This window comes from Flavobacterium chungangense LMG 26729 (assembly GCF_000735715.2).
GTDB lineage: Bacteria > Bacteroidota > Bacteroidia > Flavobacteriales > Flavobacteriaceae > Flavobacterium > Flavobacterium chungangense.
Window position 1 is genome coordinate 1 of the sequence record NZ_JASY01000001.1, and the last position, 115,343, is coordinate 115,343.

The 115,343-nt window shown below is 34.0% G+C and carries 95 protein-coding genes, 1 tRNA gene, 1 other RNA gene, 2 pseudogenes and 1 riboswitch (1 of these 100 running past the window's edge); of the genes and pseudogenes, 58 read left to right on the forward strand and 41 right to left on the reverse strand.

What is annotated here, in order from left to right; genetic code table 11:
- Nucleotides 1-1,383 (reverse strand): hypothetical protein (locus JE46_RS00005; RefSeq protein WP_035136348.1); only part of this gene is annotated, 1,383 nt, incomplete at its 3' end.
- 582 nt (nucleotides 1,384-1,965) lie between these two features.
- Between JE46_RS00005 and JE46_RS00010 the strand changes: the two genes are divergently transcribed.
- The 6 genes from JE46_RS00010 to JE46_RS00035 all read left to right on the forward strand — a co-directional run bounded on the left by JE46_RS00010 (nucleotide 1,966) and on the right by JE46_RS00035 (nucleotide 7,332).
- Nucleotides 1,966-2,451 (forward strand): SixA phosphatase family protein, encoded by a 486-nt coding sequence (locus JE46_RS00010; protein ID WP_031453193.1) that lies wholly within the window; start codon nucleotides 1,966-1,968, stop codon nucleotides 2,449-2,451.
- Between the two features lie 5 nt (nucleotides 2,452-2,456).
- A complete protein-coding gene (gene ppk1 / locus JE46_RS00015) occupies nucleotides 2,457-4,547 on the forward strand; it encodes a polyphosphate kinase 1 (protein ID WP_031453194.1) in 2,091 nt (696 codons plus the stop codon).
- Between the two features lie 27 nt (nucleotides 4,548-4,574).
- Nucleotides 4,575-5,465 (forward strand): Ppx/GppA phosphatase family protein, encoded by an 891-nt coding sequence (locus JE46_RS00020; protein ID WP_031453195.1) that lies wholly within the window; start codon nucleotides 4,575-4,577, stop codon nucleotides 5,463-5,465.
- A gap of 81 nt (nucleotides 5,466-5,546) precedes the next feature.
- A complete protein-coding gene (locus tag JE46_RS00025) occupies nucleotides 5,547-6,128 on the forward strand; it encodes a TMEM175 family protein (protein ID WP_031453196.1) in 582 nt (193 codons plus the stop codon).
- A 10-nt stretch (nucleotides 6,129-6,138) separates the two neighbouring features.
- Nucleotides 6,139-6,699, forward strand: a complete 561-nt coding sequence (locus JE46_RS00030; RefSeq protein WP_031453197.1) for a Crp/Fnr family transcriptional regulator — start codon at nucleotides 6,139-6,141, stop codon at nucleotides 6,697-6,699.
- Between the two features lie 54 nt (nucleotides 6,700-6,753).
- Nucleotides 6,754-7,332, forward strand: coding sequence for an NAD(P)H-dependent oxidoreductase (locus tag JE46_RS00035; protein WP_031453198.1), 579 nt, complete (start codon nucleotides 6,754-6,756; stop codon nucleotides 7,330-7,332).
- 36 nt (nucleotides 7,333-7,368) lie between these two features.
- Here the strand turns inward: JE46_RS00035 and JE46_RS00040 are convergent, their stop codons facing one another.
- Nucleotides 7,369-7,713 carry a DNA polymerase III gene (locus tag JE46_RS00040; RefSeq protein WP_078228781.1) on the reverse strand — a complete coding sequence of 115 codons (345 nt, stop codon included), beginning with the start codon at nucleotides 7,711-7,713 and terminating at the stop codon, nucleotides 7,369-7,371.
- Nucleotides 7,714-7,795: 82 nt separating this feature from the next.
- Between JE46_RS00040 and JE46_RS00045 the strand changes: the two genes are divergently transcribed.
- Nucleotides 7,796-8,023, forward strand: a complete 228-nt coding sequence (locus JE46_RS00045; protein WP_031453200.1) for a hypothetical protein — start codon at nucleotides 7,796-7,798, stop codon at nucleotides 8,021-8,023.
- Between the two features lie 10 nt (nucleotides 8,024-8,033).
- On the opposite strand, the gene dnaX is transcribed toward JE46_RS00045, so the two are convergent.
- Both dnaX and JE46_RS00055 read right to left on the reverse strand, forming a co-directional pair.
- The gene (gene dnaX, locus JE46_RS00050) at nucleotides 8,034-9,119 is read right to left on the reverse strand and encodes a DNA polymerase III subunit gamma/tau (protein ID WP_031453201.1); all 1,086 of its coding nucleotides are present in this window, start codon (nucleotides 9,117-9,119) and stop codon (nucleotides 8,034-8,036) included.
- A 61-nt stretch (nucleotides 9,120-9,180) separates the two neighbouring features.
- Entirely contained in the window at nucleotides 9,181-9,747 is a 567-nt protein-coding gene (locus tag JE46_RS00055; RefSeq protein ID WP_031453202.1) for a hypothetical protein, read from the reverse strand.
- Nucleotides 9,748-10,076: 329 nt separating this feature from the next.
- On the opposite strand from JE46_RS00055, the gene JE46_RS23955 reads away from it, so the two are divergent.
- The 3 genes from JE46_RS23955 (at nucleotide 10,077) to JE46_RS00065 (ending at nucleotide 11,336) form a co-directional block, all read left to right on the forward strand.
- The gene (locus tag JE46_RS23955; RefSeq protein ID WP_157505820.1) at nucleotides 10,077-10,238 is read left to right on the forward strand and encodes a hypothetical protein; all 162 of its coding nucleotides are present in this window, start codon (nucleotides 10,077-10,079) and stop codon (nucleotides 10,236-10,238) included.
- A 157-nt stretch (nucleotides 10,239-10,395) separates the two neighbouring features.
- Nucleotides 10,396-10,878: a hypothetical protein gene (locus JE46_RS00060; RefSeq protein ID WP_031453203.1), complete on the forward strand. Its 483-nt coding sequence runs from the start codon at nucleotides 10,396-10,398 to the stop codon at nucleotides 10,876-10,878.
- 8 nt (nucleotides 10,879-10,886) lie between these two features.
- Nucleotides 10,887-11,336 carry a nuclear transport factor 2 family protein gene (locus JE46_RS00065; protein ID WP_031453204.1) on the forward strand — a complete coding sequence of 150 codons (450 nt, stop codon included), beginning with the start codon at nucleotides 10,887-10,889 and terminating at the stop codon, nucleotides 11,334-11,336.
- Between the two features lie 273 nt (nucleotides 11,337-11,609).
- Here the strand turns inward: JE46_RS00065 and JE46_RS00070 are convergent, their stop codons facing one another.
- A complete protein-coding gene (locus tag JE46_RS00070; RefSeq protein WP_031453205.1) occupies nucleotides 11,610-11,903 on the reverse strand; it encodes an SH3 domain-containing protein in 294 nt (97 codons plus the stop codon).
- A gap of 121 nt (nucleotides 11,904-12,024) precedes the next feature.
- Between JE46_RS00070 and rnpB the strand changes: the two genes are divergently transcribed.
- Both rnpB and JE46_RS00075 read left to right on the forward strand, forming a co-directional pair.
- Nucleotides 12,025-12,354, forward strand: an RNA gene (gene rnpB / locus JE46_RS03080) — RNase P RNA component class A.
- A 29-nt stretch (nucleotides 12,355-12,383) separates the two neighbouring features.
- Complete coding sequence (locus JE46_RS00075) at nucleotides 12,384-13,643, forward strand: cation:dicarboxylate symporter family transporter (protein WP_031453206.1); 1,260 nt, start codon at nucleotides 12,384-12,386, stop codon at nucleotides 13,641-13,643.
- 108 nt (nucleotides 13,644-13,751) lie between these two features.
- Here JE46_RS00075 and JE46_RS00080 read toward each other — a convergent pair whose 3' ends face one another.
- Nucleotides 13,752-13,946, reverse strand: a complete 195-nt coding sequence (locus JE46_RS00080) for a hypothetical protein (protein ID WP_008467912.1) — start codon at nucleotides 13,944-13,946, stop codon at nucleotides 13,752-13,754.
- Between the two features lie 172 nt (nucleotides 13,947-14,118).
- On the opposite strand from JE46_RS00080, the gene JE46_RS00085 reads away from it, so the two are divergent.
- On the forward strand, nucleotides 14,119-14,778 hold the full coding sequence (locus tag JE46_RS00085) for a hypothetical protein (RefSeq protein WP_031453207.1): 660 nt from the start codon (nucleotides 14,119-14,121) through the stop codon (nucleotides 14,776-14,778).
- A 76-nt stretch (nucleotides 14,779-14,854) separates the two neighbouring features.
- On the opposite strand, the gene JE46_RS00090 is transcribed toward JE46_RS00085, so the two are convergent.
- Both JE46_RS00090 and JE46_RS00095 read right to left on the reverse strand, forming a co-directional pair.
- Nucleotides 14,855-15,460 carry an RsmD family RNA methyltransferase gene (locus tag JE46_RS00090; protein ID WP_031453208.1) on the reverse strand — a complete coding sequence of 202 codons (606 nt, stop codon included), beginning with the start codon at nucleotides 15,458-15,460 and terminating at the stop codon, nucleotides 14,855-14,857.
- Complete coding sequence (locus JE46_RS00095) at nucleotides 15,457-16,278, reverse strand: DUF3822 family protein (RefSeq protein WP_031453209.1); 822 nt, start codon at nucleotides 16,276-16,278, stop codon at nucleotides 15,457-15,459. The genes JE46_RS00090 and JE46_RS00095 overlap by 4 nt, the downstream gene beginning before the upstream one ends.
- A 382-nt stretch (nucleotides 16,279-16,660) precedes the next feature.
- Here JE46_RS00095 and JE46_RS00100 point away from each other — a divergent pair, with 382 nt between their 5' ends.
- From JE46_RS00100 to JE46_RS00120, 5 genes are all read left to right on the forward strand, one after another.
- Entirely contained in the window at nucleotides 16,661-18,070 is a 1,410-nt protein-coding gene (locus tag JE46_RS00100) for an ATP-dependent DNA helicase (RefSeq protein WP_031453210.1), read from the forward strand.
- A 42-nt stretch (nucleotides 18,071-18,112) separates the two neighbouring features.
- Complete coding sequence (locus JE46_RS00105) at nucleotides 18,113-18,640, forward strand: hypothetical protein (RefSeq protein ID WP_031453211.1); 528 nt, start codon at nucleotides 18,113-18,115, stop codon at nucleotides 18,638-18,640.
- Nucleotides 18,637-19,467 carry a 4,5-DOPA-extradiol-dioxygenase gene (gene ygiD, locus JE46_RS00110; RefSeq protein ID WP_031453212.1) on the forward strand — a complete coding sequence of 277 codons (831 nt, stop codon included), beginning with the start codon at nucleotides 18,637-18,639 and terminating at the stop codon, nucleotides 19,465-19,467. Before JE46_RS00105 ends, ygiD begins: the two co-directional genes overlap by 4 nt.
- A 94-nt stretch (nucleotides 19,468-19,561) precedes the next feature.
- Nucleotides 19,562-20,296, forward strand: a complete 735-nt coding sequence (gene kdsB / locus JE46_RS00115; protein WP_031453213.1) for a 3-deoxy-manno-octulosonate cytidylyltransferase — start codon at nucleotides 19,562-19,564, stop codon at nucleotides 20,294-20,296.
- A 7-nt stretch (nucleotides 20,297-20,303) separates the two neighbouring features.
- On the forward strand, nucleotides 20,304-20,684 hold the full coding sequence (locus JE46_RS00120; RefSeq protein ID WP_031453214.1) for a hypothetical protein: 381 nt from the start codon (nucleotides 20,304-20,306) through the stop codon (nucleotides 20,682-20,684).
- A 341-nt stretch (nucleotides 20,685-21,025) separates the two neighbouring features.
- Here JE46_RS00120 and JE46_RS00125 read toward each other — a convergent pair whose 3' ends face one another.
- The 4 genes from JE46_RS00125 to JE46_RS00140 form a co-directional block, all read right to left on the reverse strand.
- On the reverse strand, nucleotides 21,026-23,437 hold the full coding sequence (locus JE46_RS00125) for an alpha-ketoacid dehydrogenase subunit alpha/beta (RefSeq protein WP_031453215.1): 2,412 nt from the start codon (nucleotides 23,435-23,437) through the stop codon (nucleotides 21,026-21,028).
- Nucleotides 23,438-23,624: 187 nt separating this feature from the next.
- Nucleotides 23,625-26,375 (reverse strand): gluzincin family metallopeptidase, encoded by a 2,751-nt coding sequence (locus JE46_RS00130; protein WP_031453216.1) that lies wholly within the window; start codon nucleotides 26,373-26,375, stop codon nucleotides 23,625-23,627.
- Nucleotides 26,376-26,663: 288 nt separating this feature from the next.
- Nucleotides 26,664-27,392, reverse strand: coding sequence for an LOG family protein (locus JE46_RS00135; RefSeq protein ID WP_031453217.1), 729 nt, complete (start codon nucleotides 27,390-27,392; stop codon nucleotides 26,664-26,666).
- A gap of 235 nt (nucleotides 27,393-27,627) precedes the next feature.
- Nucleotides 27,628-28,521 carry a dienelactone hydrolase family protein gene (locus JE46_RS00140; protein ID WP_031453218.1) on the reverse strand — a complete coding sequence of 298 codons (894 nt, stop codon included), beginning with the start codon at nucleotides 28,519-28,521 and terminating at the stop codon, nucleotides 27,628-27,630.
- Between the two features lie 225 nt (nucleotides 28,522-28,746).
- On the opposite strand from JE46_RS00140, the gene JE46_RS00145 reads away from it, so the two are divergent.
- The 4 genes from JE46_RS00145 (at nucleotide 28,747) to JE46_RS00160 (ending at nucleotide 38,440) form a co-directional block, all read left to right on the forward strand.
- Nucleotides 28,747-30,192 carry an ATP-binding protein gene (locus tag JE46_RS00145; protein WP_035136349.1) on the forward strand — a complete coding sequence of 482 codons (1,446 nt, stop codon included), beginning with the start codon at nucleotides 28,747-28,749 and terminating at the stop codon, nucleotides 30,190-30,192.
- Between the two features lie 116 nt (nucleotides 30,193-30,308).
- On the forward strand, nucleotides 30,309-30,740 hold the full coding sequence (locus tag JE46_RS00150; RefSeq protein ID WP_031453220.1) for a response regulator: 432 nt from the start codon (nucleotides 30,309-30,311) through the stop codon (nucleotides 30,738-30,740).
- Between the two features lie 95 nt (nucleotides 30,741-30,835).
- Nucleotides 30,836-37,192 (forward strand): HAMP domain-containing protein, encoded by a 6,357-nt coding sequence (locus JE46_RS00155; protein ID WP_083480823.1) that lies wholly within the window; start codon nucleotides 30,836-30,838, stop codon nucleotides 37,190-37,192.
- 12 nt (nucleotides 37,193-37,204) lie between these two features.
- Complete coding sequence (locus JE46_RS00160) at nucleotides 37,205-38,440, forward strand: sensor histidine kinase (RefSeq protein ID WP_051872754.1); 1,236 nt, start codon at nucleotides 37,205-37,207, stop codon at nucleotides 38,438-38,440.
- A 67-nt stretch (nucleotides 38,441-38,507) separates the two neighbouring features.
- On the opposite strand, the gene JE46_RS00165 is transcribed toward JE46_RS00160, so the two are convergent.
- Nucleotides 38,508-38,978 carry a hypothetical protein gene (locus JE46_RS00165; protein WP_031453223.1) on the reverse strand — a complete coding sequence of 157 codons (471 nt, stop codon included), beginning with the start codon at nucleotides 38,976-38,978 and terminating at the stop codon, nucleotides 38,508-38,510.
- Nucleotides 38,979-39,305: 327 nt separating this feature from the next.
- On the opposite strand from JE46_RS00165, the gene JE46_RS00170 reads away from it, so the two are divergent.
- Nucleotides 39,306-39,770, forward strand: a complete 465-nt coding sequence (locus JE46_RS00170) for a response regulator (RefSeq protein ID WP_051872755.1) — start codon at nucleotides 39,306-39,308, stop codon at nucleotides 39,768-39,770.
- 30 nt (nucleotides 39,771-39,800) lie between these two features.
- Here JE46_RS00170 and JE46_RS00175 read toward each other — a convergent pair whose 3' ends face one another.
- Nucleotides 39,801-43,079, reverse strand: coding sequence for a CheR family methyltransferase (locus JE46_RS00175; RefSeq protein WP_051872756.1), 3,279 nt, complete (start codon nucleotides 43,077-43,079; stop codon nucleotides 39,801-39,803).
- A gap of 199 nt (nucleotides 43,080-43,278) precedes the next feature.
- On the reverse strand, nucleotides 43,279-43,653 hold the full coding sequence (locus JE46_RS00180) for a response regulator (protein WP_035136350.1): 375 nt from the start codon (nucleotides 43,651-43,653) through the stop codon (nucleotides 43,279-43,281).
- Nucleotides 43,654-44,275: 622 nt separating this feature from the next.
- Here JE46_RS00180 and JE46_RS00185 point away from each other — a divergent pair.
- The gene (locus JE46_RS00185; RefSeq protein ID WP_031453227.1) at nucleotides 44,276-44,590 is read left to right on the forward strand and encodes a hypothetical protein; all 315 of its coding nucleotides are present in this window, start codon (nucleotides 44,276-44,278) and stop codon (nucleotides 44,588-44,590) included.
- A 90-nt stretch (nucleotides 44,591-44,680) separates the two neighbouring features.
- On the opposite strand, the gene JE46_RS00190 is transcribed toward JE46_RS00185, so the two are convergent.
- From JE46_RS00190 to JE46_RS00200, 4 genes are all read right to left on the reverse strand, one after another.
- Nucleotides 44,681-45,355, reverse strand: a complete 675-nt coding sequence (locus JE46_RS00190; RefSeq protein WP_031453228.1) for an SRPBCC family protein — start codon at nucleotides 45,353-45,355, stop codon at nucleotides 44,681-44,683.
- A 201-nt stretch (nucleotides 45,356-45,556) separates the two neighbouring features.
- The gene (locus tag JE46_RS00195) at nucleotides 45,557-45,865 is read right to left on the reverse strand and encodes a hypothetical protein (protein WP_031453229.1); all 309 of its coding nucleotides are present in this window, start codon (nucleotides 45,863-45,865) and stop codon (nucleotides 45,557-45,559) included.
- Between the two features lie 17 nt (nucleotides 45,866-45,882).
- Complete coding sequence (locus JE46_RS23960; RefSeq protein WP_157505822.1) at nucleotides 45,883-46,044, reverse strand: hypothetical protein; 162 nt, start codon at nucleotides 46,042-46,044, stop codon at nucleotides 45,883-45,885.
- A gap of 118 nt (nucleotides 46,045-46,162) precedes the next feature.
- The gene (locus tag JE46_RS00200; RefSeq protein WP_031453230.1) at nucleotides 46,163-46,564 is read right to left on the reverse strand and encodes a YidH family protein; all 402 of its coding nucleotides are present in this window, start codon (nucleotides 46,562-46,564) and stop codon (nucleotides 46,163-46,165) included.
- A gap of 21 nt (nucleotides 46,565-46,585) precedes the next feature.
- On the opposite strand from JE46_RS00200, the pseudogene JE46_RS00205 reads away from it, so the two are divergent.
- Nucleotides 46,586-46,807: pseudogene (locus tag JE46_RS00205) on the forward strand (YciE/YciF ferroxidase family protein); the annotation flags it as partial.
- A gap of 70 nt (nucleotides 46,808-46,877) precedes the next feature.
- Here the strand turns inward: JE46_RS00205 and JE46_RS00210 are convergent.
- The 16 genes and pseudogenes from JE46_RS00210 to JE46_RS00280 form a co-directional block, all read right to left on the reverse strand.
- The gene (locus JE46_RS00210) at nucleotides 46,878-47,351 is read right to left on the reverse strand and encodes a CinA family protein (RefSeq protein WP_031453231.1); all 474 of its coding nucleotides are present in this window, start codon (nucleotides 47,349-47,351) and stop codon (nucleotides 46,878-46,880) included.
- Between the two features lie 65 nt (nucleotides 47,352-47,416).
- A complete protein-coding gene (locus tag JE46_RS00215; protein ID WP_031453232.1) occupies nucleotides 47,417-48,025 on the reverse strand; it encodes an SET domain-containing protein in 609 nt (202 codons plus the stop codon).
- Nucleotide 48,026: 1 nt separating this feature from the next.
- Nucleotides 48,027-48,468: pseudogene (locus JE46_RS23775) on the reverse strand (adenylyltransferase/cytidyltransferase family protein).
- Nucleotides 48,431-49,603, reverse strand: a complete 1,173-nt coding sequence (locus tag JE46_RS00220; protein ID WP_051872757.1) for a glycosyltransferase — start codon at nucleotides 49,601-49,603, stop codon at nucleotides 48,431-48,433. The pseudogene JE46_RS23775 and the gene JE46_RS00220 overlap by 38 nt, the downstream one beginning before the upstream one ends.
- A gap of 308 nt (nucleotides 49,604-49,911) precedes the next feature.
- Nucleotides 49,912-50,415 carry a DNA-deoxyinosine glycosylase gene (locus JE46_RS00225; RefSeq protein WP_031453234.1) on the reverse strand — a complete coding sequence of 168 codons (504 nt, stop codon included), beginning with the start codon at nucleotides 50,413-50,415 and terminating at the stop codon, nucleotides 49,912-49,914.
- A 95-nt stretch (nucleotides 50,416-50,510) separates the two neighbouring features.
- Entirely contained in the window at nucleotides 50,511-51,110 is a 600-nt protein-coding gene (locus JE46_RS00230; RefSeq protein ID WP_031453235.1) for a YciE/YciF ferroxidase family protein, read from the reverse strand.
- Nucleotides 51,111-51,127: 17 nt separating this feature from the next.
- Complete coding sequence (locus JE46_RS00235) at nucleotides 51,128-53,269, reverse strand: catalase (RefSeq protein WP_031453236.1); 2,142 nt, start codon at nucleotides 53,267-53,269, stop codon at nucleotides 51,128-51,130.
- Nucleotides 53,270-53,496: 227 nt separating this feature from the next.
- Nucleotides 53,497-54,153: a DUF6766 family protein gene (locus tag JE46_RS00240; protein ID WP_031453237.1), complete on the reverse strand. Its 657-nt coding sequence runs from the start codon at nucleotides 54,151-54,153 to the stop codon at nucleotides 53,497-53,499.
- Between the two features lie 271 nt (nucleotides 54,154-54,424).
- Nucleotides 54,425-54,628, reverse strand: coding sequence for a hypothetical protein (locus JE46_RS00245; protein ID WP_031453238.1), 204 nt, complete (start codon nucleotides 54,626-54,628; stop codon nucleotides 54,425-54,427).
- A 38-nt stretch (nucleotides 54,629-54,666) separates the two neighbouring features.
- On the reverse strand, nucleotides 54,667-55,257 hold the full coding sequence (locus JE46_RS00250) for a DUF6934 family protein (RefSeq protein WP_031453239.1): 591 nt from the start codon (nucleotides 55,255-55,257) through the stop codon (nucleotides 54,667-54,669).
- 817 nt (nucleotides 55,258-56,074) lie between these two features.
- Nucleotides 56,075-58,465, reverse strand: a complete 2,391-nt coding sequence (locus JE46_RS00255; protein WP_035136351.1) for a TonB-dependent receptor — start codon at nucleotides 58,463-58,465, stop codon at nucleotides 56,075-56,077.
- A 235-nt stretch (nucleotides 58,466-58,700) separates the two neighbouring features.
- On the reverse strand, nucleotides 58,701-59,885 hold the full coding sequence (locus JE46_RS00260; protein WP_051872758.1) for a DUF1624 domain-containing protein: 1,185 nt from the start codon (nucleotides 59,883-59,885) through the stop codon (nucleotides 58,701-58,703).
- A gap of 21 nt (nucleotides 59,886-59,906) precedes the next feature.
- Entirely contained in the window at nucleotides 59,907-62,297 is a 2,391-nt protein-coding gene (locus JE46_RS00265; protein ID WP_051872759.1) for a TonB-dependent receptor, read from the reverse strand.
- Nucleotides 62,298-62,551: 254 nt separating this feature from the next.
- Nucleotides 62,552-64,360 (reverse strand): IucA/IucC family protein, encoded by a 1,809-nt coding sequence (locus JE46_RS00270; protein ID WP_031453243.1) that lies wholly within the window; start codon nucleotides 64,358-64,360, stop codon nucleotides 62,552-62,554.
- A 32-nt stretch (nucleotides 64,361-64,392) separates the two neighbouring features.
- Nucleotides 64,393-66,234, reverse strand: a complete 1,842-nt coding sequence (locus JE46_RS00275; RefSeq protein WP_051872760.1) for an IucA/IucC family protein — start codon at nucleotides 66,232-66,234, stop codon at nucleotides 64,393-64,395.
- An 11-nt stretch (nucleotides 66,235-66,245) separates the two neighbouring features.
- Nucleotides 66,246-67,331 carry a Fe(II)-2OG oxygenase family protein gene (locus tag JE46_RS00280; RefSeq protein WP_051872761.1) on the reverse strand — a complete coding sequence of 362 codons (1,086 nt, stop codon included), beginning with the start codon at nucleotides 67,329-67,331 and terminating at the stop codon, nucleotides 66,246-66,248.
- 272 nt (nucleotides 67,332-67,603) lie between these two features.
- Between JE46_RS00280 and JE46_RS00285 the strand changes: the two genes are divergently transcribed.
- The 15 genes from JE46_RS00285 (at nucleotide 67,604) to JE46_RS00355 (ending at nucleotide 81,400) form a co-directional block, all read left to right on the forward strand.
- Entirely contained in the window at nucleotides 67,604-68,212 is a 609-nt protein-coding gene (locus JE46_RS00285) for a nitroreductase family protein (RefSeq protein ID WP_031453246.1), read from the forward strand.
- A 42-nt stretch (nucleotides 68,213-68,254) separates the two neighbouring features.
- On the forward strand, nucleotides 68,255-69,784 hold the full coding sequence (locus tag JE46_RS00290) for a pyridoxal phosphate-dependent decarboxylase family protein (RefSeq protein ID WP_031453247.1): 1,530 nt from the start codon (nucleotides 68,255-68,257) through the stop codon (nucleotides 69,782-69,784).
- Complete coding sequence (locus tag JE46_RS00295; protein WP_031453248.1) at nucleotides 69,759-71,144, forward strand: GNAT family N-acetyltransferase; 1,386 nt, start codon at nucleotides 69,759-69,761, stop codon at nucleotides 71,142-71,144. The genes JE46_RS00290 and JE46_RS00295 overlap by 26 nt, the downstream gene beginning before the upstream one ends.
- Nucleotides 71,145-71,154: 10 nt before the next feature.
- A complete protein-coding gene (locus tag JE46_RS00300) occupies nucleotides 71,155-72,486 on the forward strand; it encodes a lysine N(6)-hydroxylase/L-ornithine N(5)-oxygenase family protein (protein ID WP_031453249.1) in 1,332 nt (443 codons plus the stop codon).
- 11 nt (nucleotides 72,487-72,497) lie between these two features.
- On the forward strand, nucleotides 72,498-73,895 hold the full coding sequence (locus JE46_RS00305; protein WP_236010684.1) for an MATE family efflux transporter: 1,398 nt from the start codon (nucleotides 72,498-72,500) through the stop codon (nucleotides 73,893-73,895).
- A 50-nt stretch (nucleotides 73,896-73,945) separates the two neighbouring features.
- The gene (locus JE46_RS00310; protein WP_031453251.1) at nucleotides 73,946-74,185 is read left to right on the forward strand and encodes an acyl carrier protein; all 240 of its coding nucleotides are present in this window, start codon (nucleotides 73,946-73,948) and stop codon (nucleotides 74,183-74,185) included.
- 9 nt (nucleotides 74,186-74,194) lie between these two features.
- Nucleotides 74,195-75,583, forward strand: coding sequence for an AMP-binding protein (locus tag JE46_RS00315; protein WP_031453252.1), 1,389 nt, complete (start codon nucleotides 74,195-74,197; stop codon nucleotides 75,581-75,583).
- Between the two features lie 245 nt (nucleotides 75,584-75,828).
- Nucleotides 75,829-76,236: a helix-turn-helix domain-containing protein gene (locus JE46_RS00320; RefSeq protein ID WP_031453253.1), complete on the forward strand. Its 408-nt coding sequence runs from the start codon at nucleotides 75,829-75,831 to the stop codon at nucleotides 76,234-76,236.
- Between the two features lie 341 nt (nucleotides 76,237-76,577).
- Nucleotides 76,578-77,393 (forward strand): hypothetical protein, encoded by an 816-nt coding sequence (locus tag JE46_RS00325; RefSeq protein ID WP_031453254.1) that lies wholly within the window; start codon nucleotides 76,578-76,580, stop codon nucleotides 77,391-77,393.
- A gap of 168 nt (nucleotides 77,394-77,561) precedes the next feature.
- Complete coding sequence (locus JE46_RS00330) at nucleotides 77,562-77,915, forward strand: hypothetical protein (protein ID WP_031453255.1); 354 nt, start codon at nucleotides 77,562-77,564, stop codon at nucleotides 77,913-77,915.
- 143 nt (nucleotides 77,916-78,058) lie between these two features.
- A complete protein-coding gene (locus JE46_RS00335) occupies nucleotides 78,059-78,532 on the forward strand; it encodes a hypothetical protein (RefSeq protein ID WP_031453256.1) in 474 nt (157 codons plus the stop codon).
- Between the two features lie 260 nt (nucleotides 78,533-78,792).
- The gene (locus tag JE46_RS00340; protein WP_157505826.1) at nucleotides 78,793-79,068 is read left to right on the forward strand and encodes a hypothetical protein; all 276 of its coding nucleotides are present in this window, start codon (nucleotides 78,793-78,795) and stop codon (nucleotides 79,066-79,068) included.
- Between the two features lie 302 nt (nucleotides 79,069-79,370).
- The gene (locus tag JE46_RS00345; protein ID WP_157505828.1) at nucleotides 79,371-79,970 is read left to right on the forward strand and encodes a hypothetical protein; all 600 of its coding nucleotides are present in this window, start codon (nucleotides 79,371-79,373) and stop codon (nucleotides 79,968-79,970) included.
- 175 nt (nucleotides 79,971-80,145) lie between these two features.
- Nucleotides 80,146-80,715, forward strand: coding sequence for a hypothetical protein (locus JE46_RS00350; protein ID WP_031453259.1), 570 nt, complete (start codon nucleotides 80,146-80,148; stop codon nucleotides 80,713-80,715).
- A 139-nt stretch (nucleotides 80,716-80,854) separates the two neighbouring features.
- Nucleotides 80,855-81,400 (forward strand): hypothetical protein, encoded by a 546-nt coding sequence (locus tag JE46_RS00355; protein ID WP_157505830.1) that lies wholly within the window; start codon nucleotides 80,855-80,857, stop codon nucleotides 81,398-81,400.
- A gap of 94 nt (nucleotides 81,401-81,494) precedes the next feature.
- Here JE46_RS00355 and JE46_RS00360 read toward each other — a convergent pair whose 3' ends face one another.
- The gene (locus tag JE46_RS00360) at nucleotides 81,495-83,090 is read right to left on the reverse strand and encodes an IS1182 family transposase (RefSeq protein WP_051872764.1); all 1,596 of its coding nucleotides are present in this window, start codon (nucleotides 83,088-83,090) and stop codon (nucleotides 81,495-81,497) included.
- Between the two features lie 231 nt (nucleotides 83,091-83,321).
- On the opposite strand from JE46_RS00360, the gene JE46_RS00365 reads away from it, so the two are divergent.
- Complete coding sequence (locus JE46_RS00365) at nucleotides 83,322-83,819, forward strand: hypothetical protein (RefSeq protein WP_031453262.1); 498 nt, start codon at nucleotides 83,322-83,324, stop codon at nucleotides 83,817-83,819.
- Between the two features lie 645 nt (nucleotides 83,820-84,464).
- Here JE46_RS00365 and JE46_RS00375 read toward each other — a convergent pair.
- The 3 genes from JE46_RS00375 to JE46_RS00385 form a co-directional block, all read right to left on the reverse strand.
- Nucleotides 84,465-84,947 carry a hypothetical protein gene (locus JE46_RS00375; RefSeq protein WP_031453264.1) on the reverse strand — a complete coding sequence of 161 codons (483 nt, stop codon included), beginning with the start codon at nucleotides 84,945-84,947 and terminating at the stop codon, nucleotides 84,465-84,467.
- A 92-nt stretch (nucleotides 84,948-85,039) separates the two neighbouring features.
- Nucleotides 85,040-87,397, reverse strand: a complete 2,358-nt coding sequence (locus JE46_RS00380) for a glycoside hydrolase family 31 protein (protein ID WP_031453265.1) — start codon at nucleotides 87,395-87,397, stop codon at nucleotides 85,040-85,042.
- A gap of 86 nt (nucleotides 87,398-87,483) precedes the next feature.
- The gene (locus JE46_RS00385; protein WP_031453266.1) at nucleotides 87,484-90,051 is read right to left on the reverse strand and encodes a helix-turn-helix domain-containing protein; all 2,568 of its coding nucleotides are present in this window, start codon (nucleotides 90,049-90,051) and stop codon (nucleotides 87,484-87,486) included.
- 301 nt (nucleotides 90,052-90,352) lie between these two features.
- Between JE46_RS00385 and JE46_RS00390 the strand changes: the two genes are divergently transcribed.
- Nucleotides 90,353-90,808: a hypothetical protein gene (locus JE46_RS00390; protein WP_157505832.1), complete on the forward strand. Its 456-nt coding sequence runs from the start codon at nucleotides 90,353-90,355 to the stop codon at nucleotides 90,806-90,808.
- 161 nt (nucleotides 90,809-90,969) lie between these two features.
- On the opposite strand, the gene JE46_RS00395 is transcribed toward JE46_RS00390, so the two are convergent.
- Nucleotides 90,970-91,473, reverse strand: a complete 504-nt coding sequence (locus JE46_RS00395) for a hypothetical protein (protein ID WP_031453268.1) — start codon at nucleotides 91,471-91,473, stop codon at nucleotides 90,970-90,972.
- Nucleotides 91,474-91,744: 271 nt separating this feature from the next.
- On the opposite strand from JE46_RS00395, the gene JE46_RS00400 reads away from it, so the two are divergent.
- A complete protein-coding gene (locus tag JE46_RS00400; RefSeq protein WP_157505834.1) occupies nucleotides 91,745-92,086 on the forward strand; it encodes a hypothetical protein in 342 nt (113 codons plus the stop codon).
- A gap of 445 nt (nucleotides 92,087-92,531) precedes the next feature.
- On the opposite strand, the gene JE46_RS00410 is transcribed toward JE46_RS00400, so the two are convergent.
- Nucleotides 92,532-92,603, reverse strand: a tRNA-Glu gene (locus tag JE46_RS00410).
- A gap of 691 nt (nucleotides 92,604-93,294) precedes the next feature.
- On the opposite strand from JE46_RS00410, the gene JE46_RS00415 reads away from it, so the two are divergent.
- The 15 genes from JE46_RS00415 to JE46_RS00485 form a co-directional block, all read left to right on the forward strand.
- On the forward strand, nucleotides 93,295-93,879 hold the full coding sequence (locus tag JE46_RS00415; RefSeq protein WP_031453271.1) for a Crp/Fnr family transcriptional regulator: 585 nt from the start codon (nucleotides 93,295-93,297) through the stop codon (nucleotides 93,877-93,879).
- Nucleotides 93,880-93,960: 81 nt separating this feature from the next.
- On the forward strand, nucleotides 93,961-94,581 hold the full coding sequence (locus JE46_RS00420; protein WP_236010698.1) for a DsbA family protein: 621 nt from the start codon (nucleotides 93,961-93,963) through the stop codon (nucleotides 94,579-94,581).
- A gap of 99 nt (nucleotides 94,582-94,680) precedes the next feature.
- Nucleotides 94,681-95,520, forward strand: coding sequence for an MBL fold metallo-hydrolase (locus tag JE46_RS00425; protein ID WP_031453273.1), 840 nt, complete (start codon nucleotides 94,681-94,683; stop codon nucleotides 95,518-95,520).
- A gap of 59 nt (nucleotides 95,521-95,579) precedes the next feature.
- On the forward strand, nucleotides 95,580-95,972 hold the full coding sequence (locus tag JE46_RS00430; RefSeq protein ID WP_031453274.1) for a nuclear transport factor 2 family protein: 393 nt from the start codon (nucleotides 95,580-95,582) through the stop codon (nucleotides 95,970-95,972).
- Between the two features lie 277 nt (nucleotides 95,973-96,249).
- On the forward strand, nucleotides 96,250-96,900 hold the full coding sequence (locus JE46_RS00435; RefSeq protein WP_051872765.1) for a Crp/Fnr family transcriptional regulator: 651 nt from the start codon (nucleotides 96,250-96,252) through the stop codon (nucleotides 96,898-96,900).
- Between the two features lie 127 nt (nucleotides 96,901-97,027).
- Nucleotides 97,028-97,399, forward strand: a complete 372-nt coding sequence (locus JE46_RS00440; RefSeq protein WP_031453276.1) for a helix-turn-helix transcriptional regulator — start codon at nucleotides 97,028-97,030, stop codon at nucleotides 97,397-97,399.
- Between the two features lie 214 nt (nucleotides 97,400-97,613).
- Nucleotides 97,614-100,991: a pectinesterase family protein gene (locus JE46_RS00445; protein WP_051872766.1), complete on the forward strand. Its 3,378-nt coding sequence runs from the start codon at nucleotides 97,614-97,616 to the stop codon at nucleotides 100,989-100,991.
- A 333-nt stretch (nucleotides 100,992-101,324) separates the two neighbouring features.
- Nucleotides 101,325-101,424, forward strand: a riboswitch (SAM riboswitch).
- Between the two features lie 252 nt (nucleotides 101,425-101,676).
- Nucleotides 101,677-104,847 (forward strand): SusC/RagA family TonB-linked outer membrane protein, encoded by a 3,171-nt coding sequence (locus tag JE46_RS00450; RefSeq protein WP_031453278.1) that lies wholly within the window; start codon nucleotides 101,677-101,679, stop codon nucleotides 104,845-104,847.
- A 17-nt stretch (nucleotides 104,848-104,864) separates the two neighbouring features.
- Entirely contained in the window at nucleotides 104,865-106,322 is a 1,458-nt protein-coding gene (locus JE46_RS00455; RefSeq protein WP_031453279.1) for a RagB/SusD family nutrient uptake outer membrane protein, read from the forward strand.
- Between the two features lie 41 nt (nucleotides 106,323-106,363).
- Nucleotides 106,364-107,350 (forward strand): TlpA disulfide reductase family protein, encoded by a 987-nt coding sequence (locus JE46_RS00460; RefSeq protein ID WP_031453280.1) that lies wholly within the window; start codon nucleotides 106,364-106,366, stop codon nucleotides 107,348-107,350.
- 160 nt (nucleotides 107,351-107,510) lie between these two features.
- The gene (locus tag JE46_RS00465) at nucleotides 107,511-108,755 is read left to right on the forward strand and encodes a M14 family metallopeptidase (protein WP_035136353.1); all 1,245 of its coding nucleotides are present in this window, start codon (nucleotides 107,511-107,513) and stop codon (nucleotides 108,753-108,755) included.
- Nucleotides 108,756-108,767: 12 nt separating this feature from the next.
- A complete protein-coding gene (locus JE46_RS00470) occupies nucleotides 108,768-110,936 on the forward strand; it encodes a S9 family peptidase (RefSeq protein ID WP_031453282.1) in 2,169 nt (722 codons plus the stop codon).
- Between the two features lie 26 nt (nucleotides 110,937-110,962).
- Nucleotides 110,963-112,438, forward strand: coding sequence for an aminotransferase class V-fold PLP-dependent enzyme (locus tag JE46_RS00475; RefSeq protein ID WP_031453283.1), 1,476 nt, complete (start codon nucleotides 110,963-110,965; stop codon nucleotides 112,436-112,438).
- Nucleotides 112,439-112,996: 558 nt separating this feature from the next.
- Nucleotides 112,997-113,830 carry a helix-turn-helix domain-containing protein gene (locus JE46_RS00480; protein WP_031453284.1) on the forward strand — a complete coding sequence of 278 codons (834 nt, stop codon included), beginning with the start codon at nucleotides 112,997-112,999 and terminating at the stop codon, nucleotides 113,828-113,830.
- Nucleotides 113,831-113,907: 77 nt separating this feature from the next.
- Nucleotides 113,908-115,343 carry the 5' portion of a serine hydrolase gene (locus JE46_RS00485; RefSeq protein WP_051872767.1) on the forward strand. Its footprint extends 22 nt past the window's final position, so 1,436 of the gene's 1,458 nt are visible here — the first part of the coding sequence; its start codon is at nucleotides 113,908-113,910; its stop codon lies off the right edge, out of view.

The following is a 115,343-nucleotide window of genomic DNA, read 5'->3' on the forward strand; positions in this document are numbered from 1 at the left end:
ACAGGAACCTGCTACAAAGCTTCCGCTTGTTTTGGTGTAGGTTACTGTTCCTCCACAATTATCGGTAGCTATTGGAGCTGTAGCCTGAGCTGTTGCCAAACCGGAAAGATCACTACATTGTAAAGTTACATTTAAGGCATTTGCTGTCGTTGTCCATGTTGGTGCCGTTGTGTCGTTAACAGTAACTATTTTTTCACAAGTAGAACTGCATCCATTTAAAGTAGTAGTTAATAATAATTTAAACGTTGTATTACAAGTAGAACCAGCTAAAACAGTTACGTTTTGTGCATTTGCAGCAGATGTGATTGTAGCGCCATTTGCAGTTGCTAAAGGCAAAGACCACGCATAAGTAGTCATATTGGCTGGAGCCGTATAAACATTAGAAGAAGACAAACATACAGGACCAGAAGTACCAGCAATAGAACAGCCAGTAGGAGCATTTACCGTTATGGTTGCTTGACTTGTAGCAATCTCATTTCCTGAGCATAAACCTGAATTAGAAAATATTGCTCTGAATAATGTAGTTTCTGTTAAATTACCTGTGTTATAAGCTGTTAAACCAGCAGTATTAGGGATATCTACCCACACTGAAAATGGAGCAACAGATGATTGCCACTTACTTACAGTAGAATTAGCATTGAGACCGGTTATTGTTAAAGCGCTGCTAGCTCCTGAACAAATAGTTGCGTTTGGTCCAACTGTTCCTTTTAGTGGAATTCCAAAAGTAAGCGGGGTATTAATACATTGACTTGAATTAGGTGAGTTCCCGCTAACAGATGCTAATTTTGTAATATTGATTATACCAGGGTTATTTGGATCACAAATATTAATTCCCAAACTTCCAAAAGGAATATTAAACTCTAAAAATGTAGCGCCAGAATTACAATTGGCGTTACCAGCCTGCGCAGCAAGGCCTGGAGGGATAACGTTAGTTTGAGTTTTAACATTTCCATTTCCTGTATATAAAGTAAAGCCATTTCCGTTAGAATTAATCTCTAGGATATATTCAGCACCAGCTACACTAATGGTACCTCCAAATGAGTCTGATGTTAATCCGGTCAAAGGATTATTATTGGTATCTAAGTACAATCTAAAAAGTGCTGAACCACCATTACCAATGTCCATACCTAATCTTAATACTTGATTTTGAGTGTCAACTTTAGCGTGAATCGTTCCAATTTGACACGTTGAAGAAGGACTAGCTAATAATAGTGTGCTATAAACAGTGCCAGTTGCATACTCATCACCAACTGTACTGGGGCCTGGGCAGTAATCTCCATCATACGTATTTTGAGAATAGCCATTTGTAATAAACATTAAAAGTAACGCTATCAAAACGCCTTTAATATTAATGTTTTTAAAAAAATAAGTAATGATTTCCATAATCTCTAATTTTATTAAGTTAGGATTAAAATGTTTTGACTTCTTGTTTTTTAAATTGAATTTTTGGGGATATTCGATTAAAAAACATTTTAGATTTATAGATTTGGAATAATGTAGTGTTGTGATTATCTCAAATTTTTAACAGAAAATCTATGAATCAAAATTATATAGATTGGTTTAATTATATTTTTTTTATCTGTAACTAACCTGAAAAAACGTTTAAGTGCGTTTTTTTTGTTAAATAACTCACGTAAATTGTCTTTTTTAAAAGAATTATAACAAGAATAAAATGGTTTTTGTATTTTTTTTATTCCTGTTTTTAAATTCTATTTTTGTTTTAACTAATTTGTAATCAGGTATTTATAGATTAAAACCTTGTGTTTTCATAAAATCGATAAAGGGATAATTTTAACAGATGAACAACACTTTTTTTTGAACCCAAAAAATCATTCTTCTTAATTTCCTAATAAAATTTATCCAAAATGTTAACAGAATAAAAAAAACGTAGCCTATTGAAATTTCTTTTGTAAATTAGGAATTGAATAATTCTATTGGTATCTACATTTAAAAATATCCTTATTTATGAAAAATTTAATCTTAATACGTCATGCAAAATCAAGTTGGGAAGCTCCTTTAAAGGATTTTGACAGACCATTAATGAAACGAGGGATTTTAGATGCCCATAGCGTTTCAGGAGCTATTTCAAAATATCTCCCAAAAACTTATATTATCTGGAGCAGTACTGCAGCAAGAGCTTCAGAAACGGCAATAATTTTCGCACAGAATTTATCTTATCCAATAGAAAGTATTTTATTCAGAGACGAATTGTACACTTTTGACGACAGACATCTTGAAAAAGTTATTAAATCATGTGATAATAGTTTAGAAAGCGTTATTCTTTTTGGACATAACGAGGCTATTACAAATTTTGTTAATAAATTTGGAGATGTTTTTATAGATAATGTTCCAACTTCTGGTTTTGTATCATTACAATTCGATTCAGAAAGCTGGGATTCTATAAATAAAGGCATAACCCATAAAACAATTTTCCCCAAAGATTTAAAATAAATAACGTGCACGAACAGAAATATATCGACAGAGAAAAAAGCTGGTTAGCATTTAATGCAAGAGTACTTCAGGAAGCAGGAGATAATACAGTTCCTCTTTTAGACAGACTGCGTTTTGTTGGAATTTTTTCAAACAATTTAGATGAGTTTTTCAGAGTTCGATATGCTGCAATCCGCAGATTGAGCCTTTCAGGTATTTCCGGCGAAAAATATTTAGGAGGTATTTCTGCTCATCAGTTAATTAAAGATATTACTGAAATCGTAATTCAGCAGCAATCTGAAAGTTTACGTATTCTAAGTAATATCGAAGCAGAACTGGAGGCTGAAAATATTTTTATCATTACCGAGGATGAAATTACAAAAGAGCAGGAAAATTATTTGAAAGACTTTTTTGTTCAAAAATTAAGCCCTGAATTAGTAACGATTATTTTGAATGATTTAGCAGAATTCCCTGTTCTTAAAGATACTTTAGGATATTTGGCAGTTCGATTAGAAATGAATAAAAATGACGAAATTCGTTATGCCGTAATCGAAATACCAAAGACAATTAACAGGTTCGTTGTATTGCCTTCAGATGATGAGAAGCATTATGTCATTTTAATTGATGATGTTATTCGACATAACCTCAAAAATATTTTTAATATATTCGATTATAAAAGTGTTTCGGCACACATGATCAAAATCACACGTGATGCTCAGTTAGACATAGATAGTGATTTGAGTAAGAGTATGCTTGAGAAAATTGCAACTTCTGTTAAAGACAGGCGAATTGGTGAGCCGGTTCGTTTTATTTACGACAGTCAAATTGAAGAAGATACTTTACGTTTCTTTTTGGATAAAATGAAAATCGTAGAAACAGATAGTATAATTCCGGGTGGAAGATATCACAATCGTCGTGATTATATGAATTTTCCTAATTTAGGAAGATACGATTTACTTTATAAACCAAATGAACCATTACCTATACCGGGTTTAAGTTTAGGAGGAAGTATTCTAGAGAAAATCAGTAAGAAAGACTATATGTTACACGCTCCATATCAGTCATTTTCTTACCTGACAAAGTTTTTGCGGGAAGCAGCATTAGATCCAAAAGTTACCAGCATAAAAATCACTTTATATCGTTTGGCAAAAAATTCTCAAATTATCAGTTCCTTGATAAATGCGGCCAAGAATGGTAAAAAAGTGATAGTTCAAATCGAACTTCAGGCACGTTTTGATGAAGCCAGCAATATCTCATATGCAGAACAAATGCAAACAGAAGGTATTGAGCTTATTTTTGGAATTAAAGGCTTAAAAGTACACAGCAAAATTTGTGTAATCGAAAGAGTTGAAGACGAAAAAACACGTCGTTACGGCTTTATATCTACAGGTAATTTTAATGAAGCTACCGCTAAAATTTATACAGATGTAACTCTTTTTACCTGTAATCAGGGAATTTTGAAGGATATTTCGAAAATATTCGAATTTTTTGACATCAATTACAGGGTTCATCGTTACAAACATTTAATTGTTTCACCTCATTATACACGAAGCAAGTTTATTAAGCTTATAGACCGTGAGATCTTACATGCTTTGGCAGGTAGAAAAACACATATAAAGCTGAAAATGAATAGTTTGTCTGATTTTAAAATGATCGATAAATTATATGAAGCAAGTAATGCAGGAGTAAAAATTCAGCTTCAGGTAAGAGGAATTTGTTCTTTGATCCCCGGAATTCCCGGAATGAGCGAGAATATTGAGGCAATCAGCATCGTTGATAATTACCTCGAACATACAAGGGTTTATATTTTTGGAAATGCCGGATTAAACGAAGTATACATATCATCTGCCGATTTTATGACAAGAAATCTCGATGGAAGAGTAGAAGTTACGTGTCCAATTTATGATTTGTCTATTAAAAAAGAGCTGATAGATAATTTTAATATTGCTTGGAAAGGGAATGTAAAAGTGAGATATCATTCTTATAAATTAGATAATAAATATAAGGCCCGAAATCATCATGCTCCTTTTAGGGCACAACTGGAAACATATAAGTATTACCAAAATAAAATAGAAATAGCTGAAGAAGCTATTCAGAAAACAAACTTAACGACATAAAATTTAAATTTCAAATCATAAGTGAGCATGATTAAAATAAAAAAATATGCAGCAATAGATATCGGTTCGAATGCCATGAGGCTCCTGATATCGAATGTTGTAGAACAAGAAGGCAAAGAGCCTCAGTTTAATAAAAGTTCACTTGTTCGTGTGCCGATACGTCTAGGGCAGGATGCCTTTACAGTTGGTGAAATTTCGGCAGAAAATATAGACAGAATGGTTGATGCCATGAAAGCATTTAACCTTTTAATGAAAGTTCATAAAGTAGAAAGATATATGGCTTTTGCAACTTCAGCAATGCGAGAGGCTTATAATGCTAAGGAAGTTGTAGAGTTGATTAAGAAAAAAGCAGATATAAAAATTGAAATTATAGATGGAAAAAAAGAAGCGGCGATTATTGCTTCGACAGATTTGCATCATTTGCTTAGAACTGACCAAACTTATCTTTTTGTGGATGTAGGTGGCGGAAGTACCGAATTTACGCTGTTCTCTGATGGAAAAATGATTAATTCGAGATCATTTAAAGCAGGAACAGTTCGTTTGCTGAATAATATGGTTCATGATGTGGTTTGGGATGAGATTGAAAAATGGATCAAAGCAAATACCAAAGATTATGAAGAAGTTACCCTTATTGGTTCAGGAGGGAATATCAATAAATTATTTAAAATGTCAGGAAAGCAACAGGAAAAACCGCTTTCATACATATACATCAATTCACAATATGCCTTTTTAAATTCGTTAACTTACGAGCAAAGAATTGCTGAATTAGGTCTGAATTCTGACCGTGCCGACGTAATTATACATGCAACACGTATTTATCTGAATGCGATGAAGTGGAGTGGTGCCCGCCAGATTTATGTTCCAAAAATTGGACTTTCTGACGGAATCGTAAAAGCAATGTATTACGGTAAAATTTAAACTAAAAAGACACACGCCACAGATTTTGTAATAATAGGAATCTGTGGTAAAATCATAATTCTTAGAAATAGTATTTTATAAATGAACAAAACTAGACTTGAGGCCTTTAGCGATGGCGTATTAGCTATTATTATCACCATTATGGTTTTAGAGATCAAAGTACCTCACGGTCATGAGTTTGCTGATTTAAAACCGCTTATCCCAAAATTTTTGAGTTACATTCTAAGCTTTATTTACGTGGGAATTTACTGGAATAACCATCATTATTTGCTACATAGTTTGTCTAAAGTAAACGCAAAAATTCTTTGGGCAAATATGCATTTGTTATTTTGGCTTTCCTTAATTCCGGTGGCTACAGGATGGATGGGTGAACACAAATTTGCGCAGGCATCTATGACTTTATACGGAGCAGTTTTGTTTTTATCCGCAGTAGCTTATTTTATTTTGCAGAGGGTCATAATTATGAATGAAGGAAAAAATTCGGTTCTGGCAAAGGCGATAGGCAATGATTTAAAAGGAAATGCTTCTGCTGTTTTATATCTCATTGGTATTCTTTGTTCTTTTTACAGTGAATGGTTCTCAGGTGCCGCTTATTTATCGGTAGCTTTATTATGGCTGGTTCCGGATAAAAGAATAGAAAAAATTTTTACATCAAAAAAATAATTAAAATTTGATGAAAGCTATTTTTCAGTCAATCCGGAATTTTTCTTCAGAAGAATTAAATCTTTTAGACCATTTAATTACGTTTAGGACACTCAGAAAAGGTGATTTTCTATTGACGGAGAATCAGGTTTGCAACGAAATTGTTTTCATCAAAAAAGGAATTCTTCGTTCTTTTTTTGTTAATCATAAAGGAGATGAAATTACAAATTGTTTTGCTTTTGAAAATGAATTTATGGCATCGTTTGCCAGTTTTATCACCAAAGAAAAAGCAGAAGAAAATATTCAGGCTTTAACCGATACAGAATTGCAGGTTCTGGATCGTAAAGCTTTGGAAACCCTCTACGAGTCGGGTTCTAATTGGCAGGAAGCAGGTAGAAAATTGACCGAAACAGAGTTTATAAATCTAAATAAAAGAATGATTTCTTTTCAGAAATTATCTGCTGCACAGCGATATGAAGAACTTTATAAGAATCATCAAAAATACCTGCAGTTGATTCCACTTCAATTTTTGGCTTCTTATTTAGGAATCACACCAAGACATTTGAGCCGGGTTCGTAAGGCAATTTTATAGACATTTGTCCTGAAGATTTAATTAGTGTGTTAGTATTTTTGAAAAAAGACTAACATGAAAAAAATACTAATTATAAACGGACATCCAAATCCCTACAGTTTTAATTTTGCTATAGCAGAGCAGTACCAAAAAGGGGGACTTGCTTCTGGTGCAAATGTAGAAACCATTACAATTGCGTCTCTAAATTTTAATCCCAACCTGCAATTTGGCTATCAAAAACGAACAGAATTAGAACCTGATTTATCAGATGCCTGGAAAAAAATTCAAAATGCAGATCATTTGGTCTGGATTCATCCAGTTTGGTGGGGAGGTCTGCCGGCAATTACAAAAGGATTTATCGATCGCTTATTTTTACCCGGAATGGCATTTCAATATCGGGAAAATTCAGTTTGGTGGGATAAGCTCTTAAAAGGAAAGACTGCTCATATCATTACTACTTTAGATCAGCCCGGATGGTATTACCGATTTGTTTATGCAAGACCAAGTGTTAATCAGTTAAAGAAATGCATACTGCAGTTTTGTGGTGTTAAGCCAGTAAAAGTAAGTTATATCGGCATCATAAAAACTGCTGATGAAAAGCAAAGAGAAAAATGGTTGCAAAAAGTCTACACTTACGGATTAAGAAATAAATAGGTGTTGTTGAAAGAAATATATAATATAAAAAATGGATTAACCAGGTAAATCTAATCCAAAGGTTGAACGTAAAAGTTCAATGTTTGGGTTGATTTCTAATAATCGGTTGTAGCGGTCCTGATCGTTTAAGTTTCTTTTGGTTTCAACAGTTTCATTTACAATTACTTCAATTGTGATGTCGTGATTATGTAAATGTCCTTTTAAATGTCCTAAAAGTCCGTTAATCTGGCTTTCAAAATCTAATTTAGAACCTTCATTGGGCAATTCAAGTGTAATTACTGTTCCGTTTAATTTTGGATCGTTAATTAGTAATAACGACTCCATAATTTTGAAACCTTTTTCACCCAAACGCTGAGCATATTTGTTCCAGTGCAAAAGCATATCAGTTTCAGAAAATTCTTCTGTAAGCAGAACTGAAGAAGGCTTTATGTAGGATTTACTTTGTACCTCAAGCTCTTTTTTCTTGCGGATACTTGCCAGAGAAAAAGCAGAAACTTTAGGTTCACTGCTAACTTCAGGTTTTGCATCGACAGGAGTTTGTGATGCTGGAATTTCAGCTGTTTCTACTTTTTGCGGAGTTACAGCTTCTAAATTTTCAACTTTAGGTATAGGAATTTCAGTTTCAGCAGGACGACTTTGGACTTTCGACTTTGGACTTTCGACTATTGAATACCCTCCATTTTTAAAATAAACGGGCGGAATTATGAATTGCTCAACTTTTTTTTTTCTCCATCAAAGTTGATAGAGGCCAATTGCATCAAACATAATTCGACCAAAAGACGCTGATTTTGGCTTAATTTATATTTTAAATCACAATCGTTTGCAATGTCAATTCCTTTAAGTAAAAAATCCTGAGAACATTTTTGAGACTGAACTCCGTACATTTGTTGTGCCTGTTCCCCAACTTCCAGTAAAGCTACGGTTGAAGGTGTTTTACTCACCAGTAAATCTCTAAAGTGAGAAGCAAGCCCTGCAATAAAATGATGTCCGTCAAAACCTTTTGAAAGTATGTCATTGTAAGCAAGCAAAAGTTCCGGGATTTTATTCTCTAAAAGTAAGTCGGTAATTGAGATATAGGTTTCGTAATCTAAAACATTTAGGTTTTCGGTTACGGCTTGTCTTGTCAGGTTTGTACCGCAGTAAGAAACGACACGGTCAAAAATTGATAAAGCATCACGCATTGCACCATCAGCTTTTTGAGCGATAATGTGTAAAGCATCGTCTTCAAAATTGATGCCCTGACTGGCAGCAACATCAGCTAAATGTTCTTTAGCATCTTTTACCGTAATCCTTTTGAAATCAAAAATCTGGCAACGTGATAAAATCGTCGGAATGATTTTATGTTTTTCTGTTGTTGCTAAAATAAAAATAGCATGTTTTGGCGGTTCTTCTAATGTTTTCAGGAAGGCGTTAAAAGCCGCCGAAGACAACATATGAACCTCGTCAATAATGTAGACTTTGTATTGCCCTGTCTGGGGCGGGATTCTAACCTGATCGATAAGACTTCGAATGTCATCAACCGAGTTGTTTGAAGCAGCATCTAACTCAAAAACGTTAAAAGCAAAATCTTCGTTTGGATCATCATATCCGGGCTGGTTTATTTTTCTGGCCAGGATACGGGCGCAGGTCGTTTTACCAACTCCACGCGGTCCGGTGAACAAAAGAGCCGAAGCCAAGTGATTGCTTTCAATGGCATTTAGCAAAGTGTTTGTAATGGCTTTTTGCCCCACAACATCCTTAAAGGTCTGCGGGCGGTATTTACGGGCCGATACTACAAATTGTTCCATATTCTGTTTTATTCGATAGCAAATATATGATTTTTGTTCCGTTGTTTAAAGTCGATTTTGGTTATTTAGCGAAATTCTTTTTCTTCAAAATAACAAAGATTAAAACTAGAAATAATACGATGTTGACAATCAAAGAAATGATAATGTATTTACTATAGGGTTCTATTTTCGACTCCGTTTTTTCTTTTTCCAATTTTTGATTTTCTAAAGATTTATATATTCTTAATTTTTCTAATTGATAAATCCAATCTTGTAAATTTCGATTTTCAAATTTCAAATCCCAAGCATAAAAAGACAATGATTTTATTTGATCATCTGTCTTTTGAGAAATTTTGATTTCTGGCGGAGGAGGCATAGAGTCACTTCCATAGGGTTTAAATCCAGTACTTGGAGAACAACCGCTCAACTCAATAGTTTTGTCATCATTGAAATTAGCATAAACAATCCAAAGTTGTTTTATTGATGGAATACATGAGCAATTTCCCAAGTATTTTTGCGTAATGAATTGAGAATTATATTTTCCTTTAAACAGTTCTATGATTCTAAAAGTATAAGTTCTCTTTATTGAATCTACTTTTATAACTTCTCCGTAAAATACGATTTCATATTTTAATCCTGTTTCTACCATATTTTCCCGATCAATTGGTTTGCATTCGCAGGAAAACGAATCATTATAAAAACATAAAAACAGTAAAAGGAAAAAGTATTTTAGTTTCATAGTTTGATTTTTTATACAATAATAGCATTTTTATGCTTTTTATCCATTATTTGTAGCTCTACATATTTAATAAATAAAAAGGATTACTTTTAACGTTAATAAGAAGGGATATTTTTAAAATTGACATCTATTAGGCTAAAAAATACTGACTACCCTGAATAGTTACTTTTGCAATTTTTTACATATAGTTTTTATTTTGACCGAATTAATATTTTATAGTTTTTTAATCATAAAATTAGATGGAAATATATTCTCAGGAACATTTTGAAAAAATGCAGATGATGTGCAGGTATTTCGAGTCGCATTCAAAAGTCAATGAATTGTATTTGCCTGAATTTACTATATCGAAATCGATAAATGATGTAATTGAATATGAAGAGAATAATGTTGAAGGTATATAGAAGATTTTGAAATTATTTGCTGAAATTGAATATTTGGAATATCAGGATGATGTACACTGGCTCGATTATAAAATACATGTTATAGGTGTGTTAAGAGAAAATGGTTTCAGTGGAAATCAAATTATAATCAAAACAAAAAACATTAATTAATTCTTTTATGCAACAATACAATTACCAAAACAATATTCTAAATCTAAAAGTAAAAAAATCTCCAATCTTAGTTCGGGCAGTAATGTTTGGGTTAGCTTTTTGTTTTTTTGTTTTTCCTGTATTAGGAGTAATTTCTGCTATTGCAGACGGGAGTGGATTACATTTTGGTTATTTTTTAGCAATAGGAATATTTTCTCTTATAGGATTTTATACATTACGAATTTCTTTATGGAATACGTATGGCGAAGAAACTTTTCAAATAACAGAAAATAAAATCATTTACGAAGCCAATTATGGCTGGTTTAAAGATGGAAAAAAGGAAACTTTAATTTCAAATCCAAACTATTTTTCTGTACAGGCAGGATATGAAGAGGACAACGAATCGGTTTTGGTTATTGCTTCTGAGGAATCGAAAATAGAGTCGGTGGTAAAAATGCCAACAGTGCAGTTGGAGGAATTAATTATGATTTTGAAAAAAAATAAATTTTAAAAATATAGATGAAAAAATATCTGTTAATACTAGCTGTTGTATGTTGTTTCTTTAAAATCCAAGCCCAAACCGCTCAGGATACATTAGATATTAAGCGTGTAGCTTTAGCTTATATTGAGTCACAGCATAATCCTAATCCAAAATTGATGGAAGGCGCTTTGCATCCCAGAATGGTTAAAAGATCGGTTTTTAGAAGTAAGGCAGCGAAGAAAGATTATATTTCAGAGTATTTTGCCGAAAATATGGTGATACTTGCTGAAACTTATAATGTAAAAGGAGATAAGTTTCCGAAAAATCCAAGAAAGGAAATTAAGTTACTGGATGTTTCGGCTAAAACGGCATCGGTAAAATTACTTGCAGATACCTGGATTGATTATATGCATATTGTGAAAACCAATGGCGAATGGAAAATTATAAATGTGCTTTGGCAGTATAATGATGTTTCGCAGCATGATTAAACAGGTTTTAAGCAGAGGAGACAATAAGATTTACGCAAAGTTTGCGAAGGTTAATTTTTTATGTCATTTCTTTAAAAGCACATATTTCGATTACGTTTAAAGAAATGACATAGGTTATAAAATGTTGTTGTTTCTTTGATTTTGAAAACCATAATTTTCTTTTGAGAGCTAAAGCCCTAGCCCTGATGGGAACGACATCCTTTTGTGCCCGTCCCGATAGCTATCGGGAGGCGCAAAAGATACAGTGGACAGCAGGAGACAGCTCCTGAAAAATCACCTTCCTTTTATGCTCAAATCGAATAGAAATTTTGCGGTTTCCTGATCTGAGTGTGTAGAAAAGCCTGCTACATAAACACCCTTTTTGCCCGAATTCGATTTAATTCCGTATACAACTGCCTCATCGCCAGGGTCTGATTCCCCTTCGTATCGATACACATGAACAATTTCAAATTTCTCAGGATTCTTTTTAATCATGTCTGCATTTCGATTAAAATCACAGGTGAATCCTTTTTCATTCAATTGATCTAAAGCTTTTGAAACAGTTGCGTAATGATACATTTTAGCCATAATAAATGAATTTAAAATTAAGGATTTTAAAGATAACCAATTTAAAATTAAAACATTGCGAATTAAAAGGAAATCTAAAATCTAAAATTATTATTGTTAGTTTATAAATCGCTACTTTTGCGCCGCAGACCGCCTTATCGTCGTCTCGTCTTATGATGAGAGGGAGGAAAGTCCGGACACCACAGAGAAGCATAGCGGGTAACACCCGTCGGCGTTAGAAATGGCGCAAGGACAAGTGCAACAGAAAGTATGTACAGGTAATGCTGTAGTGAAACCAGGTAAACTCTATGCGGTGAAATACCAAGTATATCAGCATTTAAGGGCTTCTCGTCCGTTGTTGAAGGGTAGGTAGCTTGAGTCTCGCAGTAATGCGGGATCTAGATAAATGATAAGGTATTGTTTCGTTTCGATGAAACAAGAACAGAATCCGGCTTACAGGTCTGCATTTTTTATATATTTGTGAGCAACTAACTTACTTTCATGAATATATCAACTCCAAAACCTTCATCTTCAAAAAACAAGAAATCTTTTTTTCGGGCTGTCATTACGAATCTCACTTTCTGGGTTTTAGTCGCTATTATTGCGGGTATTTTATTAGGACATTTTTCGCCGGAAAAAGGTATAAAAATGGAGAAAATCGGTAAAGGATTTATTGATCTTATCAAGATATTTATTGGCCCGATTATATTTTTGACAATCGTTTTGGGAATTTCAGGAATGGGAAACTTAAAGAAAGTAGGGCGAATAGGCGTGAAGGCTCTGGCCTATTTTGAAGTGGTTTCGACAGTTGCCCTGGCAATTGGTGTAACGATTGCTTATTTTTTTCAGCCTGGAAAAATTGATAAATCGGGGTTAGCGATTGGCGATGCAAGTCAGTATACAAAAGGTGCAGCAGAAAATTTTTCATGGCTGCAGTTTTTTCTTTCGAATTTTACTTTGCAGGTCTTACTGGCTGCAATTGTTTGTGGAATAGCATTAAATTTTTATCAAAAAAGAGAACAGACAATCCTGATTCTTGAACGGGTTTCGAATGTCGTATTTACAGGTTTGAAATATGTGATGTATTTGGCTCCAATTGGTGCTTTTGGCGGAATGGCGTATACAATTGGTAAATTTGGTCTCGAGACATTGATTCCGCTTGGTAAATTGATGCTTTGTGTTTATTTGACGATGGCTTTGTTTGTGTTTTTGATTTTGGGAAGCATTCTGAAGTATTATAAAATCAGTATTCTTTCGATTTTAAAATATATTAAAGAAGAACTCCTATTGGTTTTGGGGACGTCATCATCTGAAGCTGCACTGCCAAGTATTATGATGAAGCTGGAACGTATGGGCTGTAGTAAATCGGTAGTTGGTTTGGTTATTCCGACAGGTTATTCTTTTAATTTGGATGGTACTTCGATTTATTTGTCGATGTCGGTTATTTTCCTCGCTCAGTTATACGATGTGCATTTGAGTTTTTTCGAGATTCTGACCGTTATCGGAATTTTGATGATTACTTCCAAAGGTGCGGCGGGTGTTACCGGAAGCGGATTTATAGTTTTGGCCTCGACTTTAACGGCAATCCATAAAATTCCTGTAGAAGGTCTGGCATTTTTACTTGGAGTGGATAAATTTATGAGTGAAGCCAGGGCGATTACAAATTTAATAGGAAATACCGTGGCGACGATTATTATCTCAAAAACAGAACGTGATTTTACAGATCTGAATCTGGAAACTACTGTAGAAGCAGTACTTTAAAAAATTGGCTGTCATTTATTGTTTCTCGCAGATTATGCTGATTGAGTAGATAAAACATCGTTTATATCTGCGAGAAATAATTTTTGATTTTTAGTTTTTCGTAAAAAACTACGATTCGTCTTTTGTTGTACGTACCAGGCTAATTCCTGACATAAAAAATACAATTCCAAGTATGCCATAAATAATTAGTGACTTGATATCCCTTGTTTCGCCAGATGTACCGGCAAATATGACAGCTGTATAAATCAGGCCTACAATACCAAGAATGGTAAGTAAACCTCCGAAAAATCTTTTTAGGTTCATGGTAATATGTTTTTAAGGTTTACTACAAATTTATCTTAGAATTGCTAATTGTTGTTATACAATTGTTTTAGAAGCTTATATGATTTCAGGATAATTCCTGAGAAAATGTTTTGCGTTTTATTATTAGTGTTGTTTAAATCTTACTTTTGCTGCGATTAATTTTAAAGTCCAGATGAAAGGAAACATTTTTATTTATTTTATTTTATTTACAGCCTTAAATAGTACCGCACAAGAATTGCGTCCTTTTGTTGGAATTGGAGGTTTTGTTCATTTGTATTCGTTTGAAAAAGATTTACAATCATCTACTGCATTAAGTCTTTCAGCAGGTTTAGAATATAAAGTAGCCGGTTTTTTATCACCGGAAATAGAAGTGAATTATATGTATGGCAAGTATAAAGATAACGTAGATTCAATTGATTTAGGAAATGTTATAAGTGCTACTGACAGATCATTCTCTACTGTAAATTTTAGTTTCTGTCCTAAAATACTTTTGGGTGATCATGAAGATCCCTACGGTGGTTATATACAAATACTTCCAAAGTATATGTACTCATTAATTAATGTCAGAGAAACTAGTGGTAATAATACAATAGGTTCTCGAATAACCGAAAGAAGTTTATCCGTTTCATCCCATAATTTCGGATTGGGTGCAGGAGTTGTTATTAATTTTGACACCTGGTATTCAAATTCTTTAGCAATCAACGTATGTTATAATACTATTCGCGTTTCTAACTCTTTTGATAAATTAAATCCAGGAAAAGAACCTACAGATAATATGGGGGTTTATGGAGTAGAATTTAAATATTATTTTGGAGTAAAAAGACTTAAGTAGTCTGTTTTGTATGTTTAGTTTTTGGGTAATTATAAAGCAACTAATTTATTTTCATTACCCTAAGTAAACATACAAATTATCCTTCATCATCTTCTGTGTCTTTTGCTGATAAATTGCCCGGAAGTTCTTCATCGTCATCTGTTGAATTCAATTCAAAGAAACTAAAAAAGGAACCGCCATAACTTTTCTGAAAAGAAAAATTACTCAAATGATCCATTTTGGTATACTTAGAATGTTCTATAATCATCATTCCGTCTTCATGAAGTAATTCTCTTTCGAAAACTGTCAGAACAATTTTTTCAAAAGCAGCCTGATCTAATCCGTAAGGCGGATCGGCAAAAACAATATCATAGGAAGTTTTGCAGTTCTCTAGAAATTTATAAACATCACTTTTGGTTGCAGCAATATTAAAATCATATTCTGATGCAACTTGTTTGATAAATTTTACGCACCCAAAATCGCCATCAACAGATGTAATTGGGGCGCTTCCGCGTGAAGCAAATTCATAACTGATATTGCCGGTTCCTGAAAATAAATCCAAAACCTTTAAGCCATCAAAACTAAAATGATTGTTCAAAACATTAAATAATGCTTCTTTGCTCATGTCAGTCGTTGGTCTTACAGGAAGGTTTTTTGGCGGAAAAATGCGGCGTCCTTTGTATTTTCCAGAAATGATTCTCATGATTGAAATAAGATATAATGTTTTTGATTCTCGGCAGTTGTGAAGCTGTTTTTTTGTTGCAAAGGGCTTACATCCAAAAAGGATACATTTCGAATGTACTTATAAGCAATGGCATAAAATGGGTCATTTTTATTAATAGTACCCAATAATTCGAGTGGAAAAACTTCCGGATTTAAACTCAATTGCTCGGCTGTAAAAAGTAAATAATAAATAAAATCTTCCGGGGTCTGATATTCAAAAGAATTGAATAACAGTAGTTTTTGATTTTGAACTACAATAATTTCAAAATAATCGGGATTAAAATTGACGATCATCTTTTTGTTATCATTATTCTTTGAGGCTTCAAGAATTTTTTCGACCAAAATACTGTTAACATGTTTATAATCAAACGATCCAACATTGTCAATCAGGAAGTTATTGATGTTTACATACGGAATGTATACAGCATTCATTTCGTAATTTGAAATTTTATCGTAAGTAAAAAAATCGGTTTCAAAAACTTTTGTAGTGTATTGTAAATAACTCCCCATATAATCCTCATCAAAAAGTGCGGAAGGGACAAAAGTCGAAAGATTGTTATTATGAATGACCATAATTTCGTCATAAGAATCCTTTAGTTCCGGAAATTTTTTAAAAGCTTCTGCATAAGATTCTTCTATTGTAATTGTCTTTTTTGAAGTGTTAAATTGAACTTCATTAAACGTAGTGATAGTATTATTCAATGTATCGAAACAACAAAAAGAAAAACCAGACAGGGAAACCTGAATAGAAAGTTTTTTATAAAGTTTTGATGTAATATTGGTGCTTTGAAATGCCATAATTTTATTTACGATCCTTGCCTGTTGCAGTTTCAGGGAAAAATTTAATTCGAACACAAACTTACAAATAAAATAAATAACAATATCAATGTCAAAAATCAATGTCAATGTCAAAATGCAATATCAAAAGTCAATGTCAAAAGTCAATGTCAAAAGTTAATTTCAAAAAGCTAAATTAATTCTAATGTTTTTCCGTAAAAATTAAATATCTAAAATGATTAAATTTAATTTCAAACTTGATATTGGTATAATTTTCAAACTATCAATGCTTTCAGAGTTGTTTCTTGGAGATGTCATTGAATTTTGATATTGCTATTGACATTGATTTTTGACATTGACATTGCCATTTAAAAGAACGTACTTTGTGTTTCAATTTTACCTTATGAATTCAGCATTATTTTATAGTGTTCTGCAAAAAAGATTTCCCTTTGCACCAACTTACAAACAGGATATTTTTTTTCAGAAAATTGCCATTTTTTTAACCGAACCTCAAAACGATACCATTTTTGTACTAAAAGGATATGCCGGAACGGGTAAAACAACCGTGATTTCGACCATTGTAAATAATCTTGGCGATATCAATAAGAAATTTGTTTTGCTGGCGCCAACGGGTCGTGCGGCAAAAGTAATTGCCAATTATTCGAATACACCAGCTTTTACAATTCATAAAAAAATATATTTTCCAAAGAAGTCATCGGGTGGAGGAGTAGCTTTTACCAAACAGGTCAATAAACATAAAAATACCATTTTTATTGTCGATGAGGCATCGATGATTTCAGACAGTTCGCTGGATAGCGGCTCTCTTTTGGATGATTTGATTAATTATGTGTATTCCGGAACCAACTGCAAAATGATTCTTTTGGGAGACACAGCACAGCTGCCTCCGGTAAATTTAGATATTAGCCCGGCTTTGGATATTCAGACTTTGGGAATCCATTATGATAAAGAAATTGAACATATTGAACTGGACGAAGTAATGCGTCAGGAAGAAAGTTCAGGCATTTTATTTAATGCTACCGAATTACGTGAACTATTGAAAGAATCGTTTATTACTGAATTCAGGTTTAATGTCAAGAAGTTTAAAGATATTGTAAGATTAACAGACGGTTACGATATTCAGGATGCAATTAATACCGCATACAGCAATTACAGTATTGAAGACACTGCTTTTATAGTACGTTCTAATAAAAGGGCAAATCAGTACAATGAACAGATCCGAACCCGAATATTGTTTAAAGAAAGCGAACTTTCGGTGGGAGATTTTTTGATGGTGGTAAAGAATAATTATTTCTGGCTAAAAGAAACCGATGAAGCCGGATTTATTGCGAATGGAGATATTATTGAGGTTCTGGAACTTTTCGGAATCAAAGAGTTATACGGATTTACTTTTGCAAAAGTCAAAATCAGAATGGTCGATTATCCGGATCAGAAACCTTTTGAAACGGTTTTACTGTTGGATACTATAAAAAGTGAATCGCCGTCTTTAACGTATGAAGAGTCAAATCGTTTGTATGAAGAAGTGATGAAGGACTATGAAGACGAACCAACTAAGTACAAAAGATTCCAAAAAGTAAAAGAGAACGAATATTTTAATGGACTGCAGGTTAAATTTTCTTACGCCATAACCTGTCACAAATCTCAGGGAGGACAGTGGAATACTGTTTTTATAGAACAGCCATATCTCCCAAACGGAATAGACCGTGACTACATCAGATGGCTTTATACCGCTATGACACGTGCCAAAAATAAGCTATATTTGATAGGATTTAAAGATGAGAGTTTTGAAGAATAGTTTTATTAGCCACGAATTCACGAATTTTATTTCAGTTGTAAAATGAAAAGAATCACATTAATCATTTTATTAATAAGTTTCAGTTGTTGTGAAAAACATCAAGAAAAAAAAGCTGTTTTAAAGAATAAGGCCGTAGATTTTTTTGATCCAATTTATTTAGGAGCTTCTGGCGTAGATGCCAATTTTAAAATTAGTGCTTCTTTTAGTGAATGTGGAGGTCACCAAGAAGACTTGAAGATATTTTCTAAAGAAACTAATTATAAAGATTATTTCCTGAATTATACCAAAACCAGTATTGATTGTGATAAGCAGGATTCAAAAGGGCTTAATTTGCAAACAATAGTTGTTCAAAAAACAATAAAACTTACAGAATCTGATAAAGAATCTATAATTTCATACATGAAAAGGATGATTGAAGCTAAGGTTAAGGAAAGATTTCCTGGGCATTCAGGAGATTCGTTTTCAATAGTAAATGCTGATTCAACTTTGGTAATTAAAGTTTATGATAGTAATTCTAATAACCTGAAAAGCTATAATCATTTGTTAAGTGATTTAAAACTAAAACAATGACAACACTAAACGATTTACATTCGATTTCGTCAACGTTTTCGAATACAGATAAAATGCCGGTTTTGTTTCTTGGACATGGAAGCCCGATGAATGCTATTGAAGAAAATCAGTTTGTGACCGGTTTTCGTAATCTGGCCAAAACGTTGCCGCAGCCCAATGCAATATTGTGTGTTTCGGCACATTGGTTTACCAACGGTACAAAAGTGACTTCGATGCAGATGCCAAGAACAATTCATGATTTTGGAGGTTTTCCGCAGGCGCTTTTTGATGTGCAGTATCCTGCAAAAGGAAGTCCTGAACTGGCTTTGGAAACCCAGGAAATATTAGATCCGGTTTTGGTCGATTTAGACGAACACTGGGGTTTAGATCATGGAGCTTGGAGCGTAATTAAACATTTGTATCCAAATGCTGATGTTCCGGTAATTCAGTTGAGTATTGATTATACCAAATCAGGTCAGTATCATTTTGAACTGGCAAAGAAATTACAATCACTTCGTTATAAAGGCGTTTTGATTATTGGAAGCGGTAATATAGTTCATAATTTACGATTGGTTGATTTCAGGAATTTTGATAAAGACAATTATGGTTTCGACTGGGCGATTGAAGCTAGAGAAACGGTGAACAATTATCTGTTAGACGGAAATTTTCAACCCTTGATTGATTTCGAAAAAATGAGTAAAGCGGTGCAATTGGCAATTCCGACTCCGGATCATTATTTACCTTTGCTCTATACTTTAGGATTAAAAGACAAAACTGATGAATTGGATTTGTTTAATGATAAGTTATTAGCCGGTTCGTTGAGTATGACTTCCGTAAAAATCATGTAAAAAAAACTTTGTGAATCTCTGTGAAAGAGTTATTACACAAAGTTGCACAAAGATTTCACAAAGGCTCACTAATAAAAAAATTAAAAGATATAAAATGAAAATAATAGCTGTAATTCCGGCACGATATGCATCAACACGTTTCCCTGCAAAACTAATGCAGGACCTTGGTGGTAAAACGGTAATTTTAAGAACGTACGAAGCTTCTGTTGCTACAAAATTATTCGACGATGTATTTGTCGTAACCGATTCTGATTTAATATTTGATGAAATTGTTTCGAATGGCGGAAAAGCCATTATGAGTATCAAAGAGCATGAATCAGGAAGTGACCGAATTGCAGAAGCTGTTGCAAATCTTGATGTTGATATCGTGGTGAATGTGCAAGGTGATGAACCTTTTACAGAAGTAGGACCTTTACAACAGGTTTTGTCGGTATTTAAAAATGATGAAGATAAAAAGATTGATCTGGCTTCGTTAATGCGTGAAATCACTGATGAGGACGAAATCAACAATCCGAACAATGTAAAAGTAGTGGTAGATCAGTCGCAGTTTGCCTTGTATTTTTCACGTTCTGTAATTCCATATCCGAGAGATAAGGATGCTGGCGTGCGTTATTTTCAGCACATCGGAATTTATGCATTTAGAAAACAGGCTTTATTGGATTTCTACAGCCTGCCAATGAAGTCATTGGAAGCTTCTGAAAAACTGGAACAGCTACGTTATTTAGAATTCGGTAAAAAAATTAAAATGGTCGAAACAACCCATGTAGGAATTGGGATCGATACGGTTGAAGATTTGGAAAAGGCGAGGGGTATATTGGGTTTTAAATAATTAAAATATGAAAATAAAATTCATTGTTCTATTAATATTGTTTTTTACAAATATTGCTTTTTCACAAGAAAAAAAATGTTTCGATTTTAAGGTAGGAACGTTTTCATATAACAATCCAATTTATAAAAAATATAAAGTAATTAGAAAAGAAACAGTTCAGATAGAAACTGATACTGTTACAGGATTGATATTAGAAGGAGTTGTTGAATGGAAATCAGATTGTCAATACGTACTTACATATACTAAAGTTAGTAATAAAGATCATGAAAAAATTTTAGGGCAAAAAATTAATGTAGATATATCAAATATTTTAGGTAATACATTTGTATGTAAATCTGAAGGATTAGGTATTAAAATGGAATTAGAAATGACTAAAATAAAAGATTAGAATATTAGATCTAATTTTAAATGATAGTGTTTTAATGAAACCGAGTGCCATAGCCCTGATAGACGGTATCCTTTTTATTCGCTTTTTTGAGGATGAAAATATACAAGCGGATAGTAGGAAATAGCTTTTGTAAATTTCAAAAATGAATCAAATCCTATTATTAGTACAATCTTGTCATTTCGACGAAGGAGAAATCTTCTCAAGTAACTATACAATCTAAATCCTCAATCTTTGACGAGCTACTTACGGAGATTTCTCCTTCGTCGAAATGACAAACTTGCATAACAACAAAAAAAGCTTCAAAATTTTGGAGCTTTTTTATATCTGAAATATTCTAAATCTTAGTATAAGTTTGGAAATTTAGAAGGATTAACCTCATTCATCATCTCATAAACTTTCTCAAAAATATCTTCGGCAGAAGGTTTCGAAAAATAGTCACCATCAGTTCCATACGCAGGTCTGTGTGCTTTTGCAGCAAGAGTCTGCGGTTTGCTGTCAAGATATTTGTAAGCATCCTGTTCTTCCAGAATTTGCTGTAAAATAAAGGCTGAAGCTCCACCCGGAACGTCTTCGTCAATTACTAAAAGACGATTTGTTTTGGCGATACTTTTTACAATATCCTTGTTGACGTCAAAAGGTATTAATGACTGAATGTCAATAACTTCACAGTCAATTCCTAATTCTAGTAACTCTCTGGCAGCTTGTTCTACTAATCTTAATGTTGATCCATATGAAACAAGTGTAATATCTGAACCTTCTTTTAGAGTTTCAATAACCCCGATTGGCGTTTTGAATTCACCAAAATTTAAAGGTGTTTTTTCTTTTAAACGGTAGCCATTTAAACATTCGATCACTAAAGCTGGTTCGTCACATTCTAAAAGAGTGTTATAAAAACCTGCAGCCTGAGTCATGTTTCTTGGAACCAAAACGTGGATGCCGCGAATAGCGTTTATAATCATTCCCATTGGAGAGCCGGAGTGCCAGATACCTTCCAGGCGGTGTCCTCGGGTTCTGATAATCAAAGGTGCTTTTTGTTTTCCAACAGTTCTGTATTGCAGCGTTGCCAAATCATCACTCATGATTTGAATAGCGTACAATAAATAATCCAGATACTGAATTTCAGCAATTGGTCGTAAACCCCTTAAGGCCATACCAATTCCCTGACCAATTATAGTCGCTTCACGAATCCCTACATCGGCAACACGAAGTTCTCCATATTTCTCCTGCATTCCTTCTAAGCCCTGGTTTACATCGCCAATATTTCCAACATCTTCACCAAAAATTAATAATTCAGGGTATTTGGTGAATAAGGCGTCGAAATTATCACGAATAATCATTCGTCCGTCTAAATCCGGTTTGGCGTTTTCAGGATATTCCGGAAGTATCTTTTGAACAGAAAATACGTTTTGTTGGGATTCAGAATATAAATTGCTGCTGAATTTTGGCTGTGTAATTGCAATATAATTGGTAATCCAGTTTGATAATAATACTTTACTGTCCGGAATTTCAATGAATCGCAATATTTTTCGTGCAATGACAAGCATTTCTTTTTTTAAAGGAGCTTTGATTGCTTTTAATTCAGAAATGTATTTTTGAATTTTATCTTTATGGTTAATGCTGGCAGCTGAAATTTGTTCTAATAAAGCCAGAAGATTTTTTTGATCTTCAATAATTGGATTAATAAATTGGTTCCACGCTTCTTTTTTAGCTTCATGAACTTCTTTTTTAATTTCAGATTCCATCTCTTCTAATTCTTCAGGAGATGCAATATTAATGGCAATCATCCATAATCGCATCTGGCGAATACAGTCGTAATTTTTTTCCCAACCTAACCTTTCTCCATTTTTATAGCGTTCATGTGAGCCCGAAGTGGAGTGGCCTTGTGGTTGTGTCAGTTCATTCACGTGAATTAAAACCGGAATATGCTGTTCGCGTGCAATGGCACCGGCTCTTTCATAAGTAGAAACCAGTTCGGCATAATCCCATCCTCTTACCCTTAAAATTTCATATCCTTCTGAATCTTCATCTCGCTGATATCCTTTTAGGATTTCAGAGATGTTTTCTTTAGTTGTCTGATGTTTAGCGTGTACAGAAATTCCGTATTCGTCATCCCAAACACTCATTATCATCGGAACTTGTAAAACTCCGGCAGCATTTATTGTTTCAAAAAACAAACCTTCAGAGGTACTTGCATTTCCGATAGTTCCCCAGGCAACCTCATTTCCGTTTACAGAAAATTTATCTTTGATTTTGATTCCGTCAACTTCTCTGTAAATTTTTGAAGCCTGCGCTAATCCCAATAATCTTGGCATTTGTGCAGCTGTAGGAGATATATCTGCGCTTGAATTTTTTTGTTTGGTTAAGTCTTTCCAGGAGCCGTCTTCGTTTAAACTGTGTGTTACAAAGTGCCCGCCCATCTGTCTTCCTGCTGACATTGGGTCAAAGTCTATATCGGTATGGCCATATAATCCTGCAAAAAATTGTTTAGGAGTAAATTCACCAATGGCCATCATAAAAGTCTGATCGCGGTAGTATCCTGAACGAAAATCGCCGTTTTTAAAAGCTTTTGCCATGGCAAGCTGCGGCACCTCTTTACCGTCACCAAATATTCCAAATTTGGCTTTTCCTGTCAATACTTCTTTACGCCCTAAAAGACTGCATTCCCGACTGGTAACTGCAATTTTATAGTCATTTAATACTTCAGTTTTAAAATCCTCGAAGGTTAATGTAGTATTGCTTTTTTCTGTAATCATAATCTGGAATGGTCATGTTTAGGCAGCGAAATTACTCAAAATCTACCAATAATCATAATTGATTAAAATAAATATAATTTAATTATTTATACTTAAATTCAGAAAACTACGTATTTTTTTTGATTTATTATTACCTAAAACTATTGAAGTTTGATAATAATTTATGTTTTTGTTTAAAAATTATTAATTAAAACCATTTTCGGGTAAAAAGATTAATTAATGTTTTAGGAGATAATGTGATGACAAATCTTATTTTTTCGTTGTAATTATTTTGTGAAATTTCCCAGCCATTATTAGAATAGACCGGAAAATAAACTTCAAAATAGTCTGGTACGAGATTCAAACGGATACCGCTATCATACACAAAATGTTCATTTTGGTGTTTGCTTTTCATGAAACCCACATCGCCATAGGTTTCTATCCAGTTCCATATAGAATAACTTGCATTTAGTGTTGTCATCCATTGATTAGCGTATCTGGGTTCAATCATAGATTTAAACCCGCCTTCGGCAATTATATATTGCTGACTAAAAAAGCCTGTACTTTCAGATCTTCCGTAAAAATTATAATCGAATAAATAATCCGTTGGACGATCCAGACCAAAACTGAAATAATCTGAATTTGTAGTGTTGTATAAAAAGCTTCCGACAAATAACCTCAAATTTAATTTGCGGTTGTTTTCAAAAAGCCTTCTGTATTCAATTTCTCCGCCCAGTTTTCCAAAATCTCCTGAAAACTGTGCATCTGTCATAAAGTTAAAATGATTAATCAATTCGGTTTTAGTATTCATGTACCGAAGATTAAAAACAGAATAATTAGGACTTGAATTGTCTGTAACATAGGCACTCGCCTGTCTATTTACAATTACCTGTCTGGCGATAATAAATTGTTTTCTGTTGTCTCTGAAATCTTCTTCCCGAATTCGAAACTGTACCATAGGATTCAGCCTGAAATAGGTCGCATCCGGAGCATAATGAAAATAATTTTGACTTATAGAATACCTGATATTGTAAAGTTTACTGTCACGATAATAATGATTTAATGAAAAAGCAGATGATCCTGAGAGGGTTCCGGTCTTGAGTGAATAAGCAGGATTGATATCAAATGTAAACGGCTTGTCTAATATAGTTTTGTTATGAAAACGGATTCCGGGCGCAAATCCGTCATAATAGTTATAACCAACTGTTGGGACATATAATATCTGATTGTAGTATGGGTCTTCTAAATCTTTGGCAAAATTAAATTTGATTGGACGATTTGTAAGCACTATACTTTTCAATGATTTCCAGTTGTCCCGCTGATTGTATTCCGGAACTTCATTGTCGTAATTCAAAACAATTTTATCTGCATTTTTTCTTTCGAAAATATAAATGGAATCATTGTTTTTTGGCTCAATCCATTGTTTAAATACTATTTTGTTTTTTTTGAGACCGTAAACCGGAATCGGAACAAAAACGTCTGTTTTGTTTTTTACAGAAAACCGGATACTGTCCTGGGTTCTGGATACACCGGTAAATTTATAGTCGATAATTTCACGTGAACCGATGATAGTTTCAAAAAACCAGTCAATTTTTTTTGAGCTGTTTTTGGTCAGTATTTTTTCAAAATCATATCGGTTTGCCTGTTGTGTATTGTTTAGATTATAGAACTCCTTAACACTTTCGGGCACTATATTATGATTTAAATAATTATCGAGATAACTGAGGCTTAAACCGGAACGGTACTTACTGGCAATCTGCTCATTGAATTTAATGAGTGTATTTTTTGGATCTCCCAATGGCTGATCCAGGTTTTTTCGAGCCATCAGCATGTAGTAGTAACTGTATTGCTCATTAAAAGTTAAATTGGTAATATTGTAGCTTTTAAAGAGTTTCATTTCAGATAGCCTGCCCAGCATCTTTTGATCCATGTGGTTTTCTTCCATGAATTTCATCATCGTATAAATCTGGATTCCGTCATAAATCCAGTTGTCTTTTCGCGGATCCAGAAGAAGACTGTACTGAAGATAATTGTTTAAAAAGGTTTTTAAAAAGGTAATTTCAAATATAAATTCATCCGAAAAAGGACTTATAAAGGAGGGCAGCTGATTTAACCCGTAAAAAGGATTTCGGTCATAATCTGCCTGTGAAACTGTGATTTTTTTATGTGGATATTTTCCAATAAAATTATTGGCAAAACTGATTACCCTGTTGATGATTACTGCTTTTTGTATCTCGTCGAGTTTTTTGTTTTTTAAATTTGAAAGAACTTCCAGTTCACCATTGCTAAAACTATTAAAAGTATTTTGTTTTTCAATAAATAAATTAAAATCGGTTCTGCTGTTTCCTGAAAAAAGATAAGTGCTGAACGAAGGGGAAGACGAATCCTTTGAAACTGAATCCAGATCTGTGGTAATAGTGTACAGATTTGGAACTTTAATTGCTAATTCGTAATCAGTTGCAGCGTTTGCAATATCATCAAGGTTATAGTTATGATATTTTATAAAATTATGATTTTCAAAACGGGCAGGGCTCAAAAACCAGTGTCTTAGATTCATTCCGCCGTTTTGGGTATAGCCGTAACGAGTAAATTTATCGCTTGGAATTTTAGAAATATAAGTAAGATGTAAATCAATTTTACTGTTAGGAGGTAATTTGTTTTTCAGTTTGATTACAATAAAATCCGGATTTTCACTGGTTCTTTGCCATTCTAAAGCCATAAATTGGGCATCTGTGAGTTCAAGTACGGTTGTGTTTCCACGTTCTTCAGGTTTTGCCAAATGAAAGCCTTTATAAAATTCATCAGAAAAACGTAGAGCCAGCGGAGTATTTTTATCAGAGAAAGCATTATTCCAGTCATTTAAAACAATAGAATCCAAAGAATCGCCCGAAGTATTGTAATAGGTAATATCCTGTTTTACGTGCAGTGTTTTAAGTTCAGGATTCACCGCCACCTCCATCTTAGACTGATGCTGAGCGAATTGTTTTAGTGAAGACATCAAAACAATAACGAAAAGAATGATTTTAAAAGATGGTTTCAATGCTGGCTTAAAATTTAGATATATAACTTAAGTTACGGGCTTATGGCAGTTTTGGTTTTATTGTAAAAATAGTGTAAAAAAAGCTGTTTTAAAAACAGCTCTCATTTTTCACAAAAGTTATGAAAATTTCATCATATAAGTGATAAATTGCGTTGAAAAAGCAGGAACTTATATTTTCTTAGATCATCTATATGGTTGTAAAAAAAATTAGAAATTTGGACTTAAGTCGTATTTCTTATAGAATTTATCAAGAACATCAACTACTTCATCTTCTGTGTCTACGATCTTGAATAAGTTCAAATCATCAGGGCTAACGGTATGCATTTTTTCAACCAGAACCGTTTTTACCCAGTCGATTAATCCTGACCAAAATTCAACCCCGACTAATATGATTGGAAACTTACCAATTTTTTTTGTCTGGATCAGGGTAATGGCTTCAAACATTTCGTCAAGAGTTCCAAATCCACCGGGCATCACTACAAATCCCTGTGAATATTTTACAAACATTACTTTTCGAACAAAAAAGTAATCAAAATTCAGGTTTTTGTCATGATCAATGTAAGGATTGAAATGCTGTTCAAAAGGCAGTTCGATATTTAAACCTACAGATGTTCCTCCGCCTAAATGTGCCCCTTTATTTCCTGCTTCCATAATTCCGGGTCCACCGCCTGTGATAACGCCATAACCGGCTTTACTAATTTTATAAGCAATTTTTTCGGCCAGTAAATAATATTTGTCTTCCGGTTTTGTTCTTGCCGATCCAAAAATGGACACACATGGTCCAATACGTCCCATACTTTCGTATCCGTTAACAAATTCGGCCATGATTTTAAAAATTGCCCAACTGTCATTGGTTCTGATTTCATTCCACGTTTTTTGTTTTAAACGATCCTGAATTACTTTGTCCTCATCATTATCAAAATCTTCTAATCTCATTTTGCGTATTATTAATTTATTATTTTGCTGTAAAAGTTTAAACTCTTTTTATGGCATTATACCAGAAAATAACAGCTTTGACATGTTTTAAAAACATTGGCAAAGCTGTCGCACTAAATTAACTCTTTTTTTGAAAATTGTTATAAAAATAGAGTATTTATTCCCTTACAGTTAAAGCTGTTTCTTTTAACTATTTTGTTTCTATTGTTTTATGAAAATAAATTTATGGTTTTGATTATTTTTTTACCAGTTTTTCTTTAAAAAAGTCAATAGTTCTTTTCCATGATAAAGTTGCTGCTGCTTCATCATATCTTGGTGTTGTATTGTTATGAAAACCGTGGTTCACTCCCTGATAAAAATAGGCTGTGTGCTCAACTTTATTTTTATTAAGAATTTCTTCAAAAGCAGTCCAGCCTTCGTTGACACGGGTATCCAGTCCTGCGTAATGCAAAAGAAGCGGTGTCTTTATTTTTTCGGCTTCCTCTTTAGTGGGCTGTCCGCCGTAATAGGGAACTGCAGCTGATAAAGAAGGTATTTTTACCGCCATCATATTCGAAACCCATCCGCCAAAACAAAACCCGACCACTCCCACATAACCGTTGCAGTCTTTATGTGATTTAAGGTATTCATAAGCAGCAATGAAATCTTCAAGCATTTCTTCACGTGTTCGTTTTTTTTGAAGTTCTCGTCCGGCATCATCATTGCCGGGATATCCGCCTAATGGTGTTAATGCATCGGGAGCTAATGTAATAAAGCCTTCTATAGCAGCTCTTCTTCCAACATCTTCTATATAAGGGTTTAATCCTCTGTTTTCATGTACGACAATGATTCCGGGTAATTTTTTTGGGATTTCCAAAGACTGTGACAATTGACCTTTAATGCTTCCTCCCCCTTTTGGGGAATCATAGTTGATGTATTGGGTTTTTAATCTCGGATCGTTAATCGGAATTAAAATGCTATCAACATAATTAGGGGTTATAAAACTTAAAAGAGAGGGAAGCGTAATTGCCCCTACGGCAAAAATGGATAGTTTTTCGATAAACTGCCTTCGTTCAATTTTATTGTGAGCATAGTCATCATATAAATCAAATACCTCCTGAGCGATATCTTCTTTGGTTAATTTTTGCATAGCGGTTAATTTTTTGAAAGTTATTTAGATACTAAATGTCTGCATAAATATTTATATACTATAAAAGTAAAGAATAACGAATTAAGATATTTTTTTAAATCAAAATAGTACTCTTTCTATTTTTAGGAGTATTATATCAATTAAAACATGCGCTTAACTATATGTTTTTTAGTATTTTTATTAAATTATAAATTCATATTGATAAAGGATGCTTAAACTTTAATAATGAAATTATCCAATCAAATACTTTTAGCGTTTACGCTGATAATTTTATTATCCGTTGCAGATTCTTACACGAATTATTTGTTATCCAAAAAAGTACAACTGAATTCACTATTTCTTGCCAGATCCGAAGAGATAATACGAAATTCGAATAAAACCCACAAAGCAATTATTGAAATGCAGAGCGCTTTTAGAGGTTATTTACTTACAGATGACAAGGCTTTTCTGAACTCGTATTTTAAAGGACTGAAAAATGTACCGGAATTAATAAAAGAGCAACAGCTTCGGATTGGCACTCATAACAAACAGCGTATAATATTAGATTCAATCCGGAACATGCATAACAATTGGCTGGAATATTCAGCTCAAATAATATATTCACGCGAAAAAGTGCCTGGTTCTTATAAAAACCTTTTTGAAAATTCCTTAAAAAAACAGGTAGGTAAAAAAATTAACGATGCAATTGCCTATAAATTTTCAAGATTTGATAAAATAGAATATAAAATGAGGAAACATCATACAGACAGATTACTCATTTCTTTAAAAAATGCCCGTACATTTTCTCTTATTTTCCTCACATTGACAGTTGTAGTAGGAATAGTTAGTACAGCATTTATCATAGTCGTTACCACTAAAAGAATCAATTCGATGGTAAGTCTTGCTAAAAATATTTCAAAAGGTAATTTCACCAGTGTTAAAGATACCCGTAACGATGAACTATCAGCATTAGTTGTTTCACTCAATATGATGTCTGAAAAATTAGATAAAAATATCCGTGAACTAAAAAACAGAAATGCTGAGTTAAATAAATTTGCTTATGTAGTTTCTCATGATTTAAAAGCACCCATCAGGGGAATTCATAATGTTATTACCTGGATTGAAGAAGATTATGGAGGTGAGCTTTCACCTGAACTTAAAAGATATTTATCCATAATTCCGCAAAGAACCCGCCGTATGGAAGCGCTCATTAACGGCTTACTTGATTATGCCAGATTAAATTTGAATACTCCATCGGAAAAGATAAATACTAATGCTTTGGTTCAGGAAATTGCAGATTCTATTGTTCCAAGGGCTTTTACACTTGAAATTGGTGATCTGCCGGATTTGTTTACACAACGAATTAAACTGGAACAGGTTTTTGCTAATTTGATAAGTAATGCTATAAAATATACGCCAAAGGATAAAAAAGGAATAATTCAGATTAAATGCAAAATTTTCCCTAACTTTTATGAATTTTCAGTTAAAGATAACGGGATTGGAATTGCGGTAGAATACCATCAAAAGATATTCGAAATATTTCAGACACTTCGCGAACAAAATGAGCAGGAAAGTACCGGAGTAGGTTTGGCAATTGTAAAAAAAATAATTGACGATCAGCAAGAAAATATCATAGTTAAATCAACATTGGGAGAAGGTTCTGAATTTATCTTTACCTGGAGAAATAGTTAATATCATGAAATGATCACGGTCTTAAAACTTTTAAGCATTATGAGAAAACGAAGTTCAAATGATTTCACTAAAAAATAGAAGTTAATGATTCCTAAAAACAACATAGTACCACATACATGAAAAAACCAACAATTTTATTAATAGAAGATGATGAACTCGACATTATAAGTGTAGAGCGGTCTTTGAAAAAAATAGAGAGTGAATATGTACTGCATACAGCTTATAATGGTATTGAAGCATTAAGAATTCTTAGAGATACCGATTTAGGGCTGATTCCGGATGTTATTCTTTTGGATATTAATATGCCCAGAATGAACGGAATAGAATTTTTGAAAATTATAAGAGAAGATACAAAACTTAAAAATTTAAAAGTTTTTATAATGACAACTTCTTCCGAAGGAGACGACAGGTTTGAAGCAGAACAATTGGGTATATCAGGCTATATTATTAAACCCTTAAATTATACCGATAATTCAAAAAGACCGGATTCTATGGATGCTTTTGTACAATTTCATTTAAGGAAAATATTACTTGATGAGCATATATAATATTGGTTTTTGATGATAAATACCTCATTAAAAACTAATTACCTTAATTCGATTATCAGCATTTTTTAAATCATTCTTTTTAAAGAATTGAAAACATGAAAAAAATAAAAAATAATACAGAAAGCCCTGAAAATGTATTAGTACTTCCGGTTCTTTCTGGTGAAAAGCCATTAAAAACTAAAACAAAAAAAGCCGATTTAGAGGAGTCTATTTTGACAGATGCAGAGTTTTTGAAAATTTTGCTTAAGGTTAAAAATGGTAATTTCACTCAGCGCTTTCCAACCGATCAAAACGGAACTAAAAGATCCATTTGTGAAACTTTAAACGAAATCATCGACCTTAACGAACGCATGGTTTTTGAATTTCAAAAGGTAGGCAAAAGTATTGGTAAACAAGGAAAACTAACCAATCGTGTAGCTCTTGATGGTGCGAGAGGTTCGTGGAGTTCCTGTGTGGATTCGGTTAATACTTTGATTTCAGATCTGGTACATCCAACGATTGAAATTGCACACGTAATTACATCCGTTGCAAAAGGAAATTTATCTCAGGAAATGCCGCTTTCTATCGAAGGAAACCCACTTCAGGGAGAGTTCCTCAGGATTGCAAAAGAGGTAAACGGAATGGTAAAACAGCTGAACTTATTCTCAATGGAGGTAACCCGTGTGGCACGTGAGGTGGGTACAGAAGGAAAACTGGGAGGTCAGGCAAAAGTGCGCGGTGTAGGTGGAGTTTGGAAAGATTTGACCGACTCGGTAAATAAAATGGCATCCAACTTAACAGGCCAGGTACGTAATATTGCCGACGTAACCACGGCGGTGGCAAAAGGAGATTTATCTAAAAAAATTACCGTTGACGTAAAAGGAGAAATCCTCGAACTTAAAAACACCATTAACACGATGGTGGATCAGCTGAACTCCTTTTCTTCTGAGGTAACCCGTGTGGCGAGAGAGGTAGGAACCGAAGGAAAACTGGGTGGTCAGGCACAGGTAAAAGGTGTCGGAGGAACCTGGAAAGACTTAACAGATTCTGTGAACCAAATGGCATCCAACTTAACCGGTCAGGTGCGTAATATTGCCGATGTAACCACAGCGGTAGCAAAAGGTGATCTTTCTAAAAAAATTACAGTTGACGTAAAAGGGGAAATCCTCGAACTTAAAAATACGATCAACACGATGGTGGATCAGCTGAACTCCTTTTCTTCTGAGGTAACCCGTGTGGCGGTAGAGGTAGGTTCTGAAGGAAAACTGGGAGGGCAGGCGCGAGTGCGAGGTGTTGGTGGAGTTTGGAAAGATTTGACCGATTCGGTAAATCAAATGGCATCCAACTTAACAGGTCAGGTGCGTAATATTGCCGAGGTAACAACAGCCGTGGCAAAAGGGGATTTATCTAAAAAAATTACTGTAAACGTTGCAGGAGAAATTCTGGAACTTAAAAATACGATCAATACCATGGTGGATCAGCTGAACTCCTTTGGTGCCGAGGTAACTCGTGTGGCACGTGAGGTAGGTTCAGAAGGAAAACTGGGCGGTCAGGCTAAGGTAAAAGGGGTTGGTGGAACCTGGAAAGATTTAACCGATTCCGTGAACCAGATGGCATCGAACTTAACGGGTCAGGTACGTAACATTGCCGAGGTAACAACAGCCGTAGCAAACGGAGATTTATCTAAAAAAATTACAGCCGTTGCCGAAGGGGAAATTCTGGAGCTGAAAAAAACCATTAATACCATGGTGGATCAGCTGAACTCGTTTTCATCTGAAGTTACGCGTGTGGCACTTGAGGTAGGAACGGAAGGAAAACTGGGAGGTCAGGCAAAAGTAAAAGGTGTCGGCGGAACCTGGAAAGACTTAACCGATTCGGTGAACCAAATGGCATCCAACTTAACAGGTCAGGTACGTAATATTGCCGAAGTAACAACGGCCGTAGCAAAAGGAGATTTATCGCGACAAATTACCGTAGATACAAAAGGGGAAATTCTGGAGCTTAAAAATACGATTAACACCATGGTGGGGCAGCTAAACTCATTTGCATCCGAGGTAACTCGTGTGGCACGTGAGGTAGGTACCGAAGGAAAGCTGGGAGGTCAGGCTCAGGTAGAAGGTGTTGGTGGAACATGGAAAGATTTAACCGATTCGGTAAACCAGATGGCATCCAACTTAACCGGTCAGGTACGTAACATTGCCGAAGTAACCACCGCAGTAGCAAAAGGAGATTTATCATTACAAATTACTGTAGACGTAAAAGGAGAAATCCTTGAACTTAAAAATACGATTAACACGATGGTGGATCAGCTGCGAGGATTTGCATCTGAAGTAACCAGGGTATCGCGTGAGGTAGGAACAGAAGGAAAACTGGGAGGACAGGCGAATGTACCGGGAGTTGCCGGAACGTGGAAAGATTTAACAGATTCCGTTAACCAGATGGCGGGTAACTTAACCGCTCAGGTACGTAATATTGCCGATGTGGCGATTGCCGTAGCGAATGGAGACATGTCCCGAAAAATTACCGTTGACGTTCGTGGAGAAATTCTTCAGTTAAAAGAAACCCTGAATACAATGGTGGATCAGCTTCGTGAGTTTGCATCAGAGGTAACTCGTGTTGCGCGTGAGGTAGGTACCGAAGGAAAACTTGGCGGACAGGCAAATGTACCGGGAGTTGCCGGAACCTGGAAAGATTTAACGGATTCCGTGAATCAGATGGCGGGTAACTTGACCACTCAGGTACGTAATATTGCTGAGGTAACTATTGCGGTAGCGAATGGGGATATGTCGAAAAAAATTACAGCAGACGTTCGTGGAGAAATTCTTCAATTGAAAGAAACTGTAAATACGATGGTGGATCAGCTTCGAAGTTTTGCTTCGGAGGTAACAAGGGTTTCACGTGAGGTAGGTACAGAAGGAAAACTGGGAGGACAAGCATTTGTGCCTGGAGTTGCCGGAACCTGGAAAGATTTAACAGATTCTGTGAACCAGATGGCCTCCAACTTAACAGGTCAGGTGCGTAATATTGCCGATGTAACCAAAGCGGTAGCAAATGGCGACCTTTCGAAACAAATTACCGTAGACGTAAAAGGAGAAATTCTGGATTTAAAAAACACCTTCAATACGATGGTAGAGCAGCTGAACTCGTTTTCATCTGAGGTAACCCGTGTGGCTCGTGAGGTGGGAACCGAAGGAAAACTAGGAGGACAATCTGAAGTAAAAGGGGTTGCGGGAACGTGGAAAGATTTAACGGATTCAGTTAACCTGATGGCTTCTAATTTAACGTCTCAGGTACGTGGAATTGCGAAGGTTGTAACCTCTGTGGCCAAAGGAAACTTAAAACAAAAATTATCGATCGATGCAAAAGGCGAGGTGGCACAACTTACAGACACGATCAACGAAATGATTGATACTTTGGCAACCTTCTCAGATCAGGTAACTACGGTGGCCCGTGAGGTTGGAGCCGAAGGAAAACTGGGAGGTCAGGCCAATGTACCGGGAGCATCAGGAACGTGGAAAAACTTAACAGAAAACGTAAATCAGCTTGCCGCAAATTTAACAACGCAGGTACGTGCGATTTCTGAGGTGGCATCGGCGGTAACGCAGGGAGATTTAACGCGAACCATTGGTGTTGAAGCCAAAGGTGAAGTTGAGGCCTTAAAAGATACGATCAACCAGATGATTTCGAACCTAAAAGCGACCACACTGCGTAATCAGGAACAAGACTGGCTAAAATCGAATTTGGCTAAATTTACCCAAATGCTTCAGGGACAAAAAGAACTGAACTCGGTTACCAAAAAAATCCTTTCTGAGCTGGCGACTGTAGTAACAGCACAACACGGATTATTTTATATTCTTCAGGAAGACGAAGAATTCATGGATTCTAAACTGAATCTGATTGCTTCTTATGCTTACATCAAAAGAAAAAATTCGCCAACGCAATATGCAATGGGCGAAGGATTGATTGGTCAGGTTGCGGTCGAAAAAGAAAGAATTATTCTGAGTAATGTGCCTAAAGATTACATCAAAATAAACTCCGGACTTGGAGATGCAAAACCTAAAGACGTTATTATTTTACCGGTATTATTTGAAGGACAATTAAAAGCCGTAATCGAACTCGCATCGCTGGATACTTTTAGCGAAACGCATTTGGATTTCCTTGAAGGATTAACAGAAAGTATTGGTATTGTATTGAATACGATCGAATCGAATTCAAGAACCGAAGAATTATTGGTACAATCACAATCATTGGCAAGCGAGCTTAAAAGTCAGCAGGAAGTACTGAAAAATACAAATGAGGAACTGGAAGAAAAAGCATTCTTATTAGCGAATCAAAAAGAGGAAGTGGAGCTTAAAAACCAAGAAGTCGAAGTGGCGAGAAAAGCGTTGGAAGAAAAAGCCGATCAGCTTACTTTGACATCCAAATATAAGTCGGAATTTTTAGCGAATATGTCGCATGAGTTAAGAACACCGCTGAACAGTTTACAGATTTTGGCAAATGAGTTAATTGCAAATCGCGACGGTAATTTATCCGAAAAGCAAATTCAATTTGCAAAAACCATAAATGCCTGCGGTGATGACCTTATTCAATTAATTAATGATATTCTGGATCTTTCTAAAATTGAATCGGGGTATATTTCTGTTGATTACAACCCAATTAGTTTTGAAGACATTAGCCGATTTGTTGCTTCTACTTTCAACCCAATTTCAGAAGCCAAACATCTTCGTTTTAATATTATTATGGATGAAGAGCTTCCGGAACTGATGGAAACGGATTCGCAAAGGTTAAATCAGATTTTGAAAAACCTGCTTTCAAACTCTTTCAAATTTACCGAAAAAGGAGAAGTAAAACTTAAAATTTACAAAGCCAATAACAACTGGAAAACCAATAATCTAAGTCTTGAAAATGCAGAAGATGTTGTAGCATTTGAAATTTCAGATACCGGTATTGGTATCTCGAAGGAAAAACAAAACATCATTTTTGAAGCTTTCCAGCAAGCAGAAGGTTCAACAAGCCGTAAATATGGTGGTACAGGATTAGGATTATCGATAAGCCGCGGACTTTCAGATTTATTAGGAGGAAGTATCGAGCTTGAAAGTGAAACGAACGTGGGAAGTAAATTTACATTATTTCTACCGCTGAAATATGTTCACGTTGCTGAGGTAGAAAATATCGATGTAAATGAAGAAAATGATTCAAAAGGGCGTATTAAATCACTACCTTCAGAAAAATTTAACCGTTCTGATATTGATTTGTTTTTCGTAGATGAAGTAGGTGATGACAGAACTGATATTAAACCTGATGATAAAGTGCTGCTGATTGCAGAAGACAATCTGATCTTTGCCAAAATTATGCTCGAACAGGCACACATTCATGGTATTAAAGCTATTGTTACGACTAAAGGGAGTGATGTTATAGATTTTATTAATCAGTTTCGCCCTCATGCCATTACAATGGATCTTAATATGCCGGATACGAGCGGGTGGAAAATTTTGGACAGGTTAAAAACAGATTTTAATCTGCGTCATATTCCTGTTTATATTATCTCGGGTGAGGATGAGAGAAATAAAGGGCTTAAGCGTGGTGCCAGAAACTTTTTCCTTAAACCGGTCAAGAATGATTCCCTAAATTATCTTTTTAATGATATCCATGATTTTAAGAATAAAAGAGTAAAAAACTTATTAGTAGTCGATGATAATCAAACAGAATTAGACAGGATATTGAATGCTGTCGCCGGAAATGATATTACCATTTTTAGTGCCAAAACAGCTAAAGAAGCTGTTGCGCTTTTAAAGGAAAAATCATTTGATTGTATTATTTTAGATTTAGTCTTACCCGATGCAGACGGACTCGATATAATTACCGATCTGGAGAATAATATTGCCGGACAGGAAACAGCTATTATTATACATTCGGCAGGTGATGTAACTAAGAAACAAAAGATAAAACTAAACAGATTTGCTCATAGCATCATTACAAAAAGTGCCTCATCACTGGATGAATTAGTAGATCAGACAGCTTTGTTTATGCATCGTGTGCATAAAGAACTGCCTGAAGCCATGAAAGCAACCATAGAGTCCTTTTATTTGAAAGAAGATGTGCTGCCGGGCAAAAAAGTATTACTTGTTGATGATGATGTGCGTAACCTTTTTGCTCTGACTACAGCTTTAGAACGTTACGGATTGGATGTTATCAGTGCAGAAAGCGGTCAGGAAGCCATCGATATTCTCAATGAAAATAAAGGAATTGATATTGTCCTGATGGATATTATGATGCCGGAAATGGATGGTTATGAAACCATGAAACGCATTCGTAAAGATTCGAAACATAAAGATCTTACTATTATTGCAGTAACAGCAAAAGCTATGAAAGGAGACAGACAGCGCTGCATAGAATCCGGTGCATCAGATTATATAACCAAACCGGTAAATGTAGAACAACTGTCTTCATTGATGCGTGTATGGCTTAAATAAATTTTAGATTCAATGCAAAATAAAATGGGAGACAGCGCAATTAAAATCTTAATAGTGGATGATAAGAAAGAAAACCTGCTTTCTTTACAAGTCATTCTCTCTGATCGGGGATATCAGTTTGTTGAAGCAACATCCGGGAAAGATGCCTTGCGGATTCTGTTGAAAAATCAGGATTTTGCCATTATACTTATGGATGTGCAAATGCCGTTGATGGATGGTTTTGAAACAGCAGAATTAATTCGCCAAAGCGATAAACTCAAACATGTTCCTATTATTTTTCTGACAGCCAATATGAATACAAACGAGTATATATTCAAAGGCTATCAGTCCGGTGCTGTAGATTATATGATTAAACCGCTTTCGCCTGAAATTTTGCAGGCGAAAGTTATGGTTTTTACCGAATTGTTCCGAAAAAATCAGGAATTAAAAAAGAAAGAAGAAGAAACACATGCTCTGAATGCGATTATTTTAAAGACCAACGCCCAGCTTGCTTTACAAAACGAAGCTATAACAAAACATGCTGAAGAACTCAAAAAGAAAAATATGGAACTTGATGCCTTTACGTACATATCAAGTCATGATCTTCAGGAACCACTCCGAAAAATTCAAACTTTTGCTAATCTTATCTTATCCAACGAATATCCAAATTTATCAGAAGATGGTAAAGCGAAATTTAACAGGATTCTGTACGCTACAAACAGAATGCGCGAACTGATAAACAGTCTTCTTACTTTTTCACGCGCGACTCTTGATGACAGAAGGTTTGAAACAGTAGATTTGAATGCCATTATTGCTGATGTAAAAGCAGCTTTATATGAAAATTTAACAGAAAAGAATGCTCTTATAATTACCGATTTTCATGATAATGTCAAGATAATTCCGTTTCAGTTTGTTCAATTAATGGAAAATCTGATTCATAATGCAATTAAGTTTTCACAATCAGAAGTTCCATTGGAAATTACTATTAAAAGTCGTTTTGTTGATAGTTCAGTTTTAAAAGACATCCAGTTATTACCCAATGTAAAATATTGCCATATTAGTTTTGAAGATAATGGAATAGGATTTGAACCGGAACATAGTGAAAAAATATTTGGAGTTTTTCAGAAATTGCATGGTCGGGATTTGTATGAGGGAACCGGAATTGGGCTTGCAATTGTCAAAAAAATAATTGAAAACCATGATGGCTTTATAAATGCTACAGGCGAACCTATGAAAGGAGCCACATTTAATATATACATACCATACTAAAGTAATTGCTTTAATCTGATAAAAAAAATAATAGGCTGTCTTTTTGAGACAGCCTATTATTTATAATTTAATATTTAAAATTTCTCGGATTGTTTACAGGGTCCTTTTCTTCAAGATCCTGATCAATGTCGTATTCCAGATCCAGCAGATCCTTTTTTTGATTATCTGTGGCAATCTTATTTACATAACGGTCATTTTCGTAAGAATCTTCTTCAGGATCATCGTCAATGTCCTTTGCATCTGCCTGGCTGTCCCATTCATCTGCATAAAAATTAGCATCGGGATTATTTTTCAGGTCATCATTTTTTTGCAGGCTGCTAAAATAATTGTTTAATTCATCGTCATCTTCATTATTAATTATGTCATCATCCTGATTAACAATCTCTTCTTCATTATTGTCCTTCTCGTATTGATCCACATAACTTTTGTTTTCCGAATCCGGATAATTATTTATATCTGAAGGAGCCTTCATGTCATCTTCCGGATGATGAAAACTACGAACATCCCGACCATAGTTTTCTTTGTTCTGTGTTGTCATATAAAATAATTTAAAAGTAATTATAATTTAAGTATACTGTGATCCGACAGGCGAAAAACTCAAAGTTAATTTTAAGGTCCAAATTTTATTTATAGAATTTACAGCAGTAGTTATATAATTATCATTTTGTATAGTTTTCCTTTTAAATAATAAAAAGATATTAAAAAAGGGATTTGGATTTCTCAAATATCTAAGAGGAATACCGGAATGAAAATTATATAATTCATGGTGTATATTTCGTAAGTTTTTTTGTCTGAAATTTAAAATATTTGTGTTGTAAATTTAATTATCAACACTCATGTAATTTTAAGATTTAAATTATGGCTTATGAATAAAAAAGGCCCCATAGTAATTGTAGAAAATAAACAGGAAGACCGGAAGTTATTTATAGAGGTTTTTTCTGAATTGAATTACCCAAATCAGGTAATCTATTTTAATGATCCGGAAATTGCTTATCATTATATGCTGCGAAATAAATTAAAGCCGTTTCTTATCTTTTCTGACATTGTTTTATTGAATATTATGAATGATAAGGTGGTAGAAGCAAAACTTGATAATGTAGGTGAGTTATTTCATTGCCCTTATCTGTTTTTCACAACATCTTTTAATCAGACATACGTAATAGATCCGTACTCGATACCTACGCAAAGTTATTTTGTGAAACCTTATGATTATGCTGAGTTCAAACAAATCATAAAGACAATAATTGAGTATTGGATCAAATCGAAATCAATTGTTTCGTATAAAAAAACTCAGGTAAAAATTGGCTTTATCGATAAAATCGATAAATAAGAGAAAAGATATCATTTTTATCGTGTTTTTTTATAACGGTAAATAAATATAGAAAGTTGTTCCCTGATTTATTTTACTGGATACTTTTATAAATCCTTCATGATTGTCAACAATTTTTTTAACCAGCGTTAACCCCAGACCGCTTCCGTGATATTTATCGCTATTATGCAATCTAAAGAAAGGATTAAAAATTTTAGACGCATATTCCTGACTAAAGCCAATACCATTATCGCTGATACAAATCTTTACATAATTTATGTCTGTTTTTCCACCAATTTCCAGTATTTCATCAAGTGAAGGGTCTAGTGTTTCAATTTTGATTTCGGGTATTATGTCTTCTTTGGAATATTTGATAGCGTTCAGAATTAAATTTGTAAAAAGCTGCTGAATCTGATAGGGAATGATATTTAATTGAGGAGAGGGAAAAATAGTGATTACGGCTTTTTTTTCTAAAATATTGTCTTTAATATCTGCAATTGTTTTTTTCAAAACGACATTCAGATCTGTTTTTTTATACTCTTTTTTTATAAAGCTTATTCTTGAGTAATTAATAAGATCGGTAATTAAACTACTCATATTGCTTACAGAAAAAAGAACACGCTCGAGATTGTGTTTTCCTGATTCGCTTAAACCTGATTCGTTTTCAAAAACCCTTTTGCAAAACATATGAATTTTTCGGAGTGGTTCCTGTAAATCATGACTGGCTGCAGAAGTAAAAGCCTCCAGCTGTTCATTTTGTGTTTGTAATTCGATATTTTTATTCGTCAATAATTCATTTGTAGCTACTAAATCTGTAATATCTTCGAGAGCCAGAAGGATCATCCCTTCTGGTGTTGAATCGATTATAAGGCGTGCATTTACAATCATTGTTTTTTTACCAATATCAGGGCAGATTGTGTCTATTTGTAAATTTTCTATAGAAAATTGTGTGTCTATTTTCATTAATTGTTCCCTCAATTCAGAAATGTCCCATTGACAATTTCCAATTTCAAAGAGACTATAAGCCTCAGTAGCCTTTTCGCTTGTATTAAAGTATTTGTAAAATGCCGGATTGGCACTTTTGATGATAAAGTCCTTGTTTACAATTAGTAATGGCTCGTGAATGGTTTTAACAATTGATTCAGAATAATTTCTTAGGGAAATAAGCTGTTTCTGACGATCGATAAGCTCATCATTGACACATACCAATTCTTCATTGTTTGACTGAAGTTCCTCAGTCGAGGTTTCCAGTTCTTCATTCAGTGCCTGCAATTCTTCTCCACTGCTCAATAATTCTTCATTAGTAGTCTGTAATTCCTCTAAGAGTATTTTCTGTTCTTCAATTACCTTTTTTATATCTCTGTGCAATTGTGATAATTCATTTTCAAGTTCCTCAATACGCTTTTGGTCTGAATTTTTTTCCTGTATTTTTTTTTCAGGATCTGTTTCGGGCACAATTATCTTATGAAAAATAACCATAATACGCTCATCGTCATTTGGGAGCAAAAACATTTCAAAAGAAACGAGATAAGGTTGGTTTTTAATCTGAATATTTTCTTTTTTTATATTTAATTTCTCTTCTCTTACTTTTGCGATTGCATTATTTAATTCAAAACAAAGACCCTCACGGGCCATTTTTAAGATATTAAAATTAGGCTTTCCGGGAGAGGGAAGCAAAAATGGGCTTGTATCGCCATGAAAATATAAAATTTCCTGATTCAGATCAATTATAACACTAATGGGTGTGTACTTTGTAAATAAAATCTCAGATGCAATTTTTTTGAAATCGTTTTCAGATGCAGTTTTTATTTGAGCTGTTATATTGTTTTGCGGTAGATTATTTTGGGTTGGTTTATAGAGTTTTGTCACATACCTGCCTGCTATAAACTTGCGGGTGTAGATTTTTCCGAATTTTCCGAAATTTTCAAATAAATCATGAGAATTAGTAACTGATTCTGATTTTCCAAGAAACAGTAATCCATTATCTTTTAGGGAATAATGAAAAGTTCCCAGAACTTTATTTTGCAGATAAGAATCAAAATAGATAAGTACATTACGGCAGGTAACCAAATCTATTTTGGCAAAAGCAGGATCCTTCACAAAATTATGCACGGCAAAAATGCACATGTCCCGAATTACTTTATTGATATGGTAGTTACCGTCGCTTCTCGTAAAATAATTATGAAGCCTCTCTGCTGATATTTGCTGTACTTCCTGATAAGAATAGGTTCCGGATCTTGCTTTAGTGATGCCTTTTTCAGATATATCCGATGCGAAAATCTGAATTTTTATGTCTGTATTATTCGTTTGAAGAAGATATTCATGAAGGCTGATTGCTATAGAATATGCTTCTTCACCTGTAGAGCATCCGGCAACCCAGATTCTTAGGTTATTATTGGTTATATTCCTGATTAAGGATGGGTAAACAATATTGGGTAAACTTTCAAAGGCTTCCTGGTCTCTGAAGAAATACGTTACAGGAATTAAAAAATCATTAAATAATAAATCCTGCTCATTTTTATTATTTCGCAAAAAGTTATAATAATCTTCAATGGTATTTCTTTCTGTAGTTACCATTCTTCTGGCAATACGACGTCTTATAGTAGGATATTTATAATGCCTGAAATCGTTACCGGTTCTTAAAAGAATAAGATTAATAATCTGAAAGAAAATTTCTTCATCATTTTTTGGAATATGTTCTTCTTCGGTATAGCCATAGTTGGTAATATAGCTTTTATGAATTTCCAGTAACTGGGACGGAATTTTTTCGGGTGCCAGAATATAATCTGCTGCATCAGTTTCAATTGCGCTTTGAGGCATTCCTTTAAAAGCGGCCGTTTCAGGGTCCTGAGCTAGAGTTGCGCCTCCCAGTTCCTTTATTTTTTTGAATCCCAATGTACCATCAAAACCGGTTCCGGAAAGTATAACACCAATAGCAAAAGTTCTATGAACATTTGCAAGAGATTCAAAAAAGATGTCAATGGTATTATTTCGTCTTTCGCTCCGTGTTCTGTGTTTAAGTTTTAAAGTGCCTGCTTCTGCTATGAGAAGATTATTTTCGGGAATAACGTAGATATTATTAGGTGCAAGATTTATATTACTGATAATTTCTTGTACAGGAATTTGTGAATATTGTGACAGGATTTCTGTAAGGCTGCTGGGATGATCGGGTGACAAGTGCTGTACAAGCACATAAGCCATCCCTGAATCTGCAGATATTGCTGAGATTAATTTTTTAAAGGCATCCAGTCCGCCGGCAGATGCTCCTATACCAACAATTGGAAAAGTTGTGGTTTTATGTTCGGTTTCTAAGGTTTCGGGGACTTTCATGAGGCAGATGTTTTCTCAAAGATAATCAGTGATTTACTATAAAACTAAGCTTTTTACGCTCACATGGGAATTATGTAAGGCATACGTTTAAAAAATGTAAGACTGAAATAAAGTGTTTTTTGTTGAAAAGCAAACCAATTTGGAAGTTAGAGTTTTGAATTAAAACCAGTTTTAACATGCAGATTTTGGTCAAAAAATATTAAACGATGTTTCTCAAAATTGTTTTCATAGTTCCAAAATCGTTTGGTTTAATATAATAACCCACTGCACCCAACCCTTGCAATTTATTTTCTATGTCGGATGGTATCGAGGTAGAAAATATGATTACAGGAATATTTTTTATGAGCTCTTTTCTGTTCATTTCTACTAATAATTCCATTCCGTTCATTACGGGCATATTAATATCAAGAAAAATCAGATCCGGATGTATTTCTTTACAAACAAGTTTCTGTAATGCCTGAACGGGATTATGTATTGCCGTGTAGGCAGCAGCAGATACTTCTTCGAGCGCTTCTAAAAAGAAATCGCAGTCATCATAATCGTCATCAATCTGTAAAATGTTTTTATATCTCATAATTGCTTTGATTGAAAAGTTATTTTTTCATAATTATTTAAAATTATGTTCTAAGAAAAAATGTAGATTTCAACTATACTATTTATGCAGTTATTATAGACTGCTTAAAAGAGCATAGACAAGCAATTATATATGTGTAATAAAAGGGTAGAATTCTTTCATAGATATGGAGTTGTTTGGGTTTAAAAAGATTTTAGTGATTTTTAAATTGAATGCAATTAATCTATTAACACTTTTAGTGAATCCTTTTCAAGCACGACTGCCTCTTTTTGATCTCTGGTGTAATCTTCATCATCACAATGAGAAGAACAATTCGTATTTATAAGAATAAAAAAATAGTGATTAAAATAACGACAAAATTCAGTTTTTTCATATTCATTAAAATTAACAGGTAAAATAATTCTTATAAAAATATAAGGAAGTTAAAATATGAATTTATATAATTTTTATTTTTTGTTATATAATACCCATGTTTTTGGATTTGATTTAAAAGCTATTTTAAAATAATCTTCTGATTATGAATGCTTTGTTTTTTAATTGTGTAAAATGTAATTAAAATTATGTAAGAATTTGGCTGATGGCGATTTTACATTTGAAATTATAGAAATTTAAAAAAAATGTTATGAAAAAGGTAATCAAATCAAAAATTTCATTTCTGTTCATTACTGCAGTTTTATTACTATCGTGTAAAAAAAGTGATGGTAATAGTGGAGAATATTCAAATGAAGCTGATTCGACACAGACTACTGTTGATAGTGTAGCGCCGCTACCGGCAGATTCCGTGAATTCAGATTTAGAAAATGGAGAAAGATCAGGTGCAAATGGAGCCGGCACAACAGGAGCTACCGGCGAAGGATCGACAGGTTCAGGATCCGCGGGTACAACACAAAAAGGGAATACATCAGTAAGAACGGATTCGACCAGTACAGGTAAATAATTCATTTTGTCTGTTTACAAGAAAAGCCTGTAATGATTTTGAGCATTACAGGCTTTTCTACTTAAACTCAGTAAGCACACAATATTAGAATCAATTAGACTCTAAATAAGTTTTAAAATTTATAAGGTCATCTTTTACGATTTTTTCGAAATAAGGGTTAAGAAGTTTTGCCGCACCTTCTCCTGCAATTCCCAGTGGGGCATGATAAGAAATAGTAACAATTATCTCTGTACCTTCTCCACTTGGTCTGAAAACAACTTTACCGGCATTTTTAACAGAAGATTCCGGTAGGGAATTCCAACTGATAAGACGGTCTTTTTCATCTTTTATAATTTCAGCAACCCAGGTTAATTTTCCAATTCCTCCGGGACCTTTAGCCGTCCATTTAGAAGTAGTGTAACTCAACGGACGTACGGATTCCAGATGACTCATGAACTTTGGTAAATTTTCAAAATCTCTCCAAAAAGAATAAACTTCACTTATTGGCTTATTGATTATACTGTTAATTCGAATATTTACATTTGATGCTTTATCGTTTTTTAAATGATCAACAGCATCATATATAGGACAGTAACCTGATAAACCTCTTAAAAGCATTGTACTTCCTGAACCGATTTTTACAATATTTTTCTTTTCTTCAGATAAACCTTTATACAAAAGATAAGTTCCGCTTGTAATCATTGCAATTCTTTCCAGTGTGGACACATTGGTTTTAAGTTTTGATTTTTTCTGTATTTGTGTCGGTGTAAATGTGTTTGCTTCCATAATTCTATTTTTTTATGAATTTTATTTTAAATGAATAGTATTGTTGTTAATATGTTAAAAATAAGTACTTTATATAGTTTTTGTTTTATATTATTTTTATAATTAATTATACAATTTAGCCCGTCTGAAAGTCATTTTTAGTAATTATTAAAAAATAAAATATCGCTTAAAATAATTTAAACGATATTTTATTTTTTAAATTTAAAATTCCCGCGGACTATTGGCAGAATCAGTTTCATTAATATCGTCATCATCTTCTTCTAATTCGTCTTCTTCATCCAAATCCTCATCCAAATCCTCATCCAAATCTTCTTCGTAATCATCCCGATCTATATCATCAGAATCTTTATAATCCTCATCAGGATTTTCTTCCTGATTATAAATATTTTCTTCGTCATCATTGACTGAATCGTCTAATACATTAGAAACTGAATCGTTATCTCTGTATTGGTTGTCATTTTGAAAAGACTGGCCATCCTGGCTGTAATTTTCTCGTTCTTCTATACTCATAGTACTTTGATTTAAAATTATTTTTTCTTAGTTGAAGCCTTATCGTCTATGGCAGATTTTGAAGTGCTTTTAGAAGCAGTTTCTTTTTTATCTGCATTGTCGGCTTTTTTAGTGTCAGATTTTTTATCTGTTGATTTTGCACTACCCGTGCTGCTGTTTTTTTGATTTGAAGTAGCCATAATTTTAATTTTTTAAGATTTGTATAATGGTAAATGTACAGGTGCTGGTATCCAAAAACTTACACAACATTCAGTTCTAATTATATAATTTTCAGATTATCAATTGATTACGGGCTTCTTAATCCGTTAATTGAAATGTAAGAGGATATGCCGCTATTATCAAATAGGTAATTATGATGATGCTCATAAGAAAAATAACAACCGTTAGCATAGTGAGTAATAATGTCGAATATAAATATTCTCCTTTTTGCAGCAGTTTATGGGTTTGCTTGTACTTGAAGTAAGATAAGAGTATGGTAAGGGCTCCGGTAAAAACCAGAGCAATTCCGATAAAGATGGTGAAACCATTTTTTGGGATAGTGGAATCCTGAAAAAAACTAGCTGGCAGCTGATTCACAAACGAAGAAAATTTAACGATTACGAAACCAAATACCATAATTCCGATTCCGGTTCGAATCCATGACAAAAAAGTTCTTTCGTTTGCCATGTGTTCATTGATCCTATTTTTATTTTTATACATTTTTATCAATCTCAGGAATGACCTGTAAGAGACGCCGGAATTATAGCAGCCTCTCAAAAAATCGAGCATTACGAAATAGCGACCTACGGGACATTGGCAGCATTTGCACAAACTTTGGGCGAGCAAGATGCATTGGCATTATTGCAGCAAACCTTAGAAGAAGAAAAAGAAGCTGATACGCTTTTAACCGAAGCGGCTTACAATAATATCAATTTTGAAGCTTCTGAGGAAGAGGAACAATAAAATCATTCAACAGCCAAAAAAAAGCTGGAAACTAAATTTAGTTTCCAGCTTTTTTTTTGTTTAAAAGTTGCTATAAACTTTCAATAATAAGTTCGGCCGTTTTATCAATTGCCTGTAATATGATTTCTTCCGGTGATCCGTTAAAAACTTCCTGATGATTGGTTTTTTTATCAGGAGTGATAATGTATATAAAAATAGTTCCAACTGGTTTTTCTATAGTTTCACTTCCACCCGGAGTTGTAAGACCTGTAATGGCGACTGTTATTTTAGAATTGAATATTTTGGATGCCTGCTGTGCCAGTATTTGCGTGACTTCTGCAGATTCAGGTGTATGCTTTTCAATAAAACTGTGCGGAACGTTTAATAGCTGTTCTTTCACAAATACTTCATAGCAAACAATTCCTCCCCGCAAAATTTTTCCGGAATCTTCTGTCATCGAAAACTCTGCACTCATTCTGCCGGCGGAGGCACTTTCGGCAAAAGCGATATTCCATCCTTTTTCGACAATTGCTTTACTGCATTTAATAACTATTTCTGAAGGCATAAAAATAATTTTTAGTTCTTAATTATTAATCTTTGAAGAGTTGGATTTTTAACAAATCATAAAAATTACGTTGCGCTGTTTATTTGAATATCATGTGGATAATGACATTCGAGTATCGATTTCATTTGGTCGGGATTATGAACCGCATTTACGAATTCATTCCAGGTTTCTTTAGGAATTAAATCAAGTAATAACTGTTCAACTTCCAAAACTTTTGGAGCATTTTCTTTAATAAGATCATCCCATTCTTTATGAAAGGTAACAATATCGTTAGGGAAAACTTTTTTTCTGTCAGTACCCTCGTCAATTACATCAAAAGGTTTTTCTACATTAAGATAACCGTAATCGTCCGTCAGTTCTTCACCTGGAAAAATATCCCTGATAGCAATCTCAAAATCATAGGGTGTACTAAAACAGCTAGGTTTAAAACTATGGTTTACAAATTTTCCGTTATCCCAGCATAATACCATTTCTCCATATTTATTGATAAAAGAGTAAGTATCGAGGTATTTTTTTATAAAAGGATTCAGATTAGCTGCCTCATCCCGCGAAAATATCTGGTCTAAATCGTCCTGAACCCAGGTAATAGTACCTTTTGGAATTAGTTTTGTTGCTACTACGCCATATGCTTTTTCTTTGTTGATAAAACGTATTTCTGTATCTGGATGTATCATCTTATACTAATTTTAAACATTCACATTCGTATACTTCTTTTCTAAGTTCACTACTGGAAAAGCGATGATTGGGTGTGTTGAAAACGAGTTTAATTCCCTTCTGTTCGCAATAGTCGCACCCTGTAAAATTTTTATCTTTTATTCGTATCCCAGAATCCTTACATCAGTAGGAAAGGTCTGAAGAATGCCCTGAAGATCCTGTTCTGTGGCATACGGAATAATTTTATCTACAAATTTACAACCTTTAAGCTGTATATAACGTTCAACTACAGATTGTGTTAGTTTGCTTTTTTTTTGGGTCTGTCAGAGTCGGATCAGCCTGTAATCCTACAATTAGATAATCACAATGTTGTTTTGCTTCTTCAGGCATCTTGACATGCCCTGCATGTAATGAAACCGAATGCGCTAAATGTGATTCCAGTAATTGTTTTTGTCAGTTCCATTTACAAAATTTTTAAGAATTGATTTCATTTTAACGGCAGTAATATCCCATGATGTTTTTTTGAGGATTTTGTGGTATTCCAGTTCCATTGAAAAACGATCTGTTTTGTCAAGTGCAAACTTAATGGCTTCATAAAATTCATCTGCAGATTCCACCATGCTCAGACAAATGCCATAATCGTGTACTATATCTGTAATTTTTGTAGAAATAATGGGTTTACCGGCGGACATATATTCCAGGGTTTTGGTAGGGCTAATATATTTTGTTGTATCATTCACTGCAAAAGGTATCATAGCAATATCAAATGCTTTTAGATAATGAGGTAATTCGTTGTAAGATTTCATTCCTAAATAATGAATGTTGTCTTCTTGCGGGAGATCATTTTTCTCAATTTTGGATAAAGGTCCAATCATTACAAAAGAAACATTGGGTAGTTTAAGAGCCGTTTCATGAAGCAATGCAAAATCGATACGTTCATCGATGACGCCATAATATCCTACAATAGGTGATTGTAAATTGGCAACATCATCAGCAACTTTGATTCCGTTTAAAGCCTTTGCAAAATGGGGTTCATCGACTGAACTGGGAAAACAATGTACATTTGTGTGCCACTGTTTTTTTAATTCATATAATGATTTTCCACCCGTAAAAACAATGTCAGCATTAGATATCAGATATTTTTCCTGATTTATTACATTTTTTGTGGCACCTTTCAGAAAAGAAAGCTCCTCCATACAATCATAAACGATAGTTTCAAAATCAATACATTCTGATAAAGGGCAAAAAATAGCTGAATAAAACCATCCAACAGGAATATCTTTGTTTTTTACATATTCAGGAATGATTGCAGCAATCGATTCGATATCTTTTACATTTGGCTGTAAAACATGCAACATTTCATTGATAATAATAAGATTTCCGGACTCTTTACTTTCATTGTTGTATAGGGGTTCTTCAATGAATAAAGTTTTCATTGTTTTAGAAATACGGCTAATGATGTGTTGAGGACGCTGATAAACAAAATGCCATCTTAAATGACAAAATACAATCATATCATAATATTGGGCAGTATCCTGATTTGATAAAGTTATTCTCTTAAGTATACTCTTTTGTGCATTTTTTAAATTTTCTATCATAGCCGATAATTTAATTTGTGATTTTTGTAGGTTAAAAGTTGTGATTTTAAATTAAAAAAAATAATTTAATAGTTGCAAAAATATACGTGTATCACAATAATTTCTTACAAATAAAACAATAAGAGTTACATAATTTACAGTTATGAATTTTTGAGATTTAAAAATGCATGATAATACAGTTGATTTGTGAAGGTTGTATTAGATTCATGGCAACAATAGTAGCGAAGGTGAAATTCTATCGAACAAAAGTCTTAGAATTTCACCTCTATGATAAATTTCATTTTAGTGAAAATAGCATTTATTGCTAATTAGACAGAATCGAAAGTATCTGCTGTTGCTGCTAAAACAGTCCACATTTCGACTTTTTGACTAAACGATAATCCAGCATTTAAACCACTGGTTGATGGTAAAATGTGATAAGATAAATCTGTTTGAGGCTGAAGGTATTTATGGTAAAATTTAGCCGCTGATTTGCTTTCAAAAAATACATTTTTAATATTTGGGTATTGAATATGAAAATTTGTAAAATCATTTATTGTTTCATTACTAATTTTCGAATCACTACTCCCTTCTCTGTTGCATGATGCCAGAACATTCCATAATGCAATTTTATGCTTTTTCAGAAATGTTTTGCGATCATCGTATGATTCGCTGTAATTTTCGTTAAAAACAGTAAATAGGATTCTCCAGAAATGATTTCCTTTATTTCCATAATATTGTTGTTTGGCAATAGATTGGTCTCCGGGCATTGTTCCCAGGATTAATATTCTGCTGGAATGATCGACCAGTGGATGTAAAGCCGTTTTATACATAGAGAATGAAAATTTAAATAGTATAATAATACAAAAAACATCTGTCGTGGTACAGATGTTTTCTGGTAAAAATGAAAATACTTAAAAAGATAATATTATTCGGCTGCTACAATATTTACTACATTCAAAGCAACGTCATTCAGTATGCAGTCAGCTTCTTTTTCTTCTGCTAATGTTTGTGTTAATAGTTTTACGGCATCATTTTCTCCCAGCGTTTTTGCAAAAGCAGCTAAGGTTCCATATGTTGCAATTTCATAATGCTCAATTTTTTGGGAAGCAGCAATAATACCCGCATCTCTAACAGGTCCTGGCGTTGTTTCTTCAAGAATGCTGTCACCTTCTTTTAGTAATCCGGCCATAGCTTCGCATTTTTTTCCTTCGGCTTTTTCACCTAAAAGTTCAAAAACTTGTTTTAGTCTTTCTACCTGAAGTTCAGTAATGTCAAGATGTTCTAAAATGGCACTTGCAAGACCCGGAGAACTGGCATTGGCAGCCATTTTAGGAAGCGCACCAACCAGTGCATTTTCAGCCCAGTAAATATCTTTTAAACTATCAACAAAAAGTTCTTTTAATTCTGTTGCAGCATCTGAAGCAGGTGTAACAATATTTATTTTTGCATTATCTTTTATAGCTTTTGTTTGATTTGCTTTTGCTTGAGGAGCATTTGTATGGCCTTCTTTTTCTGAATTTTTCATGTTTATTTTTTTTTAAATTAAATATATAAGTTGGGTTCACGATCCCAGAAACGATGCATACCCATTGCAGCGATAAATTCCTGGGCAAATGCTTCAGATCCAACATCGGTGGTTACAATAATTCCAGCATCGGTTTTTGTTAATTTCGAAGCAAAAGCTGTTGCGCTAAGCAATTCAGATGCTTCTCCATCAGCACCTATAATCTTGCAATGTTTATAAGCATCATTAAGATATTCAAGAGCGTCATCATTTTCTGCTAATGCATTCAGCCCTATTCCGTGCGGAACATAAACCGCATCAAATAAAACTGATGATGCTGTGAGAAAACTATATTCAGCGGCAAGAGCTCCGTCAGAATCAGTAAGAACAGATCCTAAATGTGGTGCAATTACACATCCTTTGCCTCCTTGTTTTTTAAGAGCACTTTTCATATTTAAAACTGATGCTTCAGAAACTCCATCAGAACAAAGGATAGCAATTTTTCGTGACTCGATTGTAGGTGAATTGGTCGGATTTTTAACCATACTCAATGCATCAGACGAACTTACAGATGATTCAACCGTTTTAGGCTCCTGATTTCCACCTTCATTTTCTGGTGAAACTCCTTTATTAACAGGGAATTCTAATGTTGATGGTACAGAAGCCCCAAGTCCTAATGCTACTTTTTCTGCCAATTGAGCATCTACCTGCGAAAGAAGTCCCAACATTCGAACTCTGATTGCAGTAGTTTCTACCTTGCCAAGTTCAAAACGTAATGCCTTTACAATATGGCTTTTTTCTACATCGGTCTGGCTGTTAAAGAATAATTTTGCCTGACCGAAGTGATCAGCAAAGCTTTCACTTCTTTCTCTTATTTTATGAGCTTCAATACGTTCATTAAAACTGGAGAAACCGCCTTCGGCAATTTGTGCCTGATAAGGACATCCGCCACCAAGTGAATTTGGATGATAACTTACCCGGCCTTTGTTAACTTCCTGTCGCATAAATCCATCACGTTGATGATTGTGAACAGGTGCAATACTTCTGTTAATTGGAATTTCATGAAAGTTTGGCCCGCCTAATCGGGTAAGCTGCGTATCTGTATAAGAGAACAATCTTCCTTGTAGTAATGGGTCGTTAGAGAAATCAATACCCGGAACAACATGCCCAGGGTGAAAAGCAATCTGCTCTGTTTCTGCAAAGAAATTATCCGGATTTTTGTTCAATGTCATTTTTCCAATTATAGTAACCGGAACTAATTCTTCCGGAACAATTTTTGTTGGATCAAGTAAATCAAATTCATATTTGTCTTCATCCTCTGAAGGTATTATTTGTACACCTAATTCCCATTCAGGAAAATTACCCATTTCTATAGCTTGCCATAAATCTTCTCTGTGAAAATCCGGATTCTTACCTGAAATTTTTTGTGCCTCATCCCAGACTACGGCGTGAGTTCCTAATTTTGGTTTCCAGTGAAATTTTACAAAAGTAGATTCATTAGCTTCGTTAATCAATCTGAATGTGTGAACACCAAATCCTTCCATCATACGATAACTTCTCGGAATCGCACGATCAGACATTGTCCACATAATCATGTGCATAGATTCCGGCATAAGCGAAATAAAATCCCAAAAAGTATCATGTGCAGAGGCTGCTTGTGGCATTTCGTTATGTGGTTCAGGTTTTACTGCATGAACCAAATCCGGGAATTTTGAAGCATCCTGAATAAAAAAAACAGGAATATTGTTACCAACCAGATCATAAACTCCTTCCTGGGTATAAAATTTAACCGCAAATCCCCTAACATCTCTGGCAAGATCTGTAGATCCGCGTGAACCGGCAACTGTAGAAAATCTTGCAAAAACGGGAGTTTTTTGTCCTGTTTCCTGTAAGAATCCAGCTTTTGTTAATTCTGGAATGGGATTTGTCACTTCAAAAAAACCATGCGCTCCTGAACCACGTGCATGTACTACGCGTTCCGGAATTCTTTCGTGGTCAAAATGGGTTATTTTTTCTCTTAAAATGAAGTCTTCCAGTAAAGAAGGTCCGCGCTCGCCTGCTTTCAGTGAATTATTATCATCATTAATGCGTACACCCTGATCTGTGGTCAGGAACTTGTTGGTTCCGTCTGATTTGTTTATGGACAAATCACGTTGTTTATCGTCTTGAAAATTTTTCATGTAATAAATCTTTTGATTAAATGTTTGAAAGTTTACAGGTATCTCTTAAGTTTTTATTATTAATATCTTATAATGAGTTATTTATAAAGTGATATTTCCGATTATTTCAAATGTAAATTATAAAGCAATGATGTATTTATATGATTAATTTGAAACGTTGTACAATTACCATTACTTAAAAAGTATTGTTTATTATAGCAGGTTTATTGTAAAAGTTTGCTCAATCGTTATTCTCCAGTTTCCATGTGAGGAGCATCTACGGGTTTTGATTGTGAAGATCCGATTTGGCGTAAATAGATAGAAAGCACAACAATAACAAAAACAGAAAGAAATTCGCTTTGCCAGTTCTGAAAAGATTCATACCAAAACCTGGAATCCCCAATATAATCAGCACTGGATTCTAAAGGCATTCCTTTTAATGCCAATTGTTCATTTTCGTCTTTAAGGCTCCCATAAAAATGAGCTATAAATGAGGCTGTAAACAGCAAAAACAAAACAATAGTCAGAGAATGTTTGTAAACTTCAAGAATCCATCCGCCTTTTTTTACAGGCCATGGCGCGTCTTTTCGGGTGGGTGAGGGTTGTCTGTCGACTTCTTCGTCTTTATCGGGATCTTTTGACTCGGAAGATCCTTTCTGCATTAAAAAAATAGTAAATACAACAAACAGGGACATTTGTAGAAATTCACTTTCCCAATTTTCAAAAGTCGATTGAATAAAATGACCAGAGACAAGATAGGACGAAAGCTGGATGGCAGTACTGCCTTCATCTATAAGCTCTTTATTATGTTCTTTAAAACCAAATACGATCTGTCCGAATAATGTTCCAATAAATAATACTAAAAAGCAGATACCTAAGCCGTTATTGCGTAAAAAAGTTTTCATGATGTCATTCGTTTTTTACAAATTGACAAACAAATACAGACTTTTTTTTATATAATTTTCGATATGCTTTACAAAATTATGCCGGTATCAATGTAATCGAATCTTCGCTTGTATAAGACCCATTGTTAGTAAAGAGGAGTAGAGAAGAGTTAAATATTTACCAAGATGGTCAATGAGAGACAAAAAAATGAGTATTCTATCGAAGAAAATAAGACATAAAAAAACCACCTAATTTCTTAGATGGTTAATTTTTTTTGAATTAAAATATCAATTATAATGCGCTATTTTGCATTTTGTTTATTTTTTCTATTTTTTCAGGAGAATCAAAAACTTTTTCGAAAAGCCTGCCTTTTTCTTTGGCAAATTTCTCTACGGCTTCTAACTCCTGGATAGTCATTTTAGGACGACCGGCCCAAAAGTTAGTAGATTTTTCTATTTGTTTTTCTACTAGATCTCTTAATTGTTTTACTTCCATGATGTTACAAATATACTATTTTTTTATTACTTCAATAATCATAGGTCTTTTTTTAACTTAAACAAAACAAATTGATAGTCCGATGTTTTAGCTGCGTTGTATTTTTCAATGCTTTTTATTTCAACACTCTTACTGAGTGATGTCAGGTCTTTTTCGCGAATAGTCCTTTCGTGTTCTTTTCCTTTTCGTGTAATCGTTTGTTTTTTTTCTATAAGCTTTATTTGCTCTTCTGTTTTGCCTCCTGAAATCTCCAAATATTGTTTTAGAATAATAATGTTAGATGAAATCTTTTGTTTGTACAAACGATGTTTGTGTAGCGTATTTCCAAAAAATAAAATAGTATGATCAGGATTGGATATGAAAAAATGAAGTATGCACATAAATACTGTGGCTAAGACTTCATCATAATCATTATTGTTAATTTCGGCAAGATCATTAACAGTGATTCCATCTTCATAATTTTCTAAGTTTCCAAAACCTACGCTGTACCAATTCAGGTTTTTATTTATAGGCGAAATAGAAACAATTTTGGTTATTTCCTGTATTCCTATACTAATGAATCGAAACTGGTAAACTTCATTAGTAATTCCTTCAAAATTATAACTGTACGCTTTATTTAAAAAATCCAAATTTAATTAATTTCAATTTATAAGTAAATATAAATATCATTTTTGGTTATTATGAGTAAATAAGAAATTTATTGTTATTTTTTGCATTTCGGTTACAGTTTGTACTTTTTTGGGATTTATTTTGAATAAAGAATAAAAAACGATAATCATAAATAACATAAGAATCAATGTTTTTCCAAAAACGTTTCCAGTGAATTGAATTTTACATTAAAGATTATCGTTTTTTATAGATACGTTTGAGTTAACCTTTTGGTTTTGGTGATAGGTTCAAATTTTTAATTAAGTTTAAAAAACATTAAATTATAAGAATTTTACTTTTAAAATTTTGTATTCGAAATTTTATCTAAAATAGCTAAGAATAATCCTGAGGCTTGATAATTAAAAATAAAATGTTTACATCATTTTACTTTCTCTAAAAATCATCAATATTAATATTTTCATCTTTAAGTGGCTGATTTAACTTGTTTCATTACCAAAAAACAATAAAGAAAAAACAAAATACAAGCAAGAAGCAGCTAGAAAAAATTAAAGTAAAAGATGCTATTAAACCTATAATCTCACACTTGAAAGAATCATTTTTTAGGACTAAATTTTCTTAAAGGAGTGGCTGGAGATGTTCATAAATGCACTATTGGGAGGAATTGCATACAATCTAAAACTCAGATTTAATCAAATTAAAGATAAATTATTTTTTGGTTATAATTATTGTTCAACTTTTTAACTAAAAACAAAACCACTATTTTAAATTTCGATTAAAATAGTGGTTTTTAAGGAATGACTACCTAATGTTTTTTGTTTCTAAACAAAAAGTCTCAATTTAAAATTTAAAAGTAATACCTACTAAAAAGTTTAATGGTTTTTGAGGCATTCCTGTAGGATTCCAATACTTTTCATTCAACAGGTTGTTTCCTTTTAATGAAATTCTGTATTTAGGCTGATCGTAAAATATCGCATTACTTAATAAGGTATACGATGGAAGCTCAAACACATTCGTTGTTTCAAACCAGGATTCACTTACATAATTCACTCCAACGCCAAGACCAAGACCTTTCCCGCTTCCTCGAGTCAGAGTGTAACTGGCCCAGATATTTGCTACATTTTCAGGGCTGGCCGGAAGCGATTTTCCTTCTAAAGCAGGACTGGCTTTTGTGTACTCATTTTTGTTATTTGCATATCCGGCCACTATATTCAATCCTGCAATAGGATTAGCAATAATTTCTACATCAAATCCTTTGCTGCTTTGAGTTCCATCCTGAACGGTGTAGGTTGTTGCAGCATCTCTGTAAGTAGAATTTGTTACCGAAATATTATAATAACTTATCGTAGCACTTAATTTATTTTCTATAATATCTAATTTTACTCCCGTTTCCCATTGTGTACCGTACTGAGGTTTCAAATTTGTCATTTCAGGATTTGCAGATGTCTGTGCAGGTGCTAAATTTACAAATCCATTCATATAGTTAGCAAAAATTGATATCTTATCTATCACTGGCTGATATACCAATCCTATTTTAGGAGATAGAGACGTTTGTTCATATTCTCCACCTTTAGCATAAGTTCCTGTTTTTAAATCGTAAGAACCTTTTGTTGAATATCTGTCCACACGCAAACTTAGCATTGCCATTAATGATGGAGTAAAATTAATTACATCTGAAACATATAAACCATAATTTTGTGATTTAGAAGTAGAAGCGGCAAAACCTTTTGCATAGGAAAGATCATTAATTTTTTCAGAATTAAAATCATTAAAAGGACCATTAATGTTAATTGTATCGTAAGTTAAATTAACTACACGGTTTAACTCATTATAGTTATTATTATAATCCAGTCCAATTAACATTCTGTTTCTAAGCGTTCCAATTTTAAAGTCTCTGGTAAAATTCTGTTGTAATTGAATGTTTCCAAATGTTTCAGGAGTCTGATTTCTAATAACTCTTGCTACTGTTTCATCCGTTAAAACATTCAAAGTTGTCCAAAGTAAATGCTTGTAATACCCAACTGAACTCAAAAACTTTGTTTCAGACTTCCATTGATCCGATATTTTGTAGTCTATTTGTGCCCCTAAATTATTAACACCAATTTCTGCATCTACATCATTATTTGCATACGAACGTTCATAATCTAATTTCAAATCCTTAAAGCTTCTTGCTTTAACATTAGCTAAAGAACCTATAGAAATAGTTGTCATTGTATAAGCACTTCTTGTAATATCTACATCTACAGAAAATTTTAATCTATCAGATACCTGATAAGAGAAGGAAGGTGCAAAGACATAGTTTTTAGCATAGCCCTGATCTTGAAAAGAACCTTCAGATTGTCCTGCAACATTTAATCTTAACAAGGCTGTTTTTTCTTTGTTCAATGGTGTATTTACATCTGCGGTAACTCTTGAGAAGTTAAAACTTCCTCCAACAAAACCAACTTCTCCTCCAAAATTTTCATAAGGTTTTTTAGTTACATAATTATAAATCCCTCCAAAAGAAGTATTTCTATTACCACCAAATAAAGTACCTGACGGTCCTTTAAGAAATTCGATACGTTCTAAAATTGCAGTATTCATTGGATAAACGGCACTTGTATTCATCCCATTAAGCATACCGCTTGTATTTGTAAAACCTCTCATGGTTAATCCCTGAGATCCTCCTGCAGAATAATTAGGAACTCCTCCGGGAACATTTCTGTATATATCTGTACGTTCCAAAACAACCTGCTCTTTCATCAAATCTTTACCAACTATAGTATAAACCTGAGGATTTTCAATGTTTTTAATTGGCAAGCGTGCTATGTTTTGGCTTTCCTTGCGTGCAAATTTATTTTTATTATTATTATATATGGTTACTTCATCCAGTTGACTTTGGCTTTCTTTTAATGTTATATCAGAAATTGCAGTAGTTTCTCCGGATTTCACTTCTACATTTTTTTCGACTGTAATATATCCTAGTGCCTGAATCACTATGGTAATATTCCCTTCAGGTACATTTTTTAAAATAAACGCACCATTTTTATCTGTCTCAGAACTTTTATTGCCCTTTTTAAGAGTTACCAAAATATACTCTACGGGTTTTCCTGTTGTATCTTTTACAATTCCTGAAATAGAACCTTTAGCGCTCTGTGCATAACTAATTGATGTAGATAAAGCAGTAAAAAATAATAATAAATAAAAACTCAGAGTATCCTTTTTTATTGACTTGTAAGTAAAAATATTCATATACGATTTAAATTAATTAATTAATTTCCTGCAAAACTACAGAACAAAATTGAAAAATCAGAACTTTGTTTTTATTAATTCTTAATAAGAATAGATGTTTTCGTAGTAAGTTGTGAAATAGCAATATATACATGTTTTCTCTTATCAAAAACAAGGTCAAAACGATAAGAAATAGGATTCCAAATAACATAAAGCCTGAATCTGCAAAAGTATTTGAAGGGTTTTTCAATCCCTTTTAAGATCGTTTAATGGTTTTATGGGATTTGGCTTTATTTAAAAAATCAAACCTGAAGAAGTTTATTTTTTTAGTCATAAAATAACAAATCAGAATAAATACTCCCGATAAAAGATAGACTGCCGCTAATGAATGACCATAATTGAGTAATGGACTTTTATCACTATAGGAATCTGGGGTAATGACCATCATTTGGAATGGTTTTCCATCAACAACCAACCAGGCCATAGCTGTAAAATGAATTAGAAATGTACTAAATAGGTATGTAAACAGAGGAAATTTTCCCAACATAGAAAAGAAATCGGCAATTGGATTTTTCCAATTTTCGGCATAAGCTAAAAACAGTAAAATAGGACCGAGTGTAATGGCCAGATAATCTAAAGAAGCAGGATATTTTGTTAGATTGAAGAACGATAAAATGGTTTTGGCAGTTGAGACTTCGATTTTCCAGGGATTCGATTCTCCATAATCATTAATGCTGCGGAGTAAAAAAAACAGGCATATAGAAATCCAGCCGGAGTATAATAATATTTTTTTACGAATTACGGCAGAGCTCTCTGGTTTGTAATAAAATCCAAAGAAATAACCTGATAATATTATCCCAAGCCAGGGCAAGATTGTGTAATTTATAATATACATATTTTGCCCGAGTGGAATATATTTTTGCTGATGCAGCAAATACCATAAGACAGCCTTCATTGAATGTCCTTCAAATTGAATTGAATCCAGTAAGTGATGACCTGCGATAATGGACAAACTGATTACTAAAATGAAAGTTCTGCTGCAGTATTGAAAACCTGCCATACAGAACATGCATAAACCTAATGACCCAATAATGAAAACACCAATAGTACGATAATAGATATCAAAGGTATACAGGAAATTGTTTATAAATATTTCAATGAGAATCAGAGCACTTCCTAAACTGAATAGATACCATACGTTTTGTGTCTTTGTTTTTTTACCCATAATATGAAATAATTCCATGCCAGTTATAAAAAAAACTGCCGGGGCAAAATAATGAGATATAAATCGGGTAAAAAATAAGGGCCACGTGGTATGATCCAGATCTGCCGGGTTAGTGTTCCAGTAATGGAAAAACAAACGGGTATGATCAAGAATAGCAAAAGCCATAACTATACCCAGTAATGTCCTATAGGTTTTGAAAGTGCTCTGATTGTTCATTTATAAATTAAAATTTATAAATTAAAATTTATAAGTAAAATTGATCATAAAATTGCTTGGCTTTTGCGGACGTGCATAAAAACCGTCACTTACCCAATATTTTTCATCCAGAATATTATTGGCTTTGATACCAATTCTATACCTCGGACGGTTGTAAAAAAGAGTTGCATCAAGAAGATTATAAGAAGAAAGTGTAAAATTGTTTGCACTGTCTAAGAATGCATCCGAAACATACGAATTGCCTACTCCAAGTCCTAATCCTTGCGCTTTTCCATTGATAATGGTGTAACTTGCCCAAAGATTTACTACATTTTTAGGAGTACCGGGTGCTCTTTTTCCTAATATGTTTGGATTTGATTTGGTAAATTCATTCTCGTTATAACCATAGCTGGCTACGTAGTTGAATCCGGAAAATGGCCTTCCAATAATTTCTACCTCAAGTCCTTTGCTTTTTTGAGTTCCATCCTGTACAAAAAAGTTGACACCATTTATTACCTGATTCATAGTACTATTTGTTACATCAATCTCATAATAACTGATGGTTGCATTAAATTTATCTGATAAATCAACCTTTACACCACCTTCAAGCTGTGTAGCTTGCTGAGGTTTAAAAACAGATACTTCTCCATTTGGCTGAATTCTGTTTCCTACGTTTTTAAAACCATTCAGGTAATTGCTGAAAACGGATACTTTATCTTTCAAAATCTGGTAGACAAAACCCAGCTTAGGAGAAAATGCCGTCTGGTTATAATTACCTGTAGTGGCACGGGTAAGTGTATTTGTTGTTCCATCGCCAATATAACGATCAACACGTAAACTTGCCATTATTAAAAGTTGATCAGTTACATTTAAAACATCAGAAGCATAAGCGCTGTAGGTTGTTTCTTTTGTTTTATTTTGTCCGGTATTTCTGTCAGCTAAAACTGACAGAACATCTTCTAAACGAATTACAGGTGTACCCGGAAGATTATCCAGTTTTGCTGGTTCGAATACTTTAGCTCCATAACCAAGTCCGTCATATCTGGTTAGTCTGTAGCTGGATAAATAATCAACACCAACAACAAGGCGGTTACGTAAATTACCAATTTTAAAATCTCCTGTAAAATTTTGCTGAAAGTTTCTTCTGGCTGTTTTTTCATCAGTAAATGCTCTAAGTACTCGGTCAACAGTGTTATCATTCTGCCAGATAAAGTCAAAAATATAAAGATCATCGTACGATCCGCCGCCATAAGCATATCTCGACTGTGAAGTCCATTGGTCAGAGATCTTGTATTCTGCATCCAGTAATATGTTAGTAGAACGCTGCTCGCTGACCAAAGAATTATCATTGAGTGACTGACGATAATCCAGATTAAGATCTTCGAAACTCTTTATCCCTAAGTTAGCAGCGGTAGTCCATCCTCCGGCAACTACTCCTTTGGCACTAAAGAAATCTGCATTTAGAGTAAATTTTAAGCGATCTGATACCTGATAGGTGATACTCGGCGCAATAAGCAATGTGGCATTGTTCCCCTGATCCTGAAAAGTGTTTTCGGTCTGACGGGCTACATTAAGTCTAACTAAAAGGCCTTCGGCGTCTTTAATTGGAGTATTCAGGTCTAATGTCATACGATTTAGGTCCCAGCTTCCTGTTGTGTAACCTAACTCTCCGCCAAAATGGTCATACGGTTTCTTGCTGACATAATTAACGAGTCCTCCAAATGAGGTCATTTGCGCTCCAAAAAGTGTCGAACTTGGTCCTTTGTAAGTTTCTACACGCTCAACAGAAGCCAGATCAATACCTGTACGCAGATAGGTTGCCATTCCATTACGGAAATTCTCACTGGTCTGAAAACCTCTTGAAAAAAAAGATGGCATTCCCGCTCCCGTTTTTGCAGGTGCAGCTCCCGGAACATTTCTAAAGGATTCTTCAAGTGTCAAAGCCATTTGCTCTTTAATCAATTCTTTGTCAACCACACTGTAAACTTGTGAGTTTTCAAGATTTTTGATTGGAAGTCTTGAGATATATTCGCTGTTCTTTCTGGAAGTAATAGCATATTTATTTCCAACCACAAGAACCTCATTAAGCGATTCTGCATTCGCGGCAAATGTAAAATCCAAAACTAATTCTTCTCCTGGATTCAGATTTACCGTCCTTGTTTCTGATGCTAAACCTGTAATGTTTGCTGTAAGAGTATAAGATCCTGCTATAAGATTTTCAAATTTGTAGGCACCTTCCTTATTTGCTTTTATACTATATTTTCCATTGATATTAACAGTACCGAATTGGACATTTTTCCCGTCTTCAGTCAAAATTTGCCCTTTAATAATTCCTGATTGATTTTGTGCTTGTGTATGTATGGAAAATAACAAAAGCAAAGTCGAACATAACAATGTAAGAAGACACTTGTTTAGTGATGTAAAATAATTCATATATAGGTTGTTAAATTTCTGCAAAAATACATAACAGAATTGAAAAAGTATATATTATTTTTATTTATTCTTAATAAGAGTAAAACATTTTTCTTAGAAGTTGTGAAATATGATATTATGTTCCCTTAAAAAAAACTAATGCCATAAATAAAGGCATTAGTTTTTCTGAAATATTCTTTTGTATTCAGGCTGCTTCAGGTTACTGAGGAAAGCAGGAATAAAATAGACTTTGCACCAATTGTAGCTTTTAGTATTTAATTAATAGCAAAAGGGGTTATTGGATTTTCTACAATTCCTATGTAGGGCAGATCCTGAAAAGGATTGGCACGATTTCGTAATTGCCTGTTATTATTCAGTTGTAATTTATTTAATGCATCCGGACTGAATTCGGTCACAAAAAGATCAAATTTCTGAAAAGATTCACTGAATTCAGGATTTTCAGATTGGTAATCCTGGATGCATTCTGCTACCAGTTTCCAGAATTGATCTTCAGGAAAATCAGCATGTTCTACAAGTATTGCCGATATAAACCTGAATATTGAATCAAATACCTGCGTAAATAAAGGCAGTGTTTTACGGTCTTCGGGAACATCAACTTTAAGTCTCAACGCTGCATCCGGAACTTGTAAGGAGGTATTTAGTAAAGAAACTTCTTCACCTATATCTTTCATAATAGCATTCACTACTTTATGATCTTCCAGGATTAGGATTAGGTTTTCTCCATGAGGCATAAAGACCATATCCCACTTATAAAAGCAATGAAGTAAAGGACTCAGATAACAGCTGAAGTATTGTTTTAGCCAATTTGAAATTGATAGGCCAGATGCTTTTATTAGCTCAGGAAGGTAAGCTTTGCCTTCATTGTCGATATGTAACAATGCGGCCATAGTAATTAAACGCTGATTACCACTAATTTTTTCGGCAGGGCTTTCTCTCCATAAGCAGGCAAGCATTTTTTTGTAAGGAGTATCGTTTGCAATCGCAGTTTCATAGTATTGATGCGCAAAACTTACGCTTGCTATTTCCCTTAGAATGATAAACCCTTTTGATTTGAGGTAATTATCTTCCTCTACCAAATTATAGATCCATTCGTTAATAGGCGGGTTAGTCAACATAAATTTAGGAGACAAACCACGTACATAACCCATATTAAGGACAGAAAGGGCTGTTTTAACATAAAACTTTTCAGGATTGCTAATATTATAAAAAGTACGGATCGATTGTTGAGGCTGGTATTTATCTTCATTATAGCCTAAACAGACCAATCGGTTAGTAGCAATATCTGCAGAAAATATATTGGATAATTTATTAAACCATTGCCATGGATGAACCGGAATAAAAAAATAATCTTCAGGATTCAAACCTCTTTGAATAAGTTGATTATTAAAGTTTTTTAAGGTTTGTTCTCCCAGTTCCTGCAGCATTACTTTTTGATAATCCAGATTTGGGACAGCAGTAAACACAGCAGTTGAGCGGTGGCCGGCAAGCCATACTAGTGAAAATGGTTCAGCTGTTTCAGGAGCATATTGCCTGTAATCGCTGGAATCAAAGCCAATTCTTCCGTTATTGGCAATGAAACGCGGATGGCCCGTCATTGAAGACTCCGTTTGCTGATAGTCTGCTTTTAACAGCTCTTTTGAGTTTGGCTTGCCATAATAATTCATGTAGGCACTTCCGGCTAATGTACTGCATACCTCTTCCATATAAACGGGTAATGATGCCTCTGGGATTCCCAGTTCCATCTTAAATTCAATGATAAAACTGAGCGAATCTAAAGGAGAAGGTGTTCCATCAACAATTTTTTCAATAGATTCCGTATCAATATACCAATGGTTAAGAGCCAGTATTTTTGCATTAAATTGATAAATATTTCTCTCATCTGAACTGCTAAGCTGATAAATGCCCCAGTCGTCCTTGTTTTCAATTAGTTTAGGAAATACAAGACGTTCATGAGAGAATTCGGCAAGTATTTTCCTGATATGTAAACGGTTTATTTTATTCCAAACTGATTTTTCTAAATGTGTTGAGGCTTCTATTGGTGAAACCTGAGTATCTATATTCATTGTTTATAGTATATGATAGTTATTAAGGATAGCTAGATTAATTTTGCCTGATAAACAGAAAGAGGATTTTTTAAAAAGCCTGCAAATTTTTGATTCCTGAACGGATCACTTCCATCAATCATCTTTTGGCTGTTTTGCATTTGCAGTCTGTTAGAACAGGTTTTAATAATTTCTGTAGCAAACAAATCATACTTTCTGAATTTATCTTCCAGTTCAGGATATTCAGACTGGTATTCGGTAATGCATTCTGCTACCAGGCTCCAAAAATCTTCCTCTGGTAAATTGATGTGTTCTACCAGTACATGATTCAGGTAACGAAAGAAAGAATCAAATATCTGAGTGAAAATGGATAAAATTTTAAGGTCTTCAGGTACCGGGATGATAATTCTTTTTACAATTTCAGGCAATTCCTTTTGCTGATTTACAACGGCTACTTCTTCTCCAATATCCTTCATAATTGCTCTAACCGGTACATTGTCCCGGAATACTAAAATCAAGTTTTCTCCATGCGGCATAAAACGCATATCATGATAATAAAAACAATGTAAAAGCGGACTTAGGTAACATTGTAAATAACTATTCAGCCATTCTTTTGTGTCTAAAGGTGAATTCTTTATTAATTCTGATAAAAGAGATGTTCCTTTTGTATCTATATGAAGCAGAGATGCCATTGTCATTATACGCTCTCCTGGAGCTATTTTGTCCATTGGGCTTTCTCTCCAAAGTGTAGACAGCATTTTTTTATAAGGAGAGTCAACTTTTATAGCTTCTTCAATATATCCATTCGTATAGCCTACAGTTGCAATTTCTTTCAGTATCGTAAAGCCTTTTTTCTGCAGGTAAGCATCATTCTCAACTGTGTTCGCAACCCATTCATTTATTGGAGGAGTTGTTCGCATAAAATAAGGGGAAAGCCCTCTCATAAAGCCCATATTCAGGATCGATAAAGCCGATTTTACATAAAATCTGCCGGTATGGCTTACATTAAAAAAGGTACGAACAGATTGTTGCGGCATGTATTGATCTTTACTATTTCCCAGGCATACCAATTTTGATGCAGCGATATCAGGAGCAAATAAGTAAACCAGTTTATTATGCCATTGCCATGGATGAATAGGAAAATAGATATATTGTTCTGGATCAAGCCCTTTTTCATTTAGAACTAAATCAAATGAAGCTTTAGTTTCTGAATCTAATTCCTGTTGCATTACCTCACGATAAGTAAGCGGGTCTATACTGGTAAATTCAGTATGATTTTTATGGCCCGCAACCCATACCAGCGAAAGCGGAGCAGCTGCTTCCGGACTGTAATTTTGATAATCTACGGCATCAAAACCTATTCTGGCGCTGTTGGCAATAAAACAGGGGTGCCCGGCAATCATGGCATGTTCCACATCTGCGTAACTTGCTTTGGTTAAATCTTTAGATGTGAGCTGGCTGTTGGTGTGCATATAAGCACTGCCATACAAACAGCTTATTACCTCTTCCAGATAGGTAGGAAGGTTTAAATCCGTAAACCCTAACTCTTTGGTAAATTCAAGCAAAAAAGCAATTGCATCCAGGGGTTCAGTCTGTTTGTTTATGATTTTGGTAATAGAATTGTTATCAATATGCCAATGGTCTAATGCTAGTATTCTGGCCAGAAATTGATATTCTGTTTGTCCATTAGAAGTGGTAAGGCTGTAAAGTCCCCATATGCCATGAATTCTTTTCAATTGAGGACTTAGAAGCAATTCATGTGAAAATTCACATAGCATTTTTCTAACCTGGAGTCTGTTTACTTTTTCCCAGATTTCAGGCTGAAGATGCGATATGGCAAGTTCGGGATTCAGCTGATTGTTTTTATATTCTTGTATTTCAAATTGTTTTTTCATTTGGTGATGTTTTAATTGATAAGATTAACTTTTCCATAGTGATCTTCCATAATCAGATAAGGGTTCTCGGGGTGAGCAACATCCTGAACGTGAATCAGGCTGCTTTTACTCATCATACGCAGCATTTGGCGTCTTTCGCACTTGACACTTTCTCCGTTTACTTCTCTGATACCGGCTCTGAAAGCAGTTCTGCCATGTGCACATAAATGATTGTTTACAAAAACGAGATCACCTGCATTAGGAATGAATTCATCATAAATAAGGGTTTTGGCTTTCTCCCAGAATTTTTTTAGAATCTCTAAAGCTTCAGGACTTTGGCCGGCTTGTTCATTATAAATTTGTTCTGCTGCATCAAAACGGATAAAAGGTCTTAACCTGTTTCCGTACAAAACAGAAGTCGTTAGCTCTGATGCTAAAGCGTCTTCGATTTCAAAATTGGCATCTTTTGGACATTTATATATCTCTTTGAAAAGTTCTTCCATTAATTCATCTGTTTCTCCGTGTGATCGTACAGAGTATAAAGTTGAATTTACCTGTTCTTCATTTCGCAGGTATAAAAAACTAAGAAAATCAGCAGGATTATATAAAAAAGCATCTTCGGTATGTACAAATAAATCGGTTCTGGAGCCTGCGCCAGTTTGAGAAAAGGACATGTTTTCTTCCGGAATAATGGCGTGCAAACTTCCTCCTCCTTTTCGCTGAACATAATATTGAACCGGTTTTGAGGGAACAGCACCATGAAGCAATGAAGAAATAAAACCGTATAAGTTCAGTTTACTCTTATCCGTTTCTTTCCACGAGGTAGGTGTTGGACCTAAAGCTTCCTGATCAACATCGACTAATCCTTTAAAAACGATAGCGCCATATTGTTCCTCAGAAAAGTCTGTACTAAGATTACTAAGCAAACTTGCAATTCTTTCGGGTAGTAAATGATAAGCATTTAGATGGAGATTTGATATATAATCCGGAGACTCATAATCTCCATACTCATTTTGAAGATACAAAGCAGAACTTTTTATTATAGCGCGTTCAACTGGTGATACATCAACAATGAGTGGTTTTGTTGGTGGTTTTGAGGGGGTGATTTTAGTTATCATAATTTGATAGATTAATTAAAGCTATTTACTTTTTAGGTAAATAATTAAGGTTAATTAAATAGGTTAACTTTTTATTTGGTAATAAAATCGCATTAAAATATATTTTGTTTTATGAAAAAGACTACATATATTTGCTATTCTTATTTGTTCTAAATATAAATAACTCGCTCACCGCACAAAGCTATTTATAATAATTTTAAATAACAAAATTTTTTATAAATATTTTCGCACTTAACAAATCTGTTGATGTTATTTAAATCTTTTTGATAATTATGGAAAAAACTAAAATTTGTTCTGATTCTGAGGCTATAACCCGAATAATCCGTTTTAGGAAAAGTATTTATGCTGATTCTTATACAGGAGAAAGTCTTCCCGATGAGGTATTGAAAGAGATTCTGATCAACGCAACCTGGGCACCTACGCATAAAATGACAGAACCCTGGAGATTTATTGTCCTTTCGGGTAGTCAACTGAGCAAATACGGAGACTTCATGGCTGATTATTACAAGCATCTGTACGAAGACATTCCTGATGCCCAAAAAAAAGCAGCTAAGTACAATTATTTAAAAGAATATCCCCTTAATGCGGCTTGCATGATTGGAGTGATTCTTTCAAAAAGCAGGAGTGTCGATATTCCGGAATGGGAGGAATTGGCGGCAGTATCCTGTGCAGTACAAAACATGGCTATTAGTGCCACCTCCTACAATTTAGGATCTTATTGGGCAACTGGCGGTAGTGCAGTAGAATATGTCAGGACTTTTGGTTTAGAAGATCATGAACAGTCTTTAGGGCTTTTTTTTATTGGATATCCTGATAGCCCAGCGCTTTCTGTAACAAAAAGAAGAACATCAATTGATAAAAAAGTTTCCTGGTTTATTTAACAAACCAGTCTTAAATGTCTAAAATCAAATCATTTTAAAACTATGGAAAACATATCTTATACAAACTCAACAGAAAGAGAAGAGTTCTCTGCTATTATTGAAACACCCCCTTTTCAGGATATTTTTTATGAAAAAACTGCAGATGCTTACCGTGATGCAGTAGATCAGGCAAAAGAATTGGTTATGAGTTTTTTAGAAAATCAACAAAAACCATTTAGTGGTATTACACCTGCAGAGTTAGGTGCGCAGTTTAAGCAAATAAAATTCGATACTCCATTAAACAGTTATGACGAAATGTTTGCTGAAGTAAAAGAACTTTATGTAGATCATGCGACAGCCTTTCATTTGCCAAGCTACATTGCACATTTAAATTGTCCGGTAGTAATTCCGGCATTGGCTGCCGAAGTATTGATTAGTGCAATTAATTCTTCGCAGGATACCTGGGATCAAAGTGCGGGCGGAACACTAATGGAGCGTCGATTAATAGACTGGACTGCTGAACAAATTGGCTTTGGTCCGGAGGCTGATGGCGTTTTTACAGGCGGCGGTTCTCAAAGTAATCTGATGGGGCTTTTGCTTGCCAGAGATTACTTTGCCCTGGATCGTCTTGGGCATAATATCAAATTGGATGGAAATCCTGCAGAATATGCCAAATTTAGAATTTTTGTTTCTGATAAATCTCATTTCAGCAACCAGAAAAATGCGTCATTAATGGGACTGGGAGAACGCAGTATCATACAGGTAAAAACAGACAGCAGGTTCAGAATGGATATAGATGCACTGGAACTGGCAATCCAGAAGGAACTTGAATCAGGAAATATTCCAATAGCAATTATAGCTACTGCCGGAACAACAGATTTTGGTAATGTAGACCCATTAAACAAAATCGGTTTTTTAGCTGAAAAACACAAGCTTTGGATGCATGTCGATGCAGCATATGGATGCGGATTACTGTTAACAGATAAACATAAATACCTGTTAAACGGAATAGAATTAGCGCATTCTGTAACTATTGATTATCACAAATCTTTCTTTCAGCCAATCAGCAGCAGTGCTTTTATTGTAAGAGATAAAAAACTGCTTGAAATTATCAGGCATCATGCGGATTATTTAAACCCTAAAGAGGAAAATTATGAAGCTTATCCTGCCCAGATCAATAAGTCAATTACGCAAAGTACCAGAAGATTTGATGCACTAAAACTCTGGTTCACGCTAAGGTTGATGGGAAGGGAAAAATTAGGAGAATATATTGATACGGTAATTGCTACTGCTAAAGAAGCTGCATCTGTAATTAAAGCTGATCCGATGCTGGAATTATTAAGTGATTCTGATATCAGTATTTTGGTATTCCGCTATAAATCCATTGGAGTTTCTCCCGGGAATGTCTGTGCCCTTAATGAATTTATTAAAAAGAAAATGTTTCATACAGGCGAAGTACTGGTCGCAAGTACAAAGGTAGATGGAAATTACTATTTGAAATTTACCATCTTAAATCCGCTAACAACTCTTCAGGATATTCATAAAATTTTAAATCTGATCAAAACATATGGAGCAGCCTACCTTAATAACTAACCCAATCAATGCTGAAAATAAAGATTTGACTTTCTCTATTTTACTGCGTCTTTATTGCCGGGAGTTTACTAACTGGAGTCCGTATATGGGACTCCCAAAATATGATCAGGTTGTAAAACATGCTTTAGAAAACTCAGGTTCTGACCTTCATCTCAGAATTGATTTTAATACAGAAGAAATAGAGGTATATGTTCCTGTAGTTTATTACAGTGCAACAGGAAATCATCTTTTTAAGCCGAAGCTGATTCAAAGAAACAGACGCAATGATGAGGTGAAAGAATTAGACCTGTCTTCTTTTTTTGAACTGGCATTTAAAGAAGGAACGAAAAATTATCCCGAATGGCAATCGATTGATATCGAATCAGGAGTAAAACAAGCAATTGCAGCTCTTGAACAAATTGCTCAGGAGTATATAATGAAAGAGGTTTACTTTTCTGATCTTTTATTGGATCACCTTCCTTCATCTATTACCAGTTATTTGCAAAAACATCTTGAAAATTTTGATATTTCTGAAAATGTACAGAGCCAACTGGAAGATTTATTTGTGATTGTTGGGATATTGGGGCAGAAGGAATTAATGGAAGAACATCTTTCGCTTAACTTTATTTACGATCAGTTCAGTCAAAAAGGAGAGGAGTTTAAAGCCATTCTTGATCAGAGAAAGAGTAAAATAAAGGGAACTTTCTTTAGTCATTTTACAGCATATGACCGACAGGTTCAAAATATGCTGCATTATGCTTTTTTCTCTCCCGATTTACTTCTTCCTCAAATTAAGAGAGAAGTATTTAGTAAATATTTTAAACAGGAAAAAGTACAAATTAGTTTTCGGCCTTTTGACCTGGATCGCGATCTGGAGATGGTTTGCGAGTGGTTTCATAAGGATCATGCCAAAACGATATGGAAAATGGACTGGCCAATTGCTGAACTGGAATTGTTTTACAGAACACTTTTGCCTGGCAGGTTTTCGCATAGCTACATCGGCGAAATTAACGGAGAAGCGATATTCAATTTTGAAATTTACTGGGCTACTAATGATGTACTGGGAGATTATTATGAAGTGCTGCCTTCAGATTATGGCACTCATCTCTTTATTGCTACAACAGACAAGACAAAGAAATTTCCGGCACTCATAACCAGAAGTATTGTAGAATGGATGTTTAGCCAGCCACAGGTAAACAGAATGGTTGGAGAAGGATCTGTCGAGTCTTTGGCAGCTTTAATGAATAAGGTTCATGTAGGTTTTAAGTTGCAGCATATTATCGAAATGCCCCATAAAAAAGCCTATTTGAATTTCTGCATTAGAGAATGGTATCTCGAAAAATTTCCTGAAAGTAAGGAGCTAATCAATACAAATTTTTAAAAAATATAAAATGAAAGAACACAAAATATACGACCTAATTGGTATTGGTATCGGTCCATTTAATTTAGGCTTAGCAGCACTAGTAAAACCTGTAGATGAATTAGAAACTGTTTTCTTTGACCAGTCAGATGAATTCAATTGGCATCCCGGACTGATGCTGGATGAAGTCACGCTTCAGGTTCCTTTTATGGCAGATCTTGTAACGATGGCAGATCCTACAAGTCCTTACAGTTTCCTGAATTATATGAAAGAAACAGGTAAAATTTATAAATTTTATATAAGGGAAAGTTTTTTTGTTTTCAGAAAAGAATACAATAATTATTGCCGTTGGGTGACAGCACAGTTAGACAATTGTTTTTTTGGAAAAAAGGTAATGGCCGTAGATTATGAGGATGGTATTTATACCGTTACTGTAAGAGATACCAAATCGGATAATTACAGTATCTGGTATACACGTAAATTGGTATTGGGTACAGGAACAAATCCATATGTTCCGGCAGAAATTGCACAAAAACGTTTTGACAGAGTGATCCATACCTCTAAATATCTGTATCATAAAGACCAGCTCAATGGAGATAAATCAGTAACAATTATTGGCTCGGGCCAAAGTGCTGCAGAAGTATTTCAGGACTTATTGCCCGAAGTTAAAAAGGGATTGCGACTCAATTGGTTTACCCGCTCTGAACGTTTTTTTCCTTTAGAAAATCATACAAAGCTTACACTCGAACTGACTTCTCCGGAGTACATTGATTATTTCCATACATTACCCGAAGATCAAAGAAAGACTGTGCTGGCTAAACAGAATATTTTATTTAAGGGTATAAATTATGAACTCATTAACCAGATTCACAACAGCCTGTATGCTATGGAACTTGATGATCCGAATTTAAAGGTGGCCTTAATGGCGAATAGCAAACTAATTGATATCAGCAGAAGTGAAGATCAGTCGTATCTCTTGAGCCTTTCACAGGTAGAAGAAAACAAACCTTTTGAAATAGAAACAGATTATGTGATTCTGGCAACTGGTTATAAATATGTAGAACCTGATTTTCTAAATGGAATCCTAAACAGGATTAGAAGGCTGGCTGATGGCAATTATGATGTTCGTAGAAATTATACTATTGATCATTCAGAAGAAGAGATTTTTGTTCAGAATGCAGAGTTGCACACTCATGGAATTTCAACACCTGATTTGGGAATGGGAGCTTACCGAAATTCGCAAATCATTAATCAGATTTCAGGCAGAGAAGTGTATTTGGTAGAAAAGAAAATTGCATTTCAGTCTTTTAGCGCTGAAGATATCCTTGCAGAACAAAAAATGAATTTTAATCTTCCTTTGTAAAACAACTAATTGTGTTAATAAAAATTCGTTCAATATTTGCCCTGTTCAGAATTGCTTTGCAGGGTACAGAAAAAAATTTCACATCAGGAAATGTAAACAGGGCCACCTTTTTATTGTCAGTTCCTACCATGCTGGAACTTAGTATGGAATCCTTATTCGTATTGGTAGACCTTCTTTTTGTAAGCAGTCTTGGCGAAAATGCCATTACTGTCGTAGGAATTACCAATTCTGTAATTATTCTTATTCAATCTGTAGCAATGGGTTTAAGCATTGCAGCAACAGCACTGATTTCAAGAAGAATAGGAGAGCAAAAGCACCGAGATGCCGGACAAACTGCAATGCAGGTTATTTATTTAGGCATTTTTCTTTCTGTAATATGCAGTTCTCTGGCAGTAGTTTTCAGTCAGGATATTATGCATTTTGCCGGAGGATCGGATCATTTGGTAAATTATGGAAATGTATTTTCTAAAACCATGTTCGCAGGGTTGATTTTTATGATTATGCGAATTATGATTAATGGCGTTTTTCGGGGTTCCGGGGATGCCTCGATGGCGATGCGGACACTAGCATTTTCTAATGTTTTGAATGGGGTACTGTGTGCGGTACTGATTTTTGGCCTAGGGCCATTTCCTAAGCTGGGTTTATTGGGAGCAGCCGTAGCGATGGTTATTGCAAATATTTCCAGTGTAGCGTATCAGTTGTGGTACCTTTTTAAAAAAAATACCAGAATTAGTATAGGAAGGCAGGAGTTGTTAATGGTTCCTGCCTTAATGAAACGTATCTTAAAACTGGCTACCGCAGGAATGATTCAAAACCTGGTGCCTTCTTCGAGCAGATTTTTAATGATTGTAATTGTTGCAAAACTGGGCGAAAATGTATTGGCAGGTTATATCATCGCCAATCGCATCATCATGTTTAGTGTCTTGCCGGCATACGGAATTGCAAATGCTGCCGGAGTACTAACCGGACAGAACCTGGGGGCAAAACAGCCGGAAAGGGCAGAAGCTTCTGTATGGAAAACAGGAGTGTTCAATATGTGTTTCCTTGGACTGATTGCTATCTTCCTGTTGTTTTATGCCGGATCTCTGGCCAGCTTTTTCACGCACGAAGACGAAATTCTGTTCTATGCATCCACTTATCTGCAGTACATGGCAATTGCTTACTTTTTCTTTGGTTATACGATGGTAATTTCCCGCTCGTTAAATGCAGCCGGAAATGTCAATACAGTAACGATGCTTTACATTCTAATGTTTTTTATTATTCAGCTTCCCTTGTCGTATCTGCTTGGAATTTATTATGAATGGGGGCCAAAAGGGATATTTACAGCAATCCTGATTTCAGAAATTGTATTAGCAGCCAGCTGTATCCTTGTTTTCAGAACCGGAAAATGGAAAACGGTTGAGTTGTAAAAAACTGATTAAATTTTTAATAACAATAAATTTTTATACTTAAAATAATTATGAATAATTTACATAAACTAAAACAAGCTTTTTCAGAGGGGCTTTCTATTTCTATTGATGATGTACATGAAGATTTAAGTTATCTGGAAATTGTAGAATGGGACTCTATGTCACATTTATTTCTGGTAAAAGAGATCGAAAATTCTTTTGACATCGTAGTTGAAACCGAAGATATTCTTGAAATGAACAGTTTTAAAAATATCAAAGAAGTTCTGGGGAAGTTTCAAATTGCTTTTTAAACAATCGATATGTCAGAAACAAAACAACTTTACGAATTAATACTCGGTAATAAAAACTTGCTTTATATAGATCCTGTAAAAGACAAAGCCAATTCAGTTTTGGATTTCCATGAATCTTTGGATATTATCGGTGGAGGAGGACTGGCTTTTCTTTATCTGGACAATAAGATTCAGTCGGTTGAATTGCTCTTAAATTTTATAAGATCAGATTTTACCATTGCATTGCTTAGCCCGTCTTTGAATGTCATTCATAAAGAATATCTCGAACAGCATTATAACCCCTATCACATTTATGATGCAACCCGAATAAAAATTGATGCCTATTCGGCTAAAGCATTAGGGGCAGCCCATACTTGTTTTGTTCAGGACAAAGCAGTGAAAACTGTGGTAAATCCTTCAATCAAATTGTTGCTCAGTACTTCCGGAAGTACAGGTTCACCAAAATTTGTGAAATTGTCAGAACAAAATATAGTAAGCAATGCTTTGTCTATTCTGGATTACCTGCCGGTTAAAAATTTCGATGTCTGCCCGTTAAACCTGCCTTTGTTTTATTCTTATGGATTCTCGGTATTTACTACTAATTCTATATCAGGAGGTACGATAGTATGTTCTGATACAACCATTATGCAAAAGGAATTTTGGGAAGAATGGGAGCGATATCAATATACCTCTTTGGCAGGTGTACCCTATGTATATGAAATGCTGCAACGAATTGGTTTTTTGAAAAAAGAATATCCTTCTTTGCGATACTTAAGTCAGGCAGGTGGCAGACTGAATCCGTCAGCATTAATTGAGTTTGGAAATTATGCTTTAAAAAATGACCTTTCCTTTTATACGATGTATGGGCAAACAGAAGCTACGGCAAGAATGTCCTATTTAGAACCTGAATATCTTATTGAGAAAGCAGGTTCGATTGGGAAACCCATTAAGGGTGGAAAAATGGAAATTGATCCGGTCTCCGGAGAACTTTTGTATTCTGGTCCAAACGTATCGGGCGGTTACGCAACTGTAAAAGAAGATTTATTGGAGTATTCTCCTTTAGAAGTGTTGCATACAGGAGACATTGCCAAAAAAGATAAAGATGGATTTTTTTACATCACCGGAAGAAGTCAGCGTTTTATAAAGCTGTTTGGGACAAGGATCAGTTTAGATGAAATTGAGCAGATCCTGCAGAATAATTTTGCCGGAACTAAGTTTCTTTGTCTGGGTGAAGATGATAAAAGCCTGATTGTAGCATATTTATATGATGATCTTAATGAACTTGAAATCAAAAAGATACTTTCTGAACAGGTTAAGCTTCATCCGGCAACTATAAAAGTGAAGAAAATAAATGAGCTGCCTTTATCTCAAAATGGTAAGATTGATTATAAGGAGGTAAAAGAAATGGTTTCATTTTAGTAATTTAATATAATGTAACAAAAGCTTCGGAGATATCTGAAGCTTTTTGTTTTAGTAGCCCCAGGACAATCCTCGAAACATTTTTACCATATTGAAAGTTCAATTCTTTAAAGAGATAATCTATTCGAAATCCGGATATAATATCAGACAAACGGAAATTTACAGGATATTTTTTTATCTTTGAAATTCAGAATTTTTAATCCAAACGGCTTTGTCTTTGAGCCTTCAGAAAATTAATACTCATTATGGAACAGAAAATACATCAGGGAAGAAACGTAAAACGCTTCAGGGAAATGCTTGGCATCAAACAGGAAGTATTGGCTTTTGATCTTGGAGATGACTGGAATCAAAAGAAAATTTCTCTGCTGGAGCAAAAAGATGTAATCGAAAATGATATACTGAAACAAATCTCGAATTCACTAAAAATTCCTGTTGAAGCTTTTCAGAATTTTGATGAGGAGCAAGCGGTGAATATTATTTCTAATACATTTTCAGATTTTCAAAATGGAGCTTCTGCGATTAATATTCATCCAATATTTAGTCCTATAAAAGAAGTTTTAAAACTGCACGAAGAAAAGATTGCCTTGTATGAAAGGATGTTGAAAGAGAAAGATGAAATGGTGGCTAAGCTGGAAAGACTTATTAACAAATAGAAAACATATGTGATTTCGAAAAATAACTTTTTTGTAAGAAATTAAAAGATAAAAGGCTCAGCTAAATAGTTGAGCTTTTTTAGTTTATTGTGATGATGCTGGATTTGACCAGCTATCTCTTTATAATGTAAACCATTGATTTTTTTGTAAAAATTGCACCAGATTGGAGCACGAAAAACATCTAACAAATAAGCTCGTTTGATGATTTATGAAATAAATATCCTATTTTTGAAAATACTAAAACTGACATTTGTCAGACATAGCTACCTAATTTAAGATAGATAAGTCGGATATTGTCAGACATATATACAAGTTGTAGGCAATTTTAACATCAGAATTTAATGAGACATTTAATTTTATCATTCTGCTTTCTTCTAATTTTAGCTTGTAATAAAAAGGTTGAGACTAAAAAAAGCAACACAAATGATTCTATCGTTGTTCATAACGAAGACGAAATGTATAAAGCACAAAATGGAAAGATCAAAGTGATTGATACTACTTGTATTAATGAACAAAAACGTGCTCTTAATGATATTAAAAACGGTAAAACTGTGTACTATTTCTTTAATGGAATGACTGAAATGTATCGTAGTAATAAAGAAATGGGGCAGATATTATCAAAATACAAAATAGAGATAGATTCAGCAATGACAAGTTGTATAGCCCCGTCCAAAGGATTTACAAGAAATTGCTACATTTCTGTAATGAGAAATGAAATTGAAAAGAGACATGGAAAAAAATTTATTGATTCTATTAGAGTTTTAGCCGAGAAACAGTATGCCGAAAATCATCCAAATGTCATTTTTGATTTTGAAGAATGTGACACAATTTCTAGGTATCCCGGCACGAAAAACTATAGAGACTTCTTCCATAAACCCGACATGGATTTTTCAAAAGTATTCAAGTATCCTATAGGTTATAAATACAAAACAGGGAAATATTTTTCAAGTACTGACGTAAGCTTTGTTTTGATGAAAAATGGTGAAATTAAAAACATTCAAACCGATGTCACTTTTCAAAATACTGAAAACTTAAAATTTGAAAATTATTTCAGAAAAAAAGCTGAAGAATTTGTAAAAAACATAAAATGGATTTCTGCAACAAAAAAAGGAATTAAGGTAAATAGTAAAGTGAATTTTATCTACTTTCATAAATAAAAATTACCTACAACAGGCATTTGGCGAGATTGCGAATTTTGTAGTAAATTCACATTTCCTTTTCGCAAGGAATTTTATTTTATCCGAAAGTACTCGTTTACGAACTTCGCAACCTCGCCAAGCGCCAGAACGTTACCAGCAATATTCTCCGAAAAGAACTTTAAAATTATGATTTCAGAAATTCTAGACATATTAGCAAATCTTAGCAACTTGCCCAACAAGGAAAACAAACCCGCTAATTCTGAAAAAAATATTGGTATTTTTATTTGTTATGTTATTTCCGCAATTTGTCTCATATTTATTATTCCAGAATTTAAAGAAATTTGGCCAAATGAAAATTCATACTTAATTCTAAGTTTAATAATTGTTGCTTCATTATTGTTGGCTTTAATTGGAGTTAAATTGACAAGAAAACTAAATCTATTTGAACAACAAACTTTTTCAAAATTCTTAACTTTATTAGTTTCTATATTTCTTTTTTTTATGCTTTCAATATGTTTAATATTCAATAAATTCTTTTAGAAGAAAATGAGTTTAACGACAAAATGGAAACGAAAAATTCAAACTAAATAAATTAAGAAATGAGCACAAAAAATACTGCTGGTAAATACAAGTTACTGGCTAGTTAGCAACCGAAAACGACATTAAATTAACAATCAAATCTTATGAAATTTTGTTTTCTTTTATTTTTCAGTTTTCTTTTGACCTCAAATAATGAATCTAAAGAAATAATAATTGGCAACCCTAAAAGTTATAATCTCAAAGTAATTGTTGAAACAGACCCGAAAAAGAAAACCGACGAAATTAGCTTTCGTCATATTATCAAAGAGAGAATTTATTTTAGGCTTAAAACTCAAATATTGGTCACAGAAATAATTGATGTGGAAAAATTAGATGGATATGTTTTGTCAGGAATTAATGAATTGAAGTCAAAGAAACATAACATATATCAAATGGAATATTACAGGTCAAACGGAAGTCCAGAAATTTTTATCTATTATGACACTTCAGGAAAAAGACTTTGTAAAATGACAGCATACAGAGATAACACAAAATATAACTTTATCGCTAAAGGAGTAAATGATAAATATTTTACTGATTACAAACTTATAAATAGTTACGACATAGATTTATTCTAAGCATAGTAGTGTGCAACTAACGGTTGAAAAGTGAAAGTTGGATCGTGCCAGTAGAAACGTAAAAAATTTGCGGTTTAATTGTAATTTCGCCTAAATAACCAGCCAGTGACAGCCACTACAACTGATTTGGGCATTTGCTTAATGGAAAGATAGTTTTGTATTTGGGATCATTTGTCAAATCCGAAAAATGGGTTTAATTTAGTCCCAAACCCGCTGTAGTGCCAAGACGTTACTGGTAAGCTTAAATCAAAACGCTTTAAATGAGATATTTAATAACATTAATGACTACTTTATTTTTTTCGTGTAATGAAAAGCCGAAAAAACAAACCACAGAATTTAATGAAAAAATTGTCGAATTCGCTATTGAAAACTCTAATAATAAATTTATAGAGCTTCCAAATTTATACGACTCGTTGTCGAAAGAGATTGTAGCCAAAGATGAAGATGAAAAACTCATTTTGGTGCAGATTCTTAAAAAGAAAGGTTTTGAAGTTAAAGATTGGGACGCGGAAATCATCCTTTGGGAGCGAGAATAATTTCGACAACATTAAGAAAGGAAAATTGTGAATGCGAAGTGCTGAAAACATATTATTCAACTGATGATTTGCCTAAAGAAATTTATAAAACAACTGAAAGTATTAGATGCAAAAAGCCAGCCAGTAACAGCTACTACAACCGATTTGGGCAATAGGCTTAATGGAATGATGGTTTTGTATTTGGAATGATTTGGCAAATCCGAAAATAGAGCTTAATTTAATCCCAAACCCGCTGTAGTGCCAGAACGTTGGTGGCAATTAATCCGCAGAAAGGGAGAAAAAATAAACATATAAAATTGAATTTGAAAACAAAAATTTATAGTGGTTTGTTTTTTGTATTAACAGTATTAATTCTTTCGAGCTATACTGAGAAAAAAAACTTAAATCAATGGGACAAAGTCAAAATAGATTATAATATCTCTAAAGATTTAATTTACAAACAACTTGATAAACAAAAAGAAATCTTTTCGGCAACAGAAAAACAAGACTCATCAAAAAAAAGAACAAGTGATGTCTCCTATTTTAGGGGCAAAAAAATTGACTTAAATAAAAGTGAAAATTCAAAGTTCAATAATTGTAGAGCTTACTATTTTCCCTCTGACACATTATCAATTAATATTGGTTTTAGCAATGGCTTCGCAGGACGTGGATTTATTATCAAATACAAAAACGAGAAATTCTATACTGAAGCCTACCGTTATACTGATATCATTATAGAAGGATTAGTTGAACCAACACATAAAATAGTTTATCAAAAACTTACGTTGGACAAAGTAAATTACAAACTTGGAGACAGTTTGTATGGAAAAATAGAGTTTAAATCGATTGAAACAGAAAACAATGGAGAAACAATTGAGCATTTTGGGAAAGGTAATTTTAGAACAATAGTATCTGAATTTTAACTGCCACCAACACACGCTACAACGGATTTGGGCAATTGGCTTAATTTAAAAATGGTCTTGTATTTGGATGATTTGGCAAATCCGAGAATAGGGCTTAATTTAGTCCCAAACCCGCTATAGTACCAGAACGTTAGCGGTTAGTTTAGCTTAACGAAACCTGCAAAAGAAATTATATATGAAAATCAGATTTTTAATATTGCTTACAATATGCTTTGGTTGTGAAACTAAAACGAAAGAAAAGGTTTCTAAAGCGAATGAAACGAAAGAATATAATAAAGCAAAAATTGAAACTGAAAATAAAAAAATCTTTCTCGGAGACGTAAATAATGACAAAATAAACGATACAGCTTTTATATCTTTAAAACGAAACTTGGAAACAGACGAAATTGAATGCGGTGGGAAAAATTGTGTAATAAATGTTACTTTTTCTAAAAATATTCCTGAAATCAGTTTTGATCAAAGTTTAGGTCTTGTTATAATGAAAACTGAAGATTTGGATAATGACAAAGGAAACGAAATAATTATTTTTTCTAGGACAAATGAAGGTTGGTGGAATAACATTTATGTTTGGACATTAAAAAAAGGAAAGTGGGAAGAAATTGCAAAAACGAAAGGATTTATTTCAGAAAATAAGGATTTTGAAAACAGAATTATAAAAGAAAAAAAACATTTTTATTTAATTGGCGAAAATCAATGGAAAGAAAATAAAAATGGTGAGTTTGAAAAAGTGAAAAGCAGAATATAAAAAACCGAATCGCCAACAGCTACTACAACGGATTTGGGCAATTGGCTTAATAGGAATATGATCCGAAGAATGGGCTTAATTTAGTCCCAAACCAGCTGTAGTGCCAAGACGTTATGAGCAACCAAATAACCCTATTCACATGAAGAAGTTTTATATAATTTTAGCAATCTCTATTTTTCTAACAAGTTGCCAAAGAAAAGTGAGCGAAGAAGGAAAAGTTGCCCAAAGAGAATTCTCAGCTGATAGTTTGAAAAAATACAATTTTAAACTTCTGCACACCGATTACGAATTTGAGTTTTCCAATAGACAGTTTAAAATAGATTTCTATAAATTCTCAGATACAATTAAGCTCAGTAACGTTGAAGAAAATGAAATTGCTCGAATATTCTTTGAAAATTATATTGACACTTTAAAAGGTGACAACTTCGTTTCTGAAGCCGAAAAACCTGTTATAATGCCAAGTTTTGGAGACTCATTTTACATTTATCAGAATGGTGCTAAAAAATCTTTTTTCAGAATATTGAATGGAGAATATAAATCCTTAGACAATTTGAATCAACACGAAAAAAATATTTTATTCTTTAGAAATGATTTAATGTCTGTTTTGAAAAAGAACCCAGATTTTAAAAGATGTGTGGACACTTTAAAAGCTGTTAAAAAGTATGACAAAAGATTGTTTTTGTAATTTGGCAGCTCATAACAGCGGTAGCTGTTGCGCAACTCTCTTAAAAAAGTAAAATTTCAAGATAAGCATAAAAAACAACCTCGTTTAAACATATTTAAGCGAGGTTTATTTTTGTTTTTAAGTTGTAGTCTTTAAAAATTGAGGCGCTTAAAAACATGTTTTTTAAGTCATAGATAGCCGTTTTTAGAAAAGTTGGCACTTTTGCCTGTAATTCATTTACTACTCCGGCTTTTGTTTTTGTTCTTTTGGTGATAAATTTTAAGTATTTCTTCAAATTATAGGTTAATGCTGCCATCAAAACATGTTTGTTGGCTTGCCTGATTCCTCTAGTATTTATGCGTTTCATATTGGTAAAATTGACCAATGTTCCAATTACTGGTTCTACGGTTTTACTTCTCACTCGCACCATTTTCTTAGCATAGTATGGGTTTTGTTTGAGTTTTTGGTGCATTCTATCGTAGTGTTCTTTGTGAATGCTATGGTCTATCTTTTTGTACTTAGTACTCTTTCCACAGCATTGTTCGCGTAATGGACAGTTTTTGCAGTCGCTCTCACTACTTCGATAGGTACGTTTGGCGTAGCCTTTACTATCGATTTTTTCTCCTTTAAAGAGTAGAATAGCTTTGTTTGAACCTTCTTTTATACATTCATATTGATGCAATTCTTTATTAAAAATAAAACCTTCGCGTTCAGGTTTGTACTGTCCGAAGTTTGGAATATAGGCATTGATGTTTTTTTGGTTCAGATACTTTAAAGCTTCTCCACTACTATAACCTCCATCTGCTAAGAGTTCTTCTAATTCAATGCCGTTTTCTTGTAAATTTTCCTCTGTTAGTTCAACTATTTTTTCGATACACTGACTATCGCGTTTGTCTGCAAAATCTGAACATGCGCCTGTTATTACATGATGCGCATCGTCTACAGCGATTTGTCCAAAATAGTTTAACTGTCTTGCTTTGCCTGGTTTTACACTTACCCTGGCATCTGGATCTGTAGGCGAATAATGGGTATGATTCGATACAAATCTCGGACGTATTGAATTACCGTGTTCATCTACTTTATCGATATTAAAGTTAGGATTGGGTTGGCTTTTATAAGCTTCTTTTTTCCACTGATGATGTTGTTCTACTAGTTTCTTTCTGGTGCTGGTAGTTTTAAATTCGCTGTTTTCTTCTAATTCGTCTACAAAGGCACTGGCGTCTTCGAGCACTTCTTTCTCCACCAAACTATCCATAGAAGCATTAGCTTTGATAAATACACTGTCAACTGCCTGACGTTTGCCCCGAATCATACCTTTGGAAACGCACAGCTTTAAAACCTCTTTAAATAAACTTAAAAATACTTCTTCACCATACAACTGACGGGTACGACTAATGGTGCTGTGCCATGGCAAAGCCTCATCAATATCATAACGGATGAACAAACGCACATCTAAACAATTCGAGCAATATTCGATGAGTTTCCTGTCCGAATTTATATTGTTTAAGTAACCAACTAAACAGATTTTGAAAAATACAACCGGATCAATACTCTCTTGTCCTTCGTCTCCATAATACTTTGCAGTAGCTTTATAGAAAAAGCGAAAATCAATGGATTGATCTAATAATCTATAAAAATTATGCGCTGGAATCAAGTCTGTTAAGTGTACTTGATAGAGCATTTTTGGCGTAAATTCTTTTCTTCCTTGCATGTTTAAATTTACATAAAAGCACGCTTTTTAATGTTTCCTTTTTGTTATATTTGAGCAGTTGTGCAATAAGCACACACGCTACAAGCAATTTGGGCAATTGGCTTAATTTGAAATTGGTTTTGTATTTGGAAGATTTGTGTTTAACCGAAAAATCTCGCAGCTTTATTCACCAACCACGCCAAGCGCCAGAACGTTATCAGTAATAGAACCCAAAAAAACGACAAACTAAGTATGAAATTTAAAATCTTATTTTTATTATTTACTACTTCCATAAATTCATTTGGTCAAAATTGGAAAGAACTTCCAAAATCTAAGATTTTGTATTCAAATTTTACTACTGAAAATAATTCAAGTGACTTTAAATATGTATATTTTAAAAAAGGTGACTCACTTATAACTATTGAAAAATACCTTTCTGAAGATTTTATTAAATTATTCACTTCAAATCCTGAAGTATTTGACGATATTTATAAAGTTGCTTATAGAATAGTTGAAAAATCAGAACTTATAAATTGGGGGCAGCTAGATAGTGTAATTAAAGATATTGAGTTTAAAGATACTGTGATTATAGTAGATAGGAACTTTGTGAATGGAGTAAATGAATTTATTTGGGTATTAACGAATGGAACTGATTTAGAGCCTTGCTATATTAATCTAGTCTTTGAAAAGAATAAAGCTAAAAGAAAAAGTAAATATATGGCTTCTATAAAAAGTCATTGTGAAATTTGATAAAATATAGATCAAGACATCTACTACTGCTAACAGCCGTTTGGCTAGATAGGGGTTTTAGGCTTAATTTAAAGTTGGTCTTGTATTTGGAAATTTTTTGCTTAACCGAAATATAAATCTTAATTTAGTCCCCAACCTCGCCAAGCAGCGGGGAAATAAAGAAGTGTTATTCTTTTTTCCCCTTTGTTCTTTGTTGATGCTCTTTATCGGCACGGAAAAAATTTCTGCTGTATCGTTATTATTAATTGAGCTATTTATAGTCTTAAAGATTGTTCCCACTTAATTAAATATATTTGCGTACTCTCAATAGCAATAGTAAAACTCCTAAAATCACAAGAAGATACCATCTCTTATAAATTCCAGGCGAATCTTTCGCCAATTTAGTATTACTATTACTAGCATAAAAACCGCCAACTATCAACATAATTGGTGCCAACAGACGAAAAATTTCATTTAATTTCATATTTATAAGTTAAAATAAACAATACAATGATAACAAAATAAATAGTATTATTAGAATTCGAATGGTCAGCGTTACTTTTTTTATGTGCGTTACAAACGCTATGATTTATCTTTTAATTTTTTAGGTAGCCGATACAATCGGACACAGGAGTATAAATAAACGTGTATTAGTTCAAGTTATTATTACGTTGATATATCCGATTCATCTGGTGTTTGTGGAATTACAATTTCTGTCTTTTCATCGTAAGAATTCAACATTGTGATAAAATCTTTTTCATCTAATAAAATGATTTCGTCCCAGCCAAAACAAAATCCAAATATAAATTCATTGTTTGTATTTAAAAATTTTGAACCAAATTGATATGTTGATTGTAAATAATTATAAATAGTAGTGATCTTTTGAGTATTCATTATTTCACTTATTTCTAATAATTGAATTTCTACACTTTTCAGATCATAATCCCCTAAAATTATAAGTTCTTCTATTGAAGATAATTGGTAAACTTTTATATCGTAATCAATTAAAATTTGAACTAATGAGTTGTCAATTAATTTTAAGACCAATGAATCTGAAAGGCTATAGGAAAATTTGTTTTCACAAATAGAAATATTGTAAATGTTTATTACTGTTTTATTGTTTAAAAAATCTAAATTATAGCCTTTCATTAAAATTTAATTGTTTAGTTATTGGAATAGGGGTAGTAAAAGTAATTCAGGTACTATCTAAACCCTTAATTCACTTATTTACCATTCAAAAATTAAAGTTTAACCGATATTTTACTGCCATTATAAGAAACACTCTTAACGATCTCAGCAGGAGTATCACCATAGCCCTGATTTTTATTGGCAATCACAATTTTGAACTTACGAGATTTAATCATACCAGGAAAATTACCTTCTCTGTTTTCTATAGTAAGGGTTTTTGATGCATCACTCCATTTGAATTTGATAGTAGAATAAAAGTTCTTTTCATAATTGTAATTGTCATTTTCATCTTCGTATAATAGAAATTCCCCATCTGCTCCGGGATAAATACGTATTTCAAGATTGTCCCATTTTTTTTGGGTTGCATACTGAACCTTGGGACCAAAAGGCACAATAGAACCCGATTTAATATATAGCGGAATTTTATCTACCTCAGTTTCGGTTGAAACGGTTTGTCCTCCGGTTAAGTATTCATTGGTCCAGAAGTTGTACCAGTTGCTTCCCGCAGGAAGATATACAGGCCATTTTCTTGATTTATATTGGGTAACAGGAGCGACAAGAATAGAACGCCCGAAGAGGTATTCGTTGCCAATATCGTGTGTTTTTACATCTGAAGCAAAATCCATAACGAGCGGACGCATAAATGTTCCGTTGTTGTGACTGACATCCCATGATGTGCTGTAGATATAAGGTAAGAGGCTGTAACGCAAATTAATTGCCTTTTCCTGTGCATCGAAACACCACGTACCACGATCTCCAAAATTCCATATTTCGCGCGGAAGATCGGTTCCATGAGAACGCATCATTGGGCAAAACGCTCCAAACTGCATCCAGCGAACATAGAGTTCCTGAAACTCCGGATTTTTATTGCCTCCATCTTTTTTCCAATGACCGGCAAAAAAACCGCCAATATCACTATTCCAGTTTGGAATACCCATTAAGGTATAATTTAACGCGGCAGGAATTTGTTTCTGGAGCATTTCCCATGAAGAAACTACATCGCCACTCCAGGTATTAGAACCATAAAACTGCTGTCCGATAAATCCTGAACGAGTAAGGATAACGACCCTTTTTTCTGGATTTGTTTTACGTTGATTAAGAGCAATTCCTTTATTATGCATAAGACTGTAGGCATTCTTTACACTGCGGTAAGAACCCAGATGTGTTGGCAGAAGATAATCTGAATCTTTCCTGTCGATGTGGTCTGGTTCTGTTGAATCGAGCCACCAGCCGTCATTTTCAATAAAGCTAAAAATACCTTTGTTCAGGTAGCGCCAGTAAATATCTAAGGCTTCAGGATTGTATACATCATAAGGACGTGCACCGCTTTTTGGAGGCCATGTATCAAAATTGATAATCATTTTTTTACTGTCTAATTCTTTACGCTGCTCTGTTTTAGGACCAAATCCTGGCCAGGTAACGATCAGTAATTTTGCATTTAGCTTATGAATTTCATTTGCCCATTGCTTAGGATTAGGAAACCTCTCCTTATCAAAACTTTGCGAATTCCATAAACTGTCACTTTTGTTATATTCGGGCCAATAACGCCAGTCCTGAATAACCACATCCAGAGGAATTTGAAGCTCGCGGTACTTCTTTACTACATTCAGGCTTTCGTCTTGTGTGTGATACCGTTCTTTACTTTGAAAAAAACCATATGCCCATAAAGGAAGCATTGGCGCTTTCCCTGTTAAATCACGAACTTGTGCAATAACACCGTCTGCATTTTTTCCATACATAAAATAATAGTCGGAGCAATGTCCTAATCCTTCAAAAGAAAGTTCCTGTGGATTGTCATTAAATTTTGAAATGGAGTAATTATCCCAAAAAACGGCATATCCTTTCACAGATATAAAATACGGAGAATAGGTTGACATGTTTTCATTCTGCATATTATGCAAAGAGTTTCGGCGGTTGAATTTATTATCCATGATTTGTCCAACTCCGTATACTGCTTCGTCTTTGTCCAGCAAAAATCCTTCTTTAACGGTATACGATGGTGTTCCGGCATCATCCAGAGGCGAAAACTGTGTTCCGTAATCCTTATCTTTAAGAAGCAGTTTTCCCGAAGTATCATAAAAAGAAATTCCTCCGCTTTCAGTATTAATCTGAACCTTAAGATTATTACTTTCTAATAGCGTAATTTCTCCTTTTTCATTAAACTTTACAGGTACATTTTCAGGAAGTTTTACAACAGAAAGGCTTTTTTTGTTATAAGAAATCCCACTTGGACTTTTATAAACCCTAACAATATTATTAGAATAAAATTCGATCTGAATGTCCATACCTTGTGAAGTAAATTTTACTCCCTGCGTGGTTTTCTCTATAGCCTGAGCATTAACATCTGCTATTATAAAATAGAGGACAAATGTTACTATTAAACGGTTAGATTTAAAATTAAAAAATTTCATTGGCTTTAATGTTTTGGTTTTCTATATGTCCAAAATTACTTTTACCCCCGTAAAAGCGACAACAGCCATGTTGAAATAAACAGTAATCAGGTTGATTTGTTTATCTTTTCTGCATATTCTGATGGCCTACAACCATACATCTCCTGAAAACATTTACTCATATAACTGGGACTGCTGAATCCTACTTTTTCTGTAATTTCTGAAATACTGAGTTCTCCTTCAAGAAGTAAAACTGCAGCTTTCTGAAGACGTACATTTCTAATAAACATAGACGGAGGCTTATCTAAAAGCGCGATTAATTTACGGTAAAGTCCAGTGCGGTCCATACAAAGATCCCGGCTTAGATCTTCTACGGAATAATTAGCAGTACTCAGATTCTTTTCAACCTGTTCTAAAGCTTTTGCTAAGAATATTTCATCAGCTTTGTTTTCATTTTTTTGAAGTGAAGGCTGAAATACATTTGTCTGAGCCAGATAAGTGTCTTTTTCAGCTTCAAGATAATTACACTGGTCAATAAGGCTTTTTATTCGCACCAGAAGCAGATCTTCTCTGTAGTTTTGTTCCAGTTTCTTGCGGGTATTCGCAATATAAATGTAAATTCCTGTACCAATTAATGCTGTCAAAAATAAAGTGAATAAAATGTAGGCAGAAGTAGTTCTCCACCATGGCGCATGAATGGTAATTTCTAATTCTGAAACAGGGCTCCATTGTCCACGGCTTCCGGCTGCCATTACCTTAAGTATATATCTACCGTGTGGAAGATTGGTGTAAGCGTTTATGAGTTTACTGCCTGTACCGGTATTTCCATTTTGCCTGCCCGCTGAGGTTTCCCGCCAGTCATTATCGATACCCACAAGTTGGTAACGGTAGCGTGTTTGCGAGGGATTTTTATAATTTAGGGCAGAAAACTCAAAAGTCAGGAAGTTCTGCTCATAAGAAAGTTCAATCTTTTTAGTATTCGGAGCAGTCTGTTCTAAAATAATACGGTCATCATATTTAACTCCTGTTTCGACCTTCTCTCCACGAATAAACAGATTTGTAAAAACGGGACGAAAGGGGAGTTTTTCATCCACTTCATTGTCCGTTCTTAATGTATTAAAACCATTAATTCCGCCAAAATATAAAGTCCCCTCAGTTGCCTGAAAAGCTGCATCATCTGAATATTCTCCTTCTAAAGTTCCTTCACGGGAGGTGAAATTTGTAAAACTAATTTTCCTGCTTACAGCATCTATCTGCAGTTTTGTTATGCCGGAACTGGTCGTTACCCATATATTTTTGTTTCGGTCCTCCAAAAGAGCATGGACAAAATTATTAGACAAACCATCCTGGGTATAAAACAGTTTTTCTTTTTTCTTGTTTGGAATAAAAAGTTTTAATCCGTCTTGTGTTCCCGTCCATTTCCAGCCCCGCACATCATAAAGCGATCTGTGTACACTGCCATAATAAGTTTTATCCTGATTGAATTTTTTTAATACTTCTTTCGGAAGGGAAACATAAGGAACAAGAACTACCTTATTTTCTACGGAATGGTATTGATAAAACAAATCGCCGCATCGAATGTAGATATTTCCTTTCTGATCCTCGGCAAATGATTCAACGGTTATGTCTTTTGGATTTTTTGGCTCAAAGTAGAAGCGTCCTATCAAATTGAATTTGTATCTGGAAGGATGATAATAAAGAAGTCCCTGATTAAAAGTGCCCAGCCAAAGACCGCCCTGCCTGTCATAAAACACAGTACTTATTTCAGTATTGATGATACTTCCATCTACTTTTTTTAATGTAGGAATGTATTGTTTTTCTCCGGTTAGGTTATTAATGATCCAGATTCCTGTTTTGCAACTGATGTAAGCTTTATGATCAACAGTGATTGCTAATGTATTAAGAGTATAGCTTGTTTCCAGTATTTTTTTCCAACTGCGTTTTTGGATATCAAAAAAGAAAAAACCGCCTTTAATTCCGTTTCGTAATTGATAAAAACCGTTGCTTCCTTCAACTACCATCGAGGTATTCTTAAAATTAGCATGCTCTGCCGGGGAGTATGCAGCACTGCTGTAGCGTTTTCCTTTTGTTTTCAGATCATAACATACTACTGCTCCGGTACTGTAAAAGAGGTATAAGTTATTCTTAACGGAAGCCAAATCTTGTAAATTGCCATCATTGGCTCGTATGTCTATAAAATAATCGGAATTATTTTTATAAAGTTTGTTCTTGCTCAGCAGCCATAGCCGGCTGTCCGAATCCACGAAAAGATTTTCGACAGGTTTTTTTAATCCTTTATTTTTAAAATAAGATCCCGGGTTCGGGACATATTTTTCAGTATGCAGGTCTAAACACATCAATTTGTGAGTGTCTTTAATCCATAGAAGTGAATCCCTGTCTTTATAAATTCTGTAAAACCCATCGTAACCTTTTAGAGGAGCAACATGAGCAGTGTTCTGGTGTATATATTTAAAATTTTCTCCATCGTAGAGGTTTAAATTACCGCTGGTTTTAAAAACCATTCTTCCATCAGAAAGCTGTAATATATAACGAATTTGATTATCACTTAGTCCTTCTAAAACGTTAATTGGCGAAAATACAAAATTACCGGACTGGGCACCGGCAACATGTATTGCTAACAGAATGATTGTAATTATTCGGGATAACGGATTCATTTTGTAATAATATCAAATAATTTTCAGTTTTTCTTCCTTAGGATCGATTTTTTGCAAATGAGTTGTTTTTCTTAATTCAAATTTTTATAGTTAGTGGAGATAAGTGTTTTTGGTGTGTTTGTTTAATTAAAAGGGATAATTATTTTTTCCTTTCTTTGTGGATACAGAATGCAATTTTGTGTTATCTGGCACAGATTAGTTTTTGTTCTCTGTGTCTTATTTTTGCGGGTACTGAAAACATTTACTCGCTATTGAGGTGCAGATTTTATTGCTGATGAGATTGATGAAATTAATTTATATTATGAAGAAAATTATAAAAAAAATTATTTATTTTAAAAAATTAATAGACTCTTATGATGGTATTTACTGCGGATGGGAGGTGGTTTATGATAATAAAAAAATTGCTGAATTGGATTTTACAGATACTCGCTGTGGTAGGGAGCATATATACGATATAATAAATATAAATATAGAACTTAATGATTTAGAGATAAAAGAAGTATTTGAACTTAAAGCTATTTATAGAAATAAATATTTTCAATCAATATGTTTAAAACCTGAAGTTGATTTTTTTTGTTTTTATTATCCTGAATTTAATAAATTAGGATCTCAATATTTACGAATTTATTACCATAAAGATGTCGATTATAATAAATTTTACAAAATAGTAATAGAATTAATATATTTTTACAGATTATTTTTTCCAAATAAGAGAGATAAACGATTAAAAGTAAATTGTAAAAACATTAAATCATAGGGCTCAACATCTTATAGTAGCGATAGTATCAGTAAAATAGGCTAAATCATTTAGATTAAAAATCAAGATGATTTTGGAAAGGAATAAAAATTTCATTTGAAATCAATTTTGATAAGCATATTTCGAAAATTATTTAAAAACAAAATATTTTTTAGTTTAAATTAAATAGGACGCCATGAAGAATCAAATTTTGTTTCTTCTGATCCAAAATTTCCCAAATTAATAGAAAATGATGAATAATCATTTTGAAAATTACATCTTAGAGCCATTACTATAGAGCATATCAAAACTTCATTAACATCATTATTTAGCACTATTTTAATTCCATGTCCTCCCATATAATCAAATAAATTTTCTTCAAAGTAGCCAATTTGTATTTGATCTTTAAAAATAGATGCTTTTTTTTTATGCATTACGATTTTATAAATGCTTCCATCTGCTATTAATTCATGTTTACCCTTCAATAAGCTAACACATTCTAATTCAAAGAAAAATTGTCTGCGATTTAAGTAAATACTATGATAAAAATTAAACGGAAAATTATAATGAAGCTCTGTTTCTGATATTGTCTCATTATTTAAACAAAGTTTTTTTACTAATTTAAAATTTTCGATTGAATAATTTCCACTGTAAATTTGTTTATTGTTTTTTTTGAAAAGAAACATATCTCTTTTTTTTCTATATAAATTTCCATTAATAATTTATTTTATTAGAAGTATGAAGTTTAATTAATAATATTTTTAGAAGATGAATTCTTCAGATTTTCAAGTAGTTTGTAGGGTGAGAATAAAATCTAAATTCAAAGTTTAAAAGAATTACTTGTTTTTATCATAGAATGCGCTATCAGGAATTATCCGAGAATATGACCAAATTATCAGCATAAAAATTTCATTAATAAAATTTAAACAGGCTCTAATAATGTTAAAACAAAATATCATGATGATACATTCATGCAATAAAAGAGGACTCTTGGTAAAAATTAGTAAGTTATTTTCTTTATTTTCAATTACATATCTATTATTTTTTACATATAATAGATATGAAAATTCATATTCAAAATTCATATTATATAAACCTAACGCTTATGGTGAATTTAAACCAATTATCAATTTTAATGACTATGATAAAGTAAAATTAGAAAAATTATTTACTGAATATGGTATTGAGTATAAAAAAGAAAAAGAGGGATATTTGATAAAAAATAAAGATTTACAATTTAATGATTTAATGTTTACTATATCAGATCAATATTTTCGTGAAGAAATGATATCTCCTTAAAGAGAATAATCCAGATGAAGAGGATATGTTAACTCAACGATAGCGTGGAAATGTTTTCGTGCCCTCAACGATTGGAGACACAAACAATTAAAAAAAATCCAGATAGCTTAGAAATGTTTTCTCTAATCTCAACGATAGAAACGAAATATTAAAACTGCAACTCAGATGGTGACCATGAAAAAAAAGTATTATGTTTTGCATTGTCAGCATGGACGATTTGTTGTTCTTTTGATTTCAATTTTACTATAAATATTACCGGTTCAACTCAAACTTCAAGTTTCAAACAAAAGGATCGTTTATCAACAATTATTGCTTTCCAAAATAATTTAGATTATTCAGAAGAATCACACCGAAGAGATAGGGACTGGGAAGCTTCAGTAGGAAATTAATTTTTATGATACAATTAAAATAAAAAAGCTCCAGATTTCTCTGAAGCTTTGTGTAGTAGCCCGTAGCGGAATCGAACCGCTCTTACATGGATGAAAACCATGCGTCCTAACCGATAGACGAACGGGCCTGTTTTGCTAATGCGGGTGCAAAAATGCAATAAAATTTAAAATAGACCAAATGATTTTTTAAAATTATTGTCTTAATTTTTTTGAAAATATACTATTTATAAATAATCAATAGTACATGAATTACGTTTTTAAGATGTATTTGTTTGATTCATAATTGATTGTTTTATATAAAAAAAGAGTTAATAAAGTTATTTTATTAATTGATTATTTTTAATAAATTTTAAAACCATTTTGAAAATTATTGTTTTGAAAGAATATTCGTTTATTTTTCCATTATATTTTTAGATTTTTATTATTTGATTAACGTAAAATAGCATGCTTTTACATAAACTATAGTTGAAAATTGCAGGTTAGAAATCGCATTAAACACTATTAATATACAAAGCCCTAAATTTAGATGGATCTCTGCAATATCAGTAATGCCAAAATAAGCTGATTTTACTTTGGCTTGAATAGATTCAGTATCCTTCTTCGTATAAAAGATAGCTCTCTTATACTTTACAAGCAAACTTTTTTATGTGTATTGCCTGCGATAAGCTGCCGGAGACAAATTAGTCATTGATTTAAAAAATCTGAATCATATTTGCATTTTGAATGTTGTTAATCTGCAATTGAAAAAAGAATTAGGTCTAAAAGTAACCCAAAGTAGAATTTTTAGTATTTTTATTTGTTTTTTTATCTAAAGCTTAAATGGGAGAACAACTTGAAAATAATATTACAGCACACCTTAATCTGACTAAACATGAAGTAAAAGCATTTTGTAATTTGTTTGAACCTAAAAAAATCAAAAAAAAGAGTTTCTTACTTCGTGAAGGAGAAGTTTGCAGATTTGAAGGGTTTGTAGTAAAAGGGCTTTTTCGGGTTTTTCATATTGATCAGAATGGCTTTGAACAGATTCTTTATTTCGCAGTAGAAAATTGGTGGATTACCGATATTGACAGTTTTATAAATGAAATCCCTTCACAGCTTTTTATAGAAGCACTGGAAGATAGTGATGTTTTGCTTATTTCAAAAAAGGATAAAGAATTTGCTTATTCGAATCTGCCTGGGATAGAAAAACTTTTCAGAATAATGACCCAAAAAACGCATGTTGCGCTGCAGCGACGTATGATAGATAATCTTAGTAAAACGGCAGAAGTGCGTTATATTGAGTTTGCAGAAAGATACCCCCGGCTTATACAGCGTCTGTCTAACATTCACATAGCAGCTTATCTGGGAATTACCAATGTTTTTTTAAGTAATATCCGAAAGAAAATTGCATTAAAAAATAATTAAGAAAGGTGTTTTTTAAACTACTTTAATGTTTTTAAAGGTCTTTCGATACCATCTTTGCATTGTAATTTAATCAATTAAAAGATGAAACTAATTTATATAATGGATCCTCTTTGCGGATGGTGCTATGGAAATACGACCAATATTGTAAAGCTGTACGAAAAATACAAGGATAATCTGGATTTTACAATTCTTCCGGCAGGAATGTGGACAGGCGAAAATGCCCGAAAGCAGACTACACAAATTGCTGCTTACATTAAAAAACACGATCCACAGATACAGCAGATTACAGGAACAGAATTCGGAAATGATTATTTTAAGTTTATAGAGAATCAGGAAATAATCCTTGACAGCGAAATTCCGTCAAGAGCAATAGTCACGGCGACAAAATTATGGGAATCAAAGGCAGTAGTTTTTGCTGCAGAAGTTCAAAAAGCAAGATACTGGTACGGAAAAGATCTCAATGCAGATGATACTTATCTTGCTGTCTGCGATATTTTAAATTTGAATAAAACAGAATTTTTAAAAGCATTCCATTCTGAAGTATTGAAACAGGAGACGCAGAACACATTTGACAAAGCACTTCATTATGCACGTTCTTATCCTACACTACTGGCGCAGAAAGACGATAAGATATTTATACTTGAACAGGGTTATGCTAAATTTGAAGCCATTACAAAACAAATTGATGCCCTGTTTTTTTAAACTAGTTTAATGTTTTAAGGCCTGTAAGATTTAATCTTTGTATGATTAAATAATGGAATAAAGAATTGCGAATTTTTATAAATTTTAATTTTATACAGTATGGAATCACATGTAAAAAGTTTCAAAACGATTGAAACTGAAAATTTGAATCTTAAAGTTTTTAATGCATCAGAAAATAGTTTTGGGGTTGCTTCAACAATCATTTCAGGAAAAGAAGATGTGGTTTTGATTGATGCCCAGTTTACTTTGGCGGAAGCCGAAATTGTGGCAGAGGAAATCAAAAAAAGCGGTAAAAAATTAGTAGCTGTTTATGTTTCTCATGGAGATCCTGATTTTTATTTTGGTCTTGAAGTATTTAAAAAACATTTTCCTGAGGTAACCGCTTATGCTGCCCCTGCAACAGTAGAACATATAAAGGCTACAGCACAGAAGAAATTGGAAATATGGGGAGAAAGATTAGGAAACAAAATTACCTCAAATGTTGTTTTGCCTCAGGTATTAAAGGGAAACAGTATTGATTTAGAAGGTCATAAATTAGAAGTTTTTGGGCTGGAATCTTTTCCGTCTAAAACTTTTATCTGGATTCCAACTATAAAAGCAGTGGTTGGAGGGATTAATATTTTTGGGACAACTTTTAATTTATGGATGGCAGATGCACAGACAGTCGAAGCGCGTACAAACTGGATTTCAATTTTAGATCAAATTAAAGACCTGAATCCTGAAATAGTTATTCCGGCGCATGCTAATTCAGATTCTCCTTTTGATGTGGCAGCTGTGATGCATACAAAACAATATATTGAGTTTTATGAAAAGGCTCTTCAGGATAATGCAACTTCTGAAAGTTTAATCGGAGCTTTAAAAGCAGAATATCCGGCGCTTACTTTTGATACTGCTTTGGCTATAGGAGCAAAGGTGAATACAGGAGAAATGAAATGGTAAAAGTATAATCTGCAGCCTGAATACATAAAGTGTTCAGGCTTTTGTTAAATAGAAAAACAATGACAAATCTTGATATTGTAAAAAGTACTTACGAAGGAAAAACTTCGGAAGAAAATGGTAAAAATCTAACTGCTTATGCAGCCGATGATATTTCATGGACAGAAGCAAAAGGATTTCCTTATGCCGGAACATATATTGGTTTAGATGATATTTTTAAAAATGTTTTTGCCAGGCTTGGAAGCGAATGGATCGATTATAAATTTACTCCGGAAGACTATGTCTGGAATGAAGATAAAGTAGTAGCCTACGGAACTTATAGCGGAACCTATAAAATTACAGGAAAAGTATTTGAGGCCAGAGTTGCGCATATCTGGAAATTAAAGGATGGAAAAATTATATGTTTTGAGCAGTTTGTAGACAGCCAGTCTGTGAATGATGCAATTAGTAATTAACCCAATTATGTTATATTAGAAAAAAACACTTCTTATTGCCGTAGGTCTATATGCTCTTGTGTCAGTTATGATTTTGAGTGTATCGTTTCCTGCAGGCTTTCACGGATTCTTCCTGCGTTGTAATTTTCAGAGCTGCATAAAGGTAATGGTACAGATACTGTTACCTTTTTTTTTAACCTGAAATGTATAGTTTGTTCTTATTGTATTCAGAATTTTTTACGCCTCGTCCTGATACTTAACTTTGCAGAAAATTTTAAATTATTGCGACGTTAATTCTATGATACCAGAAAAATCAAGGAGAGTTTATAAAAGAAAAAAAATCCAAACTGAACATTTAAAAGATTACGGAATAATAAATCTGTATAGAATGATTATTTCTTATATCTATATCAGTGATGCAGAGTGGCAATACTGTCAGAGTATGCTTAGCAGTTCATTTTTTTTAAAAAAAAGCATGCTTCTAAATGAAAATGATGATTGTGATAAAATCTTTTTTGTAGTGAGTGGTCTGTTACGCATTTATTTTGCAGACGAAAAGGGTGAAGATAAAACCTTTCACTTCTGTCTGGAGAATACTTTTGCCACCGACTATGAAAGTTTTTTAAAAAATGTTCCATCCAATCATTCCATACAGGCAATGGAAGATACTGTTGTTATAGTTATCTCCAGAGAAATGCTTCACAATTTTTACAATACAGTCAGGTATGGTGAGAAACTTGGCAGACTTATTACTGAGGAATATTTTTTTATTATTAATGATAAAATTAAAGCCCTTTATACCAATTCACCTAAAGAGCGTTATTTGTCTATGAACCGTCACTTTCCCAATCTTTTTCAGCGTGTACCTCAATATTATATAGCTTCATATCTGAATATTACTCCTGTCCATTTAAGTCGGTTAAAATATACCTTGCGGAAAGATGCTTAAACGCTTAACATTTGTTATTGTGCATTCTCATTTAACTTTCTTTATTTGCTGTATTCAGGAATTACTGTTTTACAAATAAGTAGTGATTTAGATTTAATAATAGTTTGATACTAAATCAAAAAATGTGATGAGTAGCAATATAAACGATAATATAAGAAGTATCAGAGAACTTAAGAATTATACCCAGGAATATATGGCTGTGCGATTGGGAATTACACAAGCCGGTTACAGCAAAATCGAAAAAGGAAATGCCAAAATGAGTTTTGAGAAGTTAGAAGAAATAGCGTCTGTTTTTGAACTTAGTGTAGAACATATTATAAGATTTGAGACGAATCTTCATATAGCAAATACTGTTAAAAGAAACAGTATACTTTCAGATAACTATGGTCTTATGAATTTAAATCTGCTTTATCAGGACAAAATTATGCTGTTGGAAAAGTTACTGCATAAAACTGATTCTGAACTTAGATGCTATAAGGACAAATTTGGGTTATTGTGAACTATTTTTATCTTACATACTAAATAGCGCCAGTACTGAAATTTATGTTTTTAAAAACTCACAGATGTTATAATGGTTTGATTAACAAATATTTGTTTTTGCCCCTTGTTTAATAGTGATATGTCTACTGTATTTGTATATGGTTTTTTATAGTTTTGTTTTAACAGGAAAGTACTTAATCTGTAAAACTATTATCTAACCAAAACCAAAAAGTATGAAACAAAAAATTTTACTATTAGCTTTTTTAGCTTTCTTTTCGATACAACTGAAAGCACAGACCTACGATATCGTAGTTGCAAAGGACGGAACAGGTAATTATACCACTGTACAGGCAGCCGTGAATGCAGCTCCTTCTAATAGTTCCACCAGAACTAAAATTTATATTAAAAATGGTACTTATTATGAAGTAATTACGATTCCTTCAAATAAAACAAATCTGACCTTCGTAGGACAAAGTTCAACCGGAACTATTTTGACCTATAATAACTATGCATCCAAAATTAATCCGGCAACAGGAGCTGCTTACGGAACCTCAAATTCGGCAAGTACTTTCATCAATGGGGCAGGTTTTTATGCATTGAACCTTACGTTTGCTAATTCATCCGGACCTGTTGGACAGGCAGTAGCTGTTCGCTGTACTGCGGATAAAGCTGTTTTTAAGGACTGCCGTTTTTTAGGAGATCAGGATACTTATTATCCTCACAGCGGTAGATCTTATCATGAAAATTGTTATTTTGAAGGTACTACAGACTTTATTTTTGGAGGAGCCATCGCTTATTTTCAAAATTGTCAGCTTTACACAAAAGGTGGAAGCTCTTTAACTGCAGCTAATACGGCATCACATTTAGCATATGGCTTTGTATTCAATAATTGTCAGATTACAGGTTCAGGAAGTAATATTACGGATCTTGGCCGCCCATGGGGAGGATATGCATCGGTTACCTATATGAACACCAGTATGACTAACGCTATTAAGGCAGTAGGATGGAATGACTGGGGTAATGCTGCCAATCAGGCTACAGCACGTTTTGCAGAATACAGTAACTCAGGAGCCGGTTATGTTCCGTCTTCAAGAGTTTTATGGGCAAAAAAATTAAGTGTTGCTCAAGCGGCCTCTTATACAAAATTAAATGTTTTAAAAGCAAATAATGCCAATCCACAGGTTACCGATAACTGGAATCCTGATACGATCATTAATTCTGTTACATTAGGAGCTGCATTAATAAAACACGGAGCTGGAGGTTCTAGTCAAACTGTAGCAATAAATACTGCTATTACAGGCTTTTATTATAACTGGGAAAACGCTGCCACAGTAACAGTATCAGGATTGCCATCTGGAATCAATGCGGCTATAGATAATTCGGCTAAAACTATAACCTTCAGTGGGAAACCAACTGTGAGTGGCACTTTTAACTATACAATTACCACAGTTGGCGGGACTCCAAATGCTACAAAATCAGGAACTTTAACAGTTACAGCATCGACTCAAAAGGCTACTGCGGCTCTAGCGGTTACTTCACCGGCATTTCCGGGTGCCGAAGGTTTTGGACGTTACACCAGTGGAGGTCGTGGCGGACAGGTAATCTATGTTACCAATCTAAATGATTCAGGTGCAGGAAGTTTAAGGGCAGCCGTTACGGCAACAGGAGCGAGAACAGTACTGTTTAAAGTATCCGGAATCATCGCGCTTAATTCAGATTTAAGAATCAATAATGGGAATATTACAATAGCTGGTCAGACTGCCCCGGGTGATGGAATCTGTCTGAAAAATTACTCAGTAAATGTAGATGCTGATAATGTTATCATTAGATATATTCGTTTCCGTATGGGCGACCAGGCACAGCATGAAGGGGATGCCATTGGAGGCAGAAATCATAAAAACATTATTATTGACCACTGTTCTATGAGCTGGAGTACAGACGAATGTGCTTCATTTTACGACAATGAAAACTTTACTATGCAGTGGTGCATGATGTCTGAAAGTTTGCGTGTGTCTGTTCACGACAAAGGAACTCATGGTTACGGTGGAATTTGGGGAGGAAAAAAAGCCTCGTTTCATCACAACATGCTGGCTCATCATGATAGTCGTAATGCCCGTTTTTGTGGAAGCAGATACTCGGCACTTCCTAATCTCGAGATGGTTGATTTTAGAAATAATGTTGTTTATAACTGGGGCGGTAACAGTGCTTATGCTGCTGAAGGAGGGTCGTATAATCTTACCAATAATTATTACAAAGCAGGTCCCGCAACAGCTTCAGGAGTAAACGACCGAATTATTTCTCCCAGTGCGGATGATGGATCTAACTCTCAGCCAGCAGGTGTCTGGGGTAGTTTTTATGTCAATGGAAATTATACTACTGCAAATTCAACTACTTCTGGCGATAACTGGAATGGCGTCGATCCTAATCCATCTTCAAAAAGTAAAACGGAGCTCCGTGTAAATACTGAATATAATTTTGGTGAAATGACCACACATTCTGCAACAAATGCCTACAACAGAGTATTAGCTTACGTAGGAGCAAGCTTTAAGCGTGATGCCGTGGACAGTAGAATAATATCAGAAGCAACTAATGGAACCTTTACTTATACTGGTTCAAATGGAAGTACTAAAGGTCTCATTGATACACAATCTGATGTTGGAGGCTGGCCAGCCTACAATTCTACTACAGCACCTACGGATACTGATAATGACGGAATGCCGGATAGCTGGGAAAATACCAATGGTTTAAATAGCAATAATATTTCAGACGGAACAGCCTATACACTGAACGCTGTATATACTAATCTGGAAGTGTACATTAATGGATTAGTAGCAGCTATTACTTCCGGTCAAAAACAAAATGGAACTGCTAACTATACAGATCCGGTTGCAGCAAATACTGAAATTTCGATCAATGAAAACGAAACGGGTTTCTGTGTTGTTGAAGGAACAATAGACAATAATAATGCGGGATATCAGGGTACTGGTTTTGCCAATGCTAATAATGCAGTCGGTGCAGGAATTGAATGGTCTGTGAATACTGCTTCCGGAAATTATATCCTTCGGTGGAGATATTCTAATGGAGGCACTACTTCAAGAGGCGCTAAAATAATTGTAGATGGCGTTACTCTGGCTACAGCAGCTTTTAATGCTACAACCAATTGGACAACCTGGGCCGAAAATTCAAGTTCTTTAGTTACAATAGCGCTTTCTTCGGGTACTCATACCATAAGATTAGAAGCGACTACAGCATCAGGTTTGGCTAACATTGATAAGATAGAAGTAGAAGGGATTAATCCTACTGCAGTTAGTTGTAGCAGTACATCCAAAAATACTGTTTCTGAGAGTACGCTTGATATGGCTGTTGAAGAGATTAAGACTGAAGTGAAAATATACCCTGTACCATTCAAAAATGAATTTTATATAGATTTTGGAACTATTGGAAAGGCCAAACAGATTTCGATATTCAATATGCTTGGACAACAAATTTACGAAATAAACGAAATTACAGATAGAACTGTAAAAGTGAACGTGAATGCCAGTGCTGGTACTTATGTAGTTAAGATATTGACTGACAAGGGTATCATAAATAAAACCATTATCAAAGAATAAGTTTTTATAAGCTTAAGTACTTTTTTTGTTAACCCTGTCAGAAGCTAAAATTTCGGATAGGGTTTTTTATTAATTTTCATAAACATTATTTAATATCTGGGAGCAAGTGAATATTAAAAAGTAAAACATACTGGGTATCTAAATTTTCCAAATATTGAATAAAGCATGAATATTCTGTGTAAAATAATAAAATCTACTTTTTTTAAATATGAATAAGTATTTGTCATACAGTTAATTAATTTTTTTATGAATTATTTTTTTTAAAAACATTTTTAAACTATACTAATTATATAGAATTAATATATATATTTGCCAAGTAGAAAATTTCTACATGACTTATCCAGAAAGACTGAGGGAATAGGCCCGATGATGTCTTAGCAACCTGTTGCTAAATAAGGTGCTAAATCCTTCCGCTACGGTGGACAGATAAGAAAGATTTCCTTAGAAAATCTGAATAAGGTCATTATTATTAAATCTTTTATCACTGACATGAAAACTGAGCTATTATTTTTAAATGCCCATTCCAAACAATTTAATCTGCTTTTAAAAGAAGACTATTCTAAAGTTTTCCGAATGCAAAGTCTTTAGTCTTTTTATACCCAGTCCTGTTTTATCAGCATTATTGATAGGCCATTTCAACATCGGCCCGGGGATTACTATATCCAATTTTTAAAAACAAAATTCAATGAAAAAAATCTTACTAGTTTTAATTTTTTTGTTCAGCATACTTCCTGGAAGGCTTAGCGCACAGGATCGAACGATAAACGGAACCGTCAGGGGTTCTGATAACGGAGAGCCTTTGCCGGGAGCTACAATTATTGCGACACAAAGTGGTAAATCAGCTGTAGCTGATAGCAATGGAAAATTTTCTCTATCAATAACAAAAGAAGATAAGGTATTGTCGATCAATTATATTGGTTATGAACCGCTTGAAAAAAATACAGGTTCCTCATTTAATGACATAAGACTTATACCGTCTAATACAGCTTTAAAAGAAGTGCTTGTAGTAGGTTATGGTACGCAAAGCAAAAAAGAATTTACAGGTTCAGCTGCAAGAATTACGTCTAAAACCATTAAAGATATTCCGGTTCAAAGTTTTGAGCAGGCACTGATTGGGAAGGCAGCTGGAGTAAATGTTTCTAACCCGAGCGGGGTTTTAAATGATGCTCCGGTAATCAGAATTCGTGGGGTAAATTCAATTTCCTTAAGCACATCTCCTTTAATTGTTATTGATGGTATTCCGGTTAATTCCGGCGATGTGTCCACAACAAATTCTGTTGCCAATAACCCACTTTCAGATATAAACCCGGCAGATATTGAATCTATTGATGTTTTAAAAGATGCGGCATCAACCTCAATTTACGGCTCGCGTGCTGCAGGTGGAGTTATTTTAGTGACTACCAAAAAAGGAAAAGCAGGTAAAACTAAAGTTACCTACGATAGTTGGGTTGGAATTACCAGAGCTACCCGATTACCGGATCTTCTGAATAATACACAATACGAAGACATAAAAAATGAAGCGGTACTTAACAGCAAAATATTAAGTGGCAACGAAAATAATGCTGCTGTAGCATCAGCACTTTTTTTTCCGTCTTTTAATGCCGATGGTTCACGTGTTAATACAAGTTGGAAGGATCAGGTGTACCGTGATGCAGTTTCTCAAAATCATAATATCAGTATTTCGGGAGGAACAGATAAAACCAGATATTTTTTCTCAACGAATTATTCTAAACAAGAAGGAATTACAAAGGATAATGAATTCGAGAGAAAAGGAGCTAGGTTTAATATCGATCATGATGTAAACAGATGGCTTAAATTGGGTGGAAATCTTTCGTATAACAATACCTTTAATCAGGCGCAAAATACGGGTTCATTAAGCAGCAGTGGTTTATTGCTGATTGGTGCTGCACGTTTGGCTTTTGCACTCCCTCCAAACGTTGCTGTTTATAATAATGAAGGAACATATAATTTAAGTCCTACAGGTACAACAAGTCCGGGAAATAACTTATTTACCAATACATTATGGCACCCCGGAGCCTTGTTTGATAACAGTAAGCATACAAGTTCTAACGATCATTTTGTTGGAAACGTTCACGCAACGATTACCTTTTTTGATGGATTTAAATTTGACAGTAATTACGGAATCGACAGATTAAGAGCAGAAAATATCTCGTATTTAAGTCCAAATCTTGGGTCTTCTGCTTTTGCAACAGGCGGCTCTTCAACTAATATTTCTATTCTAAGAAATAATTACAATTTTACAAATAGCCTTTCTTTTGACAGACGTTTTGGTGAAAACCATCATATTGCTGCATTGGCTGGTTACGATGTTCAGAAATTCGAAAATTCATCCTGGGGAGCTAATCAAACTAATGTTTCAGATCCTTTTTTTGAAAATTACCAGGGAACCTGGGGTACAATCCGTTCATCTGGAAACGGTTTGTCCGAAAGACTTTTTCAGTCTTCTTTCTTTAGGCTATCCTATGATTACGCAGGGAAATATTTCATTACAGGAAATTTCAGAAAAGATGGAAATTCAGCTTTGGGCGTAAACAGTAAATATGGAAACTTTGGAGGAATATCTGCCGGATGGTCTGTAAGTGAGGAATCCTTCTTTAAAAATAGTGGAATTATTGATTATGTAAGTTCACTTAAGTTAAAAGGAAGCTGGGGAAGAGTGGGTAACGGAAACCTTTCATCAGCATATGCCTCACAAAATCTTTATGGTGCATCAATTTACGGAACAGCTGCAACCTGGGCAATTTCTCAGGCAGGCAATGAAGACTTGGGATGGGAAACCAGTGACCAGACAAACATTGGTCTTGAAGCAGGCTTCTTTAAAGACCGATTACAATTATCAGCAGATTATTTCAATAATGATGTAAACGGATTGATCTTAAGTACTCCGCAATCACCTTCAAAAGGAATTCCGGGAGATGCTATTCTTTCAAACGTTGGGGCAATGTATAACAGAGGTATTGAGCTTGGATTGAACGCAACAATAGCAAATTCTGCAGATTTTCAATGGAAAGCTTCTTTCAACTACACGCATGTGAAGAACAAAGTTACGGCTCTTGCCGAAGGAAATACAGACATTATTGGTTATACACAGGTAACGACAGAAGCCAATAACATTACAAGAGTAGGTTATTCCGCGGGAAGTCTTTATGGTGCTGTAACAGGAGGTGTAAATCCGGATAACGGACGCAGAATCTTCATTAACAAAAATGGAGAAAAAGTACAATACAGTGCTGCAGTTCCTTCCGGACAAAGCAACTGGACCTATTTAGACGGAACAACTGCAGCCGCAATTACAGTTTCAGATTATCAGGTTTTGGGTAACGCACTACCGGTTTGGTATGGAGGCTTAACAAATAATCTACAATATAAAGCATTTGATTTTACAGTAGGTTTCACGTATTCTGGTGGTAATAAAGTGATGAACAATACAAGAGGAACACTTTTAGATCAGCGTTTTTATAACAACTCAACAGATGTTTTAAACCGTTGGACAACACCTGGACAGGTAACCAATATTCCGAGATTGGTTTATAACGATGTGATCTCAAACGGATCCAGCGGATATGCTATTTCTGATAATGCAGAAAAAGCCGATTTCCTGAGATTGCAGCAATTAACAATTGGTTTTTCGCTTCCAGGAAATATCCTTGAAAAAGCAGAATTATCATCCGTTAGATTGTATTTACAGGCAACCAATCTTTTCCTGATTACTTCTTATACAGGATCTGATCCGGAGACTTCTTCAAACGGATCTTCAACAACGTCTATGGGAGTCGAAAAAAACTCTGTAGGACAAGGAAAAACGTTCACATTTGGTCTTAACGTCGCTTTTTAATACTTAATAAAAATACCATGAAGATATATTTAAAATCACACAGAAAATCAATTGCAACTATATTGCTGCTCACCGGAATATTGTTTACTTCTTGTGAAAACAACGAAGATCTGAACATAGCGCCGGAAACCACCGTTTCAGACAAAGACATTTTTAAAACTCCGGCAAGAATCGAAGGTTTGGTAAACGGAATTTACAAAGCATTTAAAGGTGCCAGTTTGTACGGCGGCCGTATCCTTTTATATCAGGATCAGAAAGGAGAAGATTTTATCAACATTACAGCAAATAATTTTACAGGTTACGAAAGCTGGAACAACTCGTATAGCTCTGGTTCAAATGATGTCAACAATCTTTGGGGACAAGCGTATTCAGCGATCAATAATGCCAATATTCTGATTGAAGGTTTAGCGGTAAATCAAGGTGTCATTACGGAGCAAAAAGCAAAAGAATATATAGGTGAAGCCAAATTAGTAAGGGCTTTGGCGTATTACACTTTGGTTATCAATTTCGGACAGCCTTATAATAAAGATGCCGGCGCTTCAAAAGGTGTTCCATTGCGTTTAAAAGCAGAAACCGGTCCTGCCAATAATGATCTTGCAAGAAGTACTGTTGCAGAAATTTATACGCAGATTTTAAAAGATTTAGACGATGCCGAAGCAGCACTGCCACAAAGTTATTCAACTGCAGATTTAAATACAACAAGAGCACATGTAAGCACAGCAATTGCCATAAAAACAAGAGTTTATCTTACGCAGAATAATTGGGCAAAAGTAATTGAAGAGGCAAAAAAAATGGTACCACAGACACAAGCACCGTTTTCTACAACTGCCAGTGATGTAAAACACGCTTTACAGCCGGATATTACGGTTGTATTTTCTTCGAATTATGCAACGGTTGAATCTATTTTTAGTATTCCGATGAGCAGTTTGGATTCTCAGACAGGTCAGTCTTCTATCGCTTATATCTACAATACCAATTTGGAATATTATTTAAATCCAACAGGAATTTTGGGCGATACTCAATGGAGATCGAGTGATAAACGACGTGACTTAACGAGAACATTGTCAGGAAAACAATACTTTAAAAAATATGCAAAACCATCACCGTTTTTAGATTATATCCCTGTTATCAGATATTCAGAAGTATTACTGAATTATGCGGAAGCCGCTGCTAAAACCGGAAACCTGACACTTGCCGCTAATCTTTTAACCGCAGTTCATCAACGTTCTGATGCTTCTTATGCCTTTTCCGGAACTGTTACTTCAGATCCGAATCTTCTGATTGAAGCCATTTGGAAAGAGCGCCGAATCGAATTATTGGGAGAAGGTTTCCGCGGACCGGATTTGCTTAGAAACCTGCAAACACTTCCGGCTAAAGGAGATAATAAGCTACAAACACCTGCTGTTCCTTCTTCTGCTGTTAATTATATTTTTCCACCGGCTAATACCGAATTGGCGGTTAATAAATTGTACTAAATAAAATACCATTGACAAAGTTTCACTTAAAATCAAATACAATGAAAAAGATACTATTAGGTTTTGCCTTATTTTTAGGAGTAGCACAAACTCAAGCACAGGAAAGTAATTTACAGTTAAAAGGAACTGTTACAGATACAGTTGCTAAATATGTATATCTGCAAAAATTTCACAACAAAATGTTCACAACCATAGATTCATCAAAAGTTGTGGAAGGAAATTTTAGTTTTAAAACAAAAGTAAAACTTCCTGAGCTATACGGTTTAAGCGTAAATACAGCTAATATTCCATTATATATTTTCCTTGAAAAAACACCAATTACGGTAAAATTAAGCCCCGTTAAAAATTACAGTACTTCAGTTGTTGAAGGTTCTGAATCTCAGCAATTATTCGATACGTATAGAAAAACCAGAGACGTAGAAATTAGCAAATGGATTACAGAACATCCTGCTTCTATTGTTTCCGCTTATGTTTTGTACAGAAACTGGTCGTACAGATTAACTCCCGATCAAATTACGCAAAATATTGCATTGCTTGATAAAAGCCAGCAAAACAGCACTTACGTGAAAGAACTAAAAGAACTGGTTACCGTTTTAAACGGATTGGCGGTGGGTAAAAAAGCCCCTGATTTTACAGCCAACGATCCTGACGGAAAACCAGTTCGTCTTTCAGAAAATCTAAAAGGCTATACTTTGGTAGATTTCTGGGCTTCATGGTGTGCGCCTTGTCGAAAAGAGAATCCAAATATCGTAGCAGCTTATAAAGAATATCACGACAAAGGATTTAATGTCTTCGGAATTTCTTTGGACAAAAAGAAAGAAAACTGGGTTAAAGGTATTCAGGATGATAATTTGAATTGGTTGCAAGTTTCGGAGTTAATTTACTGGAACAGTGAAATCGCAAAATTATACGGAGTAAGAGCGATTCCTGCTAATTATTTGGTTGATTCAAAAGGAATTATTGTAGCAAGAAACCTTCGCGGAGAAGAATTGCAAACGACTTTGAAAACACTCTTGGATAAAAAATAAATTTATGCTTCTGATATGTCATTCCGAGGAACGAGTAATCTTCGCAAGTAACTCTACAATCTCAGACGACAATCTCAGACGACAATCTTTGTCGAGCTTCTTACGGAGATCCTTTCTTCGTCAGGATGACAAACTAATCCAGATAAAAAAAGAATAAAAAATGAAAACGAAATTATTTTTTTCAGCAGCTGCATTATTGGCAATTACAGCCAATGCACAGGTTAAAAGTACTTTTAAAGGGCAAGATCCGATTACCGCAGTTTCAACGGTAACACGTCCGGTGCAGAAACAATGGAAAGGCGTTTTTGATAAAACCGAAGAGGAGGTTTTCTTCGGAAATGATTTTGCAGGAGCGAGATTAAACGGTGTTGTTAAAATTGATGATAATACATTTAGCGTTTTGATTACGCCTGAGAACTCCCCAATTAACGGAAGCCCTTGGTATGCTTTTAAAGTCTGGTCAAAAACAGATAAGGAAATCCAAATTCGTTTTGATTATCCTCAAAATGTAAGACACCGATACAATGCCAAAATAAGTTCAGACGGAAAAAAATGGACAGCCTCTGAAAACGGCACTTTTGTAAAAAGAGAAAAAGATTCTAATTATGTTTTGAAAGTAAAAGTCAGCAAAGACACCACTTGGATTGCGGCTCAGGAACTCAAAACTTCAAAAGATATCAGCGAATGGATTTCGGTATTAAAAAATAAAAATAATACTGCCGAAGCTTCTGTTGGTTTGACTGCTGAAGGCCGAAAGATTCCGGTTTTCAGTATCGGAAATCCTTCTTCCAAAAATAAAATCCTGATTTCAGGAAGAAACCATCCACCGGAAGTAACGGGACATTATGCCCTGGAAGCTTTTGTTGAAAGTTTAACTGCTGATACGCCATTGGCAAAAAAGTTCAGAAAGAAATTTGAAGTGTACGTCATCCCTCTTCTGAATCCCGATGGCGTTGATGGCGGTTTTTGGAGGCATAATTCAGGCGGAATTGATTTGAACAGGGATTATAATGATTTCAATCAGCCCGAAACAAGAGCCGTTCGTGATTTTCTGAAAAACGAAATTAAAGAGGATAATAAGTTATTGTTTTCGATTGATTTTCATTCCACTCACGATGATATTTATTATACGGTTGATCCAAATCTGAAAGGAAATATTCCGGGTTTTGTACCGAATTGGTTAAACAAAGTCAAAGACGGAATTCCGGGTTATACGCCTCATGTGAAGCCTTTGTATTTTAAACCGCCAACATTTACCTTATTCAGTTATTTGTTTGAAACGTATAAAACTGAAGCTTTGGTTTTTGAAATTGGAGACAACACACCAAAAGATTTTATCAAAAAGAAAGGCGAAGTTTCAGGAGAAGAATTCATGAAACTGATCTTAGAAAGCACTAAAAATTAAAAGAATATTGAGATGAATAAAATCAAAAATAAAATTTGCATCGTTCTGGCGCTGATTGCATCAGTCTGTTGTTTCAGCCAGCAAAAAAAAGAGTTAATTCAGGTTACAGATCTTTTAAAAATCAGAACGGTTGGGGATGTAGAATTAAGTAAAGACGGTCAGCATGCAGTTTTTACCGTAAAAAGTATCATTAAAAATACTGAAAATCCGTTAGATTACGATTACGATACACAGCTTTGGATTACTAAAACTTCAAAAAATAGTACGCCAAGACAATTAACTTTCGGAAAAGAAAGTTCAGGTTCACCGGTTTTTAGTCCGGATGGCAGACAGATTGCTTTTACGAGAAGCATCAAAGGAAAATCTCAAATATTCCTTTTTAAAATTGATGAAGGCGGAGAAGCCATTCAGTTAACCGAATCAAAATACGGAGCAGGAAATCCAAAATGGAGTCCGGATGGAAAACAGCTTTTGTTTACGGCTTCGCTTCAAATCAATGAATTGGTAAAAGATTCTGTTTTAAATCCGAAGAAAGAATTACCACTCTGGAGTTTTGAAAAACCGGGATTTGCTGCGAATGATAATCTGAAAGTCAACAAAACAAAAGCAGATCCAAACGGAAATATCGAAGCTATCAGAGCTTACTTGGACAATAACGAAAAAGACAAAAAAGCAAAAGTAGTAGACAAATTGCAGTTTCAAACCGAAACCGGAATTAGCAGTGAGCTTCGTTTTTCGCACATTTTCATTATTGATGCAAAGCCGGGATCAAAAGAACGCGCCATTACCAAAGGATTTTATTCGTATTCAAATCCGTCTTTCGTAGGTAACGATAAAATTGCATTTACCGGAAACATTAATGAAAAAAGACATCCGGACAGAGTTCTGGAAACTAAAATTTACACGATTAATACCGACGGAACAAATGTAACCGAATTATTAGGCGCAGAAAATCTGGTATTTCAGCTTTTAGCCGTTTCGCCTTCAGGAAAACAATTGGCGTATCAGGAAAGCATCATCAATAATTTATCGGTTCCGGTGCTGAAAATTTTCAACTTAGAGAATCCTTCGGCGAAAAGCCAAACAATTGAATACGATCGAAATAACAATAATGTTCGATTTTCTAAAGATGAAAAACAGCTTTATTTTACCTCCTCAAGCAATGGAGGATCAGCGATTTGCACAGTGCCTTTAAACACTTTAAAAGTTCAGACGCTTACATCTTTTGATCAGGGAATTACCGATTATGATATCAATAATGGCGTTGTGGTTTTTGCTAAAACAGATGTCAAAAATCCATCAGAATTATATGTTTCTGATCTGAAATTAAAAGAACCAAGATTAGTATCCGATTTCAATACCAACTGGTTAAAAAATAAAGCCATCAGCTTTCCGGAAAAAGGCACTTTTATCAACGAAAAAGGACTTGAAATTGAATACTGGGTAATGAAACCAACGCAGTTCGAACAAGGAAAAAAATATCCGTTACTGACTGAAATTCACGGAGGACCAGCTTCGATGTTTGGCCCGGGTGACGGAAGTATGTGGTTGGAATATCAATTCTTCACTGCTCAGGGTTATGGGGTAGTATATAGTAATCCAAGAGGCTCTTCCGGATATGGCGAAAAATTCTTGAGATCAAACATCAACGATTGGGGAACAGGACCTGCAAGTGACGTATTGACTGCATTAGATAAAACTGTGGCACAAGGCTGGGCTGATCAAAGTCGGCTTTTCATTACCGGAGGGTCTTACGCAGGATATTTAACAACGTGGATTATAAGTCATGATCAAAGATTTAAGGCAGCGTCAAGTCAGCGTGGGGTTTATGATTTCAATACTTTTTTTGGAGAGGCAAATGTTTGGAGAATGGTTCCGAGATATTTTGGAGGTTATCCGTGGGAAGAAAAAACCAAAGCAATTTTACAGCGTGAATCACCAATTAATTACGTAGAAAACATCAATACTCCGTTTTTAATATTTCATGGAGATAATGATAACCGTACAGGAGTTACGCAAAGCCAAATGCTTTACAAAAGTCTGAAAGTTTTAGGGAAACCTGTAGAGTATGTAAGACAGCCAGGAGCAAGCCATGAATTGACCAGAAGCGGAGACAATCGCCAGCGAATCGATCAGCTGCTTCGAACGTATGAATTCTTTGAAAGATTCAACCAAAAATAATTAGTTAATTTTAAAATGATAGGGAAATGAATGCTATTGAAACAACGAAACCAATTGAATTAGAATGTTACTTTTCTAAATTTAGAGAAAATACATTAGGTGTAAATCACAGTTTTGAATCGGTATATGGAAAACAAAAACTGCTTTATGCAGATTGGGTTGCCAGCGGAAGGTTATATGTTCCGATAGAAGAAATTATGCTCAATAAAATTGGTCCGATGATTGCCAATACCCATTCACTTTCAAGTCAGACAGGGAAGACTTCAACCTCTGCGTATCAATACGCAAGAAACGTCATTAAAAAGGCAGTGAATGCAGGTGAACCTGATGTTTTGGTAACTACGGGAACCGGAATGACAGCCGCATTGTCAAAACTGCAGCGTATTATAGGTTTAAGGAAAAATCACGAAAATGAAAATGACAAACCAGTAGTTTTTATTACGCACATGGAGCATCATTCGAACCAGGTGCCGTGGTATGAAACCAATGCAGATGTTGTGATTTTGCCAGCTGATGAAAATAATTTGGTAGATCCGAAAATACTTGCTGAAACAATAAAAAAATATGCCGGCAGAAGGTTAAAAATCGGTTCATTTACGGCTTGTTCAAACGTCACTGGAATCATCACGCCGTATCAGGAACTGGCTAAAATCATGCATCAAAACGGCGGACTGTGCTTTGTAGATTTTGCGGCTTCAGCTCCTTATGTAAAAATCGATATGCACCCTAATGATCCGGATGAAAAGTTGGATGCCATTTTCTTTTCGCCTCATAAATTTTTGGGCGGACCCGGAACTTGCGGTATTTTGGTTTTTGACGAAAAACTATATAAATCTGATTTTCCGGATAATCCTGGTGGTGGAAATACGAGATGGACAAATCCATTGGGTGAATACAGTTACAGCGATGGTATAGAAGTAAGGGAAGATGGCGGGACGCCTGGTTTTCTACAGGTAGTTAGAACAGCCCTGGCTTTGGAACTTAAGGAAAAAATGGGAGTCCAAAATATCAAAAACAGAGAAAAAGAACTGTTAGATCTTTGTTATTCCAAACTTCAAAAAATAAAAGGATTGTCAATTTTGGGAGATCTTATAAGTAATCGGATAGGCTGTGTTTCATTTGTAATTGAAAACATTCACTACAATTTAATTGTTCGGCTTCTAAATGACCGTTTCGGGATTCAGGTTCGAGGCGGTTGGTCATGTGCAAGTACGTATGCACATTATTTGTTCAATATTGACGAAAAAAGATCAAGAACGATTACCAATGAATTGCTTCTGAAAAATCAGGCTAACAAACCAGGCTGGGTACGTTTGTCGCTTCATCCAATAACAACAAATGAAGAAGTTTTATTTATTTGTGACGCCATACAGCAAGTGGCATTGAATCATAAAAAATGGCAGAAAGACTATCTCCATAATATCTCTACAAATGAATTTGAAAGTTTAATAAAAGGCGAAACTATAGCAAAAGATGTAGAAGAATGGTTTCAAATCAAATAGGAATAAAGTAAGTTAAACCATTGAATGTAGTATTTACAATGAAAGTTTGCAGGTTGATGATATCGCATTATCATAGACAATTACATAGTAATACATTTTAATTTTTTAAAAGAGATTGAATAAAAAATCGATAAGTTAATGATTTAATTCCTTTAGAATAACCTAACCAGACTCGAACCAAATTTCCTCGAAAATACGGACGTTTAAAATTTTCAAGAAATCGAAGAAAATTTATCGAAACCACAAAAAAAGCCTGAGAAATCTAGATATCTCAGGCTTTGATTTTTACTTGTAGCGGGAAGCAATCAATTATCTAATCAGATTATCTTTGATTATTACAATATTTTAAAATGTACATCTTAACTTTTTCTCTTCTTTTTGTTTGTATAGCCAAATTTATAAAATAAGTTAGCGTTAATTTTAGTGGACCAATTGCAAAAGACAAATGGCTTGTTAATGTATAACAAATTAAAAGTCTCGTTGACAGCTGGTGAATCCAATTTTAGTCAAATATGTATACAAACAGTTAGTTAGTTCCCTAACTCCCAATTATGATCTATGAAAATAAAAGTTTATTCTCCTTTAAATCCTTTACTTAAAAAATACATAGAGTGTATTTATATACTCACACATACATCTGAAGAAAAACCTGCCAAATACATAACCTTCCCATCTGTTTTTACCATTGTATCAATAAGCGAAAAATCAAAAACTATTAATAAAGGAAATAAATTAATAATCGGGCAATGCGATGACAATAAGATTGAAACAAATTTGGTGTCTAATTTCAATAAGCCAGTGTACGTTCAATACGAAGGAAAAATAAACGAAATTACGATCTATTTTAAACCGTTAGCTATAAATTCATTTTTGGAGCATGAATTAAACCATTACAACAGTTCAAACTTTTCTGAATTTTTACCTTTTGAAGATTATAGAAAAGCGATGATTGAAATTCTTTCTTTACAAAATGATACCGAAAAAATTGAAGCTGTTGAGAGTTATTGGTTATCCAAATTAATTGGGTTTCAGCATCATTTCCTTGAAACTATTTTGTCTGAAATGATGTGCGAAGAAAATGACGCTTTAACAATTACAGAACTATGTAAAAAAAATGCTATTTCACGTACAACATTAAACAAACACTTTGGCAGACATATCTGTAAAACACCATCTCAATTCAAAAAGATACTACGATTTAGAAATGCGGTTAATAAGTACGCATCAGATAATACAAGAAACAACTTAACGGATATAGCATATGGTGTTGATTATTTTGACCAGTCCCATATGACAAGAGAATTCAAATCAGTGACTGGGTTCTCTCCTAAAGTCTTTTTTAAAAAAACGACTGCGCTGGAAAAAAAACAAATTCACTGGCTGTTTTTATAAAGCAGGTTTACATTTGTACAATTTTTCCTTTTATGATTAAAGTACTTTTGTCACTTTAATTATAAAAGGATACCCATATGACAACCCGTCAAATATATTTTATAACTTCTATCTTCTTCACAGTTCTTTTACAACCTATCGTGGTCCAATCACAAAATTTAGAAAGTATAGTTTCTCCGATAAGGTCTCACTTAAAAAATCTTGAAAAGGAAAATAACTTAAGCGGGGTCGTTCTTATTGCAAAAAATGGCAAACCAATATATAGAGAAGCATTTGGTTTTGCCAATTTGCCGGACAGTATTAAAAATAAACCGGACACGAAGTTCAACTTAGCTTCTATAAACAAGATGTTTACAGCAATGGCTATTATGCAATTGGTAGAATCTGGCAAAATTTCGCTTCAGGATAAAGTAGGCAAATATCTTTTGGATTATCCTAATAAAGCTGTTGCTGACTCTGTAACAATCCATCAATTATTAACGCACACTTCAGGAATGAACAGTTTTTGGGAAGAATATGATAAGCTTGCAAAAGTAAACTTCAAAGCAGTTTCTGATTACCTTCCATTGTTTGTAAATAAAAGACTAGCCTTTGCTCCAGGTAGTGACTTCTATTATAGTAATTCCGGATATATGGTTTTAGGATTAATCATTGAAAAGGTGTCGGGTCAGGATTATTTTGATTACGTAAAAGAAAAGATATATAAACCCGCAAAAATGATTAATACGGATGCTTACGAACTGGATAATGTTATTCCAAATTTAGCTACTGGCTATACAATGTCACTGGAAGAACCAGGACAATGGAAAAATAATATTTTCACAAATTTAGCAAAAGGAACTCCTGCTGGTGGTGGCTATTCAACAGTTGACGATTTGTTGAATTTTGCCAATGCTTTACAAAACGATCGTTTGCTTAGCAAAGAAAATACAGCTCTTTACACTTCTGGTAAGGTGAAATTTAGAGATGGAATGTATGGCTATGGTGTTGAAGAAAACACAATAAACGGACATAGGATCATTGGACATACTGGTGGGCATGATGGTATTGCTTGTGAACTAATGATTTATCCAGATTTGGGCTACACTGTTGTTATTCTGACAAATGGAGAAGTCGAAAATTATTGGGAAGCGAGTAATCTAATTAAAAAACAATTAGTGGGTTCATCACCATCAATTGACAATTTTTTTTACACTAAAGATATAATTAAGACTGTATGCGATAAAGGTTATGAAGCTGGAATTAAGGAAATAGAACAAAATTCAAGGAAATATTCATTAAGAGAAAATCTTATTGAAAGATATGGTTATAAGCTATTGTTCGAAAAAAAGACTACTCAGGCAATAGATTTATTTAAGTTAAATATTCTCCTTTTTCCAAAGTCAACCTATAGTAATTATTATATAAGTGAGGCATATAGATTTTCAGGTCAAAAAGAGCAAGCGATTGAATATCTAAAGTTATATATTGAAAAAGAGACGGAAGACAATGATGCTAAATTAAAATATAAATT

Bases quoted from the DNA above. Each gene is read 5' to 3' on its own strand.
- JE46_RS00010 (WP_031453193.1), top strand. From the start codon at position 1,966: ATGAAAAATTTAATCTTAATACGTCATGCAAAATCAAGTTGGGAAGCT.
- JE46_RS00020 (WP_031453195.1), top strand. From the start codon at position 4,575: ATGATTAAAATAAAAAAATATGCAGCAATAGATATCGGTTCGAATGCC.
- JE46_RS00025 (WP_031453196.1), top strand. From the start codon at position 5,547: ATGAACAAAACTAGACTTGAGGCCTTTAGCGATGGCGTATTAGCTATT.
- JE46_RS00030 (WP_031453197.1), top strand. From the start codon at position 6,139: ATGAAAGCTATTTTTCAGTCAATCCGGAATTTTTCTTCAGAAGAATTA.
- JE46_RS00035 (WP_031453198.1), top strand. From the start codon at position 6,754: ATGAAAAAAATACTAATTATAAACGGACATCCAAATCCCTACAGTTTT.
- JE46_RS00040 (WP_078228781.1), bottom strand. From the start codon at position 7,713: ATGCTTTTGCACTGGAACAAATATGCTCAGCGTTTGGGTGAAAAAGGT.
- dnaX (WP_031453201.1), bottom strand. From the start codon at position 9,119: ATGGAACAATTTGTAGTATCGGCCCGTAAATACCGCCCGCAGACCTTT.
- JE46_RS00055 (WP_031453202.1), bottom strand. From the start codon at position 9,747: ATGGTAGAAACAGGATTAAAATATGAAATCGTATTTTACGGAGAAGTT.
- JE46_RS23955 (WP_157505820.1), top strand. From the start codon at position 10,077: ATGGAAATATATTCTCAGGAACATTTTGAAAAAATGCAGATGATGTGC.
- JE46_RS00060 (WP_031453203.1), top strand. From the start codon at position 10,396: ATGCAACAATACAATTACCAAAACAATATTCTAAATCTAAAAGTAAAA.
- JE46_RS00065 (WP_031453204.1), top strand. From the start codon at position 10,887: ATGAAAAAATATCTGTTAATACTAGCTGTTGTATGTTGTTTCTTTAAA.
- JE46_RS00070 (WP_031453205.1), bottom strand. From the start codon at position 11,903: ATGGCTAAAATGTATCATTACGCAACTGTTTCAAAAGCTTTAGATCAA.
- JE46_RS00075 (WP_031453206.1), top strand. From the start codon at position 12,384: ATGAATATATCAACTCCAAAACCTTCATCTTCAAAAAACAAGAAATCT.
- JE46_RS00080 (WP_008467912.1), bottom strand. From the start codon at position 13,946: ATGAACCTAAAAAGATTTTTCGGAGGTTTACTTACCATTCTTGGTATT.
- JE46_RS00085 (WP_031453207.1), top strand. From the start codon at position 14,119: ATGAAAGGAAACATTTTTATTTATTTTATTTTATTTACAGCCTTAAAT.
- JE46_RS00090 (WP_031453208.1), bottom strand. From the start codon at position 15,460: ATGAGAATCATTTCTGGAAAATACAAAGGACGCCGCATTTTTCCGCCA.
- JE46_RS00095 (WP_031453209.1), bottom strand. From the start codon at position 16,278: ATGGCATTTCAAAGCACCAATATTACATCAAAACTTTATAAAAAACTT.
- JE46_RS00100 (WP_031453210.1), top strand. From the start codon at position 16,661: ATGAATTCAGCATTATTTTATAGTGTTCTGCAAAAAAGATTTCCCTTT.
- JE46_RS00105 (WP_031453211.1), top strand. From the start codon at position 18,113: ATGAAAAGAATCACATTAATCATTTTATTAATAAGTTTCAGTTGTTGT.
- ygiD (WP_031453212.1), top strand. From the start codon at position 18,637: ATGACAACACTAAACGATTTACATTCGATTTCGTCAACGTTTTCGAAT.
- kdsB (WP_031453213.1), top strand. From the start codon at position 19,562: ATGAAAATAATAGCTGTAATTCCGGCACGATATGCATCAACACGTTTC.
- JE46_RS00120 (WP_031453214.1), top strand. From the start codon at position 20,304: ATGAAAATAAAATTCATTGTTCTATTAATATTGTTTTTTACAAATATT.
- JE46_RS00125 (WP_031453215.1), bottom strand. From the start codon at position 23,437: ATGATTACAGAAAAAAGCAATACTACATTAACCTTCGAGGATTTTAAA.
- JE46_RS00130 (WP_031453216.1), bottom strand. From the start codon at position 26,375: ATGGAGGTGGCGGTGAATCCTGAACTTAAAACACTGCACGTAAAACAG.
- JE46_RS00135 (WP_031453217.1), bottom strand. From the start codon at position 27,392: ATGAGATTAGAAGATTTTGATAATGATGAGGACAAAGTAATTCAGGAT.
- JE46_RS00140 (WP_031453218.1), bottom strand. From the start codon at position 28,521: ATGCAAAAATTAACCAAAGAAGATATCGCTCAGGAGGTATTTGATTTA.
- JE46_RS00145 (WP_035136349.1), top strand. From the start codon at position 28,747: ATGAAATTATCCAATCAAATACTTTTAGCGTTTACGCTGATAATTTTA.
- JE46_RS00150 (WP_031453220.1), top strand. From the start codon at position 30,309: ATGAAAAAACCAACAATTTTATTAATAGAAGATGATGAACTCGACATT.
- JE46_RS00155 (WP_083480823.1), top strand. From the start codon at position 30,836: ATGAAAAAAATAAAAAATAATACAGAAAGCCCTGAAAATGTATTAGTA.
- JE46_RS00160 (WP_051872754.1), top strand. From the start codon at position 37,205: ATGCAAAATAAAATGGGAGACAGCGCAATTAAAATCTTAATAGTGGAT.
- JE46_RS00165 (WP_031453223.1), bottom strand. From the start codon at position 38,978: ATGACAACACAGAACAAAGAAAACTATGGTCGGGATGTTCGTAGTTTT.
- JE46_RS00170 (WP_051872755.1), top strand. From the start codon at position 39,306: ATGAATAAAAAAGGCCCCATAGTAATTGTAGAAAATAAACAGGAAGAC.
- JE46_RS00175 (WP_051872756.1), bottom strand. From the start codon at position 43,079: ATGAAAGTCCCCGAAACCTTAGAAACCGAACATAAAACCACAACTTTT.
- JE46_RS00180 (WP_035136350.1), bottom strand. From the start codon at position 43,653: ATGAGATATAAAAACATTTTACAGATTGATGACGATTATGATGACTGC.
- JE46_RS00185 (WP_031453227.1), top strand. From the start codon at position 44,276: ATGAAAAAGGTAATCAAATCAAAAATTTCATTTCTGTTCATTACTGCA.
- JE46_RS00190 (WP_031453228.1), bottom strand. From the start codon at position 45,355: ATGGAAGCAAACACATTTACACCGACACAAATACAGAAAAAATCAAAA.
- JE46_RS00195 (WP_031453229.1), bottom strand. From the start codon at position 45,865: ATGAGTATAGAAGAACGAGAAAATTACAGCCAGGATGGCCAGTCTTTT.
- JE46_RS23960 (WP_157505822.1), bottom strand. From the start codon at position 46,044: ATGGCTACTTCAAATCAAAAAAACAGCAGCACGGGTAGTGCAAAATCA.
- JE46_RS00200 (WP_031453230.1), bottom strand. From the start codon at position 46,564: ATGTATAAAAATAAAAATAGGATCAATGAACACATGGCAAACGAAAGA.
- JE46_RS00210 (WP_031453231.1), bottom strand. From the start codon at position 47,351: ATGCCTTCAGAAATAGTTATTAAATGCAGTAAAGCAATTGTCGAAAAA.
- JE46_RS00215 (WP_031453232.1), bottom strand. From the start codon at position 48,025: ATGATACATCCAGATACAGAAATACGTTTTATCAACAAAGAAAAAGCA.
- JE46_RS00220 (WP_051872757.1), bottom strand. From the start codon at position 49,603: ATGATAGAAAATTTAAAAAATGCACAAAAGAGTATACTTAAGAGAATA.
- JE46_RS00225 (WP_031453234.1), bottom strand. From the start codon at position 50,415: ATGTATAAAACGGCTTTACATCCACTGGTCGATCATTCCAGCAGAATA.
- JE46_RS00230 (WP_031453235.1), bottom strand. From the start codon at position 51,110: ATGAAAAATTCAGAAAAAGAAGGCCATACAAATGCTCCTCAAGCAAAA.
- JE46_RS00235 (WP_031453236.1), bottom strand. From the start codon at position 53,269: ATGAAAAATTTTCAAGACGATAAACAACGTGATTTGTCCATAAACAAA.
- JE46_RS00240 (WP_031453237.1), bottom strand. From the start codon at position 54,153: ATGAAAACTTTTTTACGCAATAACGGCTTAGGTATCTGCTTTTTAGTA.
- JE46_RS00245 (WP_031453238.1), bottom strand. From the start codon at position 54,628: ATGGAAGTAAAACAATTAAGAGATCTAGTAGAAAAACAAATAGAAAAA.
- JE46_RS00255 (WP_035136351.1), bottom strand. From the start codon at position 58,465: ATGAATATTTTTACTTACAAGTCAATAAAAAAGGATACTCTGAGTTTT.
- JE46_RS00260 (WP_051872758.1), bottom strand. From the start codon at position 59,885: ATGAACAATCAGAGCACTTTCAAAACCTATAGGACATTACTGGGTATA.
- JE46_RS00265 (WP_051872759.1), bottom strand. From the start codon at position 62,297: ATGAATTATTTTACATCACTAAACAAGTGTCTTCTTACATTGTTATGT.
- JE46_RS00270 (WP_031453243.1), bottom strand. From the start codon at position 64,360: ATGAATATAGATACTCAGGTTTCACCAATAGAAGCCTCAACACATTTA.
- JE46_RS00275 (WP_051872760.1), bottom strand. From the start codon at position 66,234: ATGAAAAAACAATTTGAAATACAAGAATATAAAAACAATCAGCTGAAT.
- JE46_RS00280 (WP_051872761.1), bottom strand. From the start codon at position 67,331: ATGATAACTAAAATCACCCCCTCAAAACCACCAACAAAACCACTCATT.
- JE46_RS00285 (WP_031453246.1), top strand. From the start codon at position 67,604: ATGGAAAAAACTAAAATTTGTTCTGATTCTGAGGCTATAACCCGAATA.
- JE46_RS00290 (WP_031453247.1), top strand. From the start codon at position 68,255: ATGGAAAACATATCTTATACAAACTCAACAGAAAGAGAAGAGTTCTCT.
- JE46_RS00295 (WP_031453248.1), top strand. From the start codon at position 69,759: ATGGAGCAGCCTACCTTAATAACTAACCCAATCAATGCTGAAAATAAA.
- JE46_RS00300 (WP_031453249.1), top strand. From the start codon at position 71,155: ATGAAAGAACACAAAATATACGACCTAATTGGTATTGGTATCGGTCCA.
- JE46_RS00310 (WP_031453251.1), top strand. From the start codon at position 73,946: ATGAATAATTTACATAAACTAAAACAAGCTTTTTCAGAGGGGCTTTCT.
- JE46_RS00315 (WP_031453252.1), top strand. From the start codon at position 74,195: ATGTCAGAAACAAAACAACTTTACGAATTAATACTCGGTAATAAAAAC.
- JE46_RS00320 (WP_031453253.1), top strand. From the start codon at position 75,829: ATGGAACAGAAAATACATCAGGGAAGAAACGTAAAACGCTTCAGGGAA.
- JE46_RS00325 (WP_031453254.1), top strand. From the start codon at position 76,578: ATGAGACATTTAATTTTATCATTCTGCTTTCTTCTAATTTTAGCTTGT.
- JE46_RS00330 (WP_031453255.1), top strand. From the start codon at position 77,562: ATGATTTCAGAAATTCTAGACATATTAGCAAATCTTAGCAACTTGCCC.
- JE46_RS00335 (WP_031453256.1), top strand. From the start codon at position 78,059: ATGAAATTTTGTTTTCTTTTATTTTTCAGTTTTCTTTTGACCTCAAAT.
- JE46_RS00340 (WP_157505826.1), top strand. From the start codon at position 78,793: ATGAGATATTTAATAACATTAATGACTACTTTATTTTTTTCGTGTAAT.
- JE46_RS00350 (WP_031453259.1), top strand. From the start codon at position 80,146: ATGAAAATCAGATTTTTAATATTGCTTACAATATGCTTTGGTTGTGAA.
- JE46_RS00355 (WP_157505830.1), top strand. From the start codon at position 80,855: ATGAAGAAGTTTTATATAATTTTAGCAATCTCTATTTTTCTAACAAGT.
- JE46_RS00360 (WP_051872764.1), bottom strand. From the start codon at position 83,090: ATGCAAGGAAGAAAAGAATTTACGCCAAAAATGCTCTATCAAGTACAC.
- JE46_RS00365 (WP_031453262.1), top strand. From the start codon at position 83,322: ATGAAATTTAAAATCTTATTTTTATTATTTACTACTTCCATAAATTCA.
- JE46_RS00375 (WP_031453264.1), bottom strand. From the start codon at position 84,947: ATGAAAGGCTATAATTTAGATTTTTTAAACAATAAAACAGTAATAAAC.
- JE46_RS00380 (WP_031453265.1), bottom strand. From the start codon at position 87,397: ATGAAATTTTTTAATTTTAAATCTAACCGTTTAATAGTAACATTTGTC.
- JE46_RS00385 (WP_031453266.1), bottom strand. From the start codon at position 90,051: ATGAATCCGTTATCCCGAATAATTACAATCATTCTGTTAGCAATACAT.
- JE46_RS00390 (WP_157505832.1), top strand. From the start codon at position 90,353: ATGAAGAAAATTATAAAAAAAATTATTTATTTTAAAAAATTAATAGAC.
- JE46_RS00395 (WP_031453268.1), bottom strand. From the start codon at position 91,473: ATGTTTCTTTTCAAAAAAAACAATAAACAAATTTACAGTGGAAATTAT.
- JE46_RS00400 (WP_157505834.1), top strand. From the start codon at position 91,745: ATGATGATACATTCATGCAATAAAAGAGGACTCTTGGTAAAAATTAGT.
- JE46_RS00415 (WP_031453271.1), top strand. From the start codon at position 93,295: ATGGGAGAACAACTTGAAAATAATATTACAGCACACCTTAATCTGACT.
- JE46_RS00420 (WP_236010698.1), top strand. From the start codon at position 93,961: ATGAAACTAATTTATATAATGGATCCTCTTTGCGGATGGTGCTATGGA.
- JE46_RS00425 (WP_031453273.1), top strand. From the start codon at position 94,681: ATGGAATCACATGTAAAAAGTTTCAAAACGATTGAAACTGAAAATTTG.
- JE46_RS00430 (WP_031453274.1), top strand. From the start codon at position 95,580: ATGACAAATCTTGATATTGTAAAAAGTACTTACGAAGGAAAAACTTCG.
- JE46_RS00435 (WP_051872765.1), top strand. From the start codon at position 96,250: ATGATACCAGAAAAATCAAGGAGAGTTTATAAAAGAAAAAAAATCCAA.
- JE46_RS00440 (WP_031453276.1), top strand. From the start codon at position 97,028: ATGAGTAGCAATATAAACGATAATATAAGAAGTATCAGAGAACTTAAG.
- JE46_RS00445 (WP_051872766.1), top strand. From the start codon at position 97,614: ATGAAACAAAAAATTTTACTATTAGCTTTTTTAGCTTTCTTTTCGATA.
- JE46_RS00450 (WP_031453278.1), top strand. From the start codon at position 101,677: ATGAAAAAAATCTTACTAGTTTTAATTTTTTTGTTCAGCATACTTCCT.
- JE46_RS00455 (WP_031453279.1), top strand. From the start codon at position 104,865: ATGAAGATATATTTAAAATCACACAGAAAATCAATTGCAACTATATTG.
- JE46_RS00460 (WP_031453280.1), top strand. From the start codon at position 106,364: ATGAAAAAGATACTATTAGGTTTTGCCTTATTTTTAGGAGTAGCACAA.
- JE46_RS00465 (WP_035136353.1), top strand. From the start codon at position 107,511: ATGAAAACGAAATTATTTTTTTCAGCAGCTGCATTATTGGCAATTACA.
- JE46_RS00470 (WP_031453282.1), top strand. From the start codon at position 108,768: ATGAATAAAATCAAAAATAAAATTTGCATCGTTCTGGCGCTGATTGCA.
- JE46_RS00475 (WP_031453283.1), top strand. From the start codon at position 110,963: ATGAATGCTATTGAAACAACGAAACCAATTGAATTAGAATGTTACTTT.
- JE46_RS00480 (WP_031453284.1), top strand. From the start codon at position 112,997: ATGAAAATAAAAGTTTATTCTCCTTTAAATCCTTTACTTAAAAAATAC.